Below are 95,768 nucleotides of genomic sequence, written 5' to 3'. Positions count from 1 at the left end.
TTGTGATGCTGATAATCTGTTGACTAGCAGTCTGACTCCACAAGCACCCACACGAATTGCTTGATTCAGTTGTTAAAGAGCGGTTGGTCAAGAGCTTTTCGTCTCAACCGAGGCGCGCATTCTACAGTAGCCTCATTTGCTGTCAAGTAGTATTTTTCAGAAGCTTTCAAGGAATCCTTAACAACTTCAACCACTTGCGCTTTCGATCTCTCGTCAGCGGGAGGCAAATTCTACAGCGTTACTCGCTGCTGTCAACACCTCTTTTTCAACTTCCCTGGCGCTTCGATGACCTGAAGCACCCTGCTGCCGAAAACTGCGTAACTCTTTGTTTATCAAGGAGTTTTCCGTTTCGACTGCGCCGGAAGTGGGGCGAATTATAGGCCTCCAGAATCTGCCGTCAAGCACTGATTCATGTTTTCTATCGATATGTGCAAAAACACTGCTTATATATAGACGCGCCTGCGGGGAATGCGCAATATATTGCCCAACAGAAATAGAAACGCCCTTGATTCACATATTTCGGACGATGCCGCCTAATGAATGATCAGCCTCGCAGCCTGGCCTCTACCCTGTTCTCGGTTGGGCTGCTGCTCATAGCCATGGCGTCGATCCAGTCCGGTGCCTCCCTGGCCAAAAGCATGTTCTCCGTCGTCGGTCCCCAAGGGACAACGACATTACGGCTGATTTTTGCCAGTGTGATCATGATGCTGATACTGCGTCCATGGCGGGCAAAGCTCACCGCAAGATCCCTGCGCACCGTCATCGTCTACGGGATGGCACTGGGCGGCATGAACTTCCTCTTCTATATGTCATTGCAAACCGTACCGCTGGGCATCGCGGTGGCGCTTGAGTTTACCGGCCCATTGGCCGTGGCGATCTACGCCTCTCGGCGCGCGATCGACTTTTTGTGGATCGCCCTGGCCGCCGCCGGCTTGCTGCTACTGATACCGACTGGAGAAGCGAGCGCAGGAATCGATCTGGTAGGCGCCAGTTATGCCTTGGGGGCGGGGGTCTGCTGGGCACTGTACATTTTGTTCGGGCAAAAAGCGGGGGCCGATAATGGCGTGCAAACCGCCGCGCTGGGGGTAATGATCGCTGCGCTCTTCGTAGCCCCTATCGGTATTGTCCATGCGGGTTCCGCTTTGCTGACCCCGTCATTGATCCCTATAGCCCTCGGCGTCGCCGTCTTGTCCACCGCCCTCCCCTACACCCTGGAGATGGTCGCCCTGACCCGCATGCCTGCCAGAACCTTCGGAACACTGATGAGCATCGAGCCGGCCTTCGGCGCGTTGTCAGGCTTGCTGTTCCTTCATGAATACCTCTCACTGTCGCAGTGGATGGCAATCATGTGCATCATTCTGGCCTCCGTCGGTGCAACCATGACCATGGGCAATGCCACCAGGCCAGCAGTCGCGGCAGATTAATAGCAGATAAGACACAGGTCTGGTATTTGCCGCTCAATTAGGCCATGTTTAGCCCCGCACCCAGAGTCATACCATGGACAATTTCAGATAGGGATATCGGTACGCTTCAAGCGAAAGCGAATGCAGCCAGACCCGGGCACAAGATCCGGGGACGCTATAAGGACAGTAATGAAACGATTTTTGATGCTGATCGCCGTACTTGCAATTGCGGGCTGCGCAGCGACATCCGACACACAGTTCAAGCACGGCAAGAAAGGGCTACACATCAACTGTTCCGGACTGTCTTCGTCCTGGGACAAGTGCTACGCCAGCGCTGCCAACTCCTGCGCACCCAAGGGGTACAAGGTCATCGCCAAGTCGGGAGACGCCGTGGAAGAGCCCGGTGATTATCCGTTTGGCCTCAATCCCGCGGGTTATACCAGCCGCAGCATGATTGTCATCTGCAAATAGGCAGGGCCGTCGCGTCAGGTTCCCGAACTTGCGATCTGACGGCCGATTTCCTCGTAGCTGGACTTCAGCACCCTGCGCTGGACATCCGGGCTAGCCAGCATGCGCGCTACGACCAACGCGCCAATGCATTGCGACAGAATCGCCCACGCCAGGCTGTCGCTTTGCAAGACACCCGCCCAACTTTCCTGAAGACGGCAAATCCAGTGCTCAGCCTGTTGGCGGACATTCACATCGGAACGGGCAATTTCCGCCCCCAATGCCGGTAACGCACAACCGGTTTCCGGATTCTCGACGTGAGACATGCTCAGGTACATTTTCAGGCAGCGCTCAAGTTTGTCACGGTCCTGCCCTTCCCCCAGCCGCGCCAGACTTTGACCCAACTCACGTTCGACAATGCTTGCGAACAACTCGTCTTTCGACGAGAAGTGACTGTAGAAGGCCCCGCCACTCAGGCCAATGGCTTTCATCAGGCCGTCTACACCCACCGTGGAAAAACCGGACTTCTTGGCCGACAACGCGCTGCTTTCCAGCAGCCTTTGCCTGGTTTCCAGCTTGTGACTGGCCGAATAACGCATTGCTTTCCCCCCTGATTTGCTCACCTTGACGCCTGTCGAATCATAGCATAACGTTCGTTCAGTTAACGATCGTTTACCAAAGGGATCAACCCATGAATAACAAGAAGGTCGTATTGGTCGTCGGCGCAGGTGATGCCACGGGCGGCGCCATTGCCAAGCGGTTTGCCCAGGAAGGGTTCGTCGCCTGCGTCACTCGCCGCAGCGCGGACAAGCTCCAGCCACTGGTGGAGGCCATCAAGGCTGATGGCGGTGAGGCCCACGGGTTTGCCTGCGATGCACGTAAAGAAGAGGACGTGATCGCGCTGGTCGAGCAGATCGAAAGCCAGATCGGCCCCATCGAAGCATTTGTCTTCAACATCGGCGCCAACGTGCCGTGCAGCATTCTCGAAGAAACCGCCCGCAAGTATTTCAAGATCTGGGAAATGGCCTGTTTTTCCGGTTTTCTCAATGCGCGTGAAGTGGCCAAGCGCATGGCCAGGCGCCAGCGCGGCACGATCCTGTTCACCGGCGCCACCGCAGGCATGCGTGGCGCCGCCGGGTTCGCCGCATTTGCGGGTGCCAAGCACGGCATTCGGGCATTGGCGCAAAGCATGGCCCGGGAACTCGGGCCGATGAACATTCACGTTGCCCATGTCATCGTCGATGGCGCCATCGATACCGATTTCATCCGTGACAGTTTCCCCGAGAAATACGCTACCAAGGATCAGGATGGCATCCTCAATCCCGAGCATATCGCCGAAAACTATTGGTACCTGCACAGCCAGCCCCGCGATGCCTGGACCTTCGAGCTGGACCTTCGCCCCTGGAGCGAACGCTGGTAACCGCCCACACACAACAATAAGACGAGCGCCTTGAACATGAGCAAAACCGTGGAGTTCTACTTCGACCTCGGCAGCCCCGCCACCTATCTGGCCTATACCCAGCTACCGAAGATTTGCGCACAGACCGATACCCGGCTGGTCTACATTCCGTTCTTGCTGGGCGGCGTATTCAAAGCCACCGGCAATGCTTCTCCGGCGACTATTCCGGCCAAGGGCCGCTACATGTTTCAGGACCTGGACCGCTACGCCAAACGCTACGGCGTGCCCCTCAAATTCAATCCGCACTTCCCGATCAACACCTTGATGCTCATGCGCGCCGTAACGGGCATGCAATTGCGCCACCCGGAACGCTTTGCCGCCTTCCTCGACTGCCTGTTCAAGGCCATCTGGGTAGAGGGTCGCAGCCTGGACGAACCGGCAACCGTCGCCGCAGTGCTCAGCGAAAACGGCTTCAACCCACAGGAAGTGCTGGCCCTGACCGCCGATGAAGAAATCAAGACGGCGCTCAAGGACAACACCGAAAAAGCCGTACAGCGAGGCGTATTCGGAGCTCCGAGCATGTTTGTCGACAACCAGCTGTACTTCGGCCAGGATCGACTGGACTTCGTGCTCGAAGCCCTGAGTTAGACCTCGATGACCAACCGCCCCTTTGCCGCTCCCGACAAGAGCAGTGTATGGGCCGCTTCTGCCGACTCCAGTGTGAACGAGTGCGGGTCAAGCAACGGCACGAGCTTACCCGCCTCGATCAACCGCGCCGCCTCGCGCAGAATCTCGCCGTGATGCTCGCGTCCCTGGCCCGTCAACAGTGGCAGCAGGGTGAAGACACCGGAATAAGTCGCCCCGCGAAAGGACAGCGGTGCCAGGCTGTGCTGGCCCCACCCCAGGCAACTGAGTACATGACCGTGATACACCCGGGCAGCCTTGAATGACGCATCCAGCGTTTCACCCCCCACGGTGTCATAGACAATGTCGAAACCCTCACCGGCCGTGTGCTCGGCCACATAGTCTTCGACCGAAGACTTGCGGTAATCGATAAACGTCGCGCCGAACCCTTCGATGATCGATTGCTGCCCGGCCGAGCCCGTGGCAAAAACCTCAGCACCAAAAGCGCGGGCGATTTGTACCGCTACATGTCCGACGCCTCCGGCACCGCCATGAATCAATACCTTCTGCCCGGGTCGAACACGAGCCCGGTCCACCAGGCCTTCCCAAGCGGTGATCAGCACCAGTGGCAATCCGGCTGCTTCGCGCATGCTCAGGTTGTGCGGCTTGCGAGCCAACAGGCGGGCATCGACCGCCGCGTATTCGGCCAATGAACCTTGAATACCACCAATACCGGTGGCCATGGCGTATACCTCATCCCCCGGCAGCCAGCCACTGACGCCCTCGCCCAGCGCCTCTACGGTCCCGGCCAGATCCATTCCCACGATCGCCGGCAGTGGTTGCCCCGCATGAGTCGCCTGCCCGGAGCGGATTTTTCCATCCAGTGGATTCACACCGCTGGCCTTGATCCTGACCAATACCTGCCCGGCCTGTGGCACGGGCCGCGCGATGGAAACCAGGCGTAACGGCGCATTGGCCGAGTCAATCATCAGAGCGCGCATGTTCAGTGAGTCAGTCATTTCGCCATCTCCCATCAGAAGTGAATACAGGGTGAATCTTGCCTCGCCCTATAAATGCCGATAAGACGCTATATCGCTATAGTGATCATGCCGATACAGCATCAATGAGAAATACCGTGGACACACTCAATGCAATGGCGATTTTCGTACGGGTGGTTGAGCGTGGCAGCTTTTCCGCCGTTGCCCGGGAGTTGCAGGCCAGTCAGCCAACCATCAGCAAGGTGCTGCAAGCGCTGGAAACCCGATTGGGCGGAAAGCTGATTGCCCGCAGTACCCGCAAGCTATCGCTGACGGACGAAGGTCAGCGCTACTACAACGAATGCCGGATCATCCTCGCTGCCGTGGATGCGGCGGAACACAGCTTCCAGTCCGGCCGGGAGCGGGTTGCAGGGCCTCTGAAAATCGGTTCGTCGGTCAGTTTCGGCCGCTTGCATATCGCCCCCCGATTGCCGGACTTTCTCAGGCACTACCCTGACGTACAGATAGACCTGCAACTGAACGATCAAAACCAGGATCTGGTCAGCGAAGGGCTGGACGTCACCTTCCGGATCGGTGCCCTGAACGACAGTGGCCTGATCGCTCGCCTGGTGGGTACGACCCATCGGGTGACCGTCGCATCACCTGACTACCTCCGGCAATACGGCCAACCGCAAACACCGCAGGAACTGGGCAGGCACAACTGCCTGATGTTCAACCTGCTGAGCAGTCAAAACCTGTGGGTTTACACAAAAGATGCGCAGCGTCATGAGGTGCGGATCAAGGGCAATGCGCAGAGCAACAGTTCCGAGGCGATCCGCGAACTGGTGCTGGGGGGATTGGGGATTGCGCTGTCGCCGGTGTGGTTGTTCAGTGAGGATCTGAAAGCCGGGAGCGTGACGGCGATTCTTCAGGACTACACGGCGCAGTCGCTACCGATTCATGCCGTGTCCCCGGCGAATCGTCGCCAATCCGCCAGGGTCAAAGCCTTTGTTGACTACATGAGCCGGGCGCTGGAGACAGCGCCCGAACTGAAAGCAATCAAATAGCCGCGGTACGGGTGTTCAGCCATTCAAGGGCCGCACCCTCGACCAATGGGCTCAGGCGTTCGCGCACTTCGGCGTGATAGGCGTTGAACCACTGCTTTTCGTCTTCGCTCAGCAGCGAGGTTTCCAGGCAACGGGTGTCGATCGGGCACAGAGTCAGCGTTTCGAACTTCAGGAACTCACCGAATTCGCTTTTGCCTGCCTCACGGTTCATCGCCAGGTTTTCGATCCGCACGCCCCAACGGCCCGGACGATAGGTGCCCGGCTCGATGGACGTGATCATGCCCGGCTGCATCGCCGTCTGTGGCGCAGGCGTAGCCTGATAGGCGATGACTTGCGGACCTTCATGGACGTTGAGGAAGTAACCGACGCCATGACCGGTACCGTGACCGTAGTCGACACTTTCCGCCCAGATCGGCGCACGGGCGATGGCATCGAGCAGTGGCGACAGAATGCCTTTCGGGAACTGCGCGCGGGACAAGGCAATCACGCCCTTGAGCACACGGGTGCAATCGCGCTTTTGCTCATCGGTCGGGGTGCCCACCGCAACCATCCGCGTGATGTCAGTGGTGCCGCCCAGGTACTGGCCACCGGAGTCGATCAACAGTAGACCGTCCCCTTCGATGACCGCGTGCTCCTCTTCGGTGGCGTGATAGTGCGGCATCGCGCCATTGGCGTTGTAGGCGGCAATGGTATTGAAGCTCAGCGACACATAATCCGGACGGCGCTCACGAGCAGCAGTGAGTTTTTCGTCGATGGTCAGTTCGGTGATGTGTTCACGACCCAGCGCCGAGTCCAGCCAGGCGAAGAATTCGCACAGCGCTGCGCCGTCCTGCTCCATCGCCTGACGGATGTGTTCGGCATCGGCCAGGCTTTTTTGCGATTTGGCCAGGGTGGTCGGGTTCAGGCCCTCGATCAGTTTCACCCCGCTGTCGAGGTTGTCCAGCAACCCCGCCGTGACCCGCGCCGGGTCGACTTGCAGGCTCGCGCCGCTCGGCACGGCGCGCAGTGCGGCAGCGACTTCGCTGTAATCGCGCAAGGTCACGCCGTCCTGTTCAAGGATGGCGCGCAGTTCGGCACTGACTTTGCTCAGGGCGACAAACAGCGTGGCCTGTTGCTGGTTGATCAAGGCGAAGGAAACGAATACCGGGTTGAACGACACGTCGCCGCCACGCAGGTTGAACAGCCAGGCGATGTCATCGAGGGTGGCGATGAAATGCCAGTCGGCGCCACGGGCCTTAAGGGTTTCACGCAATTTGGCGAGTTTTTCGCCACGGCTGACGGTCGCTTGTGGAGGCAGGTGCTGATAGATCGGTTCGTTCGGCAGGCTTGGGCGATCGCTCCAGACTCCGCCAAGCAGGTCGATGTCGGTGCGCAGGCGGGCGCCACGCTCTTCAAGTTTAGCGCCCAGGGTCCGTGCAGACGCCACGGCCATGACCGCGCCATCGACCGCGACAACGCCACCCTCGGGGGTTTGCTCGGCCAGCCACTCCAGCGGCCCGGGTTGACCCGGTTGCAGCTTGACCAGGTCAATGCCGCTGCCCTTGAGTTCCTTGGTCGCCTGCTCCCAGTAACGGCTGTCGGCCCAGACGCCGGCAAAATCCGGGGTCACGATCAGGGTGCCGACCGAACCATGGAAACCCGACAACCACTGGCGCCCCTGCCAGTAACCCGGCAGGTATTCGGACAGGTGCGGGTCGGCCGACGGCACCAGCAAGGCGTGAATGCCCTCCCGGCTCATCAGTTCGCGGGTTTGCGCCAGGCGCCGGGGCACCGATCCATTGATCGAAAGCTGCGTATTCATCGTGTCTCCTGCTAACCACTTCATCATTATTGTTGAGTGCCGATCAACGTCGGCGCTTCGTCGCCCTATTGCCAGAATGCCGGAGCACTGGCGCAGGCTGCCTTGATCAGTTGAACCGCCTGGTCGATATCCTGCTCGGTAGTAAAACGCCCGAGGCTCAAGCGGATGGTGCGGCTGGCCGAGCGGGCATCATGCCCCAGGGCCAGCAGCACATGGGATGGGGTATTGCTCGCGGAATTGCAGGCCGAGGTCGCGGAAAACGCGATCGAGGCCAGCAACGCCGCCGGGTTGAACTCGCCTTGTGCGAAGGTCAGGCTCAGGGTATGGGGAATGCGCCGGGTCGGGCTGCCGTTTAGACGCACGCCGGGAATGTCCTGCAATTGCTCGAGCAAGCGTTCACGCAATCGCACGATGGTGGCTTTCTCTTCATCGAACGCAGCCGCCGCCAGTGCAAAGGCCGAGCCCATGGCCACGATCTGATGGGTCGCCAGGGTGCCCGAACGCAATCCGCCCTCATGCCCGCCGCCATGGATCTGCGCCTGCAATCGTTGCTGGGCACGCGGACCGACGTACAACGCACCGATGCCTTTGGGGCCGTACAGTTTATGCGCGGAAAACGACATCAGGTCCACCGGCCACTGCGCGAGATCTATCGCCACCTTGCCCGCGCCCTGTGCGGCGTCGACATGGAACAACGCCCCGCGTTCACGCACCACCTGACCGATGGCGGGAATATCGTTGAGCGTGCCCAACTCGTTGTTGACCAACATCAGCGACACCAGGAAAGTGTCCTCGCGCATGGCTTCGCTGACCGCTTGCGCGGTGATCAGCCCATCGGCATCCGGCACCAGGTACGTCACGGCGACACCGGCATCCTGCAGTTGCCTGGCGGTATCGAGAATGGCCTTGTGTTCGATCTGGCTGGTGATGATATGGCCACCGCCAGTGCCGCGGCCCTGGGCTACGCCTTTGAGCGCGAGGTTGTTGGATTCGGTGGCGCCTGAGGTCCAGACGATCTGTTCAGGTGTCGCGCCGACCAGTTCGGCGACCTGGCGTCGCGCCTGCTCCACCGATTGCCGGGCCTGCTGGCCGAAGACATGAGAGCTTGAGGCCGGATTGCCGAAATTGCCGGTAAAGCCCAGACACTCGACCATCACCTTGATGACCCGCTCATCCACCGGCGTGGTGGCTGCGTAATCGAAATACAACGGACGTTTGTTCATAAAAGACTCGCAGAGCGTGTTCCGGGATCAGGAAGCTCGTGACTGCAAACGGCAAAGCGCAGCCTTGTGAGCTGCGCGCTGTTTTCAGAACGTTACCAATACCTGATCGGATGCCGTTAAAGAAGGACTACTTCATTTAATAGTGCGTAGGAACGCTCCTGAAAAGTCAGCTTAACAGGCATCGGGCAGCCGGTTGAAGCAATGCGTCAGCTAAAGCTTTCGAGCAGCAGCGGATACAGCGAACCCACGAGCAGCGCGGCCATACCCCAATTGAACAGGCGCAGCCAGCGGCGATCCTTCAGAACGTTGCGCAACAGCGTGCCGCAAGCGGCCCAGACACCGACGCTCGGCAGGTTGATGATGGCAAAAACGGCCGCAATCACGATCACATTGGTGAAGTAACCCTGCATCGGCGTGTAGGTGCTGATGGCGCCAATGGCCATGATCCAGGCCTTGGGGTTGACCCACTGGAACGCGGCGGCGCCCAGATAGCTGATCGGTTTCGCCTCGCTCTGCTGGCTCTCCGACATGGGCCCGGAATGAGCGATTTTCCACGCCAGATACAGCAGGTACGCCGCCCCCACGTAACGCAGCACGGTGTAGAGCAAAGGGTAGGCCTGGAATACCGCGCCAAGGCCGAAACCGACCGCCACCACCAATACAAAGAAGCCACAAGTGATGCCGAGCATGTGCGGAATCGTGCGGTTGAAGCCGAAGTTCACCCCGGAAGCCAGCAACATGGTGTTGTTCGGACCGGGTGTGATCGAGGTGACGAGGGCGAACAGGGCAAAGCCCAGCAGCAGGTCGAGTGAGAGCGTCATGGGTGGCAGTCCGTCAGGGTCGGTCAGGTGTTGACCCTATCGCACACTTTGGGCGAAACCCATGGACAGTTACGCGAAACTTGGAGCAGTACAGTTTTGCCTCAGCTTGGACGACCATGAAGCTGTACAGATCGCCCGGCGTTCATTTCCCCCTGGTTGTCGTAGCTGAACGACTTTTGCGGCTGGCCGAGCAGTTCGGCTTTTTTCGCGTGGTATTCGTCGAAGGACAATCCGCGGCGGTTCAGCGCCTCCAGCGCCAGCTCCTTGCTTTCTTCAGCGCTGTAGGGGCGCAGCTCCGGGGAAACATGGCTGGCACATCCGGCGAGTACGGAGACGGCGAGCATCAGCAAAGTGGCGATCATCGGTTTCATTTCTGGCGTCCTGGCGACTGGGTTCGAGGCAATGAACACAGGCTACCCGCGCCTCCCGGGTAGCAGAAATCAACGCTTTCAATAGTGGCTATCAGGAAATGGCGATCATTGTCCTGATCAGCGCTCGCCCACCAGACTGCAATGCAGTGCGTTGTCGTGACTGCGTTCCAGGCTGTGCAGCACCTGGAACGATCCGAAGGTCACTGACTTCGCCTGATGGACGCGGATCAACTGCCAGAAATCCTGTTCGCCGTTTTCAAAGGCCTGGAACGCGGCCTCCCCTGCTTCGCGGGTTTGCCATTGCAGATAGTTGAGTACGCGCCGGCCATCGTCACTGGCCTGGATGCTGGCACTGAGAAAGCCACGGTGGTGTCGGGCCAGATGTTCGGTCTGTGCCGACAAGGCCAACACCAGCGCGGGTTGTTGATGCGGCTCGATCTGGAACTCGATCAGTTGGGTAAAGCTGCGATTCTTCGCTGAGGCTTGCATGAAATGTCCCCACTCACAGGAAGGCGAATCTTGCGATCCGAAGGCGTGCAGGGTAAAACCTCTAGTTAACTAGAGGTCAAGAGGCAATTTTTAAATGATCACCCCGCAAAACCTGCACAAGGAACTCACCGTCGGCCAGGTCGCGGCACGCAGCGGTGTGGCGGTCACGGCGCTGCATTTCTATGAGTCCAAAGGGCTGATCAAGAGCAACCGCAATCAGGGCAACCAGCGCCGCTACCCCAGGGAAGTGCTGCGGCGGGTGGCATTGATCAAGGTTGCCCAGCGCCTGGGGATTCCTTTGGCGGAGATTGGCGAAGCGCTCAAGTCGCTACCCGACAACCGGGCGCCGACGGCGGCGGACTGGAAAATCCTGTCGGCGCAATGGAGCCGGGATCTGGATGAGCGCATCAACCAACTGACCCTGCTGCGCGATCGGCTCAACGGCTGCATCGGTTGTGGTTGCCTGTCGATGGAGGCTTGCCCACTGCGCAACGCAGGCGATGTGCTGGGAGAGCGAGGGCCGGGAGCGCACTGGTTGGAGCCGACCTGATGGCACTTGTGTGGCGTTGCTGCTCGTCGGGCGCTCGGTGAGGCGAAAGCGGCTGGCCTATATTTATTCGGTTGTACAACGAAGCAGGTACTTTCCATTCACAGAACAAGAACAGGGAGATCCATCATGAGCGTCAAACCCATTCCGGAGGGGTATCACAGCATCACCCCCTATCTGGGCATCCACAAAGCTGCCGAAGCCATCGATTTCTACAAGAAAGCCTTCCGCGCCATTGAGGTCATGCGCCTGGCCATGCCCGATGGTGGCATCGGTCACGCCGAACTGCGCATCGGCGATTGCCCGATCATGCTGGGCACGCCGTGCGATCAAGGACCGCTGAGCAATCCGGACAATTCGCCGTCCGTGGGTCTGCATTTGTACGTGACGGATGTCGACAAGTCCTACAAACAGGCCATCGATGCCGGCGCCACCGTTGTGTCCGAGGTCAAGGATCAGTTTTACGGCGATCGCTCGGGGACCTTGAAGGATCCCTACGGGCACCTGTGGTTCCTGGCGACGCGCAAGGAAGACCTGACTCAGGAACAGATTGAACAACGAGCGAAGGAAATGTTTCAGCAGGGTTGAATCTTCGATGTCGGAGCGGGCCTCTTCGCGAGCAGGCTCGCTCCCACAGGGGCCCCGCCCATCTCCCTGGTAATGCGAAACATTTACTTTCATTTTCTCTTTCGGGATTTCCTTTGCTCATCCGTCTTACCTAGATGCAGTCCTGTCGCGTAGGCAAAAGCCACGACTGGACCTTCAGGGCGCTCATCTCTGCGAAGCCCGCAGCCGAGCTGCCTCTCATCCAGGCAAGACCTTCAATATGTCGAAGAAATCCCGTTCAAAAATCTGGTTCCTGGTCCATAGCTGGCTGGCGCTGCCGATCTGGTTTTTCGTGCTGATCGTCTGCGTGACCGGCACCCTTGCGGTGATCAGTCAGGAAATCGTCTGGCTGGCCAACCCGCCCATGCGCGCCAGCCAGCCCTCGGACGATGCACCGCTGCTCAGCTATCAGCAGGTCATCGAGGCCATCAACAAGGCCGAGCCGCAGACCGTGGTGCAGAGCATCAGTCGGCCCGACGAGTCGCACTTCGCGCTGGATGTCGAAGTCAGCTATCCCGACGGACGCTCGGTGGTGATTTATGTCAATCCTTACAGCGGCGTGATCCAGGGCGTCGCGCCGGAGTTCAACTTCCGCGCCTTCACCCGGGCGCTGCACGGCTGGTGGCTGGTGCCGTTCACCAACGGCTACAGCTGGGGCTGGTACCTGGTGTCGTTTCTCGGCTTGCCGCTGCTGGCTTCGCTGGTCACCGGGCTGGTGGTCTACAAACGCTTCTGGAAAGGCTTTTTCCGCCCGACCCTGCGAATTCGCCACGGCGCGCGGATTTTCTGGGGCGACTTCCACCGCTTGAGCGGCATCTGGTCGATCTGGTTCATCGCGGTGATTTCCATCACCGGCACCTGGTTTCTGATCCAGGCCTTGCTGTTCGATAACCAGATTTCCATCTCCACGGAAAAGATCATTCCGGCGATGTCCCGCGAAGCGGTACCGCTGTCGCCCGATGGATCGCCCCCGCCGCGCATCGACCTTGATCGCGCGATTGAAATTGCCACGCAGAAAATCTCCGGGCTTGAAGCCAGCTTCGTTAGCCTGCCGGGCAATGCCTACAGCCATCTGGATGTCGGGGGACGCGGTTGGTATCCACTGATGTTCCAGACCGCGACCCTCAACCCGTACACCGGCGAAATCGCCGCCTCTCGCCTGATTTCGGACCGTTCGACCCTGGAGTTCGTCACCGAATCCATGCGCCCGCTGCACACCGGCGACTTCGGAGGCCTGTGGATCAAGCTGATCTGGGCGTTCTTCGGCCTGTTGCTGAGCATGATGGTGCTCAGCGGCTTGCTGATCTGGACCAAGCGCACGGCACTGGCGACGGCCAATGCCCTCAAGCGCAGCAACAGGACACCGCGCGGCGCCACGGCGCAGCCGGCCACCCGCAAGGAAACCTCGGAGGCCAACCTGTGAGCAAAGACATCGCGGTCTCACAACCCTCGCGCCTGAGCGTGCTCTGGCACAACTGGCGCTTTCACCTGAACGTCCTGTTGCTGCTGATTCCACTCGGTTTCATGCCCAAGTACTTCGCGGATGAAGCATTGATGCGTGGCGACAGTGGCCTGGGCGAACGCGACGTCGGCGAAGTCCAGGTCGGCCCCTGGAGCCTGCGCCTGGCGGAATTGCGCAACGCCGCCCCCACGCTCGACGGCCCGGCCGGCTACATGAAGGGTTTCAACGCGGCCCTGTGCGAGGCCTGTATCGGACAGGTCAAGGCCACTTACCTGCGCATCGGCAAACCCCGCAGCCTGCGCGCCGCCGGCGTGATTTTCTTCGGCACGCCGTACCGCATGGGCGCTTCACTGCCCGTCCCGGAAAAGACCACGGCCGATGCCGAGCTGTGGATCACCATGGAAGGCTGGGACGGCACCATGCATCAGGCATCCATTCCTTTGAGCCAGGCCTCCCCCGCCACCATCGCCTGGGTGAACAAACAAGGAGGCAAACCATGATCAACCCGCTTCGTCCACTCAACACCCTGTTGCTGCTGCTCTGCGCCGGCTTCAGTGCCAGCGCCCTGGCCCATAACCCGATGTGCGAGTGCAAGGCCATCGACGCCGAGCAGATCAAATGCACCGGCGGTTTTTCCGACGGCAGTGGCGCACCGGGCGTGACCCTCGATGTGATCGGCTACGACGAAACCATTCTGGTGCCAGGCAAACTCGGAGCCGATTCGACCCTGACGTTCAAGAAACCCGGCGCCGAGTTCTACGTGCTGTTCGACGCAGGCCCCGGTCACGTGGTGGAAATCGACCAGGCGGACATCCAGGCGCCATGAATACTTCAACGACCCAAGTCGTACGCCCGGCGGGTGCCGGCCACGAAACCCTCTACGTCCTGCTGCTGTGCCTGATGATCCTTGCGGTCGCAGGTTCGGTGGTGCTCTGGCGCGGGGAATCCCATGAGGTGAGCAGCGTCAACAGCCACCAACTGGATGCGCGTCGCGACCTCAGCGCTGCCGAGCAAGGCATCTACGCCGATTTGCGGGTGACCCTGGAGGAGATTCATTTGCTGCGCCAGGAACAGCAAACCCTGCCGACGCCCGAGGCCCTTGCCGACGAGGGTTTTGCCCCGTTTGCCCAGGATGCCAGCTCCGTCAGCCGTGGCAGCCATGCCTGGCAATTGCTCAACGCCAAGGCCTACTTCGGCCAGAGCCAGACGCCGACGGTCGCCGGTTCATTCCTGATGCGCCTGACCGCCACCGACGACGCTCCGGACATCTGGCTCAACCGCGCCAGCACGCTCACCGCCCCGGCCGACCTCAGCGACAGCGCGCTCGAAAGCGCCGGCTGGCAACAGATCGTCGCGCAGTTCGATGCCGGCGTGACCCGCCAGCACCGGCACTGAACCCTCGCCCTCACCCGAGAGAAGACCGCTTTCCCATGCCCATTTCATCTCAACGTTCTATCTTGCGTGTGCTGCTGATCGGCCTGCTGGCCTGCCTGCTGCCATCCTTCGCCAGTGCCGAGGCAGCCAAGCGCCTGCGCATCGGCATCACCCTGCACCCGTATTACAGCTACGTGGCGAACATCGTCGGTGACAAGGCCGAAGTGGTGCCGCTGATTCCGGCCGGTTTCAATCCGCATGCCTACGAACCCCGCGCCGAAGACATCAAGCGCATCAGCGGGCTGGACGTGATCGTGCTCAACGGCGTAGGCCATGATGATTTCGCCGACCGCATGATCGCCGCCAGCGAAACCCCCAACGTGCCGGTGATCGAAGCCAATGAAAACGTGCCGCTGCTCGCCGCCACCGGTGTTGCCGCCCGGGGTGCCGGCAAGGTGGTGAACCCGCATACCTTCCTGTCGATCAGCGCCTCGATCGCCCAGGTCAACAATATCGCCCGGGAGCTGGGCAAGCTCGATCCGGCCAATGCCAAAACCTACACCGAGAACGCCCGCGCCTACGGCAAGCGCCTGCGCAAGATGCGCGCCGATGCCCTGGCCAAACTGACCCAGGCGCCGAACGCCGAGTTGCGCGTGGCCACGGTGCACGCCGCCTACGACTACCTGCTGCGCGAGTTCGGCCTGGAAGTGACCGCCGTGGTCGAGCCGGCCCACGGCATCGAGCCGAGCCCGAGCCAGTTGAAAAAGACCATCGACCAGCTGCGTGAACTGGACGTGAAGGTGATCTTCTCGGAGATGGATTTTCCCTCCACTTACGTCGACACCATCCAGCGCGAATCCGGCGTGAAGCTGTATCCGCTGTCGCATATTTCCTACGGCGAATACACCGCCGACAAGTACGAAAAGGAAATGACCGGCAACCTCAACACCGTGGTGCGGGCGATTCAGGAGTCGGGCCAATGACATCGAAAGAAACCATCCTGGCCGATACAGAGTCCCCTGTGGGAGCGAGCCTGCTCGCGAAGGCGTCCGGTCAGTCAGCATCATCGTTGAAAGACACACCGCTATCGCGAGCAAGCTCGCTCCCACAGGTTTCGGGACCAACCCTGGATTTTACCGACATCAGCCTGACCCTCGGGCGCACGACGATCCTCGACAAGGTGACCTTCCAGGTCCGTCCCGGCAGCGTACATGCGCTGGTCGGCCCCAACGGCGGCGGCAAGAGTTCGCTGATCAAGACCCTGCTCGGGCAAATGCCGCATCAGGGCCGCTTGAGCCTGCAATGGTCGGCCGAGCCTGGGACCATCGGCTACGTGCCACAGGCGCTGGAGTTCGACCGAGGTTTGCCGATGACCGTCGACGATTTCATGGCCGCCATGTGCCAGCGTCGCCCGGCGTTTCTCGGTTTGAGCAAACATTACACGGCGGCGATTGGCGAGGCCCTTGAACGGGTCGGCATGCAGGACAAGCGCAAGCGCCGCATGGGCGCATTGTCCGGCGGCGAACGCCAGCGGGTGTTGCTGGCCCAGGGGCTGATTCCGCCTCCGCAACTGCTGGTGCTCGACGAGCCGATGTCGGCCCTCGATGAGGCCGGGATCCGGGTGTTCGAACGCCTGCTCGGCGACTGGCGAACGGCGGGCATCACTGTGCTGTGGATCGAGCACGACCTGGAAGCGGTCGGGCGCCTGGCCGATCACGTCACCGGCCTCAATCGCCGGGTGCTGTTCGACGCCACGCCGCAACAGGCACTGACGCCGGAGCGCCTGCTGACGCTGTTCTCGACTCACCCACGGAGCCTTGCCTGATGAGTTACGAAGCTTTTCGCCTGATGGTCCAGGGTTGGGCATCGTCGGGTTATCTGCCCGAGGCGCTGGCCTATGGATTTGTGGTCAATGCGCTGCTCGCCGGCCTGCTGATCGGCCCGGTGCTGGGCGGCCTGGGTACGCTGGTGGTGGTCAAGCGCTTCGCGTTTTTCTCCGAAGCCGTCGGCCATGCCGCGTTGACCGGCGTGGCCATCGGCATTTTGCTCGGTGAACCCTACACCGGTCCCTACGGCAGCCTGTTCGGCTACTGCCTGCTGTTCGGCATTCTGCTCAACTACCTGCGCAACCGCACCGGCCTGGCGCCGGACACCTTGATCGGCGTGTTCCTCTCGGTGTCGCTCGCCCTGGGCGCCAGCCTGCTGTTGATTCTGGCGGGCAAGATCAACGTGCACATCCTGGAGAACGTGCTGTTCGGTTCGGTGCTGACGGTCAACGGTAATGACTTGCTGGTGCTGGCCATCGTCGGTTCGCTGGTGATGGCCCTGGCTTTGCCTTTGTACAACCGCATCATGCTCGCCAGCTTCAATCCGCAACTGGCGGCGGTACGCGGGGTGGCGGTGAAGGCCCTGGATTATCTGTTCGTGATTCTGGTGACGCTGATCACCGTCGCCGCGGTGAAGGTCATCGGTGCGATTCTGGTCGGCGCGCTGCTGGTGATTCCGGCAGCGGCGGCGCGTTTGCTCAGCCAATCGCTGAAGGGCTTTTTCTGGTACTCGGTACTGATCGCCACCGTCAGCACGCTGTGCGGGATTCTCGCGCCGATCGTCTTCGACCTGCCGATTCCGTCCGGTGCCGCGATCATCCTCGTGGCCGGTATCGCCTTCGCCCTGGCCGCCATTGCCCGCGGCATCGTCCCCAGCCTGAAAGGGAACCTTGGATAAATGATTTTTTCTCTGCGCCAACTGACCCTCGCAGTGGCCCTGTGCGGGCTGGCCGCTACGACCTTCGCCGCAAACAACGGCAAACCGCTGCGCGTGCTGGCCGCTTTGCCGATTACCTATGGTCTCGGTGAACTGCTGCTCAAGGGCACCGATGTCAGCCTCGAACGCGCCGCGCCGGCCAATCTGCCCGGCAGCCGCCAGACCGCCTACTTCACCGGCCGAGGTGCCCCGGCGCTGGCCCAACTGGCGAAGGATGCCGATGCGGTGATCGGCCTGCGCTCACTCTGGCCGGATGACCCGCTGTACCCGATCTCCCGGCGCAGCAATATCCGTATCGTCGAAGTCGATGCCGCCCGCCCGGTAGACGGCGCCCTGCCGGGCATCGCCGTGCAGCCGGACAACAGGGTCGACGGCCTCAACAGCCAGCCGTGGTTTTCCAGCAACAACATGGGCCGTATGGCCGACGTGATGGCGGCGGATCTGGTACGCCTGGCCCCCGAGGCCAAGCCAAAAATCGATGCCAACCTGGCGGCCCTCAAGCAACGCTTGCTCAAGCTCAGTGCTGACAGCGAAGCGCGGCTGGCGACGGCCGATACCCTCAGTGTGATGAGCCTCAGCGATCATTTCGGCTACCTGATCGGTGGGCTCAATCTGGAGCTGGTGGGGCTGGATGCACGACCGGATGCGCAATGGACACCGGAAGCGCTCAAGGCGTTGAGCGCGATGCTCAAGGACAATGATGTGGCGGTGGTGTTGCATCACCGGCAGCCGTCGGATGCTGTAAAAGCGGTGATTACCGAATCGGGTAGCCGGTTGGTGGTGTTGAGCACCGATGCCGGGGATCCGGTGGCGGAGCTTGAGGGGTATGTGGATCTGGTCATCAAGGGGCTTAGTGGCGTGTAACCTCAGTAGGACCGCGTTACCGTTCTTCGCGAGCAAGCCCGCTCCCACATTGGAAATGCGGTCCCCTGTGGGAGCGGGCTTGCTCGCGAAGGCGGCCTGACAGACAACACAAAATTCCGATATGAAAAAGCCCGCTGACCTTACCGGTTCAGCGGGCTCTTTTATGGGCGACGACTCAGTGCGCCACAGCCGCCTGCTCATCCATCTTCTGGCGCAGGCTCAATGGACGCATGTCGGTCCAGGTCTCTTCGATATAGGCCAGGCATTCCTTTTTCAGCCCGCTTTTGCCCACGGTGCGCCAGCCCTGCGGCACGGCTTTGTAATCGGGCCAGATCGAGTATTGCTCTTCATGGTTGACCACGACCTGAAAGAGGATGTCCTCGCGGTCGAATACTGAAGTCATGCTGTCTCTCCATCGATGTTGGGCGGGCTGCGCCGTGTGCGCAGCCGTTATGTAGAAGGAACGTTGCGCGGCTCGAAAAATTTACTGATCGCGGGTGGCAGCAGCCAGGGCCCGGCCGAAAATACCGGCCACCTGATCGATTTCCGCAGCGCTGATCACCAGTGGTGGCAGGAAGCGCACCACCGCGCCATGGCGGCCACCGAGTTCCAGGATCAAGCCACGCTTGAGGCATTCGCGCTGTACCTGGGGTGCCAGGCGGGCGAAGGCCGGCGGGTGACCTTGGGCATCCAGTGCGCCCGTCGGATCGACCAGTTCGACACCGAGCATCAAGCCACGCCCACGAATATCACCCAGTTGCGGGAAGTCCCGTTGCAGGATGCGCAGGTGCTCGGCCAGGCGCTCGCCCATGGCGGCGGCATGCTCGCAGACCTTGTGTTCAACCAGATAACGCATCACTGCGGAACCGGCGGCCATGGCCATCTGGTTGCCACGGAAGGTTCCGGCGTGGGCGCCCGGCAGCCAGGTGTCGAGCCATTCGCGGTAGACCACCACCGCCAGCGGCAGGCTGCCGCCGATGGCCTTGGACATCACCACGACATCGGGAATGATCCCGGCGTGTTCGAAGGCAAACATCTTGCCGGTACGGGCGAATCCGCTCTGGATTTCATCGACGATCAGGGCGACGCCCGCCTTTTCGGTGATCCGCCGCACACCGCGCAACCAGTCCAGGTCGGCCGGGATCACTCCACCCTCGCCCTGCACCACTTCCACGATCACCGCCGCCGGCAATTGCACCCCGGCCTCGGGGTCATTGAGCAGGTTTTCCAGATAACTCAGGTTGGCTTTCACCCCTTGCGCACCGCCCAGCCCGAACGGGCAGCGGTAATCGTAAGGGTACGGCATGAACTGCACGCCGCTGCCGAGCAAGGCGCCCAGCGGCTTCTTCGGCCCGAGGCTGCCCATCAGGCTCAACGCGCCCTGGCTCATGCCGTGATACCCGCCCTGGAACGAGATCACGGTGCTGCGGCCAGTGGCGGTACGCACCAGCTTCAGGGCGGCCTCCACGGCGTCGGTGCCCGTGGGACCGCAGAACTGGATCTTCGCTTCAGCGGCCAGGGCAGGCGGCAGCAGGCCGAACAGGTCCTGGACGAACTGATCCTTGACCGGGGTGGTCAGGTCCAGGGTGTGCAGCGGCAGCTCATCGGTCAGCACTTGCTGGATGGCCTGGATCACCACCGGGTGGTTGTGGCCCAGGGCCAGGGTCCCGGCACCGGCCAGGCAGTCGATGAACGTGCGGCCTTCGACGTCTTCGACGTAAATACCCTTGGCGCGCTTGAGCGCCAGGGGAATGCGTCGCGGATAGCTGCGGGCGTTTGATTCCTGCTGGCTCTGGCGGGCCAGCAGCGGTGATTCGTTGAATTGATAAAGCGTCTCGGCAGACGTCGGAGCGACCCGGGCCGGCTGATCTTCGATAAGGCTGGTAGCGACTGACATCTCTCGACCCCTCAATACGGTTTTCCTGTTCTGGAAACGCATCAGCGGGGTGGGGATTTAGACTTTCAATCCGCTTTCTTGGCGGTCACCGCAATACCCCTGTGGGAGCGGGCTTGCCCGCGAAGGCGGTGCAACAGTCAACAATGATGTTGAATGTAATGGCCTCTTCGCGAGCAAGCTCGCTCCTACAGGGGGTTGTGGTGTTTTTCAGGCAGGTTGCAACGGCATCGTCAGTTCGACCCGCAAACCGTCCGGTCGGCTATCGAATTGCAGCGTACAACCGCAACGCTGAACGATGGCCTGGACAATCGCCAGCCCCAGGCCGCAACCCGTGCTCTGGCCGTTGCGCCAGAAGCGTTGGGTCAAGTGCTGCAAATCCTCTTCGGCAATCCCCGGCCCATGGTCGCGCACCACGAATTGCACACGATTGCCGGTGGTTTCCAGGCTCAACTCCACCGCTTTGTCGGCGGGAGTGTGGCGCAGTGCGTTGTCGAGCAAATTGCGCAGCGCCGCGATCGACAGCACGGCGGGCATTTGTACTGGCGCAGCGGAGACCTTGCCCGGCGCCTGAAACCTGATGCGCTGGCGATCACCGCTCGCCGCATCCTGGATCGCCAGTTTTGCAACTTGCTCGGCGTTGCACTGCACACCGTCGTCAAACGACAGGCTGCCCTCGACCCGCGCCAGCAACAGCAATTGCTCGAGGGTGCGGTGCATGCGATCCGCCCCTTCTTCGGCGCGCGCCAGGGATTGGTCCCGGGCACTACCGTCGGTCATGCGCGCCACTTGCAGGTGGGTCTTGATGGCGGTCAGCGGGCTGCGCAACTCGTGGGCCGCGTCACCGGTCAGGCGACGTTCGCGCTCGATGGTCTTGCCGATACGCTGGAGCAACTGGTTCTGGGTTTCCAGCAAGGGTTGCAGCTCGCTGGGCAATGGCTGGATCTGCAAGGGTTCCAGGGAGTCGGCGCTGCGGCGCATCAAGGCGTCGCGCATGCGGTTGAGCGGCGCCAGCCCCTGGCCGATGCCCAGCCAGAGCAGGCACAGGCAACCGAGCAGTGCCACGCCCACCGGTACCGAAGCGGCCAGCAGGATCGACATATTCAACGCCTCACGCTCGATCTGCCGGTCGGCGGTGGTGATGCGCAGATCGCCCCTGGCCAGTGTGAAACTGCGCCACGGCGCGCCGTCGATCATCTGATCGTGAAAACCCAGCTTCTCGGCCTCCAGAGTCTGCTGCGGATCGGTGTGGCTGCGGGCCAGGATTTCACCGCGCAACGAGCTGACCTGGCACGCCATGCCACCCGGTATGTTCAGTTGTTCGGCGCTGAAGTGGGTGCCCTCGCCCTTGCTCGACACGGGCGGCAGTTGCTCCATCAGGCCGGCGACCATGCGTGCCGACGCCACCAGGCGCTGGTCGAGGGAAAACATCATTTGATTGCGCAAATCGCTGAGCATCCAGGCCGCGGCCAGGGCCCAGATCAGCGCAAACGCGGCGCCGAGTGTCAGGCTCAGGCGCAAACGCAGACTCATCACTTCGATTCTTCTCCGCCATCAGCCGGCCCCAGGCGATAGCCCAGGCCGCGCACGGTCTCGACAATGCCATTGCCAAGCTTGCGCCTTAGGTGATGGATATGGACATTGAGGGCGTTGCTTTCCAGCTCGTCGTTGAAACCGTAGACGCTGTCTTTCAGTTGCTCGGTGGACAAGACTCGGCCACGATTATGCAACAAGGCTTGCAGCAGCGACTGCTCGCGACGCGAGAGGTCCACCGGCTGGCCAGCGAGTGTGGCTTCGCGACTGCTCGGGTCGTAGGTCAGGGCGCCGTGTTCGATCAGGTTGACGCTGCGCCCCGCCACCCGTCGCAACAGCGTGTGCAGGCGCGCAGCGAGTTCGCGCAGGTCGAAGGGTTTGAGCAGGTAATCATCGGCACCGGCCTGCAGGCCATCGACGCGGTCGGTGACCGAATCCCGCGCAGTGAGGATCAAAACCGGCAACTCCAGGCCCTGATGGCGCAACTGCTGCAGCAGCTTGAGGCCGTCTTCGTCCGGCAGCCCGAGGTCGAGCACCATGACATCGAACTCCGCCACCTTGAGCATCGCCCGGGCGGTGGACGCCGTGGCCACGTGCTCCACGGTCAGGCCCTGGGCGGTCAGGCCGGCGACGATGCCGCTGGCGATCAGCTCATCGTCTTCGCAAACCAGTACGTGCATGGGGAGCCTCGTAGAAATAAAGCTGATTAAGCCTTTGACCGATTAAGTCGACATTATGCCGCAGACGCCATCGCCACAAGGCCGGGACGGTTAATCATCGGTTAATCGCCACCCGCCACTGTGCACCTCACTAGTACCGGGAAAAGGCTTATCCATGCGTCGTCTGTTTTTACTGTTCACCCTTTTGATCACGGGCCTGGCCCAGGCGGCAATCAATCCGTTCGACACCAAACCTGAATTTCTCCCGGTTGATAAAGCCTTCACCTTTACCTCTGAACGCCTGGAATCCGGTGAAACCCAGCTCTATTGGCAAATCACCGACGGCTACTACCTGTACCAGAAGCGCTTTAAGTTCGACGGATTGCCTGTCGGGCAGCATCCTGCGTTGCCGGAAGGTGAAGTCCACAGCGACGAGTTTTTCGGTGAACAACAAGTCTACCGCCAGGGTCTGGAACTGAAGATACCGGCGGGTGCCAGCGGCCAGGTCAAGGTCAGTTACCAGGGTTGTGCCGATGCCGGTTTGTGTTATCCGCCGCAGACCAGGGTCGTGGACCTGGGCAATACCAACGTGCAGAGCGCGGCCAACGAAGCACCGGACCAGGCGCTGGCCAGCGGCCTGCAGCAACGGGCGCTGGGCTGGAGCCTTGTGCTGTTCTTCGGCCTGGGCTTGTTGCTGGCCTTCACCCCCTGTTCATTGCCGATGCTGCCGATTCTGGCGGGATTGATCGTCGGCAGCGGCGCCACCCCCAAGCGCGGTTTTGCCTTGGCCGGCAGTTACGTGGTCAGCATGGCGCTGGTGTATGCGGCGATGGGTGTCCTGGCCGCCTCCCTGGGGGCGAACCTGCAAGCCTGGTTGCAGAACCCCTGGCTGCTGGGCAGTTTCGCGGCGATTTTCGTGTTGCTGGCGCTGCCGATGTTCGGCTACTTCGAGCTGCAACTGCCGGTGGCCGTGCGTGATCGCCTGGAAAACGTCTCGCGCAATCAACGCGGCGGCAGCCTGATCGGCGCCGGGGTGCTGGGCGCGTTGTCCGGTCTGCTGGTCGGGCCCTGCATGACCGCACCGCTGGCCGGCGCCCTGCTCTACATCGCGCAAAGCGGTAACGCGTTGCATGGCGGATTGATTCTGTTTGCCATGGGCATCGGCATCGGCGTACCGCTGCTGTTGCTGGTGACCGTGGGCAATCGCTTCATGCCCAAGCCGGGCGCGTGGATGAACCTGGTCAAAGGCATTTTCGGCTTCCTGTTCCTCGCCACCGCCTTGCTGATGTTGCGGCCGGTGCTGGACGAATCCCTGTGGGTCGGCTTGTGCGGGGCGTTGTTGTTGATTGCAGCGTACAGTGCCTGGAAACAGTCGGAAGGTTTCGGCCGCATTGCCCACCTGTTTGGCGCCAGTTCGTTGCTGCTCGGTTTGTGGGGCGGCCTGCTGGTAATCGGGGCGGCCGGTGGCAGTGACGATCCGTTCAAGCCGTTGCAGATCTTCCGCGCCTCGAACCAGGCGGTGGCCGCCGTGCCGGTTGGCCACGATGCCTTCACCACCATCAAGGATCCGCAGGCATTGCAACGGGAGCTCGACGCCGCGCAGGCGCAGGGCCAGTGGGTGCTGCTGGACTACTACGCTGACTGGTGTGTGTCGTGCAAGGTCATGGAAAAGCAGGTCTTCGGCAACACCAGTGTCCTGCAGGCCTTGAGCGATGTGCGCTTGCTCCGCCTGGACGTCACCGCCGACAATGCCGCCAGCCGCGAGTTGCTCGGCCGTTACAAAGTGCCAGGGCCACCGAGCCTGCTGTGGATTGGCGCCGACGGTGAAGAACGACGCAGCCAGCGCATCACCGGCGAGGTCGATGCCGACACTTTCCTGCAACGCTGGATTACCACCCGAGACGCCCGTTAATGCTGACCTTCACCCTCGGCACCTTTGCCATCGCGCTCAATCACCTGCTGCTGATCAGTGCGCTGGCGCTGGCCACTTTTGTCGGCTGGCGGGTGGCCAAGCGTGGCGGAGAAAACCCCGAGTCCGCGCTGTTCAGCCTGTTCCTGCTGGGCATGCTGGCGGCCCGGATCAGTTTCGTGGCGGTCTATTGGGCGCACTATCGCAATGATCCGTGGCAGATCATCGACCTGCGCGATGGCGGTTTTCTCGCCTGGCCGGGGGTGATTGTCGTGCTGCTCGCCACGCTGTATCGCGGCTGGCGTCGCCCGGGTCTGCGCCGCCCACTGGGTTTTGGCGCGGCCAGCGGCCTGGCGTTCTGGCTGTTGGCAACGTTCTCCCTGTCGATTTATGAACAAGGCACACGCCTGCCGGAAATCACCTTGCGCAACGCCGCCGGTGAAACCGTGCAACTGGCCGACTACAAGGGCGGCCCGTTGGTCATCAATCTCTGGGCCACCTGGTGCCCGCCGTGCCGCCGGGAAATGCCGGTGCTGGAAAGCGCCCAGCAACAACGTCCGGACCTGACGTTCCTGTTCGTCAACCAGGCGGAAAGCATGCAAAGCGTCGCGACCTTTCTGGAAACCCAGGGCCTGAGCCTGTCCAACGTGCTGTTCGACGGCGGCGGGCGACTGAGCCAGGCCGTCGGTTCCATGGCATTGCCGACTACGCTGTTCTACAGCCCCGAAGGTCGCCTGCTGGGCAGCCATCTGGGTGAGCTGTCAAACGCCAGCCTGGCTCGCGCACTGGAAAACTTCGACACCGTACCCGCCACCTCTTCAAGGAAACTGCCATGCCCCGCCTCCGCCACCTGCTGACCCTGAGCCTCGGTGTCGCCCTATTGCACCTGCCGTCGGTGCAGGCCGAAGAGTTGCCCGATGCGATCAGGAAAATCGAGGCCAAGGGCGCGAAAATCGTCGGCCAGTTCGATGCCCCTGACGGCTTGCGCGGGTATGCCGCGCAATACCAGGGCCGCGGCATGGCGCTGTACCTGACCCCGGATGGCAAACACGTGTTGCTGGGCAACCTGTATGACGCCGAGGGCAATGACCTGAGCAGCGCGCCATTGCAGAAACTGGTATATGCGCCGATGGCCAAGGAAGTCTGGACCAAGTTCGAAACCAGTAACTGGATCGGTGACGGCAAGAAGGATGCGCCGCGCGTGGTGTACCTGTTCAGTGACCCGAACTGCCCGTACTGCAACATGTTCTGGGAACAGGCCCGGCCGTGGGTCAAGGCCGGCAAGGTGCAGTTGCGCCACATCATGGTGGGCATCATCCGCGAAGACAGCCCGGGGAAATCCGCCGCACTGCTTGCCGCCAAAGACCCGGAAAAAGCCCTGCAGGATCACGAAGCCGCCGGCAAGGGCAGCTCGCTCAAGGCCTTGAAGGAAGTCCCGCCAGCGATTCAGGCAAAGTTCGCGGCCAACATGCAATTGATGGAAGAGCTGGAGTTGCAGGCGACCCCGGCGATTTTCTACATGGACGACAAGGGTAATCTGCAACAACAGCAAGGCGCGCCGTCGCCGGACAAACTGGAGAAGATTCTCGGGCCGAAGTAAGTAACCCGCCGTCGGATTCACGGTGATCACACTGACGCCATCGCGGGCAAGCCCGCTCCTACAGGAGCCTATGGTGTTCACAAAATCTGTGTTCGCCACCTGCCCTTGTGGGAGCGGGCTTGCCCGCGATGAGGCCAGCACAACCGACTAAACTCTCTCGGCCAAAAATGCCAGCAGGGTTTCGGTCACGAACTGCGGATTCTCCAGACTGGAAATATGTCCCGCCTCCGGCACCAGCACCCACGGGCAGCCAATCAGCTCAGCCATTTCACGGGCTTCCTCCGGCGGACGCGGAATGTCCTGATCACCGCACATCACCAGTGTGCTGGCACCGTCCAGCTCGCCCAGCCGGTTCATACAGTCATCACGACCAAAGGTAATGCGCCCCATCGGCACGATGCTTTCACGCAGGCGATCGGCGGGCAAGGCAGCCAACGCAGCACGGAAGTTGCGATACAGCGCCGATTGCGGGTCGATACCGGGGCGAAAGAAGATCGGCACCACGATGTCCAGCAGCGCAGGAGTGATGACACCCGCCTCTTCGATCTGCTTCAACAGTGAAAAGTAATACTGGCGGGTCGGCTCAGGTTCAGCGCCGACGTAGGTGTCCATCAGCACCAGCCCGTTGATCCGGTGTGCAGCCGATAAGGCCAGGCGCGTTCCCCACATGCCACCGACCGACAAACCGACCAGCGTGACCCGCTCGATGTCCAGATGATCGAGCAAGACCAATGCCTGACGCGCCAGGTCATCCAGCGATGCAGTGCCGACAGGCAACGGCCCGGATTGACCGTGCCCCCACAGGTCCAGGGCTATCACGCGATACTGTTGCGCCAGCGCGGCAATCTGCGGCGCCCACATGCTCTGATCCCACAGGTAACTGCCGGCCAGCAGCACCGCCGGGCCGGTGCCTTGATCAATGTAGTGAAGGGCTTGTCCGTCTATCGTTACGAAGGGCATCGACTGTCTCCGCGGGAAAAATTGAACCGGAAGACTGAGCGGCTGACCGGTCGCAGTCAATCGCCAGAATGTATGCGTTTGTATAAGCGTCACCACGGGCGGGCGCTCGGAGCCATTGGTCGGAATCACCTTTTTACGCCAGTAAAACTGTCAACTCTGACAGTAGCCGCCCCCCTGTTTCGAGTGCATACCTAACCACTGCCAAAATCGTCGATCTACCGACAGGAGTGGTTACCGTGGCTAAAAAACAATCGCCGGAATTGCCGTACCCCACAGTCAAGTACGCAACCAGTGAGAATCTGCTCTATCCCCTGGATGCCATGAATGGCACCAAGGTCACCGTTGCCTTTGAAGGCATGAGCAAAGGACACAGGATTCAATTGCATTGGGACGGGCCATCAGGTGCAGGCAGGCCAACACTGCCGGTAGTCGATGGCCGTGCCAGTGGCAGTGTGGTAATTGCGATCGATGCGTCAGTCATCGGTGCCTGTGTCGGTAAAACCATTCCCGTTTGGTACACCGCGACACTGGACGATCAGACGCTAGAGTCTTACCGACTGGAACTGACGGTCGAAATGATTCATCCCGAGCATTTGCCGGCACCTTTATTCCGCGACCTGCAATGGGTTGAAGGCGATTGGTGGCTGGACATGCGTTGGTTTGCCGGCAATGCCCGGATCGCCCTGCCAAAGTGGCCCCTCATTGCCGCCGGACAGCGTTTGTGGATCCTTGCCGTCGGCAATGAGCACCAGATTGGCAACTACCGTTTCGATTGGGTGGTGGAAAACCATGTTGTAACGACGCAAGAGGCTGACGCTGAAGACAGGTTTGAACTGGAGCTCTCGCGCACCTGGCTGGCCGGTTGTGAGGACTATTCCTCCGTCACCTTGAATGTGGCCGTGACGTTCGACGGTGCGCCCGGTACACCGCCGTTAGATCCTTCGGTTTCTCTCCTGCCGGAAAACGCCCATGAGCTGCTTCACACTACCGCCAAGCTACGGGTGACTGAAATTGAGGAGTTCGACGACTTTGAAAGCTATCCAAAAAAGGAGTTTCTCAGACCTGGCAGTACTATCGACACACGTCTTTTAAAGCTCGAACTGCCTCAAGACTCTCACACGGGCATCGGGCTCCATGTCGTGCGAACAGAACCCGAAGACTTCCCGGAAATGCTTAAGGGAAAGGCGTTGGCGCTGTGCTGCGGAGGTGCATCGGAACAATTGCGGCGAGCACGCTTACCGCTCAAATGGAAGTGCAGCCGCATCAGGTTTGCCTACGCGACAACCGGCGAAGGCGCGACCTTCAAGTTCATCGGCGAGGATGATTTATTGCTTGAGGAGCGCTGGGTTGAAAGCCGGACCTGGGTGAATTTTCAGGCCCCGCAAGGTCGCCTGCTCCATTGCATCGAAGTGGAAAGTCTAAAGCACGGATCTATCGATAACCTGACCATCTGGCATAAGGGCGACCCCAATCCCGTCTGAGCATCCGACAGTACGTCGATGCAGTGAGCATCGACGTACTGTCTGCGTGGCCCGTTCAACAGTAATGGAGATCTACAACCCTTCCAGCTCCGCCATCAGGTCATTCAGGCGATCCACCTTCTCCTCGGTGATCTCGCTGGCCGCCAATCCGTCGATGTACCCGGCCAACTCCTCCACCGTGCTGCACTCGAACATCGCCCGCAACGGCACGTCCCGTTGCAGGGTTTTCTGCACCCGCGAGGCGATCTGCGTGGCCAGCAGCGAATGCCCGCCCAGTTCGAAGAAGTTGTCGCGAACACCCACCTTCTCGACCTTCAGTACCTCAGCCCAAATGTCCGCCAGGGTCTGCTCCAGATCATTGCGCGGCGCCTGGTAATCCTGGCTCTGCATCTGACCAATCTCCAATGCCGGCAGGGCTTTGCGGTCCAGTTTGCCGTTGGCGTTCAGCGGCATCTTGTCCAGCCACAGCCAGTGCAGCGGCACCATGTATTCCGGCAATTCGGCGCGCAGGCGTTGCTTGATCCGCTCCAATCCCTCGGCCGGACTCAACGCCACCTGCGCCGCGACCAGATAGCCCACCAGATGCTTGCCGTTCGCCCCTTCCTGCACACCCACCGCCGCATCGCGGACTTCCGGTTGTTCATGCAGGCGCGCCTCGATTTCACCCAGCTCGATGCGGTAGCCGCGAATCTTCACCTGATGGTCGATGCGCCCCACGTACTCCAGCACGCCGTCACTGCGACGGCGGGCCAGGTCGCCGGTGCGATACAGGCGCTCGCCCGGCGCGCCGAACGGGTTCGGCACAAACACCGGAGCCGTGCGCAGCGGGTCGCTGACATAACCGCGCCCGACCCCGGTGCCGGCGACACACAGTTCACCCACCGCACCCAGCGGCACCAGTTTCAGTGCACCATCGAGCACATACAACAGGTTATTGTCGGTCGGCGTACCGATCGGCAAATAGCTGCCGCGGGTCGAGGCCAGGTCGACACGGAAGAACGCCACATCATCCGAGCACTCCGCCGGACCGTAGGCATTCACCAGGCCGATCTGCGGATAACGCAGCAACCATTGGTGCGCCAGTTCCGGCGGCATCGCCTCACCGGTTGGCAGCATCCAGCGCAGGCCGTCGAGGCTCATGCGCTCCTGGGCGAGCATGCCCTGGATCAGCGATGGCACGCTTTCCAGCACGCTGATGCCCTGGGCCGCAACATGCGCCAGCAAACCCTGCGGATCGTGGGCGATGGTGTTCGGCACGATATCCACCCGTGCGCCGAACAGTGGCGCGGCGAGGAACTGCCACACGGAAATGTCGAAGCTTTGCGAGGCGGTCTGGGCGATCACGTCGGCGGCGCTCAGGTTCAGGTACGGCACTTTGCTCAATTGGTTATTGAGCATGCCGCGCTGCTCGACCATCACGCCTTTGGGCAAACCGGTGGAACCGGAGGTGTAGATCACATAGGCCAGGTTGTCCGCACCGCTGTAGATGCCGGGATTGTCCGCCGACAGCGCAAGGGCCTGGACCTCCTCCCAGACCAGCAGCCGTGGCCGGCCGGCGCAGCTTAACTCGTCAAGCAAGGCCTGCGCCTGTTCACGGCACGCTTGCGTGCACACCAGCAGTGGCGTGCGGCTCAGTTCGATGATCCGGCTCAGACGCTGGCTCGGCAGGCCCGGGTCCAGCGGCAGGTAACCCGCGCCGGCCTTGAAGCTGCCGATGATCATGCCGAGCAAATCGAGGCTGCGTTCGGCCAGCAATGCCACCGGTTGATCGCGCCCGACACCGGCGGCGATCAATGCATGACCGAGACGGTTACTGCGCTGGTTCAGCTCCAGATAACTGTACTGCCGGTCAAGACAGGTGGCGGCAATCCGCTGAGGGTGGCGGGCGACCTGCGTCTCAAACAATGAAACGTAGCTCTGCTCCAGCGGATACTCGTGTTCGCTCTGGTTGCAACCATGGAGGAGGAAGTCCTGCTCCTCGGCCCCCAGCAACGGCAGGTCGGCCATGTCGCCGTGGAAACCTTCCACCAGCGCCAGCAGCAAACGCTTGAACTCGCCGAGCATGCGCTCGACCGTGGCTTCATCGAAATAGCGCTGGTCGTAGGACAGGTGCAAGCCCAGGTCATCCCCCGGATAGCACACGGCCGTCAGCGGGAAGTTGGTGTGGGTCCGGCCCGAATCCGAGGTCGCGTTGAGGCTCTGCGCACGGTCCAGCACCGAGACTTCCACCGGGGCGTTTTCGAACACGAACAGGCTGTCGAACAGTGGCTGGCCTTTGGGAAGCTCGCTTTGCTCCTGGATGTTCACCAGCGGCAGGTATTCGTATTCACGCAGTTGCATGTTGCTGTCGAGCAGACCGCTGAGCCACTGGCGCACGCTGCATCGCTGGCCGTCCTCGGGCATCTTCACCCGCAGCGCGATGCTGTTGATGAACAGGCCGACGGTGCGCTGCATCTGCGGCATCTCCACCGGACGCCCGGCCACGGTGACGCCGAACAGCACGTCGCGATCATCGCTCAAGCGTCGCAGCACCAGCGCCCACGCCGCCTGGGCGAAGGTGTTGATGGTCAGCTGATGGGCCTGGGCCAGTTCGCGCAATTGCGCACCGTCGCGGGGATCGAGCCGTGTGTAGCGGTCGCCGACGATCATGCCGCCACTGTCACCCGCATGTTCACGCAGGAACGGCCGGTCGCTCGGGATCGGCGTGGTCCGCTCAAACCCCTGCAGGTTGGTTTTCCACCATTGCCGCGCTTCGTCCAGGCTCTGGCGTTGCAGCCAGCCAATGTAGTCTCGATAACGCGATACAGGCCCAAGCTGCGCTTCCCGGCCTTCGCCGAGGGCGCTGTAGATCTCGAAGAAATCGTTCATCAGCAGCGAGCGGCACCAGGCATCGATGAGGATGTGATGATTGCTCATCATGAACCAGAAGCGCGCCGCGCCCACACGGATCAGACGCAAGTGGAACGGCGCCTGGTTGAGCAGATCGAACCCGGCCTCGCGTTCGGTCCTGAGCAAGGTTTGCAGCTTCGGCTCTTGCTCGGCTTCGGCGATATCACGCCAGTCGAGGTACTCGATCGGTGTGCTGCCCGGTTTGTGGATCACCTGCAGCATGTCCGCGCCGACGTTCCAGCAGAACGACGCGCGCAACGCTTCGTGGCGGGCGACTACGGCTTGCCAGGCCTGGGCGAAACGCTGCGGATCCAGCTCGCTGTTGATGCGGTAGCGGTCCTGCATGTAGTACAGGCCGGTGCCCGGCTCCAGCAAGGTGTGCAACAGCATGCCTTCCTGCATCGGGGTCAACGGGTAGACGTCTTCGATAGCGGCGGCCGGGACTGGCAGCGCATCCAGTTGCGTCTGATTGAGCTGCGCCAGCGGGAAGTCCGACGGCGTCAGGCCTCCGGCGTCGTCGCGCAGGCAATGCTCGATCAGACTGCTCAACTCACCGAGGTAGGCATCGGCCAACTCGCCGATGGTTGACGGATCGAAGCGTTCGGCGCTGAAGGTCCAGCGCAATACCAGTTCACCGCCATACACCTGACTGTCGACGCTCAGCTCATTGGGCAACGGGGCATTGGCATCGTGGGCCGCGCCGATGGCTTCATCCAGTGGATGGAACAGCGCGTCCGCGCCGAAGCTCTGGTCGAACTGGCCGAGGTAGTTGAAGGTGATCGGTGCCTGCGGCAACGCCGCCATGCTGTGGCGACTCGGCTCATCGGCGAGGTAACGCAGCACGCCATGACCCAGGCCCTTGTGCGGCACGGCACGCAGCTGTTCCTTGATCGCCTTGATCGACGCGCCCTGCCCGGCGGCTTCTTCGATGTTCGACGGCGTCAGGCGCAGCGGATAAGCACTGGTAAACCAGCCCACCGTGCGGGTCAGGTCGATGTCGTCGAACAGCGCTTCGCGGCCGTGACCTTCCAGCTGAATCAGCGCCGATGGCTGACCGTTCCAGCGACACAGCACGCGGGCCAAAGCGGTCAACAGCAAGTCGTTGACCTGGGTGCGATAGGCACTTGGCGCCTGTTGCAGCAACTGCCGCGTACGCTCGCTGTCGAGACGCACGCTGACGGTTTGCGCATGACGGTTTTGCCGCCCGCCTTCAGGGTGATCGCAGGGCAAATCGGCACTTGGCCCGGCCAGTTGCGCCTGCCACCAGCCCAGCTCTTCGCGCAGGGACTCACTGCCGGCGTAGGCCTGCAAGCGTGCTGCCCAGTCCTTGAAGGCGCTGGTTTTCGCCGGCAGCTTCACCGACTGCCGCGCCTCCAGTTGGCGATACACGGTTTGCAGGTCATCGAGCAGCACCCGCCACGACACACCGTCCACCACCAAGTGGTGAATGGCGATAAACAAGCGTTGCTGACCCTCAGGTCCATCGACCAGCAACACGCGCAGCAAGGGCCCCTGTTCAAGGTCGAGACTGCGCTGGGCATCGGCGAACAAGGCCGCGCATTTATCCATCGACGAAACGCGCACTTGCCACAACACCGGCGCATCGAAAACTGGCTGGTGCAAGGCCTGCCACTGGCCGGCAACCTTGCCAAAACGCAGGCGCAAGGCGTCGTGCTGTTCGATCACCGCCAGCAACGCTTGCTCCAGGCGATGAGATTCCAGCACCACCGTCGGTTGCAACAACAACGCCTGGTTCCAGTGTTGGCGTTGCGCGATATCGGTGTCGAAGAACCAGTGCTGGATCGGTGTCAGGCGCGACTCGCCCATGATCAAACCCTGCTCGGCGTTGGCCTGCTCGCTGCGGGTGGCCACGGCGGCGAGGGTCTGCACGGTCTGGTGCTGGAACAGGTCACGAGGGCTGAAGTGAATGCCCTGCTGCCGCGCCCGGCTGACCACCTGGATCGACAGGATCGAGTCGCCGCCCAGTTCGAAGAAGTTGTCGTTGAGACCGACCTGCTCGACGTTCAGCACTTCGCACCAGATCTGCGCCAGCGTGACTTCGAGCTCGTTGGTCGGCGCCACGTAGTCTTGGCGATTCAGCTCCGGGTCCGGTGCCGGGAGCGCGCGGCGGTCGAGTTTACCGTTGCCGGTCAACGGCATGCTCGCCAGCAGGATCAGGTGCGTGGGCACCATGTAATCCGGCAGTTGCGATTTCAGATGCGCCTTGAGGGCTTCGCGCAACATCGATTGCTGCGCTTCGTCCTGTTCGGCGACATCCGTCACCAGATAGCCGACCAGTTGCTTGCCGCTCGGTGCGTCAAGCGCCAGCACGACCGCCTCACGGACTGCATCATGGTCCAGCAGGCGGGTTTCGATTTCACCGAGCTCGATGCGGAACCCGCGAATCTTCACTTGATGGTCGATGCGTCCAAGGTATTCCACCAGGCCATCGGCACACTGGCGCACAAGGTCACCGGTGCGATAGATACGCCCGCCATCGGCGGCAAACGGATCGGCCACAAAGCGCTCCGCTGTCATGCCCGGACGCTGGTGATAACCCTGGGCCAGGCCCGCGCCACCGACGTACAACTCGCCCGTCGCGCCTTGCGGCACCAACGCCAGGTCGGCGTCGAGAATGTAGGCCACGCGGTCGCCGATCACACTGCCGATCGGTACGCTGCCTGCGCCCTCTTCCAGCACTTCAGGCGCAAGGCTGGCCAGCGGCATGACCACTGTCTCGGTCGGGCCGTAGGCGTTGAAGAACCGGCTCGGCTTGAACGCTGCACGAATGCGCGCCAAGTGCTCACCGGTCAGCGCTTCGCCGCCGGTGATGATCATGCGCACCGGCAGGGTCTGGTCCTGGGTCGCCAGCCATTGCGCCAACTGGCTGCCGTAGCTCGGCGTGAAACCGAGTACGTTGATGTGATGACGACGGATCAGGCCGCAGATTTCTTCCGCGTCCCACTGCCCTTGTGCTCGCAACACCACGTGCGCGCCACTGAGCAGCGGCACCAGCAAACGCTCGGTGGCGGCGTCGAAGTTGATCGAATAGAAGTGCAGCTCGCAGTCGTCGGGGCGCATACCGAAACGCTCGATCACCGCGCGGCAATGCATGGCGATTTCACCGTGGGACACCACCACGCCTTTCGGTTTCCCGGTCGAGCCCGAGGTGTAGATCAGGTAGGCCTGATGCTGCGCCAGACTGATCAACGGCAGCTCGCTGGCCGGGAAATGGGCCAGTGCAGCGGCGTCTTCTTCAAGACACCAGCGGCCGACAGTCGCCGGCAACTCGCCCAGGGCCTTGAACATCGCCGCATCGCTGAGCAGCAAACCGATGCCGCTGTCTTCGATCATGTAGTGCAAGCGGTCCAGCGGGTATTCCGGATCCAGCGGCACATAGGCGCCGCCCGCCTTGAGGATCGCCAACAGGCCGACCACCATTTCCAGCGAACGCTCGAGTGCCAGGCCCACACGAACCTGGGGGCCGACACCACGTTCGCGCAGCATCCAGGCCAGGCGGTTGGCGCGGCTATCGAGTTCGGCATAGCTCAGGGTCTGCCCGGCGAAGGTAAGGGCCGGCGCGTCCTGGCGCACCAGGGCTTGCTCGGCGAACAGGTAATGGATGCACTGATCCAGCCGATGTTCACCCGGCTCGACGCCGAGGCTGTCGAGCAGAAGCTGTTGCTCGCCGGACGCCAGCAGCGGCAGTTCGCTCAAGCGTTGTTGCGGATCGCCAATCAGCGCCTCCAGCAGGTTACGCCAATGCCCGGCCATGCGGGCGATGCGCGGCTCGTCGAACAAATCGGTGCTGTAGGTCAGGCAGCAACCCAGGCGATGGTCGAGGTCGGTGACTTCCAGGTTGAGGTCGAACTTGGTCGCGCGGGCATCGTTGGCCAGGTACTCGACCGTCATGCCGGCCAGGGTGCGGCTTTGCTGGAATTCCCAGCGCTGCACGTTGCACATCACCTGGAACAACGGGTTGTAGGCCGCACTGCGTGGCGGTTGCAGGGCTTCCACCAGATGATCGAACGGCAGGTCCTGATGGGACTGGCCTTCGATCACCGTGTGCCGCACCTGCTCAACCAGCTCGCCGACAGACATCTGCCCGTCGAGCTGGCAGCGCAGCACCTGGGTGTTGAGGAATGCACCGATCAGCCCTTCGCTTTCCGGACGAATGCGGTTGGCCACAGGCGCGCCGATGCGCAGATCAGTCTGGCCGCTATAGCGGTACAGCAGGGTCGCCAGTACGGCGGTCATGGTCATGAACAGGGTCAGGCCGTGCCGGGCATTGAAGGCACGGACCCGTGCCGCAAGCTCGTCGCTCAGGTCAAAGCGATAGAGCTCACCCTGATGGCTTTGTACCGGCGGACGCGGACGGTCGGCCGGCAACTCCAGCAGCGGATGTTCATGGCCCAGTTGCGTGGTCCAGTAATCGAGCTGACGCTGACGCTCGCCCGACTCCAGCCACTGACGCTGCCACACGCTGTAATCCAGGTACTGCACCGGCAACGGCGCCAGCGGCGACTCACGGTCGTCGACAAAGGCTTCGTACAGCGCGCTGAGTTCCCGGGCAAAGATGTCCATCGCCCAGCCTTCGGTGACGATGTGGTGCAGGGTCAGAACGAAGTAGTGTTCCTGCTCGGCAGTCTTGACCAGGCACGCACGCAGCAGCGGTCCGGTTTCCAGATCAAACGGCTGGTGGGCTTCGTCGTCGGCCAGTTGCTGGACCTGCCACTCACGGTCTTCGGCATCCAGCGCGGTGAAATCCTTCCACGCCATGCGCACGCCGGTCTCCATGTGCACCTGTTGGCGAGCGACACCGTCAACGCTCGGGAACGTAGTGCGCAGGGTTTCATGGCGCATGATCAAGGCTTGCAGCGCCGCTTCGAACCGCGCGACATCCAGCACGCCGCGTAGCCGCGCCATGCCGCCCACGTTATAGGCCGGGCTGTCCGGCTCCATCTGCCAGAGGAACCACATGCGCTGCTGGGAATAGGACAGCGGCACCGCCTGGCGACGGTCGATTGTTTCAATCGGCGGCTGTTTGTTGGTGCTGCCGCTGGCCTGGATCAGGCGGACCTGTTCGGCAAATGCACCCAGTTCGCTGTGTTCGAACAGCGCCCGCAGCGGCAACTCGACGTCACAGGCCTGACGGGTGCGGGAGATGATTTGCGTGGCCAGCAGCGAGTGGCCGCCGAGGGCAAAGAAATCATCGCGCAAGCCGACTGGCGTCAGGCCCAGCACTTCGCGCCAGATGCCGGCGATTTGCTGTTCCAGTTCGGTCACGGGCTCAACGTGTTCGCGAACCTGCCACTGCGGCTCCGGCAAGGCGCGACGGTCGAGTTTGCCGCTCGGGCCGAGGGGCATCTGGTCCAGACGCATCAACTGGGCCGGGACCATATATTCCGGCAGCTGCGCCGTCAGCGCCGCTTTCAGGCGAGTCGTTTGCGCATCGATGGACTCAGCAGTGTCGGTGGTGGTGAAGTAACCGACCAGTTGTCCACCCGCCGCCGTTTCGCGCACCAGCACCACCGCTTGGGCGACACCCTCCTGCGCCAGCAGACGGGCTTCGATTTCCTGTGGCTCGACGCGGAAACCGCGCAGCTTGACCTGCTGATCGAGGCGACCGAGATACTCGATCACGCCATCGCCAGTCCAGCGTGCACGATCACCGGTGCGGTACAGACGCGCGCCGTGCTCGTCCAATGGGTCGACGACAAAACGCTCGGCAGTCAGCCCCGGGCGGCCCAAGTAGCCACGCGCCAGGCCGCTGCCACTGATGCACAACTCACCCGGTACACCGGCCGGCACCGGATTGAGCTCGCTGTCGAGCACGCGGCAGATCACATTGCCCAGTGGCCGGCCAATCGGCGAGCGTTCGCCATCGGCGCTGGAGCACTGCCAATGGGTGACGTTGATTGCGGTTTCGGTCGGGCCGTAACGGTTGTGCAACTGTACGGCCGGCAGTTGCGCCAGCACGCGGTTGCGCAGCTCCGCAGGCAAGGCTTCGCCGCCGGAGAATACGCGGCGCAGGCTGGTGCATTGCGCGCTGAGCGGTTCGTCGATGAACAACGAAAGCAGCGGCGGCACGAAGTGCAGCGTGGTCACCCCGTACGCTTGCACAAGCTGCGCGATGCGATGCGGATCGCGGTGTTCGCCGGGGCCGGCAATCAACAGGCGACTGCCGGTGATCAGCGGCCAGAAGCACTCCCACACCGACACGTCGAAACTGATCGGCGCCTTTTGCATCAGCACATCGGTTTCGTTCAACTGATAGGTTTGCTGCATCCATTGCAGGCGCTCGGCCAGTGCCGCGTGGGTGTTGCCCACGCCTTTGGGTTGGCCGGTCGATCCCGAGGTGTAAATCACATAGGCGAGGTTATCGCCCTGCAGATGCAGGCCCGGCGCCTGGCTTGGCCAGTTGTCCAGGTGCAAGGTGTCCATGGCGATCACACTGACGCCCTGGCTGGCCGGCAAGCGATCGAGCAACCCGGTTTGCGTCAGCAGCAATTCGACACCGCTGTCGCTGAGCATGTAGGACAGGCGCTCGGCCGGGTAGTCCGGATCCAGCGGTACATAGGCACCACCGGCCTTGATGATCGCCAGCAGGCCGATCAGCAGTTGCGGCGAACGCTCGCAGGCAATGGCCACGCAGACGTCCGGGCCGACGCCCTTGTCGCGCAGGTAGTGGGCCAGGCGGTTGGCCTGGGTGTGCAGTCCGGCGAAGTCCAACTGACCGCCGTCCCACAGCAGCGCCGTGCGCTGCGGGGTCAGTCGGGCTTGTTCGTCAAGCCGTTCCGGCAGCCATTGACTGGCCGGTGTGCAGGGTGCAACGGACCAGTTCGCTTGCTGATGGTGCTCAGACTCAGTGAGCAGTTGTAGACCGCCGAGGGCCGTTTGCGGACGCTCGCAGACTTCACGCAACAGGTTGGCGTAATGCTCGGACAGACGCTCGATGGTCGTCGCATCGAACAACTCGCTGGCATAGTCGAAGGACAGGCTCAGGCGACCGTTGCGATCTTCTTCACTGTGCAATTGCAGATCGAACTTGGCTTCCCGGCTGTGCCACGGCAGCTCTTCGGCGAGCAACCCCGGCAGACGCTTCAAGGCACTGAGGTCGCGCTGTTGGTGGTTGAACATGACCTGGAACAAACCCTGTTCACGGGCCTGCGGGAAGGCTTCAAGCAGCTGTTCGAACGGCAAGTCCTGATGCGCTTGCGCACCCAGCGCTGCCTGACGGGTTTGCCCCAGCAGTTCAGTGAACGGCAGCCGTGAATCCACCTCGGCGCGCAGCACCTGGGTGTTGATGAAAAAGCCGATCAGGCCCTGGGTTTCCAGGCGCGGACGGTTGGCGTTCGGCACGCCGATGCGGATGTCACGCTGACCGCTGTAGCGATGCAACAAGGCCTGGAACGCGGCGAGCAGCAGCATGAAGGAGGTCGATTCGTGGGCCTGGGCGGTCTGGCGAATCCCATCGCTGAGGGCCGCGCCCAGACGCACGGTATGGCGGGCGGCGCTGCGCAATTGTTGTGCGGAGCGTGGATGATCGGTGGCCAGGCTCAGGGTCGGATGCTCATCGCCCAGACGGGCTTTCCAGTAGGCCAGTTGCCGCTCGCCCTCCCCTTGCGCCAGCCATTGGCGCTGCCAGCTGGCGTAATCGGCGTACTGCGTCGGCAATGGCGCCAGCAGCGCTTGCTGGCCTTGGGAGGCCGCCGCATACAGGCGCGAGAACTCGTCGATCAGCACATTCAGCGACCAGCCGTCCGCGATGATGTGATGCATCGTCACCAACAACTGATGGTCTTCGTCGTCGAGGCGCACCAGCGTCACCCACAGCAGCGGGCCTTTCTCCAGGTCGAACCGGGTACGCGCCTCGTCCTCACGGATTTGCAGTGCACGGGCCTCACGTTCGGCGGCCGGCAGATCGCTGATGTCGATCGTTTGCAGGTTGAACTCAGCACCCGCAGTGACCTGCTGCAGGGCCACGCCATCACGCTCGAAGAAGCGCGTGCGCAGGGATTCGTGGCGCTCGATCAACTGCTGGAAACTGGCGCGCAATGCGTCCTCGTCCAGTTCGCCACGCAAGCGCAAGGCACCCGGAATGTTGTAGGCGCTGCTGTGGGGGTCGAGTTGCCAGGTGATCCACAAACGGTTTTGTGCCAACGATTGCGGCATCGGTTGCTGGCGCGACAGCGCCGTGATCGCGCCCTGGGCCAGGCCAACGTCCTGTTGCTGACGGGCCACGACATCGGCGAAGGCGCCGAGGGTCGGGGCTTCGAACAGCAGGCGCAGGTTCAACTCCAGTCCCAGCGCTTCACGCAGACGCGCCACCACTTGCGTCGCTGCAATGGAGTTGCCACCGAGCAGGAAGAAATGATCGTCGGCGCCCACCTGCCCGACCTGCAATTGCTCGCACCAAATCCGGCCGATCAGGCTTTGCAGCTCAGAGCCCGACTCGACCTGGCTTGCACTTTCGACGCTGGCCGACGGGAACACCGCGTAGCTGTCGAGGCTGCCGTCCGCCAGTCGACTGCGGCACGCCGAGCGTTGCAATTTGCCGCTGGACGTCTTGGGCAGCGCGCCCGGATTGAGCAGCACCACCATGCTCGGTGCTTCCTGATACGCCTCGGCGACGGCCTGGCGAATGGCTTTGATCAGGGCCTCGGGCGGCAGGATTTTCTGCACGCTGCGGCTGATTTCGGCGGCGATGCCGATGCCCTCCTGACCATCGACCGTGACGGCAAAGGCGGCAACGCGGCCCTTGCGCACCACTTCCACTTCGCTCTCGATGGTCTGCTCGATGTCCTGCGGGTACAGGTTGTGCCCGCGCACGATCAGCATGTCCTTCAGGCGGCCGGTGATGAACAGCTCGCCGTTGCGCATGAAACCCAGGTCACCGGTTCGCAGCCAGGTCTGGCCGGCGTGCCGGACGAACGTCTTGGCTGACGCCTCAGGGTTGCGCCAATAACCGAGGGCGATGCTCGGCCCGCTGGCCCAGACTTCACCGACGGCGTTGTCGGCCTGTTCGCTGAGAGAGACCGGGTCGACGATCAGCACGGCGTGAGCCGGCTGGCTGATGCCACAACTCATGATCGGGCTGCCCTCGCCCGCTTCCACCCGGTTCTGCGCCAGGGCCTGATCGTCCACCCGCAGGTTGCCGATGCCTTCGCCGCGCGCTGTGCCGGCCACGAACAAGGTGGCTTCGGCCAGACCGTAAGAGGCCATGAAGCTGTCCGCGGTGAAACCGCAGGTCGCGAACTTCTCGGCGAAGCGTTCCAGGGTGTCGAGGCGAATCGGTTCGGAACCGGAATACGCCACGCGCCAGCCACTCAGGTCCAGCCGTTCCAAGGCCGATTCGCTGACCCGCTCGCTGCACAGGCGATAGGCAAAATCCGGTCCGCCGCTGATGGTGCCGCCGTATTCGCTGATCGCTTCCAGCCAGCGCAACGGCCGGCCGAGGAAGTACGCCGGCGACATCAATACACAAGGCACGCCGCTGAAAATCGGCTGCAGCAAACCGCCGATCAGGCCCATGTCGTGGTACAGCGGCAGCCAACTGACGATCACATCGTCGGGGTTGAGGTCGATGCCAAAGCCGTGACGAATCAGCAATTCGTTGGCGACCAGATTGCCGTGGCTGACTTGCACGCCCTTGGGCAACGCGGTGGAGCCGGAGGTGTATTGCAGGAAGGCGATGTGATCGTCCTGCAAATCCGCCGCGACCCAGCGTTCGGCCAGTGCGTCGTCGAGGGTGTCGACACACAGCAACGGCGGTGCCCCTTCGATTGACTGCAATGCATCGCGTAGCCCGGCGCTGGTCAGCAGCAAGCGCGGTTGGGCATCGCTGATGATCGACAGCAGGCGTTCCTGGTGATGACGACGCGTCGACTCCGGCGGGTAGGCCGGCACCGCGATCACCCCGGCGTACAGGCAACCGAAGAACGCCGCGACGTAATCCGGACCGCTGGGGAACAACAACACGGCGCGGTCGCCAAAATCTGCTTGAGCCTGCAAGGCGCCGGCAATCGTCCGCGCCCGCTGATCCAGCTCGCGATAACTGAGCACCACAGCCTGTTCCGGGGTCTCGGCAAGAAAACGCAGGGCCACCCGATCCGGCGTCAGGGCCGAGCGGCGCTGAAGGGCTTGGACCATTGTGCTGGGGAGTTCGAACGCGTCGGTCATGAGGTTTCCTGCCTGATTTCGGCTTGGTAGGAGCGAGCCTGCTCGCGAAAATCCGGAGAACACCGCGGGGTGTCAGGTGCCCATCGTCATCGTTGACGACCATCGCGAGCGAGCTCGCTCCTACGGGGTGATGAGGGTTGCGCTGTGCAATTCACCAATGAGAACGGATGACGTCTTGAAATAATTAGTCGCCAGGTTGCAGCGCCAGGCGGGCTGAAGGGGGCGTCAACGTGTCGCAGTTCGCACTCTGCACCTTTGTTGCGCATCAATTCTTTTTCTCATTTGACAATCATTATCATTAAGCCTAATTTGTCGCTCGATTGTGCAGGACGGCCCCCCCCGGTTTATCCCCGTCCCACTAACCTTTTGCAGCAAGGTGATTTCCATGATGGAACCAGTATCCACAAGCAGGTGCGATACACCGCTACTTCAGGCATTCGTCGATAATCGACTGATTCTGGTGAAGATCGCAGCCCGTATTACCGGTTGCCGCTCACGTGCCGAAGATGTTGTGCAGGACGCGTTCTTCCGGTTGCAATCGGCCCCGCCCATCACCAGTTCGATCAAGGCCCAGCTCAGCTACCTGTTCCAGATCGTGCGCAACCTGGCGATCGACCACTACCGCAAGCAGGCGCTGGAGCAGAAGTATTCCGGCCCTGAAGAAGAAGGGCTGAATGTGGTGATCCAGGGTGCGTCACCGGAAACCTCGCACATCAATTTCTCGACGCTGGAGCACATTGCCGATGCGTTGACCGAGTTGCCGAGCCGCACCCGCTACGCCTTCGAGATGTATCGCCTGCACGGCGTACCGCAAAAAGACATCGCCAAGGAACTCGGCGTCTCGCCAACCCTGGTTAACTTCATGATCCGCGATGCGCTGGTGCACTGCCGCAAGGTGTCGGGGAATCGTGGCGATACAGCCGCTCGCCACTAAGATCTGAAATCTGCGTCGCTCCCTTCGCGAGCAAGCCCGCTCCCACAGATTCAGCACACACCCTGTAGGAGCGAGCTTGCTCGCGATAGCGGACTCAAGGTCTATACAGAGCTTGAGCCGTACCTATCAAGCCAGTGCGCACCGATCGAAAAACCGCTCCCGCCCCAATACCATCAAGGCCGCGCGCTTGTGCGGGAAGTCGAACTCTTTCTCGCAGTGAAAGCACTGGTTGTGCATGTACCCGATCATCTTCGCGTTATCGGCACGAGGCTCGGCCACTACGCGCTGCGTGCGTGGATCATCGAGAAACAGGTAATGCACCAGCGCCGATAACCAGCTCGCCACCTTGTGCGGACCGCGATGGTTTTCCTCACCCACCAGCATGTGAATGCCACGGTCGTAATCGCCGGCATCATAGAAGGGTGCGATGCGATCCTCCTTGGCCCAGTAGGCTTCGAAGTATGCGAACGGCTGTTCGTCGAAACACCCGATCAGCGTCAGGGTGTGCGGATCGGCCTCGAGTTTGCTCAGGTATTGGCGATGCTGTTCGAGACTGCCCTGCTCCTGCCAGAAGCTGGCGACACGCGGACTGTTCTGCCAACGATTGAAACGCGCCAGGTCCTGCTCGATTTCCAGGGTACGCAGGGAAATCCAGGCGCCCAGCCGCGCATCGAATCGTCGATACACCTCACCCCGGGGTTTCACTGCTCGCAGCGGATGACGCTTGCCGCCGGTGATGACCATTTGCTGTGGGTAGCTGCCGGTCAGGGAGTGCCCCAGCCATGGCTGCGGCAACTGCCAGAACAAGGTGCGCTCGCAGCAATACTGGCCATTGAAGGGAGTCGGAATCAGCAAACCACTGAGCACAGCTTCGTGCGGCACCTCTTGCAGTTGCCAGACCAGGCGCTGACAGTCGGGGTCGCGGGCGAACAGCCAGTAACAGGCCGCCCATATCGCTTGCCCTTCGGGGTGACTGAAGCGCTCCAGCAATTGCACGTGCAACTCGGGGCCACGATTGAGCCGCAGGGTGAGCAAGGGCTGGCCTTCCAGGCTGAGGCTCAGGCGGCCTTGCGTTTCATCAGCGGCAAGACGACTGCCGGTCGGCAGGCACAGGGCAGTCAGGTCATTCAGATTGGACATGGGGGCGGGCTCACGATAATCGTCGACAGTTCAACGAGGTGACGTCAGCCACGGCGGGAAATTTAGGACAAGAACGTCAATTGACGACTTGAGGTAGCGGTTCGTTGTGCGGGACCGGCACCACCGCAATCTTGTACGGATCGAAAATCCTCAGCATCTGGCCACTGTCGCGCAAGCCCTGCAACAACTTGCCGAAGGCTTCGCCGCTGATGGGGGCCGCCGGGCGCAGGATGGCGTAATGGTGATAGACCTGATCGATGCGATCGGACGCCAACAACTCCTTGGCGACATTCGGATTGCGCAAAAAATAGTCGTTCAGGTAAGAGCGCGTGACCAGGGCGATGTCGGCGCGACCGCGTAACACCATCAGCAGATTGCTGTCATGGGAATAGGTCAGCGTGGCGTTGTAGTTTTTTTGCAGGTACTGGGGCTCGGCATTGAAGTTGGCGAACTCGTAGTGATAACCGCTGAAGAGTGCCAGGCGCTTGCCGCTCAGGTCGGCAAAATAGCTTTGCTGCCGATCTGGCAGGCGTTGCGCGACAAAAATCTCGGCGTCTTCCAGCCCCATGTCGACGGCGGTATGGGGAATGTCTACCCAACCCCAGGCCGGATTTTCGAAGATGGCCATGTCGACCCGGCCCTGCTTCAAGTCACCGAAACGCCGTGGAATGGACGTGGGCACCAGGACAAACTGATAGTCACTTTGCGCTGCGTTCAGGGCCTCGACCAGTTGCGGCAGCAACCCGGTATCGGCCCCGGATTCCGGGCGCACGGTGTAGGGCGGAAAATGCGCGGCACCAATGCGCACCAGTTGCGCAGCCTGGGATGGCAGCATCGTTAACGCCGCAAGCGTCGCGAGCAAAAGCCGCGAAGCTGTCCGAATTGGCGACCCCCTCAAAACAAGCTCACTCCCCAATAAAACGGCATCAATGCCTTCAAGCTAGGCGTTTTCTACAAGTTAGCCAGTTTAATGCCGGGCAACACAACTTTATTGCCGGTCTTCCAGCACCAGAATCAACGCTTCATCGGCCAACTGATCAAGGCTCATGCTACCGCCGGCGCGAAACCAGGTGGTGGTCCATGACAATGCGCCGGTCAGGAAGCGGCGGGTAATGAACACATCGCCGCGGATAAACCCGGCGCTCTTGGCTTCGCCCAGTACTTGCAGCCAGATGTCTTCGTAGATTTCGCGCAGCGCCAGGACCTTGGCCTGGCCCTCTTCGGACAGCGAGCGCCATTCGTAGACCAGCACGGCCATGGCCTCACCGCTGCCACCCATGATCGACTGCAATTCGCAGCGGATCAGCGCCAGCACCCGTTCGCGCACATTGCCGGCCTCGGCGATGGCCGCACGCATCAACGCGGTGTTGTAGCGGATGGTTTCCTCCATCACCGCGCGCAGGATTTCGTCCTTGCTTTTGAAGTGATGGAAAATACTCCCGGACTGAATGCCCACGGCACCGGCCAGATCGCGCACGGTGGTGCGCTCGTAGCCTTTATTGCGGAACAGGTGGGCCGCCACTTGCAGCAGCTTGCCACGGGCGCTGTCCGGGTCGGTCAATTGGCCGTCGTCCACCAATTCACGCATGACCCGCAGGGCTTTTTGCTCGTCCACCCGTTCTCTCCTACAGTCGATCAATCAATAACGCCGATCACCCCGAAATCAACGGGGTTGCGCGGGCAATTTAAGCTCATGGATGCAACCAAGCAAGCGCTTGGCAGAAGATAACCCAGTCATTTACAAACCAAGCGCTTGCTTGGTAATGTCGACGCACTTGGGTTGGAGGTGGCTATGGAACGGACTGCGCCAAAATCAATTCGCATCGGTTGCGCCAGCGCCTTCTGGGGCGATACCTCGACCGCTGCCGCGCAACTCGTGGAACACGGGCATCTGGACTATCTGGTCTTCGACTACCTGGCCGAGATCACCCTGTCGATCATGGCCGGCGCACGGATGAAAGATCCCCAGGCCGGGTATGCGGGCGACTTCATCGAAGTGCTCGCGCCCTTGCTGCCGCAGCTCGCGCAGCACAACATCCGGGTCATCAGCAATGCCGGCGGGGTCAACCCCCAAGCCTGCGCCGCCGCCCTGCAAGCGGCCTGTGACAAGGCCGGGGTGGCGTTGAAAATCGCCGTGCTGCTGGGTGATGACTTGCAACCGCAATTCAAACAGCTGGGCAATCAAGGCATTCATGAAATGTTCAGCGGTGCGCCCCTGCCATCGAGATGCGTCTCGACCAATGCCTACCTCGGCGCACCCGGCATCGTCGAAGCCCTGCGTCTGGGCGCGGACATCGTGATCACCGGGCGCGTGGTCGACAGTGCGGTGGTCAGCGCTGCGCTGGTACATGAGTTCGGCTGGTCGTGGCACGACTACGACAAACTCGCCCAGGCCGCATTGGCCGGGCACATCATCGAATGCGGCGCCCAGTGCACGGGCGGCAACTTCACCGATTGGCGCGACGTGCCCGACTACGAACACATCGGTTTTCCCATCGTCGAAGTCAGCGCCGACAGCCAGTTCATCGTCAGCAAACCGCAAGGTACCGGTGGCCTGGTCACGCCGCTGACAGTGGGTGAACAGATGCTCTATGAAATCGGTGATCCGCGCGCATATCTGCTGCCCGACGTGGTGTGCGACTTCACTCAGGTCAAACTGCTGCAACAAGGCAAGAACGCGGTGCAGGTACACGGCGCCAAAGGCCTGCCGCCGACGGCTCAATACAAGGTCAGCGCCACGTACCCCGATGGTTTTCGCTGTACCGCCAGTTGCCTGATTGCCGGCATCGATGCCGTCGACAAGGCGCACCGAGTCAGCGCGGCGATCATCAACAAGACCTCGGAAATGTTCAGCCAGCGCGGCTGGGCGCCGTACAGCGAGGTGAATATCGAGTTGCTGGGCAGCGAGGCCACCTATGGCCCCCACGGCCAGCGGCAGGACAGCCGCGAAGTGGTGATCAAACTCGCCGTGCGCCATCCGGACAAGCAGGCCTTGATCCTGTTCTCCCGGGAGATTGCCCAGGCCGCCACCGGCATGGCGCCAGGGCTGACCGGCATTGTCGGTGGTCGGCCGACGGTGTATCCGCTGATCCGACTGTTCTCGTTCCTCATCGACAAAACCGCCTGCACGCTGGACATTGATTTCATGGGCCGGCGCCACCCCTGTGCCCTGCCCGCCCTCGATACGCTCGACCCGCTGGACCTGCCAGCCCCGTTCGCTGCACCGAAGCCGACTGGCCAGGCCGACGCCAGCGTGGCACTGGTCAAGCTGGCGGTCGCCCGCTCTGGCGACAAGGGCAACCACAGCAACATCGGCGTCATGGCCCGCGATCCCGAATTCCTGCCATGGATCGCCGAAGCCCTGACCCCGGAAGTGATCGTCGACTGGATGGGCCACGTCCTCGATCCCATCCACGGGCGGGTCGAACGCTGGTACTTGCCCGCCAGCCACAGCCTGAATTTCCTGCTGGAAAACGCCCTTGGCGGCGGCGGTGTCGCCAGCCTGCGAATCGACCCGCAGGGCAAAGCCTTCGCCCAGCAACTGCTGGAAATCCAGATCCCGGTGCCGCAGCGCATCGCCGACCAGTTCAACTAGAGGATTGTCGCCATGGCCTACGATTCGATTTTCAAAGCCGATTTGTTTGCCGGCCAAAACATCATCGTCACCGGTGGCGGCAGCGGCATCGGCCGCTGCACCGCCCACGAACTGGCGGCCCTCGGCGCCCATGTGCTGCTGGTCGGGCGCAAGGCCGACAAGCTCAAAACCGTTGCGGCAGAGATCGCCGAAGACGGTGGCAAGGCCGACTGGGCCGTTTGCGATATCCGCGAGGAGGAAGCGGTGACGCATCTGGTCAGCGAACTGATTCGCAAGCACGGTCCGATCCATGGCCTGGTCAACAATGCCGGCGGGCAGTACCCGTCGCCCTTGGCCTCGATCAATCAGAAGGGTTTCGAAACCGTGATGCGCACCAATCTGGTGGGCGGCTTCCTGATGGCCCGGGAAGTGTTCAACCAGTCCATGAGCCAGCACGGTGGCGCCATCGTCAACATGCTCGCCGACATGTGGGGCGGCATGCCCGGCATGGGCCACTCCGGCGCGGCACGTTCGGGTATGGACAACCTGACCAAGACCGCCGCGTACGAATGGGGTCATGCCGGCGTGCGGGTCAACGCCGTGGCGCCGGGTTGGGTTGCCTCCAGCGGCATGGACACCTACGAAGGCGCCTTCAAGGCCGTGATCCCGACCCTGCGCGAACACGTACCGCTCAAGCGCATCGGCACCGAATCGGAAGTCAGCGCGGCGATCGTTTTCCTGCTCAGCCCGGCAGCGGCGTTCGTCAGCGGCAGCACCCTGCGCATCGACGGCGCCGCCAGCCTCGGCGGGCGCGCCTGGCCGATCCACAAGGCAACCAACAGCGAGTCGTACAACGGTTTCCACCGCGCCTACATACCCGACGTGTTGAAGGACAAGGAATAACCCATGCCGGTGATTCAGTCGCAACTCGATCCCCACAGCGAGCCGTTCGCCCAGAACCGTAAGGCAATGCTGAGCGCCATCGAACAAGTCCGCGTGCTCGAACAGAACCTGCTGGACAAGGCCGCCGAAGCCAAGCCCAGGTTTGAAAAACGCGGTCAGTTATTGCCCCGCGAGCGCCTCAATCTGCTGCTCGACCCCGGCGCGCCGTTTCTCGAACTGGCGAGCCTGGCCGGCTACAAGCTGCACGACGACAAGGACGGCAGCTGCGCCGGTGGCGGCCTGATCGCCGGTATCGGCTATGTGTCTGGCGTGCGCGTGCTGGTGGTGGCGAACAACAGCGCAATCAGGGGCGGGACCATCTCCCCCAGCGGCTTGAAGAAATCCCTGCGCCTGCAGCAGATCGCCATGGAAAACAAACTGCCGGTGATCACCCTCGCCGAAAGCGGCGGCGCCAACCTCAATTACGCGGCGGAGATTTTCGTCGAAGGCGCGCGCAGCTTTGCCAATCAGGCGCGGATGTCGGCCATGGGTTTACCGCAGGTGACTGTGGTGCATGGCTCGGCCACGGCGGGAGGCGCCTATCAGCCGGGTTTGTCGGACTACGTGGTGGTGGTGCGCGGCAAGGCCAAACTGTTTCTCGCCGGGCCGCCCCTGCTCAAGGCCGCCACCGGCGAAGTCGCGACCGATGAAGAACTGGGTGGCGCCGAGATGCACGCACAAACTGCCGGCACCGCCGAATACCTGGCTGAAAACGACGCCGACGGAGTGCGACAGGTACGCGAGATCGTCAGCCTGCTGCCGTGGAACGAGCAGTTGCCCCAACCGCCCGAACGACGCTGGGAGGAGCCGCTGTACCCTATCGACGAACTGCTCGGCCTGATCCCGGATGACCCGAAAAAACCCTACGACGTACGCGAAATCATCGCCAGGATTGCCGACGCTTCGAACTTTCTTGAGTTCAAGGGCGAGTTCGATCAGCAGACCGTCTGCGGTCACCTGAAAATTCAGGGACGCGCCTGTGGCTTCATCGGCAACAACGGCCCGATCACGCCCAAGGGCGCGAGCAAGGCTGCGCAATTCATTCAGCTGTGCGACCAGAGCCAGACGCCGTTGCTGTTTTTCCACAACACCACCGGATTCATGGTCGGCACCGAATCCGAACAGCAGGGCGTGATCAAACACGGCGCGAAGATGATTCAAGCGGTGGCCAACGCCCGGGTGCCGAAGCTGACCATAGTCGTCGGCGGCTCCTACGGTGCCGGCAACTATGCAATGTGCGGACGCGGCCTCGACCCGCGCTTCATCTTCGCCTGGCCCAACAGCCGCACCGCCGTGATGGGCGGTGCGCAAGCGGGCAAGGTGCTGCGCATCGTCACCGAGGCCAAACAGGCCAAGGATGGCCTGGTGCCCGATCCGAAAATGCTCGACATGCTGGAACAAGTCACCGCGCAGAAACTCGACAGCCAGTCCACGGCGCTCTACGGCAGTGCCAATCTGTGGGACGACGGTTTGATCGACCCGCGCAATACCCGGACCTTGCTCGGTTACTTGCTGGACATTTGTCACGAGGCCCAGGTGCGGCCATTGCAAGCCAACAGTTTTGGCGTAGCCCGGCTCTAGACCGGCTCAAGGAGAACAATAAAAATGATCTTCACCCAGGAACACGAAGCACTGCGCCGCACCGTACGCCAATTCGTCGAGCACGAGATCAACCCGCATGTCGAGGAATGGGAAAAGGCCGGGCGCTTCCCCATCCACGACATCTTCCGCAAGGCTGGTGATCTCGGCTTGCTGGGGATATCCAAACCGGAAAAATTCGGCGGCATGGGGCTCGACTACAGCTATTCGATCGTCGCCGCCGAAGAATTCGGCACCATACATTGCGGCGGCATCCCGATGTCCATCGGCGTGCAGACCGACATGTGCACGCCGGCACTGGCCCGTTTCGGCTCCGATGAATTGCGCGAGGAATTCCTGCGCCCGGCCATCAGCGGCGAGCAGGTCGGCTGCATCGGTGTTTCCGAAGTCGGTGCCGGCTCTGACGTCGCCGGGTTGAAAACCACGGCGCGCAAGGACGGCGACGATTACGTGATCAACGGCAGCAAGATGTGGATCACCAACTCGCCGAGCGCCGACTTCATCTGCCTGCTGGCCAATACGTCGGACGACAAGCCGCACATCAACAAGTCGCTGATCATGGTGCCGATGAAGACGCCGGGCATCAGCTTGAGCTCGCACCTGGACAAGCTCGGCATGCGCAGTTCGGAAACCGCCCAGGTGTTTTTCGACAACGTGCGCGTACCGCAGCGCAACCGCATCGGCCATGAGGGCGCGGGGTTCATGATGCAGATGCTGCAGTTCCAGGAGGAGCGTCTGTTCGGCGCGGCCAACATGATCAAGGGCCTGGAATATTGCGTCGACAGCACCATCGAATACTGCAAGGAACGTAAAACCTTCGGCAATGCGCTGATCGACAATCAGGTCATCCACTTCCGTCTCGCAGAACTGCAAACCGAAATCGAATGCCTGCGGGCGCTGGTCTATCAGGCCACCGAGCAATACGTCAAAGGCCAGGACGTCACGCGCCTGGCCTCGATGGCCAAGCTCAAGGCCGGGCGGCTGGGCCGCGAAGTCAGCGACAGCTGCCTGCAATATTGGGGTGGCATGGGCTTCATGTGGGACAACCCGGTGGCCCGTGCTTACCGCGATGTGCGGCTGGTGTCGATTGGCGGCGGCGCCGACGAAATCATGCTGGGGATCATCTGCAAGTTGATGGGCATCCTGCCGGGGAAAAAGAAATGAACAACCTGCCGGTTTGCCAGACCTTGTTGCTGGAACTGCACAACGGCGTGTTGCACGTCACCCTCAACCGCCCGGAATGCCGCAATGCGATGAGCTTGCAGATGGTCGCCGAGTTGCGCGCGGTGCTGGCGACGGTACGCGATAAACCAGGGGTACGCGCACTGGTGATCGGTGGCGTCGGCGGGCACTTCTGTGCTGGCGGCGACATCAAGGACATGGCCAACGCCCGCGCTCAGGGCCCAACTGCGCATCGGGACCTGAACCGGGTGTTCGGCGCGCTGCTGCAAGAGGTGCAACACGCACCGCAAGTGGTGATCACGGTGCTGCAAGGCGCGGTACTCGGCGGAGGTCTCGGCCTGGCCTGCGTCAGCGATATCGCCCTGGCTGATCATCAGGCGCAATTCGGCCTGCCGGAAACCAGCCTGGGTCTGCTGCCCGCGCAAATCGCACCGTTCGTGGTTCAGCGCATCGGCCTGACCGAGACCCGGCGACTGGCCCTGACCGCGGCCCGGTTTGATGGCCACCAGGCACGGCGCATGGGGCTGGTGCATTTTGTCGAACATGATCCGCAGGCCCTGGCCGAGCGTCTCGATGAGGTGTTGGCCCATGTCTTGTGTTGTGCGCCAGGGGCGAATGCGGCGACCAAGAAACTCTTGCTGGCGAGTGCTGGTCAGCCGTCGGATGAGTTGCTTGATCAGGCTGCCGAATGGTTCAGCGAAGCGGTGACCGGGGCAGAAGGCGTCGAGGGAACGATGGCCTTCGTGCAAAAACGCAAACCGGGCTGGGCCTCCTGAAAAGCTTCGCTGGCAAGCCAGCTCCCACACTGGAATGCATTTCAAATGTGGGAGCGGGCTTGCTCGCGAAGAGGCCCGAACAAACACCGCAAAATCCAGAGAGCCAACCCATGCCCGGACTGAAAAAAATCCTCATCGCCAACCGCGGTGAAATCGCCTGTCGCATCCAGCGCACAGCCCAGGCGCTGGGCTATCGCACGGTTGCCGTGTTCAGCGATGCCGACGCCGATGCATTGCACGTGCAGATGGCCGACGAGGCAGTCAACATCGGTCCGGCCGCGGTGCAACAGTCTTACCTGAACATCCCGGCCATCCTCGACGCCGCCCGGCGTACGGGCGCGGATGCGATCCATCCGGGCTACGGTTTCCTCTCGGAAAACGCCGGGTTTGCCCGCGCCTGCCAGGATGCCGGCATCACCTTCATCGGCCCCAGCCCCGAGGCCATCGAACTGATGGGCAGCAAGCGCCTGTCGAAAATCGCCATGATCGAAGCCGGTGTGCCCTGCATCAAAGGCTATCAAGGCGCCGAACAGGACGACGCCACCCTGAGCCGCGAAGCCGCGCGCATCGGCTATCCGTTGATGATCAAGGCCAGCGCGGGTGGCGGTGGACGCGGCATGCGCCTGGTGCACGAAGCAGGCAACCTGCTGGAACAGATTCGCACTGCGCGCTCCGAAGCCCTGAACGGATTTGGCAGCGACGAACTGATTCTCGAACAGGCACTGATCGAACCCCGTCATGTCGAGATTCAGCTGTTCGGTGACCGGCATGGCAACCTGATTTACCTCGGCGAGCGCGATTGTTCGGTGCAGCGCCGGCACCAGAAAGTCATCGAGGAAGCGCCCTGCCCGGTGATGACGACTGAACTGCGGCAGGCCATGGGCGAAGCAGCGCTCAAGGCCGGCCTGGCGGTGCATTACGTCGGCGCGGGCACCGTGGAGTTTCTGCTGGATGCCCGCGGGCAGTTCTATTTCCTGGAGATGAACACCCGACTGCAAGTCGAGCACCCGGTGACCGAATTGATCACCGGGCTGGACCTGGTGGCCTGGCAACTCAACATCGCCGAAGGGCAACCGCTGCCCTTGCGCCAGGAGCAGGTGCAACTCACGGGTCACGCCATGGAAGTGCGCCTGTATGCCGAAGACCCGGCCCAGGGTTTCCTGCCGCAAACCGGTCGCGTCGTGGCCTGGGAACCGGGATTGCAGGACGGCGTGCGGATCGACCACGGCCTGATCGAAGGTCAGCTTATCAGTCCCTTCTACGACCCGATGCTCGGCAAGCTCATCGCCCACGGCGCCACCCGCGAGGAGGCCCGGCGCAAATTGCTGCGGGCGGTACAGGACAGCGTGCTGCTGGGGGTGAAAAGCAATCAGCGTTTGCTCGAAAGCCTCCTGGAGCACCCGCAGTTCGCCAGCGGTGACTTCAGTACCGGGTTCATCGCCCAGCACTTTGCCGACCATGCCTGCCTGAAGCCCCATGCTCCGGGCGCGCACCACCTGGCCATCGCAACCGCCCTCTTCTACCAGGCGTCGGCACAGGCTCATCCCGCCCCGCTGGGCGGTTGGCGCAACAATGCCAGTGTGCCCCTGCACTATCGCATCGGCCTTGAGGATCAGGACTGGGTGGTGACATTGCAGGCAATCCCGGGTGAACCATTGCGCATTCAGGTCGCCGAACGCTGCCTCGAGCTGAAGGTCCTCCACTGCGACGGGCGCCAGGCCACCCTCGAAATCGATGGCATCCGCCAGCGCCACGCCTATCGCCTGGAGGCAGGGCAACTCTGGCTGTTCAGCCGGCCAGGCAGCTTGCAGTTTTCCGACCGCACTCAGGCGCAGGTTTCCAGCCTGGCCAGTGTCAGTTCCGGCACCCTTAAGGCCCCGATGGACGGTGCGATTGTCGACGTCCTGGTCAATGAGGGCAGCCCGGTCACCAAGGGCCAGCTGCTGGTGGTACTGGAAGCGATGAAAATGGAGCACCCCTTGAAATCAGGCATCGACGGTGTCCTGAAACGCTTGCAGGTCAAAGTCGGGGATCAGGTGAAAAACCGGCAGATACTGTTGGAGGTCGAATAAGGCGCTAGGCGGAACCGCCGGGTTTGGCTACGCTCAAACCCTACAGGACGCGGATACCAGGAACCCTGCAATGCCTCATTGGCTGGTCATTGATCTGGAGGCCACCACCGATGAGGGTGGATGGCCCGTAACAGATATGGAAATCATTGAAATCGGCGCCACCCTGGTGGACCGCAAGGGACGCGAACTGGACCAATTCCAGCGCTTCGTCCGCCCCTTGCGGCGGCCGTTGCTGACGCCGTTTTGCCGCGAGCTGACGCACATCACCCAAGCCAACATCGATGCCGCGCAACCGCTGGGCGAAGTCTGGCCGGCGTTTGAACGCTGGCTCGGCCACCACCACACGCGACTTGAAGGCTGGGCCAGTTGGGGCGACTACGATCGCAAACAACTGCTTCAGGATTGGCAGCAAATGGGCCTCGCCAGTGTGCTGGCCAACGTGCCCCACATGAACCTCAAACAGCGCTTTGCCAAGGCCAGGCGCCTGGAACGCCCACTGGGGCTCAACGGCGCCCTGCAACTGGCCGGCCTGCAGTTCACCGGCCAGCAACACCGGGCGCTGGAAGATGCGCGCAATACCGCACGCCTGCTGCCACTGGTTCTTCCGCTTTAGACAGGTGACGACACCCGGGGCCTTGTGCATACTGGCCGGCCCTTTTTAGCCCTTTTCGAGGAATCGCCCATGTTTAAAGTCAACGAGTACTTCGACGGCACCGTCAAGTCGATCGCCTTTGGCACCGCAGAAGGTCCAGCGACCATCGGCGTCATGGCTCCGGGCGAATACGAATTCGGCACCAGCCAGCGTGAAATCATGCACGTGGTCAGCGGCGCATTGACCGTCAAACTGCCAGACAGCAGCGACTGGGAAACCTTCGCCGCCGGCAGCCAGTTCAACGTGCCGGCCAACAGCAAGTTCCAGCTGAAAGTCGCCGTCGACACCGCTTACCTGTGTGAATACCGCGGCTAAACCCCCAGGCTTTGCCGAAATAAAGGTCAGCGCAATAAAAATGCCCGTGTTTTTCGACACGGGCATTTTTTTTGTTCTGCGCAAAATTATTCGAGGATCTCCACCGGCATGCCGACTTCGAGTCGACCGTTGCCGTCGTTGACCAGGTTCTGGCCAAACATCGCGCCGTCCGCCTGCGAACGGTATTTCTGCAGGGTTGCCAGGGGTTCGCGGTCGTCGCTGCGCTCGCCGGTTTGCGGGTCGATGGTGGTCAGGATGCAGCGTGAGCAGGACTTGACCACGCGGAACTCGACATCGCCGATGCGGATACGCTTCCAGCCGTCCTCGGCGAAGGCTTCACTGCCTTCGATCACCAGGTTGGGCCGGAACCGCAGCATCTCCAGCGGACGCCCGACCCGTTTCGACAAGTCCTCGAGGGAGGCCTGCCCAATCAGCAACAGCGGATAGCCATCGGCGAACGCCACCTGGTCGTCATCCTTGCCGTAGCCCGCCTCCGTCATCCGCGCCCGATCCAGCGGCACTTGCACCAGACGTGTCGGTTTACCAATGAACTGGCTGACCCAGGCTCCGGCTGCATCGCCTGCATCGGGGACCCGCAAGGTATCGCGCCAGATCGTCACGCCACGCAGTTCTGCATCACGACCGGGCAAGGTTACGTCGATCGGCGAATGACCAGGCGCACTGAGGGTCAAGCCGCCTTCGGCATTCCACAACGCCGACAACTGGCTCATCTGCGCCACCGCACGCTGGGTCAGGAAACGACCGCTGGCTTCATCCACCAGCATCCAACGGCGATCGCCGTCCAGACCGAGTTTATCGAGACCGATCTGTTGCAGCGTCTCGCCCCTGGCGGACTTCAATGGATAACGATATAGCGCGCTCAGACGCAACATGGCCAGCTCCCTGTCAGGCAAAACGCCACACTATACGAGCTTGAAGATCGAATCAAAGACTGACAACCAAACACCACAAACCCTGTGGGAGCGGGCTTGCTCGCGAAGGCGGAGTGTCAGTCGATCACTATGCCAACTGTAACTCCGCTTTCGCGAGCAAGCCCGCTCCCACAGGTTGTGCAGGCCCCGCTCAGGCCGGTACTTCGTCAAGCATCAGGCGCTGACGTACCACGTCGACGAGTTTGTCCGGCTGGAATTTGGAGAGGAAATTGTCGCAGCCGACCTTTTTCACCATCGAATCGTTGAAGCTGCCGGACAAAGAGGTGTGCAGCACCACGTATAAGCCACGCAGACGCGGATCGTTGCGAATTTCGGTGGTCAGGCGATAGCCATCCATTTCCGGCATTTCCGCGTCGGTGAAGACCATCAGCAGTTTTTCGGTCATGTCCACGCCGGTGTCGGCCCAGGCCTTGAGCATGTTCAAAGCCTTCAATCCGTCGCTGGCGATGTGCATCTTCACGCCCAACTGTCCCAGGGTATCGCGCAATTGCGCCAAGGCCACGTTCGAGTCATCCACCAGCAGCACCTCACGGCCACGGGCGCGTTCCAGCACCGGATCTTCGAGCTTGTCACGGGAGACCTTGGCGTTGTACGGGACGATTTCGGCCAGGACCTTTTCGACGTCGATGATTTCCACCAGTTGATCATCGACCTTGCTGATGGCGGTCAGGTAATGCTGGCGACCGGCACTGCTCGGTGGCGGCAGGATGGCTTCCCAGTTCATGTTGACGATCCGGTCCACGCCACCGACCAGGAAGGCCTGAACCGAACGGTTGTATTCGGTGACGATAATCGTGCTGCCAGGCCCCGGCACCAGCGGGCGCATGCCAATGGCCTGGGACAGGTCGATCACCGGCAGGGTCTGGCCGCGCAGGTTGACCACGCCGCAGACAAAAGGATGGCGCTGCGGCATCAGCGTCAGCTTTGGCAGCTGCAGGACTTCCTGTACTTTAAAGACGTTGATCGCGAACAATTGCCGTCCGGCGAGCCGGAACATGAGAATTTCCAGGCGATTCTCACCCACCAGTTGCGTGCGTTGGTCTACCGTGTCGAGAATGCCGGCCATCAATGACTCCTGGTCTTGTTCGGATGAATTCACTTAGAGAAGGCTATCGGCTGTTTTCGCCGAAGCTTGACCCTCTCTAAAATGCCACGCACAGGCATTGATGTCACATTAACATCATGCTTTACTGGCGATGTGATTACATCTGCTGCACTTCTGCGCCGCGACCCAGGTTCTTGCGAAAGGTTCCGCTGCGTAAGGGATTCCCCTATCAACAATCAGGTGCAACCTGATATTCGCAATATCCAATAGCCATTAATGTGACGCCATTCTCATTGCATGAACGGAGTCAGGCTTTTGTGTGCGATCGCAAGCCAGTGGCCAACCACCCTCTCGGTTTCCCAGCCTGTCTCCGGGCCGGCCGCCGTTCGTTCACCCGACGACTCGGCAATGCCGGGGTTCCGAACGCCCTCGTCGACACACACGCTATCCCCTCATTTGACATGACGTTGTGGAGATAAGTATGCCGAACGACCGTAAAGAGTGGGCCCAGCGGCTCCCGGAGTTTCTCGTCGAGGCTGAAACACTCCTGGCCAAGACCGAGGAATGCCTGAGCCATCTGCAGTTGATCAGCAATGACAAAGACGCCATCGACTGCATGCTCAGCACGCTGCTCAAGCTGGCCAACAAGGCCGATGCCCTGGCGTTGGCGGCCGTGTCTGAGTTTTCGCTGCATATTCATGGATTGCTGAACCACGCACAGCACACCATGAGCCTGCACGACGAGGCACTGAGCGCCCTGAAAGACTGTCTGACCCTGATTGCCTGGCAACTCGAACTCATCGACCAGACCACCGGGCAGCTCAGCCTCGATGACAGCGAGCAGGTCACCCTTATCGAAGCCTTTGCCTTCCAGGTTGGGCAAAGCCGGTTTCAGCCACCGGTCAATTCCAGGCCGCTGACCCTCGTGCCCTATTCGGAACGACGGGCTTGAACTGATCCAACTATGCAGTATGGCGTGGTTTGGTTATCAGTACCGCACTGTTACTTGAGTGCGCATATGTCGCAAATGAATATTTCATAGCTATAAGCGACATTTTTAAAACAATCATTATTGTCCATCGACAATTGCGCACCCGCCTTGATCAGGTATTGCCTGGTATCAACAGCAACTCCCCGGGGCTATCGGCATTTTGCCGCGGCAACAGCCAACTTGCCCCATTATGGAAGCATCTTCTAAACGACTGGATTCCTGACTTTTCGGACATGTATACGGACGCGACCAACGGTATCTTAAGTGCTACTATGCCGCCTGTTAGTTGACGCCAATTAATGGCTGTGTGATCGCAGTCGAAATCGTCGGCGCTCCACATAAAAAACAGGGGCCTGTCAGCCAGCATGACCGGTCAGCCCGCAGCGAACATCCATTGGCTCCATCCGCTATGTACGCCAGCCTCAAGTCAATCGCCAAGTGGCCGCCCTCCCGGGAAAATGCCCGCAGATTCACGCTGTTGCTATGCGCCTGCTCGACCCTCGGCAGTTTGCTGGTCCATGGATTGTCCATTCCGCTGCCCCTGTCATTGCTGGTGCTCAACATTGCAGCGCTGACCAGTGTTGCCGTGCAGTACTGCCTCTCGCGCAAATCGATCAAATTCCAGCCTCAGGAGCTGGCCGACCGGCTGTTGCAGGTCCAGGAAAACGAGCGTCACCGACTGAGCCGCGAACTGCATGACGACATCGGTCAATTGCTGACCGCCGCAAAATTGCAAAGTGACTGGCTCAAACGCCGGATGCCCGAAGAGCTGCAGGGACAATGCACGGTCCTCTGCGACACGCTGGAAGAAACCCTGGCCAAAGTTCGTGACGTATCCGCCATTCTCAATCCCCGGCAGTTGACCAGCCTGGGGCTGGAAGCCAGTCTGCGGGCACACCTGCTCAAGACCCTGGCCAACACCCCGGTGCACTGGAGCCTGGAATGCCAGCAACGCCTGACCGGCATACCGGAGGAAATGGCCGTGGCGGCTTTTCGCATTACCCAGGAAGCGGTCACCAACATCCTGCGACATGCCCAGGCCAAAAACCTGCGGGTATGCCTGCAGCGCCAGACCCAAGGCCTGAGGTTACAGATCAGCGATGATGGTCAGGGCTTCGCACCCGCCACAGACCCAGGTCGCGAAGGGCAACGCGGTATGGCCGGGATGTCGGAACGGATCGATCACTTGGGCGGCACGTTGACCGTTATCAGCGAGCCGGGCAAAGGCACGCAAATCGAAGCTCTATTTCCCTGGGCGCCCCGTGCGCTCGAACGGGCCAGTTCGAATAAGGTTATGCATTGACTTGTAATTTACTACTGGTGGATGACCACTCGCTGATCAGGGCTGGCGTGCGCGCCCTGGTAATGGACCTGCCCGGCTACGCCGTCATCGGTGAGGCCAATGACGGCTCGCAGTTGCTCGAAATGGTCGGGCATCTGTCCCCGGATATTGTCCTGCTGGATATTTCGATGCGCCAGACCGGCGGCCTCGAAGCCTTGCAACAGCTCAAGCGGGTGCGCCCGCAGAGCAAGGTCCTGATCCTGTCGATGCACACCGACCCGGCGCTCATCATGCAGGCCCTGGAGTCCGGCGCCCACGGCTACCTGCTCAAGGACACCACGGCGACCGAACTCGAACACGCGCTGGACGCCCTGCGCAACAACGAGCGCTATCTGAGCCCAGCCATTGCCCACACAGTGATCACTCAGGCCCTGACCCGAAATCAGAAGCACCAGGCCGAACCTGCCGACTCGCACAACCTGACGGCACGCCAGCTGGAAATCCTGCGGTTGATCGTTCGCGGCAAATCCACCCGAGAGATCGCCAACGGCCTGGGGTTGAGTGTCAAGACCGTAGAAACCCACCGCTCGCAGATCATGAAGCGTTTGCAGATCTACGATGTGGCCGGTCTGGTGCTGTTCGCCGTGCGTGAACACATCATCAGCCTGGATGACTAGGCACTTCACTGGCCCCTAGCAGCGGCGAATCTTCAGGCAGATGCACGAGCAACGCCGCTGGACGCACCGAAAAACGCAGGTTGTCCCCTTCCAGCGGTTCACCATCCAGGTTGATGTACAGCCCTTCCGAAACCTTGATCTCGACCCAGGGCAGGCGCGCACGGACAAACATGTTGTCGATGCCAAAACCTTCGGTCAGCAGGTTTTTCAATGTACCGACCACCTCCTGCGGTGCCGGCAGGATACTGATGTCGAGCAAACCATCATCGACCAGGGCCTGTGGGCACAATTCCCGCCCACCACCGGCCTGCCGGCCGTTGCCGATACCCAGTGCCAGCAGATCGCCGCTCCAGTGGAAATCCGGTCCCTGCAACTCACCGTAGGCGGTATGCAGCTCATTGAAGCGTGACAGGCCGGTGAACAGGTACGCCGCACCGCCGAGGATTTTCTTCAAGTCCTCCGGGGTATTCGCCGTGACATGGCTGCCAAACCCACCGGTCGCCATGTTCAGGAATATCTGCCCGTCGACCTCCCCCAGATCAATGGCGGTCGGCGCGGTATCAAGCAACGCCATCGCCTGATCAGGCTGCAGGGGTACGCCCGCTGCACGCGCAAAATCGTTGGCGGTGCCCAGCGGCATCAGTACCAGGCTGGCTTTTTTCGAGTGCTCCGCCATGGCCTCGGCGATATCGCGCAAGGTGCCATCACCGCCACCGGCAATGATCTGTCGAAAACCAGCCGCCAACGCTTCGTCCACCAGCCTCTGCGCATCGCCGGCTTCCCAGGTCAATCGAACAGCCAGCTCCCAGCCTTGCTCACGCCGGCTTTCGACGGCGGCGCGAACCGCCTCGTTGAGTGCCTGTTTGCCATGCAGAATCAACAGTGCCTTGCGATCGCTCATTACTTCACTCCCCGATTTGGATGGCATCTGGGAGATGTTGACCGCGCAGGCGTCGTTAAAGGTCGCCAGAAAACCAATTATTTCCAGTCAGGCAACTTGAACCCCCACTGCGGGATTTTTCTTACAAAACATGAGGAATCTGCTCAATTGACCGGAAATCCGAATGGGTAGACCTTGGGGCTTCAGCAGGACACCACAGGGACGTGCCATGCAAGGCCGAAACCCTGAATCACCGGCCAGCGCAAAAGCCACGGGAGAAAATGATATGGAACCTCGCGTCACCGAGCTGGAAACACACATCAAGCACATACGCAGGGACCTGGACGAAATCCGCGGTGACGTCAAATCCATCAAGCACAGGCTCGCCTACTCCGCCTGCGGAACAGTCGTGATCCTCGGTCTCCTTGGCTGGATCGCCAATAGCCGTTTCGAGCAGGTCATTTCATTGTTCCTGGCACATTAAATGTGCCATCAAGCAAAAACCCGGTTCAATCAACCGGGCTCTTGCTTGGCTAATCCGCCGAAGCGGTCAGCTCAGGACTTCGCTCAACGGAATGAAGAAAACGCTATCGCCCTGAACCAGCGTGCGACCTTCCAGGACTTCTACCAGTCCATCAGCCCAGGCAGCGCTGCGCAGTACGCCGGAGCTCTGGTTTTTGTAGATCGTCGCCCTGCCGTTTTCCAGCCGTCCTCGCAAATACTCCCGCCGATTGCCAGGTTGGGGCCAGTCAAACCCTGCATGCACCTGCACCTTCAACGGCTCGACGTCCTTTACACCCTGACGACGCAGGAGATAGGGCCTGGTCAACAAGGCAAAGGTCACGAGGGTCGATGCCGGATTGCCCGGCAAGCCGATCACGGGTACACCGCGGAAATGCCCGAACGTCAGAGGTTTGCCGGGCTTGATGGCGAGTTTCCATAGCGTCAACTCGCCTTCTTCACGCAAGGCGATACCCAGAAAATCAGCTTCTCCCACCGATACGCCACCGGTCGAAAGAATCAGGTCGACATCTTTCAACTCACCCAATCGGGAACGAGTAGTTTGCAGATCGTCCGGGAGAATGCCCGCATCGACGACCTCACAGCCCAAGCGCTGCAACCAGCTGCACAGCAACACCCGGTTGCTGTTGTAGATCTGTCCCGGACCCAGCGGCTGGCCCGGTTCAATCAATTCGTCGCCAGTCGACAGCACCGCCACACGGACCTTACGAACGACCTCCAGCTCGGCGCAGCCCAATGAGGCAGCCAATCCTTGCTCGATCGGCCCCAGCCGCGTGCCTGCCGGCAGAATCAACTCGCCGACGGTTGTTTCCTGGCCTTGCGGGCGGATGTTCTGGCCCTGGCTCAAGGCTTGCGTAAAACGCACTCGCGCATCCGCCTGGACCTCGGCGTTTTCCTGCATCTCGACGCAATCGGCACCAGCGGGAACAGGCGCGCCGGTAAAAATGCGCGCACAGGTTCCTGGCTGCAACGGATCGGGAGCCTGGCCGGCAAACACCTTCTGGCTGACCACCAACGGCTCTCCCGTCCAGTCAGCCAGGCGCAAGGCATACCCGTCCATGGCACTGTTAGGCCAGGGCGGCAGATCAAGGGTCGACAGCAGGTCTTCAGCCAATACACGCCCCTGCACCTGCGCCAACGGCAAGCGTTCACGCTCGACAATCCTCGAGGCCTCGGCCATTTCCAGCAAGCGGGCCAACGCCTCCTCGACGGGCATCAGGCTGCCGGTCTTGCCCGGCTTACCCACGGGATTCACAAGGCGCTGCCTGTTTCAGGTGAGGCACGAAATTGCACGGGCGATGTCGCGAATCCAGCTGTTCGGCCAGAATGCCGTCCCAACCGGTGCGCACGGCATTGGTCGAACCCGGCAAGCAGCAAACCAGCGTGCCATTGGCCAGACCGGCCAACGTCCGGGACTGAACGGTCGAGGTGCCGATATCGGCAACCGAGATCTGGCGGAACAGCTCACCGAATCCATCGACCTGCTTGTCCAGCAGGCAGCTGACGGCTTCCGGTGTGCTGTCACGCCCGGTAAAACCGGTTCCGCCGGTGATCAACACCACCTGCACGACATCGTCGGCAATCCAGTTGGCGACTTGCGCACGAATTTTGTAGAGATCATCTTTGAGCAACACCCGGGCTGCCAGGTAATGACCGGCAGCGGTCAAGCGGTCGACAAAGAGCTGGCCCGAGGTGTCGGTGTCCAGCGTGCGGGTATCGCTGACTGTCAGCACTGCAATGTTCAGCGGTGCGAAAGGTACATCAGCCTTGGCTTTCATAGGCTCGTCCAGTTGTAGGAGAAACAGCCCGGTGTTATATCACAGCGCTCCGTTTTTTCGCCGCTCCCATGGAGACCTGCCATGACCATGAATTCACAATTGCCACCCTGCTCCATTCTGCTCCTGGCGGGCGGTCGCGGCCAACGCATGGGGGGGCGGGACAAAGGATTGCTGGACTGGCGCGGCGAACCGCTGATTGCTCACTTGCATCGCAAGACCCGCCCGCTGACCGATGACCTGATCATCTCCTGCAACCGCAACCTTGAGAAGTATGCGCCCTACGCCGACCAGTTGGTCCACGACGATGAGGGGGACTTCCCCGGCCCCCTGGCGGGAATTCGGGCGGGCCTGGAAGCTGCTCGCCATACTCATATGCTGGTCCTGCCCTGTGACGTTCCGGGCATTGATGCGGCGCTGATCGGCACCATGCGCGAGACCGCCAACCTGAATCCGGACAAGCCGCTGATGGTGCGGCACGATGACCACTGGGAGCCGTTGTTGTGTGTGATTCCAGTGCTGCACAAGGCAGCCTTTGAAAAGGCCTGGAACGAGGGTGAGCGCAGCCCGGGCCGGTTGATGCGCAAGCTCGGCGCGACCGCGCTGCAATGCCCAGACAAAGACCCTCGGCTGGCCAACCTCAACACGCCGGAACTATTAAGCGGTTATGTAAGCGGTCATGACACTGTGTCAGACTGACATTGATCAGGAACTTGCGTGGACGGTTCACGTCTCAAGTTCAGTAACCAAAGAATTCTTATTCGGAGACACACTCATGATGCAACGGACCCTCGCCACTTTCATGCTCGCACTGGGCCTCGCCACCCTCGCCGGTTGCGCGTCGCCTACGGTGATCACCTTGAATGACGGTCGCGAAATCCAGGCCGTCGACACGCCAGAGTTCGACAAGGATTCCGGCTTCTACGAATTCGAACAGCTCGATGGCAAACAGACCCGCATCAACAAAGATCAGGTGCGTACCGTCAAAGAGCTGTAACCGGGTGCCGCCGGATACAGAAAAGCCCGCTTGATGCGGGCTTTTTCATGCCTGAAGAACAGCACTTCAGGGGTGCCGCTCAGGATCACCATTGCAGGGTTATTTCACTCTCGAACTCACGCGACTGGCCTGTGACCGGGTCGATGAATTTCAGCCCCTGAGCCAGCAGTTTCAAAGGATTGGCGTAGTCATCCTGCGCATCCTTTAGCACCTCGGGGTAAAACGGGTCGTTGCAGATAGCGGCGCCCAACGCCGCCATGTGTACCCGCAGCTGATGTTTCTTGCCTGTCACCGGGTAAAGAGCATAGCGCCAGAGTTTCTCCTGCTTCTCCCTGACTTCGATCGCCGTCTCGGTGTTGCAGGCCCCAGGCCCTTCCTGCATGCGGAAGAACGGCTCGCCATCGACCAGCCGGCTTTTATGAACCCGCGGGAAAGCAAGTTCAGGCAATGCCGCTGCGATGGCCTCGTAACGCTTTTCGATCTGCCGGGTTGGAAACAACGACTGATAAGCCGAACGACTCTGCGGATTGGCGGAAAACAGTACCAGCCCTGCGGTATGCCGGTCGATGCGATGCAATGGCACCAGATGCGGATTGTCCAGGCGACGGATCAAGCGCCTGAGCAGCGTCTGTTCGACGTATTCGCCAGCCGGCGTCACCGGCAGAAAGTGCGGTTTGTCGGCCACCACCAGATGCTCGTCCGCGTACAGAATCGACTCGATCACCGGGATCGGCTTTTCATCCGGCACTTCGCGAAAATAATGAATCCGCAAACCTTCCCGGTAGGCCAGATCGAGAGCAATCGGCTTGCCCTGTCCATCGAGGACCCGGCCACGGGCGATTCTGTCCAGCCATTGTTCACGACCGATGGCGCTGAAATGCTCGCACAGGCAATCGACAACGGTCTGCCACGGACCAGGTGGCAAGTACAGCGTACTGGCCTGGCTGTGTGCCGCGGAAAAAGAAGAAGTGGACATACGAAAGCTCTAACCTCAGTGCAGGGCGGCATTATCCAACAGCATGGGGATTGAACCTAGGGGGCGCTCCCAATTAGTTTTCCCGGCGTGAAAACCAATTGAGAACGCCCCCTGAGATCCTCAAGCCGGGATCTGCCTGCGCGCCGCCGCCTCGGTGTATTCCTTGAGCCAGCGCAATACATCGACCGCCTCCCAGCGAGCGGGGTCATAGAGGGCGTACAACAACCCCTGATAACCCACGACATCGAGTTGCCGGTGATACCCCGCGCGTTGAAACAAGGCTTCGATTTCTGCGAAACAGGTATTGAAATGCGTTTTGTTGAAGGGTGTCTTGCCCTCGGTCACCAGTCCATCCAGACGCAACTCAAGAACGGCTTCACTCACGACGTCTGCAGACATCCGGTTCACGCTGTTCTTCAACTGTTCGACATTGACCACGATTCACCCCTCTCACGCCCAGGCTTGTCTGCTCGCTGCCGAAAATCAGCAACGGCAATGCAGGCACCACGAATAACTGTATGCGCATACAGTATCCGATCAGTACCGGATAAGCCAAGGGGATCAATCGCAAAGTTCGACAGGCGGGAAGTAACATCGGCGCAAAAGCCACTTAACGCAAGAACGCCACCACCTCATCGGCACTGAACGGCCAGCCCAGCTCAGCGCCGGTGTCGACCCGCCGCAACACCGGAATACGCAGGCTGTAGGCGGCGAACCAGGTTTCATCGTCGGCGATATCCACCAGTTCCACCAGCAGACCGCGCTCGACAAACTCCATCAACATGGCTTCGGCTACTTCACAGAGATGGCATCCAAGGGTGCCGAACAGCTGACATTCGGGAAGCATGAGCGCTCAACCAGAAAATGAAGTGACCATTCTAGGCCTGCTCCGAAAAACCGTCGAGCCATTGAGTCTCCTGCCTGATGCCACCGACGATGATGAGACCTGTGTCAGTCCTGGCTCACGGCGCCGATCTTGTGGATCGACAGGTCCGCGCCGTAATACTCCTGCTCCTGACTCAGGCGCAATCCATGCAGAGCCTTGATCACGCCATACACGGCAAACCCGCCGGCCAGTGCCACAGTGACGCCCAGTGCCGTGCCGATCAACTGGCTGATCAGGCTGACCCCACCCAGCCCGCCCAAAGCGCTCTGGCCGAAAATGCCGCAGGCAATACCACCCCACACGCCGCACAAGCCGTGCAGCGGCCAGACACCCAGTACATCGTCGATGCGCCATTTGACCTGAGCGGCGGTAAAGCACCAGACGAACAACGCCCCCGCGACGGCGCCGGTCACCAGCGCCCCTACCGGGTGCATCAGGTCGGAACCGGCGCAGATCGCCACCAGTCCTGCCAACGGGCCGTTGTGCAGAAAGCCGGGGTCGTTGCGCCCGACGATCAGCGCCGCCACCGTACCGCCCACCATGGCCATCAATGAGTTCACCGCCACCAGTCCACTGACACCTTGCAGGGTTTGCGCGCTCATGACGTTGAAGCCGAACCAGCCAACAATCAGGATCCACGAGCCCAACGCCAGAAACGGGATGCTCGAAGGCGCGAACGCGACCAGCCGACCTTCGCGATAGCGGCCATTACGCGGCCCGAGCAACAGCACCGCCGCCAGTGCCAGCCAACCGCCCATGGCATGCACCACCACCGAACCTGCGAAATCATGGAAACCGGCGCCAAAGCGTTCCAGCAGCCAGGCTTGCAAACCCAGGTTGCCATTCCAGACCATGCCTTCGAAGAACGGATAGATGAACGCGACAATCAACGCGGTTGCACACAGCTGCGGGACAAACCGGGCGCGCTCAGCGATGCCTCCGGAAATGATCGCGGGAATCGCCGCGGCAAAGGTCAGCAGGAAGAAAAACTTCACCAGTCCATAACCATGGTCGGCATTGAGCACGGCCGCCGGTTGCATGAACGTCACGCCATAAGAAATCCAATAGCCTATAAAGAAGTAGGCCAGTGTCGATACGGCGAAGTCGCTGAGGATTTTCGACAAGGCATTGACCTGGTTTTTCTGTCGCACGGTTCCGACTTCGAGAAAGGCAAAACCGGCGTGCATGGCCAGGACCATGACCGCACCGATCAGAATGAACAGCGTGTTGGAGCTATGGACCAGGGTGTCCACGGCGCTTTGCAGATTTTCCATGGGATGGGCAGACCTTATGGCAGAAAAAAGCACCAAAGCAGTTCGCGATCACCACCCATGCACCAAGTTGCAGCTTCGAAGCATCAGAGGACTGATCTCGTTGAACCGCCTTGGTGCACAGGCGCTGTCCGGGAAAAACGTGACCCGGACGTTTGCGCGAGTTTTTGATTGTTGGTCCTACGGTTTTACTGAAATCATGCCCGGCTATAGCGCAATGGTGCGGACCGGCGCACCACGACACAGCAAAAGTTGTACCAGTCATTTGTACTGAACCTTCACCAAAGGCTCATACTCGAACACATCAGAAAGCCACTTATGGAGATCCACCATGGCCCGCATCCAGGCAAAGACTGCTCAAGAAATCCTGATGAACGATTTTCAGACACTGGTCAGTGACACCGAACGGTTGCTGGAGCACACCGCGACCCTGGCCGGCGACCAGGCCGACGAGTTGCGCGAGCAGATTCACGACAGTCTCTTGCGTGCCCGTGAAACCCTGAAGCTGACCGAAGACTCCCTGCGCGAACGCGGCAAGGCGGCTGTCACCGCCACCGAAGACTATGTCCAGGCCAACCCTTGGCAATCGGTCGGGATCGCGGCCGGCGTGGGTTTCCTGATCGGCCTGCTGGCCAGCCGGCGCTGATATGTCGATCGGTGAATCCGACCCGTCTGCGACGGGAACAAGCTCCTCATCGCGGCGCCTGGGTGCTGCCTTCCTGGGGTTGCTGCACAGCCATGTCGAATTGTTCGGCATCGAGTTGCAGGAACAGAAAGCCCGCACCGTCAGCCTGTTGCTGTTTGCCGGTTTGGCGCTGGTGTTTGCGTTGCTGCTGTTGGTAGGGCTGTCGACGCTGGTGCTGATCGTGTTCTGGGACACCTATCGCCTGACCGCCATCATCGGGCTCTGCGTGTTCTATACCCTCGCCGCCATATTCTGCGCGATGCGTTTGAGGGCAGCGATTTTCGATGAGTCCTCGCCCTTCCACGGCACGCTGGAAGAGCTGGCCAACGATCGGGAGCGCCTGTTGCCATGAACCTGCCTGAATTGCCACGCAACAGCTCACGCACGGAAATGCGCAAGGCGCTGATTCGCCTGCGCATGGAAATGCACCGCCAGGAAATCCGCCACGAATCCGCGCAACTGCTGCAACCTTTGAAACGCGTGCGCGGTATGACGCAGAACCTGCAGGACGGTTTCGGCATCAAGCACGCTCCACTCTGGGGCGTGGCCGCCGTCACCTTGCTGGGTTTTCTGACCGGCAAGGGCGCCAAGAACGGTGGCGGCCTCAGCAGCCTGACCCGGCTGATCCGTCTCGGCACCACACTGGGGCCGCTGATCAAACTGATCATGCAGGGCTCTTCGCGCAAAGACTGATCAGTTTCCTTCTGGCTACGCTCTGCAGTGTCGACGGGATGCCCCCTCTCTATCGAGGGGGGGCGCAATCCTGTGCGCCTATCCGGTCAATTGAGCCCACCTGCGAAAAAAGTTCTTGCAAGGTGGCCTCGATATCGACGCCGCCGGGTTGTAGTTCCGCTTGCAGGTCATGACGCGAAACGGGAAGCTAGGCCATCAGTCACCTGACGGAGAGTCCCGCCTTGGATTGGCACACCCTGCTTACCCGCGAACGCCTCGGAAAGCCTCTGCACAGCCCAGAAGAACTCGGCCGCAGCCCTTTTCACAAAGACCACGACCGCATCATTTTCTCGGGAGCTTTCCGCCGCCTCGGGCGCAAGACCCAAGTCCATCCGGTGTCCAGCAATGATCACATTCATACGCGCCTGACCCACTCGCTGGAAGTCAGTTGCGTGGGGCGCTCGCTGGGCATGCGGGTCGGCGAAACCATCCGCAACGCCCTGCCCGACTGGTGCGAACCCAGCGACCTGGGAATGGTGGTGCAATCGGCCTGCCTGGCACACGACATCGGCAACCCTCCTTTCGGCCATTCCGGTGAAGATGCGATCCGGCACTGGTTCCAGCAAGCCGCCGGCCGTGGCTGGCTGGATGCAATGAGCGAAGCCGAGCGCAATGACTTCCTGAATTTCGAAGGCAACGCCCAGGGCTTTCGCGTACTCACTCAACTGGAGTATCACCAGTTCGACGGCGGCACCCGACTGACCTATGCAACCCTGGGCACCTACCTGAAGTATCCATGGACGGCCAGGCACGCCGATTCGCTGGGCTACAAGAAACACAAGTTCGGCTGTTATCAGAGCGAGCTGCCACTGTTGGAGCAGATCGCCCATAAACTCGGCCTGCCGCAACTTGAAGAGCAACGCTGGGCCCGGCATCCGCTGGTGTACCTGATGGAGGCCGCCGACGACATCTGCTATGCGCTGATCGACCTGGAAGACGGCCTGGAAATGGAGTTGCTGGAATATGCCGAAGTCGAGTCCCTGCTGCTGGACCTGGTGGGCGACGACCTGCCGGAAACCTACCGCCAGCTCGGTCCCGGCGATTCGCGCCGACGCAAACTGGCGATCCTGCGCGGCAAGGCCATCGAACACCTGACCAATGCCGCGGCCCGCGCTTTCGTCGAGCAACAGCACACGCTGCTGGCCGGCACATTGTCCGGCGACCTGGTGGAGCACATGCACGGGCCCGCCAAACGTTGCGTGCTGAACGCCAAGGACATGGCCCGCAAGAAAATCTTCCAGGACAAGCGCAAGACCCTGCACGAGATCGGCGCCTACACCACGCTGGAAATCCTCCTCAACGCCTTTTGCGGCGCAGCACTGGAGCAGCACAACGGTCGGACCCCGTCATTCAAAAGCCGCCGCATCCTTGATCTGCTGGGTAACAATGCACCCGATCCTCACGGCCCGTTACACACGTCGTTTTTGCGCATGATTGATTTCATCGCCGGCATGACCGACAGCTATGCCAGTGACATGGCCCTGGAAATGACGGGCCGTGCCAGCCACTGAGGTGCTTCGTTTGATCAGCCATTACGGCCTTCGTTTTGGCTGATCCCCCTTTAACCTCCAACAGCACTCAAGTCTCGTCGAATCGCCCTACAACATATGGCGAGCGAACTGATCGCCTGTCCGACCCTCTCGCGAAACAATCGCCCTCCCTCTGTTCGACAGATGAAGTGTGCAGCATGGCCGAAGACGAACTACGCATCCTCGTGGTGGAGGACCACCCCTTCCAACTGATAGCCACTCAATGCCTGCTGGAGAGTTATGGCTTCGCCCGACTGACTACCGCCGACAGCGCCAGAAGCGCCATGCAGCAGATGCTCGGGGTCGAACAGCCATTCGACATCCTTTTATGCGATCAATGCCTGCCCGATCTGACGGGACTCGATCTGGTCCGGTTCGCCAGTCACCGAGGGCTGATCAGGCAGGCGATCATACTGAGCAGCCTGACGACGTCTGAACTGGATGAACTTGTAAAAACGGCCAACGAATACGGGCTGCCATTATTGGGTTACTTGATAAAACCATTGAAACAATCTGAATTTAGAGACCTGTTGAGCCTGGCACCAACATAAACAAAAAGCACATATAAGAACCGACAAACGCACAACGTAAAACCTACAAACAACTTCCTTAAAAAGTGCACAAAACCGCCAGACTTCCCCGGACTTCCTAACAAGAAACCCAGTTAATACGTAGTCCCATTCCTCTTAATTTGTAGGATTTCTCCTATATTGCTGCTACAGCCCGGTCCGTTCATGCGTCCCTTCAAGTAACTGAGCTAAGGTGCGCGCTTTATTTGAGCTCGCATGGGACTTGATTATGAACTCCGTTTTTATTGTCGACGATCACCCGGTTATCCGCCTTGCCGTTCGAATGTTGCTGGAACACGAAGGTTACAAAGTCGTCGGCGAAACTGACAATGGGGTCGACGCCATGCAAATGGTTCGCGAATGCATGCCGGACCTGGTCATTCTCGATATCAGTATTCCAAAACTGGATGGCCTGGAAGTGCTGTCCCGGTTCAACGCAATGAGTAATCCTCCTAAAACACTGGTACTGACCGCACAATGCCCGACACTCTTCGGTATTCGTTGCATGCAATCCGGAGCCTCGGGTTATGTCTGCAAACAAGAGGACATCAGTGAACTGGTGAGTTCTATAAAAGCCGTATTTTCAGGTTACAACTATTTCCCGAGTGAGGCTTTGAACCCCATCCACGGAGATGAAACACGTTGTATCGAACTGGAACTGTTCAAGTCCGTAAACGACCGGGAACTGATGGTCCTGCAACTTTTTGCCCAAGGTCGCACAAACAAGGAAATCGCCAAGGGCATGTTTCTGAGCAACAAGACCGTGAGCACCTACAAAAAGCGTCTCATGCAGAAACTCAAAGCCAAATCCCTGGTTGAACTGATCGAGATGGCAAAACGTAACGCACTCGTGTGAGAACCTGGATGCCCAGCCGTTTGAAGGTCTATCTGATTCAAGTGACCGCAGGTCTATGCGTGAGCACCTCGTTGTTCGGAGCACCGGGCAATGAACTCTATACGTTGCTCAGTCGCTCGAAGGTCGGCGCGCTGGAGATTCGACTGGATGAATCCCAGCAACAATGGATAAACAACAAAAATCAACTGACGCTCGGCACGTCGGCCCCGGACTACCCCCCTTTTGACCTGACCACCAGTGGTCAGGACTATGAAGGCTTTACCGCCGATTACGCTGGCCTTCTGGAAAAAGCAACCGGGTTGCCGGTCAAGGTTCAGCGTTTCGAATCCCGAGGGGCCGCGATCGCCGCGCTGCAGAATGGCGATGTCGATCTGCTTGGCACAGCCAATGGATTCGAGGCTGGCATTGCCGGGATTGCGCTGTCCATACCCTATGCCGTCGACCAACCCGTATTGGTGACCCGCGAAGGGGAAACCCGATCTCTCACCGATGGCCTGGCCGGATTGCGCCTGAGCATGGTGTATCACTATTTGCCGCTGGCAGAAGTCAAGGCGTTGTACCCAAAGGCGATCATCACGTCTTATCCGTCCTACCAGAATGCGATCAATGCCGTTGCCTTCGATCAGGCGGATGTGTTTCTCGGTGACACGATTTCAACTCACTACATGATCAACAAGGGGTACTTGAACAACATCCGGATGGCCAACTTCGGCAAACATGAAGCCCATGGTTTCAGCTTTGCCGTCAACAGTAACACCCCCGAGCTGCTCGGCATCATCAACAGGATGATCAAGGCCATCCCCTCCAGTGAGCGAGAAAACATCGCCAAACGCTGGAGCGCCGGCAGTGACATTCTGCTGACCGATCAAAAGCTGCAACTCACTGACAGGGAAGAACGCTGGCTGGCAAATCACCCGATAGTGCGCGTCGTCGTCAACGAAGCCTTTGCGCCACTGACGTTTTTCGATAGCAATGGCAACTTTCGCGGGGTCAGCGCGGATTTGCTTGAGCTGATCAGGCTGCGCACCGGCTTGCGCTTTGACATCCAGCGCAGTCGAAACGATGACGAGATGATCAAACAGATCAAAAACAACCAGGCCGATGTGATCGCCGCGTTGCTCCCCAGCGCCAAACGTCAGTCCCAGCTGAACTTTACCCGCCCATTTCTGGAAAATTCCTACGTCCTGCTGACCCGTAAAGCCGCCGACAGCCCAACCAACCTTGAGCAGTTGCAGGACAAGCGCCTGGCCATTGCCCGCGGCAATCCACTCAGGGATTACCTGCGCAGAGAGTTTCCCCGGATCAAGCTGATCGAAACCCCGGACACTTTCAGCGCCGTAGAGATGCTCGCCGAAGGTCAGGCCGAAGGCGTGGTGAACTCACTGGTCATTGCCAACTACTTCATTTCGTCGCGGTTGTTCGAACACACGTTGCAAATCAGCACCACCATCGGCACCGAGCAGGCAGCGTTCTCCCTTGCCACTGCACGGGACGCCAAAGAGCTGAACGCCATTCTGAACAAGGCGTTGCTGAGCATCTCGCCGGAGGAACTGGGCATCATCAACAGTCGATGGCGCGGCTATTCGGCGTCCTCGCAAAGCACCTGGCGCAATTATCAAAGACTGTTCTACCAAATCGTCATCGGTGCCGGTGCGCTATTGCTGATTTCCATTGCGTGGAACGACTACATGCGACGCCAGATCAAGCAGCGCAAGGCCGCCGAGCGTGCATTGAACGATCAGTTCGAGTTCATGCGATCGCTGGTCAATGGCACGCCCCATCCGATCTATGTACGTGATCGCCAGGGGCTACTGCAAAGTTGCAACGACAGTTACCTGCAAGCGTTCTGCGCCAGGCGTGAAGATGTCATCGGCAAAAGCGTCATGCAGGGGTCGATGAGCAATGTGTTCGAAGCCCGGGAGTACCAGGCTGACTACCAGCGCGTGGTGACCGAGGGCAGACCGTTGATCGTCGATCGCGAACTGCACATTGGTGGCCGGCGGCTGACGATCTATCACTGGATTCTCCCCTACCGAGATTCCAGCGCGAAAGTGCAAGGCATTATCGGTGGCTGGATCGACATCAGCGAACGTCGGCAACTGCTTGATGATCTGCGCTGCGCGAAAGAACACGCCGATAAGGCCAACCGGGCCAAAAGCACGTTTCTGGCCACGATGAGCCATGAGATCCGCACGCCGATGAATGCAATCATCGGCATGCTTGAACTGACACTCAAGCGTCTTGAGCATCGGCACCCGGAGCGTCCGGCCATCGATGTCGCGTACAATTCGGCGAAAGGGTTGCTGGAACTGATTGGCGACATCCTCGACATTGCCAGAATCGAATCCGGGCGCTTGAGCCTTAGCCCGGAGCGCGTTAATCCGGGTGAACTGGTGGCCTCGGTCGTACGGATTTTCGATGGTCTTGCCCGCCAGAAGGAACTCGAACTGAAGCTGGAGTTTTCTTCGGCCAACCCGACTTTCGATGTGTTGCTGGACCCTTTGCGCTTCAAGCAGGTGCTGTCCAACCTGATCAGCAATGCCATCAAGTTTACCGAGCAAGGCCAGGTCCGGGTCATTGTCGACCTGCAGCCAGCAATGCAGCCTGATCGTGTGCAAATGCGGGTGCAGGTTCACGACAGTGGCATCGGGATCAGCGAACAGGATCAATACCGGCTGTTCGAACCCTTCGCCCAGGCCGACAACGCCATTCAATCGGCCAGGGGGGGCGCAGGGCTGGGGCTGGTCATCAGCCGCAATCTCTGCGAGATGATGGGCGGAAGTCTGCAATTGCGCAGCGAGCCTGGGGTCGGCACTCAAGTGGAGGTATTGCTGCACCTGGAAACGTTGCCGCTGCAACAATCTGCCCAGCTGGCCGAGACGCAAATTGTCGTCGCCACAACCCCATTGAATGTTCTGGTCGTCGACGATCACTCGGCCAATCGTTTGCTCACCTGCCAGCAACTGGAGTTTCTAGGCCATCGATTTACTGTCGCGGCCGATGGCCAGGAGGGATTGGGGGCATGGAAAGACCAACCGTTTGATCTGGTGATCGCCGATTGCAACATGCCGGTCATGAACGGTTACGAGCTGGCCCGCGCCATTCGCCAGCATGAAAGTCAAAATCATCGCCCTCCCTGCACCGTGCTCGGGTTCACCGCCAACGCCCAACCGGAAGAAATACAACGCTGCAAACAGGCCGGAATGGATGACTGTCTGTTCAAACCCCTTAGCCTCGGAGCCTTGAGCCAGTGGATGGAAAACATTGAACCCACCCCTGCAGCCCCGGCGTTCAGCCTGCACGGGCTGAAACTGCTGACCGGGGGCAACCCCATGTTGAACCGCAGATTGCTTAACGAGTTGGTCAACAGCAACCGCCAGGATCTGCAAACGCTGCTGTCACTATCCAGCTCCGGGGATACGCAGGCGCTGCAGGACATTGCCCACAAAATCAAAGGCGCAGCCCGGATAGTGCAAGCATCACCCCTGATCGACCGCTGCGAGGCGCTCGAAGCCGCCTGCCATGGGGATTTTGATCGCGAAAAAGTGGCCGGATGCTGCCAATCCATGGAGCGCACCATGCTTGAGCTGGAGGACGCGTTACTACGTCAGATCAAGCATTACGACGAAGGCGCAATGACAGAGCCTTAACTATGCTTGGACCCTCAGCGGTGTGTTGACCCACATGGAGAAACCCGCAATGCCTGACCCACTGCGCACGGATCCACGCCGGTTTCCACTGCATGTCCATATCAGTGTGATGTTCACCTTTCTGTTGTTGCTGACCGGAGTGCTGCTGGGTCTTTTCAACTACCGGCAAACGACCCAGATCATACTGTCCAGCAGTGAAAAACTCTTCAACCGTATCGAGCAGGATGTCCGGCTGGACCTGCACGCCACCTATCAACCCATTCGCCACCTGTTGAGCCTGCTGGCACTCAATCCGGCGGGCCAGTCCGCTGATCTGGAACACCGCCTGGCACTGCTCGAACCGTTCAGCCAGTCACTCGAGGACAACCCCAATCTGGCGTCGCTGTACCTGGGCTACGACAACGGCGACTTTTTCATGGTCCGCCCGCTGCATACCCCAGAGGTCAAAGCCCTGGTCAAGGCTCCGGAAATGGCGGCTTTCCAGGTCTGGAGCATTGAGCACGACAGCAGCGGCCAGGCTCGTTCCCAGTCTTTGTTTTTCGACCGTAACCTGGCCCTCGTCAGTCGCCAGGACAACCTGAACGACACCTACGACCCTCGCAGCCGTGCCTGGTTTGCCAGCGCCCGTAGCGACAATGAACAGATTACGACCGAACCCTATATCTTTTTTTCCACCCATGACATTGGCACGACGCTGGCACGACGCAGTGGCGACAAGGCAATCCTGGCCGCCGATCTGACCCTGGCCGAACTCAGCGCGACCCTGGCCAAGCACGTCGTGACCCCTCATACCGAAATCGTGCTGTTCGATGCCGAAGGCAATGCCATTGCCTACCCCGACAGCCGCAGGCTGATCATCGATGATCAGACGTCCCGGCTGATCAAGGCCGCGGACCTGAGCCCCAGCCTGGGTGCGTTGCTCAACAACTCCTCTGAAGGCAATCGCCTGGATGCCAATGGCCGGCAGTGGATCGTGGCCCGCAGCAGCATGCAGGAAGGCGGCCCCCAAGGCCTGCAACTGGCGCTGCTGGTTCCGGAAGACGAGTTGCTCGTCGATGCTTACCGGATGCGCTGGCAAGGTGCGCTCATTACCCTGGCAACGCTGCTGTTATGCGTGCCGCTGGGTTGGCTGACCTCCAGAGTCCTGGTCAAACCCTTGCGCGCCCTGGTGCAGGAGGCCGATGCGATTCGCAGTTTCGATTTCAATTTTCCGCTTTCCCGTCGCTCGCCGGTGCTCGAAGTCGACCAACTGAGCGTGTCGATGGCACGGATGAAAGACACGCTGGCGAGCTTCTTCCAGATCACTGACAGCCTCAGCGCCGAAACCCGTTTCGCCCCCCTGCTGGAACGCGTGTTGTTTGAAACCGTGAAAATCGGTCAGGCCCAGGCCGGCCTGATCTATCTGCGCGAAGGTGATGGCGGGCATATGGAACCCCACGGACTGGTCATCAATGACACCACCGAAAACCTGCAATCCTTCGACATCCGCGGACACTCACTGGAAAACCCGCAAAGCCCCCCATGGCTGCAGCAGCTGGCAAACGTCGACAACGTCGTCAGTAACCTGGGGTTCGAGCAAGCGGGCGATCTGCAGAAAGTCTTGCTCGCGCTGGAAAGTCCCCGGGTCCATCTGATCGGAATCCGCCTGCATAATCGTCACAACGAAACCGTGGGCCTGCTGGTGTTGCTATTGGCCGACAGCGGCGAGCAAAGCGATCTGGAAAAACTGCGGCCGGACCGCATTGCGTTTCTCCAGGCGGTGTCCGGCGCGGCGGCCGTGTGCATCGAAAGCCAGCGTCTGCAAGCCAGACAAAAACAGCTGCTGGACGCCTTCATTCAACTGCTGGCCGGTGCCATCGATGCCAAAAGCCCCTATACCGGCGGCCATTGCCAGCGCGTGCCGGAACTGACCCTGATGCTTGCCCGGGCGGCGGCAGCCAGCCAGGACCCCGCCTTCAGCGCCTATCGGCCGACCGAAGATGAATGGGAGGCACTGCACATCGCTGCCTGGCTGCACGATTGCGGCAAGATCACCACGCCGGAATACGTCGTCGACAAAGCCACGAAGCTGGAAACCCTGACCGATCGCATCCACGAAATCCGCACCCGCTTCGAGGTACTCAAGCGCGATGCCTGGATCAGCTACTGGCAGGCCATTGCCCTGGGCGGTGACGAGCAAGCGCTGGCAGAACTGCGTGATGCCAGCCTTGCCGGGCTGGATGATGATTTCGCCTTCATTGCCCGTTGCAATCTGGGTGGCGAAGCCATGGCCGACGCTGATCTGCACCGCCTGCGCAGCGTGGCTGAACGCACCTGGACCCGGACCCTGGATGACCGGCTGGGCGTGTCCTGGGAAGAGAACCGGCGTCAGGCCCGAACACCCGCCCCCACCCTGCCCGTCAGCGAACCCTTACTGGCGGACAAACCCGAGCACCTGTTCGAACGCAGCGAAAACGAAGTGATACCGCCAGATACCCCCCTGGGTTTCAAACTCGACGTTCCGCCCCACAAATACAATCGGGGCGAGCTGTACAACCTGAGCATTGTCCGGGGCACCCTGACGAGCGAGGAGCGTTATGTCATCAATAACCACATCGTTCAGACGATCCTGATGCTCAACCATCTGCCGTTTCCCGGGCACCTGCGCAGCGTCGCGGAAATAGCCGGCGGGCATCACGAAAAAATGGACGGCAGTGGTTATCCGAAACGCTTGAAGCGGGAAGACATGAGCCTGCCGGCGCGAATGATGGCGATTGCCGATATTTTTGAAGCGCTGACGGCCGCCGACCGCCCCTACAAAAAAGCCAAGACCTTGAGCGAGGCGCTGGGCATCATGGCGTTCATGTGCCGTGATGCCCACATCGACCCGGAACTGTTCGGGCTGTTCATCAGGGCACAGATCTATTTGCAGTACGCCAGGCGCTTCCTCGACCCTGCGCAGATCGATGCGGTGGACGCATCGGGTCTGCTGGTCAAGGCAGGCCTGGCGTCTTGATCAGCAGTCGGTCAGGCGCAGGAAAATCGCCGCCAATTGTTCGATACCGGCCTGGTCCTGCGGGGTGAATCGCGCCAGTTTCGGGCTGTCGAGGTCGAGCACGCCGATCAATCGGCCATCTTTGACCAACGGCACCACCAGCTCGCTGTTCGAGGCGCTGTCACAGGCAATGTGACCGGGGAACGCGTGCACATCTTCGACCAACTGGGTCTGCAAGGTGGCGGCTGCCGTTCCGCAGACGCCACGCCCGAACGGAATCCGCACGCAAGCGATCTGCCCCTGAAACGGGCCCAGCACCAGCTCCTCATTGCGGTTGAGGTAGAAACCGGCCCAATTCAGTTCATCGAGCTGATTGAACAGAAACGCCGAGAACTGCGCGGCATTGGCGATGAAGTCCCGCTCGTCCGCCAGCAAGGACTCCAGCTGCGCGTGCAGCATGCCGTAGCCTTCGAGGCCCTGGCCGCTCTTTTGTAAATCGATCATGCCTTGTGCTCCAACAGTTTCAGCCCGACCCAGTAACGTGCAAATTGATAAGCGCAACGTCCATTGCGATTGCCTCGGCCGGTGGCCCAGCGTACCGCCAGGATGTCCAGCTCTTCGCTGCGCTGCCATGCCAGTCCGGCCTTGCCGGCCAACTGGCCGATCCAGTGCTCGACGACGTTGAGGAAGTGTTCCTGGGTAAACGGATAGAACGATAGCCACAGGCCGAAGCGGTCCGACAGCGCGATCTTGTCTTCCACCGCCTCGCTCGGATGCAGTTCGCCGTCGACCCGCTTCCAGTTCTCGTTGTCACTTTCCTTTTCCGGCACCAGGTGGCGACGGTTCGACGTGGCGTACAGCAAGACGTTGTCCGGCGCCTGTTCCAGCGAGCCATCCAGTACGCTTTTGAGCACTCGGTAATCACCCTCGCCCGACTCGAACGAGAGGTCATCGCAAAACAGTACGAAACGCTGGGGCAGTTTGCCGATCTGTTCGACCACGCGCGGCAGGTCTGCCAGGTGATCGCGTTCAATCTCGATCAGACGCAACCCGGCTTGAGCGTGCTCGGCCAACAAGGCGCGCACCAGCGACGACTTGCCGGTGCCGCGCGAGCCCCAGAGCAAGGCATGGTTGGCGGGCATGCCATCGAGGAACTGTTGGGTGTTGCGCCCTAGCTGCTCAACTTGCCGGTCGACGCCGATCAGGTCCGACAGGCGCATGTCGAGGCTGACCTGCAGCGGCATCAGATAACCGCCGCGAGACTCACGCTGCCAGCGCGCCGCCAGGCATTGCGTCCAGTCGATGGCTGGCCGGGGTGCCGGCAGCAACGGCTCGATACGGGCCAGAACGGCATCGGCGCGTTCAAGAAAAGCATTCAATCGGGAATCCACGACTTCTCCTCGGGCACGTTCACAGTAATGATGGTGATACAGCGACCAAACACAGCGTCACACAAGCGGCTGCCCCCGCAGTACAGGCCTCGCGAGAACGTCAACAGGCAGGCATGATCGACTATGCTTGAGCAGCGAAAGGAAACGGAAGTGGTTCACCCTCCCATGGACATCAAATTCACCAACCGGCTGTCATTCAAGCAAGCCCGGCTGACCGTGCTGGTCGGTTTCATTCTGGGCACGCTGCTCAGCCTGCTGCAAATAGGCATCGATTATGCCAGTGAAGACGCCTCCATCAATCGTGAAATCCTTTCATTACTGGAAATCAGCCACAACCCGGCCTCGCGAATCGCCTACAACATCGACGCCGAACTTGCCAAGGAACTGACCCAGGGCCTGCTGCGCTCGCCGGCGATCATCGGCGCGAAACTGACCGACAACAACGGCACCGTGCTGGCCAACGCCAAGCGACCCGAGGTGCAAAACGGCTACCGGATGCTCAGTGACTTCCTGTTCGGTGCCAGCCGACAGTTCGAAGACCGGCTTTACCTGGATCATTTACCCAATGAATCCCTGGGTACGCTGCGGCTGAAGGTCGATACCTACGCCTTCGGCAACCGGTTCCTGCGCCGGGCCGAAGTGACCCTGATCAATGGCTTCGCCCGCAGCCTGCTGCTGTCCGGCATCCTGCTGGCGCTGTTCTATGTGATGCTGACCAAACCCCTGGTACGGGTGATCCGAGAGCTCAGCGGTCGCGACCCGGGGAGTACCGAACCGACGTCACTGGAGTGTCCCGCCGGGCACGCCAACGATGAGATCGGTGTACTGGTCAAGGTTGCCAACCAGCAATTCAAAAACATCGCCACCGAAATCCGGCAGCGGCGCAACGCGGAAAACCGCCTGACCGAATATCTTGGCCAACTGGAAAACATCGTCTCGGCCCGCACCGCAGAACTCAAGGCGATCAACGCCCGGCTGAGCCAATCCAACGAGGAACTGGAAGCCGCGCGCAGTACCGCCCTCGACATGGCCGAAGCCCGCTCGGTGTTCCTGGCCAACATGAGCCATGAAATCCGCACGCCCCTCAATGGTTTGCTCGGGATGATCGCGCTGTCCCTCGACGGACCGCTGAATGCCGAACAACAGCAACAGCTGTCGATTGCCCACGACTCGGGCAAGGTACTGGTGGAACTGCTCAACGATATCCTCGATTTGTCGAAGTTCGATGCCGGTCAACTCGAACTCGAACACATCCCCTTCGATCTCGGATCGCTGATCGAGGACACCGCCAACCTGCTGTCGCAGAACGCTGCCCCCAGCGTCGAACTGACCTGCCTGATCGATCCGCATTTCCCGGCACTGGTGCTCGGCGATCCGACCCGGGTGCGGCAGATCGTCAGTAACCTGCTGTCCAATGCCCTCAAGTTCACCCGTTTCGGGCGTGTCGACGTGCGCCTGTCAACGTTCGGCGACGGCGTCAGAATCGAAGTATGCGACACCGGCATCGGCATCCCTCAGGAAGCCCAGGCCAGGATCTTCCAGCCTTTCACCCAGGCCGGTGCCGGTATTACCCGCCAATTTGGCGGCACCGGGCTGGGCCTGGCGCTGACCTACAACCTTTGCGAAGCCATGCAGGGGCGCCTGACGATCAGCTCCGAAGCGGGTTTTGGCAGTCAGTTCTGCGCCGATCTACCATTACCCAGCCATACCCGCGCACTGCCTGCTGTGTCGCTCAATGGCAAAGTCGTCGCCATCACGGCCGCCAGCAGCGGGCTGGGCGAGCTGCTGAACAGCCTGTTGCCTGGCTGGGGGCTGGACTATGAACGGCGCTCCATGGATGACTCACTGCTTGGCCTGGCAGCCGACGTGCTCATCACCGACTGCCCCGAGTGCCTGTTCAGTTTGCGCCCCGCCCTCAGCGCACCGATCCTGTTGATCACAGCGTATGGCAATTTCATGCCCAGCGAAGAGGTAAACGCCCTCGCCCCCCTGCAACAACAGGCCCGCCCCCTGGCTCGCAATACGCTGTATCAGAGCTTGCGGCGGATCCTGCAACCACAACCCCAGCCGATCAACGATGTCCGGCTCGAAACCCAAAGCCCGCTACGCCGCGGGCGCGTGCTGCTGGTGGAAGATAATCCGGTGAACCAGCTGGTGGCCAAGGGCATGCTCGGCAAACTCGGCTGCGAGGTTACCACCGCGGCTCATGGTGGAGAGGCCCTGGATCAACTCGAGCAACGGGAGTTCGACCTGGTGCTGATGGACTGCAACATGCCGGTGATGGACGGCTATGAAGCCAGCCGACAGATCCGCCGCAGCGGACGCTGGCCCCAGCTGCCCATCGTCGCCCTGACGGCCAACGCCATGTCGGAGGAGCGCGAACGCTGTCGTGCCGCGGGCATGAGCGACTACCTGGCCAAACCCTTCCGGCGCGAAGAACTGGCCGCCCTGCTGGACTTGTGGATCCCCGCTATGACAGCGCCCTAATCTGGCCCAACAGGTGGTCGAGACCATCGCGCAAGTCGTTGAGACGATTCAGGTCGACCCCACTGTCGCACAACAACCGCGCCTTGAGTGGCCCGACCTGATCGCGCAAGGCCGTTCCGGCGGGCGACAGGCTCAGGTGCACTTCACGCTCATCGCGCGCCGAACGCTGACGCTGCACCAGTTGCAGTTGTTCGAGGCGCTTGAGCAAGGGTGTCAGCGTGCCGGAATCCAGGGCCAGGCGCTCACCCAGTGCCTTCACGGTCGGTTGCTCGGGGGCTGCTTCCTGCCACTCCCACAGCACCAGCATCGCCAGGTACTGAGGGTAAGTCAGGCCCAACTGATCGAGCATTGGCTTGTAGGCGCGAATGACCGCACGGGAAGCTGCGTACAGCTTGAAACACAGCTGGCTGTCGAGCTTCAGGGAATCGACGGACAAAGTGTTCATTTGAGCAGGGCTTCGATCTCGCGGGTCAGGTCCTGCGGCTTGGTCGCCGGGGCGAAGCGCTTGACCAGTTGTCCGTCCTTGCCGATCAGGAACTTGGTGAAGTTCCACTTGATGCCCTGGGACCCCAGCACACCCGGAGCGCGCTTTTTCAACTGCACGAACAAGGGATGGGCGCCGGCGCCGTTGACTTCGATCTTTTTGAACAGTGGGAAGCTGACACCGAAGTTCAGTTCGCAGAATTCGGAGATCGCTCCTTCATTGCCCGGTTCTTGCTTGCCGAACTGGTTGCAGGGAAAACCGAGCACCACCAGGCCCTGGTCCTTGTAGGTCTGCCACAACTCTTCCAGGCCCTTGTATTGCGGAGTGAAACCGCACTTGCTGGCCGTGTTGACCACCAGCACAGCCTTGCCGGCGAAATCCGCCAGGGTCTTTTGCTCTCCCTTGATCGTGGTGCAAGGGATGCTCAGCAGGTTGTCGCTCATGTTTGAGGTTCCGAGTGAATGCCAGAGACAACAAAATAGCGAGCAATTGAATTGTGTGCAATTTAAATATCCGGAAAGCGATCATCGGATCGCTTCGGGGACTTATTCGCGGGGCACCAGGTCCAGGCACACCGAGTTGATGCAATAACGCAGGCCTGTCGGCGGCGGACCATCTGGGAAAACATGCCCCAGGTGCGCGTCGCATTTGGCGCAGACCACTTCGGTGCGGATCATGCCGTGGCTGACATCACGGATCTCGGTCATGGCGCTGTCGCCGATCGGCGCGTAGAAACTCGGCCAGCCGCAGCCGGAATCGAATTTGGTCCTGGAGTCGAACAGCGGTTCGCTACAGCAGATGCAGTGGTAGACACCGTCGGTCTTGGTGGCGTTGTATTTACCGGAAAACGGACGTTCGGTGCCTTTGAGACGGCACACGTTGTACTGCTCTGGATCGAGCATCGCCTTCCATTCTTCCAGGGTTTTTTCCAACTTTTCCATCATCACACCTCAGCGGCTGAAAAAGCCCGATCTGTACCTTTTCCACGGATCGGGCGGCACGTATGATTGCGCCTCGTCAAACGCCAGTCTGGCAGCCAGACCACGCGCATTCAAACGGAAATATGGGTGCTGCATCTCAAGGCGCCGGGCCTGTGTGAATACGCAGGATTCCCAGCACGGCTGTCCAAACGCCGTCTGGATCGTTCATTTTCGGGAACACATCGCCATGCAGGTCAGCAAATCGAACAAGCTCGCCAACGTCTGCTACGACATTCGCGGCCCGGTGCTCAAGCACGCCAAGCGCCTGGAAGAGGAAGGCCATCGCATCCTCAAGCTGAACATCGGCAACCCGGCGCCTTTTGGTTTCGAAGCGCCGGATGAAATCCTCCAGGACGTGATCCGCAACCTGCCGACCGCCCAGGGCTATAGCGACTCCAAGGGCCTGTTCAGTGCGCGCAAGGCCGTGATGCAGTATTACCAGCAAAAGCAGGTAGAAGGCGTCGGCATTGAAGACATCTACCTGGGCAATGGTGTTTCCGAACTGATCGTGATGTCGATGCAGGCCCTGCTCAACAATGGCGACGAAGTGCTGGTGCCTGCGCCTGACTACCCGCTATGGACCGCCGCCGTGAGCCTGTCCGGTGGCAATCCGGTGCATTACCTGTGCGACGAGCAAGCCAACTGGTGGCCGGACCTGGCCGACATCAAGGCCAAGATCACCCCGAACACCAAGGCCCTGGTGATCATCAACCCGAACAACCCGACCGGCGCCGTGTATTCGAAGGAAGTGCTGCTGGGCATGCTGGAACTGGCCCGCCAGCACAACCTGGTGGTGTTCTCCGACGAGATCTACGACAAGATCCTCTACGACGATGCCGTGCACATCTGCACCGCCTCCCTGGCGCCGGACCTGCTTTGCCTGACCTTCAATGGTCTGTCCAAGTCCTATCGCGTGGCCGGTTTCCGTTCCGGCTGGATCGCCATCTCCGGTCCGAAACACCACGCCCAGAGCTACATCGAAGGCATCGACATGCTGGCGAACATGCGCCTGTGCGCCAATGTGCCCAGCCAGCATGCGATCCAGACCGCCCTGGGTGGCTACCAGAGCATCAATGACCTGGTGCTGCCGCAAGGTCGCCTGCTCGAACAGCGCAACCGTACCTGGGAATTGCTCAACGACATTCCGGGCGTAAGCTGCGTCAAGCCGATGGGCGCGCTGTACGCATTTCCGCGCATCGACCCGAAAGTCTGCCCGATCCACAACGACGAGAAATTCGTCCTCGACCTGCTGCTCTCCGAAAAGCTGCTGGTGGTTCAAGGCACCGCATTCAACTGGCCATGGCCAGACCACTTCCGCGTCGTGACCCTGCCACGTGTCGATGACCTGGAGATGGCCATCGGACGCATCGGCGGCTTCCTCAAGTCCTACCGCCAGTAAGCGAGCCTTCACCGTGCGACATGCCTGCCCGTCGCACGGTGATTTTTATCCAGCAACATTTGTTTGCATTGCGTCACAAGCAGTCGTCTTGCCCGCTGCCGGACAACGCCGTGCCTGCTCGCGCCTAACAAAGGCGGGGCCTTCGACATGAATTGACTGACAAACACTTCCTGCACTCGCGTCGGAAATGCCCTGCAAGCAGCTAGACTATTGCCGTAGGACACAGTTTGAAATAGTCACCCGGTTGAATACCCCGGTGCAGCACCTTATATACCCCGCAGTACGCTACATCTTTAGCATGAGGAGATTTCTACAACCATGATGCGCATCCTGCTGTTCTTGGCCACTAACCTGGCGGTCGTGCTGATTGCCAGCATCACCCTGAGCCTATTCGGCTTCAACGGGTTCATGGCGGCCAATGGGGTTGACCTCAACCTCAATCAGCTGCTGATTTTCTGTGCGGTCTTTGGTTTCGCCGGTTCACTGTTCTCGCTGTTCATCTCCAAGTGGATGGCGAAGATGAGCACCAGCACCCAGATCATCACCCAGCCACGCACCCGTCATGAGCAATGGCTGCTGCAAACCGTCGAGCAACTGTCCCGCGAAGCCGGGATCAAGATGCCCGAAGTCGGTATTTTCCCGGCCTACGAGGCGAACGCCTTCGCCACCGGCTGGAACAAGAACGACGCACTGGTCGCCGTGAGCCAGGGCTTGCTCGAGCGCTTTTCGCCCGATGAAGTGAAAGCCGTCCTGGCCCACGAAATCGGCCACGTGGCCAATGGCGACATGGTTACCCTGGCGCTGATCCAGGGCGTGGTGAACACCTTCGTGATGTTCTTCGCCCGGATCATCGGCAATTTCGTCGACAAGGTGATCTTCAAGAACGAAGAAGGCCAAGGCATTGCCTACTACGTGGCGACCATCTTCGCCGAACTGGTTCTGGGCATCCTGGCCAGCGCCATCGTCATGTGGTTCTCGCGCAAGCGCGAATTCCGTGCCGACGAAGCCGGTGCAAACCTGGCCGGCACTGCCGCAATGATTGGCGCCCTGCAGCGCCTGCGTGCGGAACAAGGCCTGCCGGTGCACATGCCCGACACTCTGAACGCCTTCGGCATCAATGGTGGCATCAAGCAAGGGTTCGCTCGCATGTTCATGAGCCACCCGCCACTGGAAGAGCGTATCGACGCCCTGGCTCGTCGTCGCGGCTAAGAGGTTCCACCGCAAATGAAAAGGCCCGCAGCGATGCGGGCCTTTTTTTGTCAGTTTAAAAGCTTCAGTGCTTTCAGGGCCACTTCGCGGGCAAGCCCGCTCCCACAGGATCTGTGAACGCCACAGATCATTGTGGGAGCGGGCTTGCCCGCGAAGGGGCCGGTGCAGCCAGCCACTATTACCGACTGGTAACCCGATACACCCGCTCCTCCAGCCGCGTGACACCTGCCTCCAGAAACTTCCCGCTCTCGCTCAACACGTCCTGATCTTCCAGGATCTTCAGCGCCCATGAGTCCCCGAACAACCGCCGCACCTCATCATCGAGCACAGCAAACGGCGGGCCGGGCATCTGCGCCTGGTCATAGTCCAGGGTTATCACCAGACCATGGGACTCCTTCGGCAGTATCCGCTTCAAGTGAGCGGCATAGCGCTCTCGCATTTCCGCCGGCAACGCAATCAACGCGGCGCGATCATAGAGCGCGGAGCAATCAGCCGTGTCACCGGCCGTCAGCTCAAAGAAATTGCCACACCAAAGTTCGATGGAGCCTGCCCGATAGACCTTGAAAGGCCCCTGCTCACTGATGGCCGGATCAAAGCCATGCTCGCTGAAAAACTCCTCAATGGCTTTTTCCGACAGTTCGACTCCCAGGACCTCATGGCCTTGATGGGCGAGCCAAAGCAAATCCAGGCTTTTTCCACATAACGGCACCAACACGCGTGCCCCCTCTTCAAGGCTTAACGCTGGCCAGAACCGTTTCAGATGAGGATTCACCTGCGGCAGGTGAAAGCCGATCTGATTCGCCGCCCATTTCTTGTGCCAAAACTCCGGCTGCATAAATAACCCCGAAAATTCGATCAAAACACCCTAAAACTTATATTAGATTTAGATTAATGATCTGACTGAAGATGTTGCATCTTAACTCTCAGGAGCTCATTCATGTTCCCCAGCCTGTACATATCCCACGGCTCCCCCATGCTCGCCCTGGAACCCGGTGCCAGCGGACCGGCACTCGCCCGCCTGGCCGCCGAGATCCCCAGGCCCACAGCCATCGTGATTGTGTCTGCACATTGGGAAAGCAATGAGCTGCTGGTCAGCGGCAATCCGCAACCTGAAACCTGGCATGACTTCGGTGGTTTTCCCAAAGCCCTGTTCGAAGTCCAGTACCCGGCACCCGGCGACCCACGACTCGCCGCAGAGGTTACCGAGCTACTGAAAACCGCCGGCTTTCCTGCGCGAATCGACAGCAATCGGCCTTTCGACCATGGCGTCTGGGTGCCTTTGTCGCTGATGTACCCGCAAGCAGACATCCCGATTGTCCAGGTTTCGCTACCCACCCTGGCCGGCCCCACTCTGCAGACCCGCGTTGGCCACGCGCTGGCCAGCCTGCGCGAGCACGGCGTCCTGCTGATCGGCTCCGGCAGCATCACTCACAACCTGCGGGAGCTGGACTGGCACGCTGGCCCCGAGAGTGTGGAGCCCTGGGCGCTGGCGTTTCGCGACTGGATGATCGAGAAGCTCGAAGCGAACGACGAAGCCGCATTGCATGACTATCGCGCGCAGGCACCCCATGCCGTGCGCAACCACCCCAGCGACGAACACCTGTTGCCGCTGTACTTCGCCCGCGCCGCCGGTGGGCCGTTCAGCATTGCCCACCAGGGGTTCACCATGGGCGCACTGGGCATGGACATCTATCGTTTCGGCTAACCAAAAAGCAAAAGATCGCAGCCTTCGGCAGCTCCTACAGAGGAATGCGATCCCGTGTAGGAGCTGCCGCAGGCTGCGATCTTTTTACAGGCAAAAAAAATCCCCGAACCAGTCGGGGATTTTTCATGTTCGATCAATCAGCCCGAGAGCGGATCAATCTTCGCGGTAGCGACGCAGCTTCAACTGCTTGCCGGCAACGCGAGTGTCCTTCAGCTTGGTCAGCAACTTCTCCAGACCATCTTCCGGCAGCTCGACGAGGCTGAAGCTGTCACGCACCTGGATGCGACCGATCGCTTCACGCGCCAGGCCACCTTCGTTGAGGATGGCGCCCAGCAGGTTCTTGGCAGCGATACCGTCACGCGCGCCCAGCGCGGTACGGCAACGTGCACGACCTTCGCCCAGTGGCATCGGAGCGCGACGCTCGCGGTCGCCACGCTCAGGACGGTCACCGGAACGCTCTGGACGATCGCCACGCGGTGCATTGTTCGGCACCAGTGGACGCTCTTTCTCGATAGCGGCCAGGTTCAGCGCTTGACCGTTGGTAGCCTTGCGCAGCAGGGCTGCGGCCAGGGCACGCGGGCTGCAACCGATGTCGGCGGTCAGGCGATCGAGCAGATCACCGTGGGTCGATTCGGCCTCGGCCACCAGCGGCGACAGGCTGTTGGTCAGTTTCTTGATGCGCGCATCCAGAACGGCTTGAGCGTCCGGCAGGCGAACTTCAGCAACCTTTTGACCGGTTACACGCTCGATCACTTGCAGCATGCGGCGCTCACGCGGAGTTACCAGCAGCAATGCACGACCTTCGCGACCGGCACGGCCGGTACGGCCGATACGGTGAACGTAGGACTCAGGATCGTACGGCATGTCAACGTTGAACACGTGAGTGATGCGCGGAACGTCCAGGCCACGAGCGGCAACGTCGGTCGCCACAACGATGTCCAGACGGCCATCCTTGAGGGAGTCGATCACGCGCTCACGCTGGTTCTGGGCGATGTCACCGTTCAGCGCAGCGGCTTTGTAGCCTTTGGCTTCCAGGGCACTGGCCAGGTCCAGGGTCGCTTGCTTGGTGCGCACGAACATGATCAGGGCGTCGAAATCTTCCACTTCCAGCAAGCTGAGAACGGCCGAAGTCTTCTGGTCAGCGTGAACCAGCAGGTGAGCCTGCTCGATCGCGGTAACGGTCTGGGTCTTGCTCTGAATCTTGACGTGCTTCGGATCGCGCAGGTGGCGTTCGGCGATGGCACGGATCGACTGAGGCAGGGTTGCCGAGAACAGTACGGTCTGACGGGTTTCCGGCATGGCCTTGAAGATGACTTCCAGGTCGTCCATGAAGCCCAGCTTGAGCATTTCGTCGGCTTCGTCGAGAACCAGGTGGTTCACGGTCGCCAGTACTTTTTCGTCGCGACGCAGGTGGTCGCACAGACGGCCCGGAGTGGCGACAACGATTTGTGCGCCATTACGGATTGCTTTCAGTTGTGGGCCCATCGGCGCGCCGCCGTAGACAGCCACAACAGTCACGCCCGGCATTTGCTTGGCGTATGTTTCGAAAGCGGTTGCAACTTGTAGCGCCAACTCACGAGTTGGGGCCAGGATCAGAGCTTGCGGCTCGCGCTTGGACGGATCAATGCGGTGCAGAATTGGCAGGGCAAAGGCAGCGGTTTTACCGGTACCGGTTTGCGCCTGACCAATCATATCGTGACCGGCGAGAATGATCGGGATCGACTGCTGCTGAATGGCCGAAGGCTCTTCATAGCCGGTAGCGACTACTGCAGCGACAATATTTGGATGAAGTTCAAGAGCGGCGAAGCCGCCGATTTCCTGGGTCATGGGTCTGCCTCTAAGTGCATCCGCAAAGACCCATGCTCCAAAGCTGCACATGCCGTGTTGAGACTCAAGAGTCGCCCTGGCAGCTTTGTCGGCGGGGATTTGCGAAAACGAATGAATGAAAAGAATCGTCAAGGAAGAGTCCGCTGGGCGGACGTGCAGCCGAAGCTGGCTTCGGGGAATTGCGCTACCTAAACGCGGCCCGGTTAAAGGCCGGCGCGCACTATACCGGAATTCGTCAAAAAAGGGAGCTTTTTTTATCGGAAATCCGCCGGATACACCGTTGTGTCACAGGCTTTGCGAATAATCGGTCAGCCGTCTATTTTTCAAAGGCCCGGCCTTGCGGGTGATGGCGCTAAAACGGTTCACCCTTTACCGTGCAGACCGCAGGTCCCCGCACGCCTTTCCCACCCCCGAGGACCGCTCCATGAATCAGCCCTGCTCCAGTCGAGTCAGCCGCGAACGGCGCGGCCATGTGTTCCTGATCGGTCTGGATCGGGTGGCCAAGCGCAACGCCTTCGATCTCGATCTGCTCAACGCGCTGAGCCTGGCCTATGGCGAATTCGAGGCCGATAGCGAAGCGCGCGTGGCGGTGGTGTTCGCTCATGGCGAGCACTTTACCGCCGGGCTCGATCTGGTCAATGCCAGCGTCACACTGGCAGATGGCTGGCAGGTTCCACCCGGCGGCTGTGATCCGTGGGCGGTGTTCGCCGGTCCCAGGGTCAGCAAACCGGTGATTGTCGCCGCCCAGGGTTATTGCCTGACCATCGGCATCGAGCTGATGCTCGCCGCCGACATCAACCTGTGCGCCAGCAACACCCGGTTCGCGCAAATGGAAGTGCAACGCGGGATCTTCCCGTTCGGCGGTGCCACCCTGCGCCTGCATCAAGTGGCCGGCTGGGGCAATGCCATGCGCTGGTTGTTGACCGGGGATGAATTCGACGCCCGTGACGCCTTGCACCTGGGGCTGGTGCAGGAGGTCATGGCCAGCGAGGACTTGCTGCCCCGGGCGATTGAACTGGCCGAGCGGATCGCCCGCCAGGCGCCGCTCGGCGTTCAAGCGACACTGATGTCTGCGCGACAGGCCCGCTATGAAGGGGAAACCGCAGCGGCACAGGCGTTGCCCGCACTGGTGAAGAAGTTGATGGCGAGCGAGGATGTCAAGGAAGGTGTGCGGTCGATGGTGGAACGGCGGCCTGGGGTCTTCAAAGGGCTTTGATTTTTATATTGGCTTTGATGGCCCTTTCGCGGGCAAGCCCGCTCCCACAGAGTCCGGCGAGCTCCAAAGATCCACTGTGGGAGCGGGCTTGCCCGCGAAGGGGCCCGTCCAGACAATCAATTAATCAGGTCGCCGGGCGAATCGCCTTGATCAACGACAGCAATGAATACCCCAGCCGCGGCGCCAGCGCTTCGGCGCGGGCGATCAGGCCGTCCATGTCCAGCTCCTGATCCAGCTCCGAAGGCACGATCAGGATCACGTTGCCCTCCTTCACCGGCAGCTCCCAATAGTGCCGGTGATACAAACCGCGCAACAAGGCGGCGCCGAGGGGTTTGCCATCGTCGGTCGCCCACTGATTGATGACCAGCCAGCCACCCGGATTCAATCGCTTCTGGCAGTTTTCCAGAAAGCTCCAGGCCAGGTGCCCGACACCGGGGCCGACATCGGTATAAAGGTCGACGAAAATCAGGTCCGCCGATTCTGCGGTATCCAGCAACTCCAGCGCATCGCCAACGCGGATATACAGGCGCGGATCGTCATCCAGCCCCAGATATTCAATGGCCAGGCGCGGCACGTCCGGGCGCAGCTCGATGGCTTCGACATCTTCCAGTGGCAGGAACTTGAGGCAGGCCTGGGTCAGCGTACCGGCGCCGAGACCGAGAAACAGTGCGCTTTCGGGTAGTTCATGGCACAGCGCGCCGATCAGCATCGCCCGGGTATAGTCGTACTCGAGCCAGCTCGGATCGGCGGTGAACACGCAGCTTTGCTCGATGGCATCACCGAACTCGAGAAAACGGTAATCGGCCACTTCCAGCACACGAATCACACCGAACTCGTCCTGTACCTCGGCGAGCAGATGCTCGACGCGTTCCTCAGTCATTTCATCTCCTGACCGTCACCGGGGCCGGCAACGCAATAACACCGCGTGTAGAGAGCGGCAAAGGCGAGATTGTCAGCGATGCGACGGGAACAGGTCACGCACTAATTTGCTGATAACATGGACGTCCGAGCGAAAACACTAGAGACCGTGATGAGCCAACCCTGGAGCCCTGACAGCTGGCGCGCCCTGCCGATCCAGCAACAACCCCGATACCCCGACGCCGCGCATTTGCAGCAGGTCGAGCAGACCCTGGCCAGCTATCCGCCACTGGTGTTTGCCGGTGAAGCCCGGGAGTTGCGTCGTCAGTTTGCCGAAGTGACCCAGGGCCGCGCGTTTCTTTTGCAGGGTGGCGACTGCGCCGAAAGCTTCGCCGAGTTCTCCGCGGCGAAAATCCGCGACACCTTCAAGGTGTTGCTGCAGATGGCCATCGTGATGACTTTTGCCGCCGGCTGTCCGGTAGTCAAGGTCGGGCGCATGGCCGGGCAGTTCGCCAAGCCGCGCTCGGCCAACGACGAAACCATTGATGGCGTGACACTGCCCGCCTACCGTGGCGACATCGTCAATGGCATCGGTTTCGACGAAAAAAGCCGCGTGCCGGACCCCGAGCGCCTGTTGCAGTCGTATCACCAGTCCACCGCCACCCTGAACCTGCTGCGCGCGTTCGCCCAGGGCGGTTTTGCCGATCTGCATCAGGTGCACAAGTGGAACCTGGACTTCATCGCCAACTCGGCGCTGGCGGAAAAATACAGCCACCTGGCCGATCGCATCGATGAAACCCTGGCGTTCATGCGCGCCTGCGGCATGGACAGTTCGCCGCAGCTGCGCGAAACCAGTTTCTTCACCGCCCACGAAGCGCTGCTGCTGAACTACGAAGAAGCTTTCGTGCGTCGCGACAGCCTGACCAACGATTACTACGATTGCTCGGCGCACATGCTGTGGATCGGCGACCGCACCCGCCAACTCGACGGCGCCCACGTCGAATTCCTGCGCGGGGTGAACAACCCGATCGGGGTCAAGGTCGGCCCGAGCATGAACCCCGACGACCTGATTCGCCTGATCGACGTGCTCAACCCGGACAACGATCCGGGCCGCCTGAACCTGATCGCACGGATGGGCGCGAACAAGGTCGGCGATCACTTGCCGCAACTGATCCGTGCCGTCCAGCGTGAAGGCAAGCAGGTGCTGTGGAGTTCCGACCCGATGCACGGCAACACCATCAAGGCCAGCAGCGGCTACAAGACCCGCGACTTCGCGCAGATCCTTGGCGAGGTGAAGCAGTTCTTCCAGGTGCACGAAGCCGAGGGCAGTTATGCCGGTGGTATCCACATCGAAATGACCGGGCAGAACGTTACCGAGTGCATCGGTGGTGCGCGGCCGATTACCGAGGACGGTTTGTCGGATCGCTACCACACCCATTGCGACCCGCGGATGAATGCCGATCAGTCGCTGGAACTGGCGTTTTTGATTGCTGAAACGCTGAAGCAGGTTCGGCGCTGAGCCAGTAACCTTTTTTGCTGCCTGATAGTCCGCCTTCGCGGGCAAGCCCGCTCCCACAATGACCGCGTCGGTCACAATCCATGTGTACGACGCGAACCCTGTGGGAGCGGGCTTGCTCGCGAAGGGGCCAGTTCAGTCACCCTCAATCTGTGCCAATGCCACTCGCAACCGCGCCGCACTCGCCCGCGGGCAGTTCAACTGAACCTGCGCCAGCCCCAGCCAATCCGCCATCTGCCGAAGATTGACCGCCAGCGCCAACATCCCCTCGTCATCCAGCCCCGTTTCTTCTTCATGCACCGCATGCACAGCCAAACGACCCGCCGCCCGCTCGGCACGCAGATCGACCCGTGCGGCAATCCGTTCGTTGTGCAGAAACGGCAGCACGTAATAGCCGTAAACGCGCTTGTCCTGCGGCGTGTAGATTTCCAGCCGATAACGGAAATCAAACAGCCGCTCCGTACGGCTGCGCTCCCAGATCAGCGAATCGAATGGCGAGAGCAAGGCACTGGCCGCGACTTTGCGCGGTACCTTCGGCTGGGGCAGACAATAGGCCGGTTGTCGCCAGCCCTGGACTTCGCAGGTCAGCAACTCACCGGCCTCGACCAACTCGGCCAAACGTGGACGACTGTCCGCAGGGCTCAGGCGGAAATAGTCACGCAAGTCCTTCTCCGTACCGACACCCAAGGCCTTTGCCGCATGCCGTAACAGGCCGCGCTGGGCGTCAGCTTCATCCAGGACGGGCTGCGCAAGCACCGCCGAGGGAATCACCCGCTCGGGCAAATCGTAGAGCCTTTCGAACCCGCGCCGTCCGGCAACGGTCACTTCACCGGCAGCGAACAACCATTCCAGCGCATGCTTTTCCGCACTCCAGTCCCACCAGGGCCCGGCACGCTCCTGACGGGTCGACAGGCTTCCGGCACCCAGCGCGCCCTGCTGCTCGACCGATGCCAGCACGCGACGAATCGTGTCTTGCTGCTCACGCCCAAAACGCGCCAATTGCTGATAGATGTCTTCGCCACGGCTCGCTCGCTGCATGCGCCAACGCATCAGCGGGTATAGGGAAAGCGGTAACAACGAGGCTTCATGGCCCCAATACTCAAAGAGTGTCCGACGCCGGCCCTGGCTCCAGGCAGCCTGGTCGAGCAAGTCGGAGGAGTAATGGCCGAGGCGGGAAAACAGCGGAAGGTAGTGTGAACGCACCACTGCATTGACCGAATCGATCTGCAAAATGCCCAGCCGCTCGATCAGTCGGTTGAGCGCAACAGCCTTGATCGCCGCTGGCGACTGCCGCCCGTTGAACCCTTGGGCGGCCAGCGCCAGACGCCGAGCCTGTTTGAGGGTAAAGGACAATGTTGCGGGCATGGGCATCTCCTTGTCTGCTCGCAACCTACCTCACCGGTAAGGGGTTTGTGTAGCGTGGGATTCATCATTTATTGATCGGATCATTTATGCATCGGGTCGCTCCAGAACGGCTTGATCGACTCGTTCTCCACATCCGCACGACTCATGCCGATGTCCTTGAGTGCTTCGTCGCTCAAGCTCGCCAGCAGTTCGCGCTCGCGATGCAGTTCGTACCAGCGGCCGACCTTGTGCAGCAGATCGGATATCAGGTGAATGGAGTGTTTTTCCGCACCGTGGAACTCATGTTGACCTTTCATCTTGTTGCCCTCCGTTTGGATGGCTCCAGTCTCGCGCCGGGTCTAAGATCAATCCAACGAATGTTTCTGATGTCACATATCTCGGAGATTGATGAATGTCGGCCTACCCGAGTATCGATACCGAAGTGCTGCGCACCTTCGTCGCCATCGCCGACCAGGGCGGCTTTACCCGCGCCGGCGAATTGGTCAACCGCACCCAGTCAGCCGTCAGCATGCAGATGAAACGACTCGAAGAAGACGTGCTGCAGCGCCAGCTGTTCCAGCGCGACGGACGGCAGGTGCGACTGACGGCCGAAGGCCAGGTGCTGCTGGGCTATGCGCGGCGGATCCTCAAGCTGCACAGCGAGGTCTTCAATACCCTGCGTGAGCCCGACATGGTCGGCACGGTGCGCATCGGCACGCCGGACGATTATGTGATGCGATTTCTCCCGGGGATTCTGCGCCGGTTTGCCCAGTCCTATCCGCTGATCCAGATCGAAGTGCACTGCGAATCATCGAAACAGCTGTTGATGCGCCAGGACCTGGACCTGTCCATCGTGACCCGCGAACCGGGCAGCGAAATCGGCCAGTTGTTGCGCAAGGAACGTTTTGTCTGGGCCGAGGCGCAATGCTACAGCGCCCACGAACAGACGCCGCTGCCGCTGGCGATGTTCAACAGCGATTGCTTCTGCCGCCAGTGGGCGTGCAATGCCCTGGATGCCCGGGGGCGCGATTACCGGGTGGCGTACAACAGCGACAGCCTGTCGGCGATCATGGCCGTGGTCAGCGCCGGCCTGGCCGTCACCGCGCAGCTTGAAAGCCTGATCACCGCGGACATGCGCATTCTGGGTGAAGCCGAGGATCTGCCGTTGCTGCCCGAGGCCAGCATCATGCTCGTGCGCAACCTGCATAACCCGTCACCGATCACCGAGTGCCTGGCCGACCACATCATTGATGGCTTCAAACTTTGAAGGCGAGCATCACCGCACAGAACACCAGGAACCCGCAAAACAGCCCGCGCAGCAACCGCTCCGGCAAGGCGTGGGCAACCTTCACGCCCCAACTGATGCTCATCAGCCCACCGACCGCCAAGGGTAGGCCGATCCCCCAGTTGACCTGATGGTGCACGGCATAAGTCACCAGCGTCACCCCCGTGCTCGGCAGGGCCAGCGCCAACGACAATCCCTGCGCAACCACCTGGCTGGTGCCGAACAGACTGGTCAACACCGGCGTCGCCACCACCGCGCCACCCACGCCGAACAACCCGCCCATAGT

Annotated in this window: 85 protein-coding genes (1 of these 85 cut by a window edge); 49 read left to right on the top strand and 36 right to left on the bottom strand. The window is 60.8% G+C overall.

All coding sequences use genetic code 11. From position 1 onward, the window contains the following. Nucleotides 1-536: 536 nt before the first annotated feature. Complete coding sequence (gene rhtA / locus KW841_RS22110; RefSeq protein ID WP_218479743.1) at nt 537-1,424, top strand: threonine/homoserine exporter RhtA; 888 nt, start codon at nt 537-539, stop codon at nt 1,422-1,424. A gap of 168 nt (nt 1,425-1,592) precedes the next feature. Then, the gene (locus KW841_RS22105) at nt 1,593-1,874 is read left to right on the top strand and encodes a hypothetical protein (RefSeq protein WP_116580125.1); all 282 of its coding nucleotides are present in this window, start codon (nt 1,593-1,595) and stop codon (nt 1,872-1,874) included. A gap of 14 nt (nt 1,875-1,888) precedes the next feature. Here KW841_RS22105 and KW841_RS22100 read toward each other — a convergent pair whose 3' ends face one another. Continuing rightward, nucleotides 1,889-2,449 (bottom strand): TetR/AcrR family transcriptional regulator, encoded by a 561-nt coding sequence (locus KW841_RS22100; protein WP_218479742.1) that lies wholly within the window; start codon nt 2,447-2,449, stop codon nt 1,889-1,891. Nucleotides 2,450-2,541: 92 nt separating this feature from the next. Between KW841_RS22100 and KW841_RS22095 the strand changes: the two genes are divergently transcribed. Beyond that, nucleotides 2,542-3,270 (top strand): SDR family oxidoreductase, encoded by a 729-nt coding sequence (locus tag KW841_RS22095; RefSeq protein ID WP_116580123.1) that lies wholly within the window; start codon nt 2,542-2,544, stop codon nt 3,268-3,270. Nucleotides 3,271-3,306: 36 nt separating this feature from the next. Further along, a complete protein-coding gene (locus KW841_RS22090; protein ID WP_218479741.1) occupies nt 3,307-3,897 on the top strand; it encodes a 2-hydroxychromene-2-carboxylate isomerase in 591 nt (196 codons plus the stop codon). Here the strand turns inward: KW841_RS22090 and KW841_RS22085 are convergent. Further along, entirely contained in the window at nt 3,894-4,892 is a 999-nt protein-coding gene (locus KW841_RS22085; protein WP_007973405.1) for a zinc-dependent alcohol dehydrogenase family protein, read from the bottom strand. The genes KW841_RS22090 and KW841_RS22085 overlap by 4 nt on opposite strands. Nucleotides 4,893-4,996: 104 nt before the next feature. On the opposite strand from KW841_RS22085, the gene KW841_RS22080 reads away from it, so the two are divergent. Next, nucleotides 4,997-5,917 carry a LysR family transcriptional regulator gene (locus KW841_RS22080; protein WP_218479740.1) on the top strand — a complete coding sequence of 307 codons (921 nt, stop codon included), beginning with the start codon at nt 4,997-4,999 and terminating at the stop codon, nt 5,915-5,917. On the opposite strand, the gene KW841_RS22075 is transcribed toward KW841_RS22080, so the two are convergent. The 5 genes from KW841_RS22075 to KW841_RS22055 all read right to left on the bottom strand — a co-directional run bounded on the left by KW841_RS22075 (nt 5,910) and on the right by KW841_RS22055 (nt 10,622). Further along, nucleotides 5,910-7,718, bottom strand: a complete 1,809-nt coding sequence (locus tag KW841_RS22075; RefSeq protein ID WP_218479739.1) for an aminopeptidase P family protein — start codon at nt 7,716-7,718, stop codon at nt 5,910-5,912. The two genes, KW841_RS22080 and KW841_RS22075, sit on opposite strands and share 8 nt — an antisense overlap. 65 nt (nt 7,719-7,783) lie before the next feature. Continuing rightward, entirely contained in the window at nt 7,784-8,941 is a 1,158-nt protein-coding gene (locus KW841_RS22070) for a cysteine desulfurase family protein (RefSeq protein ID WP_218479738.1), read from the bottom strand. Between the two features lie 206 nt (nt 8,942-9,147). Next, nucleotides 9,148-9,762, bottom strand: coding sequence for a LysE family translocator (locus tag KW841_RS22065; RefSeq protein WP_104448866.1), 615 nt, complete (start codon nt 9,760-9,762; stop codon nt 9,148-9,150). Between the two features lie 101 nt (nt 9,763-9,863). Further along, complete coding sequence (locus KW841_RS22060; protein WP_218479737.1) at nt 9,864-10,133, bottom strand: hypothetical protein; 270 nt, start codon at nt 10,131-10,133, stop codon at nt 9,864-9,866. Nucleotides 10,134-10,250: 117 nt separating this feature from the next. After that, a complete protein-coding gene (locus KW841_RS22055; protein ID WP_218479736.1) occupies nt 10,251-10,622 on the bottom strand; it encodes an antibiotic biosynthesis monooxygenase in 372 nt (123 codons plus the stop codon). Nucleotides 10,623-10,716: 94 nt separating this feature from the next. Between KW841_RS22055 and soxR the strand changes: the two genes are divergently transcribed. From soxR to KW841_RS22005, 10 genes are all read left to right on the top strand, one after another. Next, nucleotides 10,717-11,172, top strand: a complete 456-nt coding sequence (soxR, locus tag KW841_RS22050) for a redox-sensitive transcriptional activator SoxR (RefSeq protein WP_102700855.1) — start codon at nt 10,717-10,719, stop codon at nt 11,170-11,172. A 126-nt stretch (nt 11,173-11,298) separates the two neighbouring features. Continuing rightward, on the top strand, nt 11,299-11,757 hold the full coding sequence (locus KW841_RS22045) for a VOC family protein (RefSeq protein ID WP_218479735.1): 459 nt from the start codon (nt 11,299-11,301) through the stop codon (nt 11,755-11,757). A gap of 238 nt (nt 11,758-11,995) precedes the next feature. Continuing rightward, on the top strand, nt 11,996-13,198 hold the full coding sequence (locus KW841_RS22040) for a PepSY domain-containing protein (RefSeq protein WP_218479734.1): 1,203 nt from the start codon (nt 11,996-11,998) through the stop codon (nt 13,196-13,198). Continuing rightward, the gene (locus KW841_RS22035) at nt 13,195-13,737 is read left to right on the top strand and encodes a thiamine pyrophosphate-binding protein (RefSeq protein WP_218479733.1); all 543 of its coding nucleotides are present in this window, start codon (nt 13,195-13,197) and stop codon (nt 13,735-13,737) included. The genes KW841_RS22040 and KW841_RS22035 overlap by 4 nt, the downstream gene beginning before the upstream one ends. Further along, a complete protein-coding gene (locus KW841_RS22030) occupies nt 13,734-14,063 on the top strand; it encodes a hypothetical protein (RefSeq protein WP_095968110.1) in 330 nt (109 codons plus the stop codon). Before KW841_RS22035 ends, KW841_RS22030 begins: the two co-directional genes overlap by 4 nt. After that, entirely contained in the window at nt 14,060-14,632 is a 573-nt protein-coding gene (locus KW841_RS22025; protein WP_218479732.1) for a DUF6162 family protein, read from the top strand. Before KW841_RS22030 ends, KW841_RS22025 begins: the two co-directional genes overlap by 4 nt. Nucleotides 14,633-14,667: 35 nt before the next feature. After that, nucleotides 14,668-15,594: a metal ABC transporter substrate-binding protein gene (locus KW841_RS22020; RefSeq protein WP_218479731.1), complete on the top strand. Its 927-nt coding sequence runs from the start codon at nt 14,668-14,670 to the stop codon at nt 15,592-15,594. Then, nucleotides 15,591-16,436 (top strand): metal ABC transporter ATP-binding protein, encoded by an 846-nt coding sequence (locus KW841_RS22015; protein WP_256357903.1) that lies wholly within the window; start codon nt 15,591-15,593, stop codon nt 16,434-16,436. The genes KW841_RS22020 and KW841_RS22015 overlap by 4 nt, the downstream gene beginning before the upstream one ends. Further along, the gene (locus KW841_RS22010) at nt 16,436-17,335 is read left to right on the top strand and encodes a metal ABC transporter permease (protein WP_218479730.1); all 900 of its coding nucleotides are present in this window, start codon (nt 16,436-16,438) and stop codon (nt 17,333-17,335) included. The genes KW841_RS22015 and KW841_RS22010 overlap by 1 nt, the downstream gene beginning before the upstream one ends. After that, the gene (locus KW841_RS22005; protein ID WP_218479729.1) at nt 17,336-18,238 is read left to right on the top strand and encodes a metal ABC transporter solute-binding protein, Zn/Mn family; all 903 of its coding nucleotides are present in this window, start codon (nt 17,336-17,338) and stop codon (nt 18,236-18,238) included. Between the two features lie 175 nt (nt 18,239-18,413). On the opposite strand, the gene KW841_RS22000 is transcribed toward KW841_RS22005, so the two are convergent. The 4 genes from KW841_RS22000 to KW841_RS21985 all read right to left on the bottom strand — a co-directional run bounded on the left by KW841_RS22000 (nt 18,414) and on the right by KW841_RS21985 (nt 22,345). Then, on the bottom strand, nt 18,414-18,641 hold the full coding sequence (locus KW841_RS22000; RefSeq protein WP_057713869.1) for an MbtH family protein: 228 nt from the start codon (nt 18,639-18,641) through the stop codon (nt 18,414-18,416). A gap of 81 nt (nt 18,642-18,722) precedes the next feature. Continuing rightward, complete coding sequence (locus KW841_RS21995) at nt 18,723-20,135, bottom strand: aspartate aminotransferase family protein (protein ID WP_218479728.1); 1,413 nt, start codon at nt 20,133-20,135, stop codon at nt 18,723-18,725. Between the two features lie 207 nt (nt 20,136-20,342). After that, nucleotides 20,343-21,668 carry an ATP-binding protein gene (locus tag KW841_RS21990; RefSeq protein WP_218479727.1) on the bottom strand — a complete coding sequence of 442 codons (1,326 nt, stop codon included), beginning with the start codon at nt 21,666-21,668 and terminating at the stop codon, nt 20,343-20,345. Further along, nucleotides 21,665-22,345 (bottom strand): response regulator, encoded by a 681-nt coding sequence (locus tag KW841_RS21985; protein ID WP_218479726.1) that lies wholly within the window; start codon nt 22,343-22,345, stop codon nt 21,665-21,667. The genes KW841_RS21990 and KW841_RS21985 overlap by 4 nt, the downstream gene beginning before the upstream one ends. Nucleotides 22,346-22,499: 154 nt before the next feature. Between KW841_RS21985 and dsbD the strand changes: the two genes are divergently transcribed. The 3 genes from dsbD to dsbG are packed head-to-tail and all read left to right on the top strand — an operon-like array spanning nt 22,500 to nt 25,833. Further along, nucleotides 22,500-24,236 carry a protein-disulfide reductase DsbD gene (gene dsbD, locus KW841_RS21980; RefSeq protein WP_218479725.1) on the top strand — a complete coding sequence of 579 codons (1,737 nt, stop codon included), beginning with the start codon at nt 22,500-22,502 and terminating at the stop codon, nt 24,234-24,236. Then, nucleotides 24,236-25,090, top strand: coding sequence for a TlpA disulfide reductase family protein (locus KW841_RS21975; RefSeq protein WP_218479724.1), 855 nt, complete (start codon nt 24,236-24,238; stop codon nt 25,088-25,090). Before dsbD ends, KW841_RS21975 begins: the two co-directional genes overlap by 1 nt. Beyond that, nucleotides 25,066-25,833 (top strand): thiol:disulfide interchange protein DsbG, encoded by a 768-nt coding sequence (dsbG, locus tag KW841_RS21970; protein WP_218479723.1) that lies wholly within the window; start codon nt 25,066-25,068, stop codon nt 25,831-25,833. The genes KW841_RS21975 and dsbG overlap by 25 nt, the downstream gene beginning before the upstream one ends. A gap of 147 nt (nt 25,834-25,980) precedes the next feature. Here the strand turns inward: dsbG and KW841_RS21965 are convergent, their stop codons facing one another. Continuing rightward, complete coding sequence (locus KW841_RS21965; protein WP_218479722.1) at nt 25,981-26,793, bottom strand: alpha/beta fold hydrolase; 813 nt, start codon at nt 26,791-26,793, stop codon at nt 25,981-25,983. Nucleotides 26,794-27,029: 236 nt separating this feature from the next. Here KW841_RS21965 and KW841_RS21960 point away from each other — a divergent pair, with 236 nt between their 5' ends. Beyond that, on the top strand, nt 27,030-28,274 hold the full coding sequence (locus tag KW841_RS21960) for a hypothetical protein (RefSeq protein WP_218479721.1): 1,245 nt from the start codon (nt 27,030-27,032) through the stop codon (nt 28,272-28,274). Nucleotides 28,275-28,346: 72 nt separating this feature from the next. On the opposite strand, the gene KW841_RS21955 is transcribed toward KW841_RS21960, so the two are convergent. Next, nucleotides 28,347-41,345, bottom strand: coding sequence for a non-ribosomal peptide synthetase (locus KW841_RS21955; protein ID WP_218479720.1), 12,999 nt, complete (start codon nt 41,343-41,345; stop codon nt 28,347-28,349). 385 nt (nt 41,346-41,730) lie between these two features. Here KW841_RS21955 and KW841_RS21950 point away from each other — a divergent pair, with 385 nt between their 5' ends. Next, nucleotides 41,731-42,279, top strand: a complete 549-nt coding sequence (locus KW841_RS21950; protein ID WP_218479719.1) for an RNA polymerase factor sigma-70 — start codon at nt 41,731-41,733, stop codon at nt 42,277-42,279. 126 nt (nt 42,280-42,405) lie between these two features. Here the strand turns inward: KW841_RS21950 and KW841_RS21945 are convergent, their stop codons facing one another. The 3 genes from KW841_RS21945 to KW841_RS21935 all read right to left on the bottom strand — a co-directional run bounded on the left by KW841_RS21945 (nt 42,406) and on the right by KW841_RS21935 (nt 45,034). Beyond that, complete coding sequence (locus KW841_RS21945; protein ID WP_218479718.1) at nt 42,406-43,419, bottom strand: GNAT family N-acetyltransferase; 1,014 nt, start codon at nt 43,417-43,419, stop codon at nt 42,406-42,408. 76 nt (nt 43,420-43,495) lie between these two features. Beyond that, nucleotides 43,496-44,254, bottom strand: a complete 759-nt coding sequence (locus KW841_RS21940; RefSeq protein WP_218479717.1) for an ABC transporter substrate-binding protein — start codon at nt 44,252-44,254, stop codon at nt 43,496-43,498. 153 nt (nt 44,255-44,407) lie between these two features. Then, nucleotides 44,408-45,034, bottom strand: coding sequence for a TetR/AcrR family transcriptional regulator (locus KW841_RS21935; protein WP_007973446.1), 627 nt, complete (start codon nt 45,032-45,034; stop codon nt 44,408-44,410). Nucleotides 45,035-45,211: 177 nt separating this feature from the next. On the opposite strand from KW841_RS21935, the gene KW841_RS21930 reads away from it, so the two are divergent. From KW841_RS21930 to KW841_RS21895, 8 genes are all read left to right on the top strand, one after another. Continuing rightward, nucleotides 45,212-47,014 (top strand): acyclic terpene utilization AtuA family protein, encoded by a 1,803-nt coding sequence (locus tag KW841_RS21930; protein ID WP_218479716.1) that lies wholly within the window; start codon nt 45,212-45,214, stop codon nt 47,012-47,014. Nucleotides 47,015-47,026: 12 nt separating this feature from the next. Further along, the gene (locus tag KW841_RS21925; protein WP_007973449.1) at nt 47,027-47,896 is read left to right on the top strand and encodes an SDR family oxidoreductase; all 870 of its coding nucleotides are present in this window, start codon (nt 47,027-47,029) and stop codon (nt 47,894-47,896) included. Nucleotides 47,897-47,899: 3 nt separating this feature from the next. Next, nucleotides 47,900-49,516, top strand: coding sequence for a geranyl-CoA carboxylase subunit beta (gene atuC, locus KW841_RS21920; protein ID WP_218479715.1), 1,617 nt, complete (start codon nt 47,900-47,902; stop codon nt 49,514-49,516). A 24-nt stretch (nt 49,517-49,540) separates the two neighbouring features. Then, nucleotides 49,541-50,698: a citronellyl-CoA dehydrogenase gene (gene atuD, locus KW841_RS21915; protein WP_007973453.1), complete on the top strand. Its 1,158-nt coding sequence runs from the start codon at nt 49,541-49,543 to the stop codon at nt 50,696-50,698. Beyond that, a complete protein-coding gene (locus tag KW841_RS21910; RefSeq protein WP_218479714.1) occupies nt 50,695-51,492 on the top strand; it encodes an enoyl-CoA hydratase/isomerase family protein in 798 nt (265 codons plus the stop codon). Before atuD ends, KW841_RS21910 begins: the two co-directional genes overlap by 4 nt. A 110-nt stretch (nt 51,493-51,602) precedes the next feature. Beyond that, the gene (locus tag KW841_RS21905) at nt 51,603-53,564 is read left to right on the top strand and encodes an acetyl/propionyl/methylcrotonyl-CoA carboxylase subunit alpha (RefSeq protein ID WP_218479713.1); all 1,962 of its coding nucleotides are present in this window, start codon (nt 51,603-51,605) and stop codon (nt 53,562-53,564) included. Nucleotides 53,565-53,634: 70 nt separating this feature from the next. Continuing rightward, the gene (locus tag KW841_RS21900) at nt 53,635-54,177 is read left to right on the top strand and encodes an exonuclease domain-containing protein (RefSeq protein ID WP_102700829.1); all 543 of its coding nucleotides are present in this window, start codon (nt 53,635-53,637) and stop codon (nt 54,175-54,177) included. A 69-nt stretch (nt 54,178-54,246) separates the two neighbouring features. Further along, on the top strand, nt 54,247-54,531 hold the full coding sequence (locus tag KW841_RS21895; RefSeq protein WP_007940055.1) for a pyrimidine/purine nucleoside phosphorylase: 285 nt from the start codon (nt 54,247-54,249) through the stop codon (nt 54,529-54,531). An 86-nt stretch (nt 54,532-54,617) separates the two neighbouring features. On the opposite strand, the gene KW841_RS21890 is transcribed toward KW841_RS21895, so the two are convergent. Both KW841_RS21890 and KW841_RS21885 read right to left on the bottom strand, forming a co-directional pair. After that, nucleotides 54,618-55,424 carry an MOSC domain-containing protein gene (locus KW841_RS21890; RefSeq protein ID WP_218479712.1) on the bottom strand — a complete coding sequence of 269 codons (807 nt, stop codon included), beginning with the start codon at nt 55,422-55,424 and terminating at the stop codon, nt 54,618-54,620. A gap of 190 nt (nt 55,425-55,614) precedes the next feature. Then, on the bottom strand, nt 55,615-56,550 hold the full coding sequence (locus tag KW841_RS21885) for a chemotaxis protein CheV (protein WP_007973464.1): 936 nt from the start codon (nt 56,548-56,550) through the stop codon (nt 55,615-55,617). Nucleotides 56,551-57,010: 460 nt separating this feature from the next. Here KW841_RS21885 and KW841_RS21880 point away from each other — a divergent pair, with 460 nt between their 5' ends. The 3 genes from KW841_RS21880 (at nt 57,011) to KW841_RS21870 (ending at nt 59,479) form a co-directional block, all read left to right on the top strand. Continuing rightward, entirely contained in the window at nt 57,011-57,481 is a 471-nt protein-coding gene (locus tag KW841_RS21880) for a hypothetical protein (RefSeq protein WP_116580094.1), read from the top strand. Nucleotides 57,482-57,929: 448 nt separating this feature from the next. Further along, complete coding sequence (locus KW841_RS21875; RefSeq protein ID WP_218479751.1) at nt 57,930-58,823, top strand: sensor histidine kinase; 894 nt, start codon at nt 57,930-57,932, stop codon at nt 58,821-58,823. Continuing rightward, entirely contained in the window at nt 58,820-59,479 is a 660-nt protein-coding gene (locus KW841_RS21870; RefSeq protein ID WP_033047726.1) for a response regulator transcription factor, read from the top strand. The genes KW841_RS21875 and KW841_RS21870 overlap by 4 nt, the downstream gene beginning before the upstream one ends. Here the strand turns inward: KW841_RS21870 and yegS are convergent. Then, complete coding sequence (gene yegS / locus KW841_RS21865; RefSeq protein WP_218479711.1) at nt 59,463-60,380, bottom strand: lipid kinase YegS; 918 nt, start codon at nt 60,378-60,380, stop codon at nt 59,463-59,465. The two genes, KW841_RS21870 and yegS, sit on opposite strands and share 17 nt — an antisense overlap. A gap of 208 nt (nt 60,381-60,588) precedes the next feature. On the opposite strand from yegS, the gene KW841_RS21860 reads away from it, so the two are divergent. Then, nucleotides 60,589-60,843 (top strand): hypothetical protein, encoded by a 255-nt coding sequence (locus KW841_RS21860; RefSeq protein ID WP_256357901.1) that lies wholly within the window; start codon nt 60,589-60,591, stop codon nt 60,841-60,843. A 66-nt stretch (nt 60,844-60,909) separates the two neighbouring features. Here KW841_RS21860 and glp read toward each other — a convergent pair whose 3' ends face one another. Further along, nucleotides 60,910-62,097, bottom strand: coding sequence for a gephyrin-like molybdotransferase Glp (glp, locus tag KW841_RS21855; RefSeq protein WP_218479749.1), 1,188 nt, complete (start codon nt 62,095-62,097; stop codon nt 60,910-60,912). A gap of 22 nt (nt 62,098-62,119) precedes the next feature. Continuing rightward, nucleotides 62,120-62,659: a molybdenum cofactor biosynthesis protein B gene (gene moaB, locus KW841_RS21850; protein WP_007973474.1), complete on the bottom strand. Its 540-nt coding sequence runs from the start codon at nt 62,657-62,659 to the stop codon at nt 62,120-62,122. 81 nt (nt 62,660-62,740) lie between these two features. Here moaB and mobA point away from each other — a divergent pair, with 81 nt between their 5' ends. After that, nucleotides 62,741-63,355 (top strand): molybdenum cofactor guanylyltransferase MobA, encoded by a 615-nt coding sequence (mobA, locus tag KW841_RS21845; protein WP_102700821.1) that lies wholly within the window; start codon nt 62,741-62,743, stop codon nt 63,353-63,355. A 76-nt stretch (nt 63,356-63,431) separates the two neighbouring features. After that, nucleotides 63,432-63,653, top strand: a complete 222-nt coding sequence (locus tag KW841_RS21840; protein ID WP_007973479.1) for a YgdI/YgdR family lipoprotein — start codon at nt 63,432-63,434, stop codon at nt 63,651-63,653. An 85-nt stretch (nt 63,654-63,738) separates the two neighbouring features. Here KW841_RS21840 and KW841_RS21835 read toward each other — a convergent pair whose 3' ends face one another. The 4 genes from KW841_RS21835 to KW841_RS21820 form a co-directional block, all read right to left on the bottom strand. Beyond that, nucleotides 63,739-64,629 (bottom strand): pseudouridine synthase, encoded by an 891-nt coding sequence (locus KW841_RS21835; RefSeq protein ID WP_218479710.1) that lies wholly within the window; start codon nt 64,627-64,629, stop codon nt 63,739-63,741. Between the two features lie 120 nt (nt 64,630-64,749). Next, the gene (locus tag KW841_RS21830) at nt 64,750-65,067 is read right to left on the bottom strand and encodes a transcriptional regulator (protein WP_116580087.1); all 318 of its coding nucleotides are present in this window, start codon (nt 65,065-65,067) and stop codon (nt 64,750-64,752) included. Nucleotides 65,068-65,239: 172 nt separating this feature from the next. After that, nucleotides 65,240-65,476, bottom strand: a complete 237-nt coding sequence (locus KW841_RS21825) for a glutaredoxin family protein (protein WP_007973483.1) — start codon at nt 65,474-65,476, stop codon at nt 65,240-65,242. A 104-nt stretch (nt 65,477-65,580) separates the two neighbouring features. Then, complete coding sequence (locus KW841_RS21820; protein ID WP_007973484.1) at nt 65,581-66,789, bottom strand: ammonium transporter; 1,209 nt, start codon at nt 66,787-66,789, stop codon at nt 65,581-65,583. A gap of 328 nt (nt 66,790-67,117) precedes the next feature. Between KW841_RS21820 and KW841_RS21815 the strand changes: the two genes are divergently transcribed. The 8 genes from KW841_RS21815 (at nt 67,118) to KW841_RS21780 (ending at nt 77,802) form a co-directional block, all read left to right on the top strand. Further along, complete coding sequence (locus KW841_RS21815) at nt 67,118-67,432, top strand: YqjD family protein (RefSeq protein ID WP_007973485.1); 315 nt, start codon at nt 67,118-67,120, stop codon at nt 67,430-67,432. 1 nt (nt 67,433) lies between these two features. Then, nucleotides 67,434-67,823: a phage holin family protein gene (locus KW841_RS21810; protein WP_102700817.1), complete on the top strand. Its 390-nt coding sequence runs from the start codon at nt 67,434-67,436 to the stop codon at nt 67,821-67,823. After that, nucleotides 67,820-68,164 carry a hypothetical protein gene (locus KW841_RS21805; RefSeq protein WP_218479709.1) on the top strand — a complete coding sequence of 115 codons (345 nt, stop codon included), beginning with the start codon at nt 67,820-67,822 and terminating at the stop codon, nt 68,162-68,164. The genes KW841_RS21810 and KW841_RS21805 overlap by 4 nt, the downstream gene beginning before the upstream one ends. Before the next feature lie 221 nt (nt 68,165-68,385). Further along, entirely contained in the window at nt 68,386-69,714 is a 1,329-nt protein-coding gene (locus KW841_RS21800) for a deoxyguanosinetriphosphate triphosphohydrolase (RefSeq protein ID WP_218479708.1), read from the top strand. 176 nt (nt 69,715-69,890) lie between these two features. Then, nucleotides 69,891-70,283 carry a response regulator gene (locus KW841_RS21795; protein ID WP_218479707.1) on the top strand — a complete coding sequence of 131 codons (393 nt, stop codon included), beginning with the start codon at nt 69,891-69,893 and terminating at the stop codon, nt 70,281-70,283. A 247-nt stretch (nt 70,284-70,530) separates the two neighbouring features. Further along, the gene (locus tag KW841_RS21790; RefSeq protein ID WP_007973494.1) at nt 70,531-71,157 is read left to right on the top strand and encodes a response regulator transcription factor; all 627 of its coding nucleotides are present in this window, start codon (nt 70,531-70,533) and stop codon (nt 71,155-71,157) included. Between the two features lie 8 nt (nt 71,158-71,165). Next, nucleotides 71,166-74,807, top strand: coding sequence for a transporter substrate-binding domain-containing protein (locus KW841_RS21785; protein ID WP_218479706.1), 3,642 nt, complete (start codon nt 71,166-71,168; stop codon nt 74,805-74,807). Between the two features lie 49 nt (nt 74,808-74,856). After that, complete coding sequence (locus KW841_RS21780) at nt 74,857-77,802, top strand: HD domain-containing phosphohydrolase (RefSeq protein ID WP_218479705.1); 2,946 nt, start codon at nt 74,857-74,859, stop codon at nt 77,800-77,802. On the opposite strand, the gene KW841_RS21775 is transcribed toward KW841_RS21780, so the two are convergent. Together KW841_RS21775 and KW841_RS21770 are read right to left on the bottom strand one after the other, a co-directional pair. Beyond that, the gene (locus KW841_RS21775) at nt 77,803-78,285 is read right to left on the bottom strand and encodes a GAF domain-containing protein (protein ID WP_218479704.1); all 483 of its coding nucleotides are present in this window, start codon (nt 78,283-78,285) and stop codon (nt 77,803-77,805) included. Then, nucleotides 78,282-79,172, bottom strand: a complete 891-nt coding sequence (locus tag KW841_RS21770; RefSeq protein ID WP_007973504.1) for an ATP-binding protein — start codon at nt 79,170-79,172, stop codon at nt 78,282-78,284. Before KW841_RS21770 ends, KW841_RS21775 begins: the two co-directional genes overlap by 4 nt. A 165-nt stretch (nt 79,173-79,337) precedes the next feature. Here KW841_RS21770 and KW841_RS21765 point away from each other — a divergent pair, with 165 nt between their 5' ends. After that, nucleotides 79,338-81,659: a response regulator gene (locus KW841_RS21765; protein ID WP_218479703.1), complete on the top strand. Its 2,322-nt coding sequence runs from the start codon at nt 79,338-79,340 to the stop codon at nt 81,657-81,659. On the opposite strand, the gene KW841_RS21760 is transcribed toward KW841_RS21765, so the two are convergent. The 3 genes from KW841_RS21760 to msrB form a co-directional block, all read right to left on the bottom strand. After that, nucleotides 81,643-82,104 carry a MarR family winged helix-turn-helix transcriptional regulator gene (locus KW841_RS21760; protein WP_007973507.1) on the bottom strand — a complete coding sequence of 154 codons (462 nt, stop codon included), beginning with the start codon at nt 82,102-82,104 and terminating at the stop codon, nt 81,643-81,645. The two genes, KW841_RS21765 and KW841_RS21760, sit on opposite strands and share 17 nt — an antisense overlap. Then, nucleotides 82,101-82,586 (bottom strand): glutathione peroxidase, encoded by a 486-nt coding sequence (locus KW841_RS21755; RefSeq protein ID WP_008002671.1) that lies wholly within the window; start codon nt 82,584-82,586, stop codon nt 82,101-82,103. The genes KW841_RS21760 and KW841_RS21755 overlap by 4 nt, the downstream gene beginning before the upstream one ends. Nucleotides 82,587-82,688: 102 nt before the next feature. Then, nucleotides 82,689-83,084 carry a peptide-methionine (R)-S-oxide reductase MsrB gene (gene msrB / locus KW841_RS21750; RefSeq protein WP_218479702.1) on the bottom strand — a complete coding sequence of 132 codons (396 nt, stop codon included), beginning with the start codon at nt 83,082-83,084 and terminating at the stop codon, nt 82,689-82,691. Between the two features lie 226 nt (nt 83,085-83,310). Between msrB and KW841_RS21745 the strand changes: the two genes are divergently transcribed. Continuing rightward, on the top strand, nt 83,311-84,522 hold the full coding sequence (locus KW841_RS21745; RefSeq protein ID WP_007973513.1) for a pyridoxal phosphate-dependent aminotransferase: 1,212 nt from the start codon (nt 83,311-83,313) through the stop codon (nt 84,520-84,522). Between the two features lie 318 nt (nt 84,523-84,840). Beyond that, nucleotides 84,841-85,731: a protease HtpX gene (gene htpX, locus KW841_RS21740; protein WP_007973520.1), complete on the top strand. Its 891-nt coding sequence runs from the start codon at nt 84,841-84,843 to the stop codon at nt 85,729-85,731. 178 nt (nt 85,732-85,909) lie between these two features. On the opposite strand, the gene KW841_RS21735 is transcribed toward htpX, so the two are convergent. Next, complete coding sequence (locus tag KW841_RS21735; RefSeq protein WP_218479701.1) at nt 85,910-86,566, bottom strand: thiopurine S-methyltransferase; 657 nt, start codon at nt 86,564-86,566, stop codon at nt 85,910-85,912. Nucleotides 86,567-86,668: 102 nt separating this feature from the next. Here KW841_RS21735 and KW841_RS21730 point away from each other — a divergent pair, with 102 nt between their 5' ends. Next, nucleotides 86,669-87,436 (top strand): class III extradiol ring-cleavage dioxygenase, encoded by a 768-nt coding sequence (locus KW841_RS21730; protein WP_218479700.1) that lies wholly within the window; start codon nt 86,669-86,671, stop codon nt 87,434-87,436. Between the two features lie 153 nt (nt 87,437-87,589). Here the strand turns inward: KW841_RS21730 and KW841_RS21725 are convergent, their stop codons facing one another. Next, complete coding sequence (locus tag KW841_RS21725) at nt 87,590-89,263, bottom strand: DEAD/DEAH box helicase (protein WP_007973525.1); 1,674 nt, start codon at nt 89,261-89,263, stop codon at nt 87,590-87,592. 424 nt (nt 89,264-89,687) lie between these two features. Between KW841_RS21725 and KW841_RS21720 the strand changes: the two genes are divergently transcribed. After that, complete coding sequence (locus KW841_RS21720) at nt 89,688-90,479, top strand: crotonase/enoyl-CoA hydratase family protein (RefSeq protein WP_218479699.1); 792 nt, start codon at nt 89,688-89,690, stop codon at nt 90,477-90,479. Between the two features lie 124 nt (nt 90,480-90,603). Here KW841_RS21720 and KW841_RS21715 read toward each other — a convergent pair whose 3' ends face one another. Continuing rightward, entirely contained in the window at nt 90,604-91,359 is a 756-nt protein-coding gene (locus KW841_RS21715; RefSeq protein ID WP_218479698.1) for a spermidine synthase, read from the bottom strand. A 150-nt stretch (nt 91,360-91,509) separates the two neighbouring features. On the opposite strand from KW841_RS21715, the gene KW841_RS21710 reads away from it, so the two are divergent. Continuing rightward, entirely contained in the window at nt 91,510-92,856 is a 1,347-nt protein-coding gene (locus KW841_RS21710) for a class II 3-deoxy-7-phosphoheptulonate synthase (RefSeq protein ID WP_007973530.1), read from the top strand. 132 nt (nt 92,857-92,988) lie between these two features. Here KW841_RS21710 and KW841_RS21705 read toward each other — a convergent pair whose 3' ends face one another. Beyond that, nucleotides 92,989-94,218, bottom strand: coding sequence for a winged helix-turn-helix domain-containing protein (locus KW841_RS21705; protein WP_218479697.1), 1,230 nt, complete (start codon nt 94,216-94,218; stop codon nt 92,989-92,991). Between the two features lie 80 nt (nt 94,219-94,298). Continuing rightward, nucleotides 94,299-94,514, bottom strand: coding sequence for a DUF1127 domain-containing protein (locus tag KW841_RS21700; RefSeq protein ID WP_007973532.1), 216 nt, complete (start codon nt 94,512-94,514; stop codon nt 94,299-94,301). A 95-nt stretch (nt 94,515-94,609) separates the two neighbouring features. On the opposite strand from KW841_RS21700, the gene KW841_RS21695 reads away from it, so the two are divergent. Beyond that, a complete protein-coding gene (locus tag KW841_RS21695) occupies nt 94,610-95,464 on the top strand; it encodes a LysR substrate-binding domain-containing protein (RefSeq protein ID WP_102700339.1) in 855 nt (284 codons plus the stop codon). Here the strand turns inward: KW841_RS21695 and KW841_RS21690 are convergent. Beyond that, a protein-coding gene (locus KW841_RS21690) for a sulfite exporter TauE/SafE family protein (protein WP_218479748.1) crosses the window boundary here: on the bottom strand, nt 95,454-95,768 show its 3' portion. 420 nt of this gene lie beyond the right edge of the window; only the last 315 of its 735 coding nucleotides appear in the window; the start codon falls outside the window, past its right edge — the gene reads right to left on this strand; its stop codon occupies nt 95,454-95,456. The genes KW841_RS21695 and KW841_RS21690 overlap by 11 nt on opposite strands.

Origin of the sequence: Pseudomonas sp. PDM28, from assembly GCF_019219115.1 — a bacterium.
GTDB lineage: Bacteria > Pseudomonadota > Gammaproteobacteria > Pseudomonadales > Pseudomonadaceae > Aquipseudomonas > Aquipseudomonas laurylsulfatiphila.
This window is presented reverse-complemented; position numbering and strand designations above follow the sequence as displayed.

Coding starts and splice junctions, on each gene's coding strand:
- KW841_RS22080 (WP_218479740.1), top strand. CDS start 4,997: ATGAGAAATACCGTGGACACACTCAATGCAATGGCGATTTTCGTACGG.
- KW841_RS21730 (WP_218479700.1), top strand. CDS start 86,669: ATGTTCCCCAGCCTGTACATATCCCACGGCTCCCCCATGCTCGCCCTG.
- atuD (WP_007973453.1), top strand. CDS start 49,541: ATGATCTTCACCCAGGAACACGAAGCACTGCGCCGCACCGTACGCCAA.
- KW841_RS22040 (WP_218479734.1), top strand. CDS start 11,996: ATGTCGAAGAAATCCCGTTCAAAAATCTGGTTCCTGGTCCATAGCTGG.
- KW841_RS21765 (WP_218479703.1), top strand. CDS start 79,338: ATGGACATCAAATTCACCAACCGGCTGTCATTCAAGCAAGCCCGGCTG.
- KW841_RS21805 (WP_218479709.1), top strand. CDS start 67,820: ATGAACCTGCCTGAATTGCCACGCAACAGCTCACGCACGGAAATGCGC.
- KW841_RS22105 (WP_116580125.1), top strand. CDS start 1,593: ATGAAACGATTTTTGATGCTGATCGCCGTACTTGCAATTGCGGGCTGC.
- KW841_RS22045 (WP_218479735.1), top strand. CDS start 11,299: ATGAGCGTCAAACCCATTCCGGAGGGGTATCACAGCATCACCCCCTAT.
- KW841_RS21880 (WP_116580094.1), top strand. CDS start 57,011: ATGCCGAACGACCGTAAAGAGTGGGCCCAGCGGCTCCCGGAGTTTCTC.
- KW841_RS21745 (WP_007973513.1), top strand. CDS start 83,311: ATGCAGGTCAGCAAATCGAACAAGCTCGCCAACGTCTGCTACGACATT.
- KW841_RS21785 (WP_218479706.1), top strand. CDS start 71,166: ATGCCCAGCCGTTTGAAGGTCTATCTGATTCAAGTGACCGCAGGTCTA.
- KW841_RS22090 (WP_218479741.1), top strand. CDS start 3,307: ATGAGCAAAACCGTGGAGTTCTACTTCGACCTCGGCAGCCCCGCCACC.
- KW841_RS21820 (WP_007973484.1), bottom strand. CDS start 66,789: ATGGAAAATCTGCAAAGCGCCGTGGACACCCTGGTCCATAGCTCCAAC.
- KW841_RS22065 (WP_104448866.1), bottom strand. CDS start 9,762: ATGACGCTCTCACTCGACCTGCTGCTGGGCTTTGCCCTGTTCGCCCTC.
- KW841_RS21825 (WP_007973483.1), bottom strand. CDS start 65,476: ATGCTTCCCGAATGTCAGCTGTTCGGCACCCTTGGATGCCATCTCTGT.
- yegS (WP_218479711.1), bottom strand. CDS start 60,380: ATGAGCGATCGCAAGGCACTGTTGATTCTGCATGGCAAACAGGCACTC.
- KW841_RS21910 (WP_218479714.1), top strand. CDS start 50,695: ATGAACAACCTGCCGGTTTGCCAGACCTTGTTGCTGGAACTGCACAAC.
- KW841_RS21705 (WP_218479697.1), bottom strand. CDS start 94,218: ATGCCCGCAACATTGTCCTTTACCCTCAAACAGGCTCGGCGTCTGGCG.
- KW841_RS21885 (WP_007973464.1), bottom strand. CDS start 56,550: ATGGCCGGCATTCTCGACACGGTAGACCAACGCACGCAACTGGTGGGT.
- soxR (WP_102700855.1), top strand. CDS start 10,717: ATGATCACCCCGCAAAACCTGCACAAGGAACTCACCGTCGGCCAGGTC.
- KW841_RS21780 (WP_218479705.1), top strand. CDS start 74,857: ATGCCTGACCCACTGCGCACGGATCCACGCCGGTTTCCACTGCATGTC.
- KW841_RS21900 (WP_102700829.1), top strand. CDS start 53,635: ATGCCTCATTGGCTGGTCATTGATCTGGAGGCCACCACCGATGAGGGT.
- dsbD (WP_218479725.1), top strand. CDS start 22,500: ATGCGTCGTCTGTTTTTACTGTTCACCCTTTTGATCACGGGCCTGGCC.
- htpX (WP_007973520.1), top strand. CDS start 84,841: ATGATGCGCATCCTGCTGTTCTTGGCCACTAACCTGGCGGTCGTGCTG.
- KW841_RS21710 (WP_007973530.1), top strand. CDS start 91,510: ATGAGCCAACCCTGGAGCCCTGACAGCTGGCGCGCCCTGCCGATCCAG.
- KW841_RS21755 (WP_008002671.1), bottom strand. CDS start 82,586: ATGAGCGACAACCTGCTGAGCATCCCTTGCACCACGATCAAGGGAGAG.
- KW841_RS21940 (WP_218479717.1), bottom strand. CDS start 44,254: ATGCTGCCATCCCAGGCTGCGCAACTGGTGCGCATTGGTGCCGCGCAT.
- moaB (WP_007973474.1), bottom strand. CDS start 62,659: ATGAAAGCCAAGGCTGATGTACCTTTCGCACCGCTGAACATTGCAGTG.
- KW841_RS21965 (WP_218479722.1), bottom strand. CDS start 26,793: ATGCCCTTCGTAACGATAGACGGACAAGCCCTTCACTACATTGATCAA.
- KW841_RS21735 (WP_218479701.1), bottom strand. CDS start 86,566: ATGCAGCCGGAGTTTTGGCACAAGAAATGGGCGGCGAATCAGATCGGC.
- KW841_RS21985 (WP_218479726.1), bottom strand. CDS start 22,345: ATGCACGTACTGGTTTGCGAAGACGATGAGCTGATCGCCAGCGGCATC.
- atuC (WP_218479715.1), top strand. CDS start 47,900: ATGCCGGTGATTCAGTCGCAACTCGATCCCCACAGCGAGCCGTTCGCC.
- KW841_RS21815 (WP_007973485.1), top strand. CDS start 67,118: ATGGCCCGCATCCAGGCAAAGACTGCTCAAGAAATCCTGATGAACGAT.
- rhtA (WP_218479743.1), top strand. CDS start 537: ATGAATGATCAGCCTCGCAGCCTGGCCTCTACCCTGTTCTCGGTTGGG.
- KW841_RS22005 (WP_218479729.1), top strand. CDS start 17,336: ATGATTTTTTCTCTGCGCCAACTGACCCTCGCAGTGGCCCTGTGCGGG.
- KW841_RS22075 (WP_218479739.1), bottom strand. CDS start 7,718: ATGAATACGCAGCTTTCGATCAATGGATCGGTGCCCCGGCGCCTGGCG.
- KW841_RS21955 (WP_218479720.1), bottom strand. CDS start 41,345: ATGACCGACGCGTTCGAACTCCCCAGCACAATGGTCCAAGCCCTTCAG.
- KW841_RS21795 (WP_218479707.1), top strand. CDS start 69,891: ATGGCCGAAGACGAACTACGCATCCTCGTGGTGGAGGACCACCCCTTC.
- KW841_RS22000 (WP_057713869.1), bottom strand. CDS start 18,641: ATGACTTCAGTATTCGACCGCGAGGACATCCTCTTTCAGGTCGTGGTC.
- KW841_RS21790 (WP_007973494.1), top strand. CDS start 70,531: ATGAACTCCGTTTTTATTGTCGACGATCACCCGGTTATCCGCCTTGCC.
- KW841_RS22025 (WP_218479732.1), top strand. CDS start 14,060: ATGAATACTTCAACGACCCAAGTCGTACGCCCGGCGGGTGCCGGCCAC.
- KW841_RS21700 (WP_007973532.1), bottom strand. CDS start 94,514: ATGAAAGGTCAACATGAGTTCCACGGTGCGGAAAAACACTCCATTCAC.
- KW841_RS21860 (WP_256357901.1), top strand. CDS start 60,589: ATGCAAGGCCGAAACCCTGAATCACCGGCCAGCGCAAAAGCCACGGGA.
- mobA (WP_102700821.1), top strand. CDS start 62,741: ATGACCATGAATTCACAATTGCCACCCTGCTCCATTCTGCTCCTGGCG.
- KW841_RS21975 (WP_218479724.1), top strand. CDS start 24,236: ATGCTGACCTTCACCCTCGGCACCTTTGCCATCGCGCTCAATCACCTG.
- KW841_RS22020 (WP_218479731.1), top strand. CDS start 14,668: ATGCCCATTTCATCTCAACGTTCTATCTTGCGTGTGCTGCTGATCGGC.
- KW841_RS21720 (WP_218479699.1), top strand. CDS start 89,688: ATGAATCAGCCCTGCTCCAGTCGAGTCAGCCGCGAACGGCGCGGCCAT.
- KW841_RS21840 (WP_007973479.1), top strand. CDS start 63,432: ATGATGCAACGGACCCTCGCCACTTTCATGCTCGCACTGGGCCTCGCC.
- KW841_RS22010 (WP_218479730.1), top strand. CDS start 16,436: ATGAGTTACGAAGCTTTTCGCCTGATGGTCCAGGGTTGGGCATCGTCG.
- KW841_RS21925 (WP_007973449.1), top strand. CDS start 47,027: ATGGCCTACGATTCGATTTTCAAAGCCGATTTGTTTGCCGGCCAAAAC.
- KW841_RS21895 (WP_007940055.1), top strand. CDS start 54,247: ATGTTTAAAGTCAACGAGTACTTCGACGGCACCGTCAAGTCGATCGCC.
- KW841_RS22030 (WP_095968110.1), top strand. CDS start 13,734: ATGATCAACCCGCTTCGTCCACTCAACACCCTGTTGCTGCTGCTCTGC.
- KW841_RS22085 (WP_007973405.1), bottom strand. CDS start 4,892: ATGACTGACTCACTGAACATGCGCGCTCTGATGATTGACTCGGCCAAT.
- KW841_RS21875 (WP_218479751.1), top strand. CDS start 57,930: ATGTACGCCAGCCTCAAGTCAATCGCCAAGTGGCCGCCCTCCCGGGAA.
- KW841_RS21695 (WP_102700339.1), top strand. CDS start 94,610: ATGTCGGCCTACCCGAGTATCGATACCGAAGTGCTGCGCACCTTCGTC.
- KW841_RS21995 (WP_218479728.1), bottom strand. CDS start 20,135: ATGTCAGTCGCTACCAGCCTTATCGAAGATCAGCCGGCCCGGGTCGCT.
- KW841_RS22100 (WP_218479742.1), bottom strand. CDS start 2,449: ATGCGTTATTCGGCCAGTCACAAGCTGGAAACCAGGCAAAGGCTGCTG.
- dsbG (WP_218479723.1), top strand. CDS start 25,066: ATGCCCCGCCTCCGCCACCTGCTGACCCTGAGCCTCGGTGTCGCCCTA.
- KW841_RS21945 (WP_218479718.1), bottom strand. CDS start 43,419: ATGTCCAATCTGAATGACCTGACTGCCCTGTGCCTGCCGACCGGCAGT.
- KW841_RS22055 (WP_218479736.1), bottom strand. CDS start 10,622: ATGCAAGCCTCAGCGAAGAATCGCAGCTTTACCCAACTGATCGAGTTC.
- KW841_RS22070 (WP_218479738.1), bottom strand. CDS start 8,941: ATGAACAAACGTCCGTTGTATTTCGATTACGCAGCCACCACGCCGGTG.
- KW841_RS21725 (WP_007973525.1), bottom strand. CDS start 89,263: ATGACCCAGGAAATCGGCGGCTTCGCCGCTCTTGAACTTCATCCAAAT.
- KW841_RS21905 (WP_218479713.1), top strand. CDS start 51,603: ATGCCCGGACTGAAAAAAATCCTCATCGCCAACCGCGGTGAAATCGCC.
- KW841_RS21950 (WP_218479719.1), top strand. CDS start 41,731: ATGATGGAACCAGTATCCACAAGCAGGTGCGATACACCGCTACTTCAG.
- KW841_RS22015 (WP_256357903.1), top strand. CDS start 15,591: ATGACATCGAAAGAAACCATCCTGGCCGATACAGAGTCCCCTGTGGGA.
- KW841_RS21760 (WP_007973507.1), bottom strand. CDS start 82,104: ATGAACACTTTGTCCGTCGATTCCCTGAAGCTCGACAGCCAGCTGTGT.
- KW841_RS21810 (WP_102700817.1), top strand. CDS start 67,434: ATGTCGATCGGTGAATCCGACCCGTCTGCGACGGGAACAAGCTCCTCA.
- KW841_RS21715 (WP_218479698.1), bottom strand. CDS start 91,359: ATGACTGAGGAACGCGTCGAGCATCTGCTCGCCGAGGTACAGGACGAG.
- KW841_RS21775 (WP_218479704.1), bottom strand. CDS start 78,285: ATGATCGATTTACAAAAGAGCGGCCAGGGCCTCGAAGGCTACGGCATG.
- KW841_RS22060 (WP_218479737.1), bottom strand. CDS start 10,133: ATGAAACCGATGATCGCCACTTTGCTGATGCTCGCCGTCTCCGTACTC.
- glp (WP_218479749.1), bottom strand. CDS start 62,097: ATGCCCGTCGAGGAGGCGTTGGCCCGCTTGCTGGAAATGGCCGAGGCC.
- KW841_RS21835 (WP_218479710.1), bottom strand. CDS start 64,629: ATGTCCACTTCTTCTTTTTCCGCGGCACACAGCCAGGCCAGTACGCTG.
- msrB (WP_218479702.1), bottom strand. CDS start 83,084: ATGGAAAAGTTGGAAAAAACCCTGGAAGAATGGAAGGCGATGCTCGAT.
- KW841_RS21890 (WP_218479712.1), bottom strand. CDS start 55,424: ATGTTGCGTCTGAGCGCGCTATATCGTTATCCATTGAAGTCCGCCAGG.
- KW841_RS21930 (WP_218479716.1), top strand. CDS start 45,212: ATGGAACGGACTGCGCCAAAATCAATTCGCATCGGTTGCGCCAGCGCC.
- KW841_RS22095 (WP_116580123.1), top strand. CDS start 2,542: ATGAATAACAAGAAGGTCGTATTGGTCGTCGGCGCAGGTGATGCCACG.